Source organism: Micromonospora sp. NPDC005174 (assembly GCF_040608495.1).
In the GTDB taxonomy this organism is placed as follows: Bacteria; Actinomycetota; Actinomycetes; order Mycobacteriales; family Micromonosporaceae; genus Micromonospora.
Map to the genome: position 1 here is coordinate 56,732 of NZ_JBEXIJ010000011.1, position 114,690 is coordinate 171,421.

At 71.8% G+C, this 114,690-nt stretch carries 105 protein-coding genes and 1 tRNA gene (2 of these 106 only partly in view); 78 read left to right on the forward strand and 28 right to left on the reverse strand.

What is annotated here, in order from left to right:
* From mfd to ABZU91_RS14890, 4 genes are all read left to right on the forward strand, one after another.
* Positions 1-1,053, forward strand: the 3' portion of a protein-coding gene (mfd, locus tag ABZU91_RS14875; RefSeq protein ID WP_355239497.1) for a transcription-repair coupling factor. Its footprint begins 2,586 nt before the window's first position; the window shows 1,053 of its 3,639 coding nt (coding positions 2,587-3,639); its start codon lies beyond the left edge, outside the window; its stop codon occupies positions 1,051-1,053.
* 71 nt (positions 1,054-1,124) lie between these two features.
* A complete protein-coding gene (locus ABZU91_RS14880) occupies positions 1,125-1,913 on the forward strand; it encodes a hypothetical protein (protein ID WP_355239500.1) in 789 nt (262 codons plus the stop codon).
* 2 nt (positions 1,914-1,915) lie between these two features.
* The gene (locus tag ABZU91_RS14885; protein WP_355239503.1) at positions 1,916-2,902 is read left to right on the forward strand and encodes a nucleoside triphosphate pyrophosphohydrolase; all 987 of its coding nucleotides are present in this window, start codon (positions 1,916-1,918) and stop codon (positions 2,900-2,902) included.
* Between the two features lie 90 nt (positions 2,903-2,992).
* Complete coding sequence (locus tag ABZU91_RS14890; RefSeq protein ID WP_355239506.1) at positions 2,993-4,612, forward strand: DUF885 domain-containing protein; 1,620 nt, start codon at positions 2,993-2,995, stop codon at positions 4,610-4,612.
* Between the two features lie 194 nt (positions 4,613-4,806).
* Here the strand turns inward: ABZU91_RS14890 and ABZU91_RS14895 are convergent, their stop codons facing one another.
* Entirely contained in the window at positions 4,807-5,499 is a 693-nt protein-coding gene (locus ABZU91_RS14895) for a hypothetical protein (RefSeq protein ID WP_355239509.1), read from the reverse strand.
* A gap of 213 nt (positions 5,500-5,712) precedes the next feature.
* Here ABZU91_RS14895 and eno point away from each other — a divergent pair, with 213 nt between their 5' ends.
* The 16 genes from eno (at position 5,713) to ABZU91_RS14975 (ending at position 19,430) form a co-directional block, all read left to right on the forward strand.
* Positions 5,713-6,996, forward strand: a complete 1,284-nt coding sequence (gene eno / locus ABZU91_RS14900) for a phosphopyruvate hydratase (RefSeq protein ID WP_355239512.1) — start codon at positions 5,713-5,715, stop codon at positions 6,994-6,996.
* 85 nt (positions 6,997-7,081) lie between these two features.
* On the forward strand, positions 7,082-7,723 hold the full coding sequence (locus ABZU91_RS14905) for a septum formation initiator family protein (protein ID WP_355239515.1): 642 nt from the start codon (positions 7,082-7,084) through the stop codon (positions 7,721-7,723).
* A gap of 34 nt (positions 7,724-7,757) precedes the next feature.
* Complete coding sequence (locus ABZU91_RS14910; RefSeq protein WP_355239517.1) at positions 7,758-8,315, forward strand: DUF501 domain-containing protein; 558 nt, start codon at positions 7,758-7,760, stop codon at positions 8,313-8,315.
* Entirely contained in the window at positions 8,312-8,833 is a 522-nt protein-coding gene (locus tag ABZU91_RS14915; protein WP_355239520.1) for an amino-acid N-acetyltransferase, read from the forward strand. Before ABZU91_RS14910 ends, ABZU91_RS14915 begins: the two co-directional genes overlap by 4 nt.
* Before the next feature lie 186 nt (positions 8,834-9,019).
* Positions 9,020-9,946: a Ppx/GppA phosphatase family protein gene (locus tag ABZU91_RS14920; RefSeq protein ID WP_355239821.1), complete on the forward strand. Its 927-nt coding sequence runs from the start codon at positions 9,020-9,022 to the stop codon at positions 9,944-9,946.
* A gap of 72 nt (positions 9,947-10,018) precedes the next feature.
* Positions 10,019-10,351: a PadR family transcriptional regulator gene (locus tag ABZU91_RS14925; protein WP_007455685.1), complete on the forward strand. Its 333-nt coding sequence runs from the start codon at positions 10,019-10,021 to the stop codon at positions 10,349-10,351.
* Positions 10,348-11,343: a hypothetical protein gene (locus ABZU91_RS14930; RefSeq protein WP_355239523.1), complete on the forward strand. Its 996-nt coding sequence runs from the start codon at positions 10,348-10,350 to the stop codon at positions 11,341-11,343. The genes ABZU91_RS14925 and ABZU91_RS14930 overlap by 4 nt, the downstream gene beginning before the upstream one ends.
* A 130-nt stretch (positions 11,344-11,473) precedes the next feature.
* Entirely contained in the window at positions 11,474-11,977 is a 504-nt protein-coding gene (locus ABZU91_RS14935; RefSeq protein WP_355239526.1) for a hypothetical protein, read from the forward strand.
* A 202-nt stretch (positions 11,978-12,179) separates the two neighbouring features.
* On the forward strand, positions 12,180-12,863 hold the full coding sequence (locus ABZU91_RS14940) for a dienelactone hydrolase family protein (RefSeq protein ID WP_355239528.1): 684 nt from the start codon (positions 12,180-12,182) through the stop codon (positions 12,861-12,863).
* Entirely contained in the window at positions 12,856-13,596 is a 741-nt protein-coding gene (locus ABZU91_RS14945; RefSeq protein ID WP_355239531.1) for a uracil-DNA glycosylase, read from the forward strand. The genes ABZU91_RS14940 and ABZU91_RS14945 overlap by 8 nt, the downstream gene beginning before the upstream one ends.
* Positions 13,597-13,616: 20 nt before the next feature.
* Positions 13,617-14,420 carry a DUF4129 domain-containing protein gene (locus ABZU91_RS14950; RefSeq protein WP_355239534.1) on the forward strand — a complete coding sequence of 268 codons (804 nt, stop codon included), beginning with the start codon at positions 13,617-13,619 and terminating at the stop codon, positions 14,418-14,420.
* Complete coding sequence (locus ABZU91_RS14955) at positions 14,417-15,001, forward strand: hypothetical protein (protein ID WP_355239537.1); 585 nt, start codon at positions 14,417-14,419, stop codon at positions 14,999-15,001. The genes ABZU91_RS14950 and ABZU91_RS14955 overlap by 4 nt, the downstream gene beginning before the upstream one ends.
* Entirely contained in the window at positions 15,001-16,008 is a 1,008-nt protein-coding gene (locus tag ABZU91_RS14960; protein ID WP_355239540.1) for a MoxR family ATPase, read from the forward strand. The genes ABZU91_RS14955 and ABZU91_RS14960 overlap by 1 nt, the downstream gene beginning before the upstream one ends.
* The gene (locus tag ABZU91_RS14965; protein WP_355239543.1) at positions 16,008-17,438 is read left to right on the forward strand and encodes a DUF58 domain-containing protein; all 1,431 of its coding nucleotides are present in this window, start codon (positions 16,008-16,010) and stop codon (positions 17,436-17,438) included. The genes ABZU91_RS14960 and ABZU91_RS14965 overlap by 1 nt, the downstream gene beginning before the upstream one ends.
* Positions 17,435-17,995 carry a hypothetical protein gene (locus ABZU91_RS14970; RefSeq protein ID WP_355239546.1) on the forward strand — a complete coding sequence of 187 codons (561 nt, stop codon included), beginning with the start codon at positions 17,435-17,437 and terminating at the stop codon, positions 17,993-17,995. Before ABZU91_RS14965 ends, ABZU91_RS14970 begins: the two co-directional genes overlap by 4 nt.
* Positions 17,996-18,098: 103 nt before the next feature.
* A complete protein-coding gene (locus ABZU91_RS14975) occupies positions 18,099-19,430 on the forward strand; it encodes an NAD(P)/FAD-dependent oxidoreductase (RefSeq protein WP_355239549.1) in 1,332 nt (443 codons plus the stop codon).
* Positions 19,431-19,491: 61 nt separating this feature from the next.
* On the opposite strand, the gene ABZU91_RS14980 is transcribed toward ABZU91_RS14975, so the two are convergent.
* Positions 19,492-21,351, reverse strand: a complete 1,860-nt coding sequence (locus tag ABZU91_RS14980) for a hypothetical protein (protein WP_355239552.1) — start codon at positions 21,349-21,351, stop codon at positions 19,492-19,494.
* A gap of 101 nt (positions 21,352-21,452) precedes the next feature.
* Between ABZU91_RS14980 and ABZU91_RS14985 the strand changes: the two genes are divergently transcribed.
* From ABZU91_RS14985 to ABZU91_RS15000, 4 genes are all read left to right on the forward strand, one after another.
* Positions 21,453-21,533, forward strand: a tRNA-Leu gene (locus ABZU91_RS14985).
* A gap of 111 nt (positions 21,534-21,644) precedes the next feature.
* Complete coding sequence (locus ABZU91_RS14990; RefSeq protein WP_355239563.1) at positions 21,645-22,460, forward strand: Bax inhibitor-1/YccA family protein; 816 nt, start codon at positions 21,645-21,647, stop codon at positions 22,458-22,460.
* Between the two features lie 101 nt (positions 22,461-22,561).
* A complete protein-coding gene (locus ABZU91_RS14995; RefSeq protein ID WP_355239565.1) occupies positions 22,562-23,356 on the forward strand; it encodes a Bax inhibitor-1/YccA family protein in 795 nt (264 codons plus the stop codon).
* Positions 23,357-23,391: 35 nt separating this feature from the next.
* On the forward strand, positions 23,392-23,712 hold the full coding sequence (locus tag ABZU91_RS15000) for a hypothetical protein (protein WP_355239568.1): 321 nt from the start codon (positions 23,392-23,394) through the stop codon (positions 23,710-23,712).
* A 36-nt stretch (positions 23,713-23,748) separates the two neighbouring features.
* On the opposite strand, the gene ABZU91_RS15005 is transcribed toward ABZU91_RS15000, so the two are convergent.
* The 3 genes from ABZU91_RS15005 to ABZU91_RS15015 form a co-directional block, all read right to left on the reverse strand.
* Positions 23,749-25,011 carry an acetyl-CoA C-acetyltransferase gene (locus ABZU91_RS15005; protein ID WP_355239570.1) on the reverse strand — a complete coding sequence of 421 codons (1,263 nt, stop codon included), beginning with the start codon at positions 25,009-25,011 and terminating at the stop codon, positions 23,749-23,751.
* A 78-nt stretch (positions 25,012-25,089) separates the two neighbouring features.
* The gene (locus ABZU91_RS15010; protein WP_355239572.1) at positions 25,090-25,902 is read right to left on the reverse strand and encodes an SGNH/GDSL hydrolase family protein; all 813 of its coding nucleotides are present in this window, start codon (positions 25,900-25,902) and stop codon (positions 25,090-25,092) included.
* Positions 25,899-26,948 carry an SGNH/GDSL hydrolase family protein gene (locus ABZU91_RS15015; protein WP_355239575.1) on the reverse strand — a complete coding sequence of 350 codons (1,050 nt, stop codon included), beginning with the start codon at positions 26,946-26,948 and terminating at the stop codon, positions 25,899-25,901. Before ABZU91_RS15015 ends, ABZU91_RS15010 begins: the two co-directional genes overlap by 4 nt.
* Before the next feature lie 150 nt (positions 26,949-27,098).
* Here ABZU91_RS15015 and ABZU91_RS15020 point away from each other — a divergent pair, with 150 nt between their 5' ends.
* Together ABZU91_RS15020 and ABZU91_RS15025 are read left to right on the forward strand one after the other, a co-directional pair.
* Positions 27,099-27,455 carry a YkvA family protein gene (locus tag ABZU91_RS15020; protein WP_355239578.1) on the forward strand — a complete coding sequence of 119 codons (357 nt, stop codon included), beginning with the start codon at positions 27,099-27,101 and terminating at the stop codon, positions 27,453-27,455.
* Between the two features lie 72 nt (positions 27,456-27,527).
* The gene (locus tag ABZU91_RS15025) at positions 27,528-28,898 is read left to right on the forward strand and encodes a cystathionine beta-synthase (protein ID WP_355239580.1); all 1,371 of its coding nucleotides are present in this window, start codon (positions 27,528-27,530) and stop codon (positions 28,896-28,898) included.
* A gap of 286 nt (positions 28,899-29,184) precedes the next feature.
* Here the strand turns inward: ABZU91_RS15025 and ABZU91_RS15030 are convergent, their stop codons facing one another.
* From ABZU91_RS15030 to ABZU91_RS15045, 4 genes are all read right to left on the reverse strand, one after another.
* Positions 29,185-29,694, reverse strand: coding sequence for a GNAT family N-acetyltransferase (locus tag ABZU91_RS15030; RefSeq protein WP_355239582.1), 510 nt, complete (start codon positions 29,692-29,694; stop codon positions 29,185-29,187).
* A complete protein-coding gene (locus ABZU91_RS15035) occupies positions 29,691-30,620 on the reverse strand; it encodes a ribonuclease Z (protein WP_355239585.1) in 930 nt (309 codons plus the stop codon). The genes ABZU91_RS15030 and ABZU91_RS15035 overlap by 4 nt, the downstream gene beginning before the upstream one ends.
* Before the next feature lie 368 nt (positions 30,621-30,988).
* Entirely contained in the window at positions 30,989-31,651 is a 663-nt protein-coding gene (gene msrA, locus ABZU91_RS15040) for a peptide-methionine (S)-S-oxide reductase MsrA (protein ID WP_355239588.1), read from the reverse strand.
* A 74-nt stretch (positions 31,652-31,725) separates the two neighbouring features.
* The gene (locus ABZU91_RS15045) at positions 31,726-32,148 is read right to left on the reverse strand and encodes an HIT family protein (protein ID WP_355239591.1); all 423 of its coding nucleotides are present in this window, start codon (positions 32,146-32,148) and stop codon (positions 31,726-31,728) included.
* Positions 32,149-32,250: 102 nt separating this feature from the next.
* On the opposite strand from ABZU91_RS15045, the gene ABZU91_RS15050 reads away from it, so the two are divergent.
* From ABZU91_RS15050 to ilvA, 5 genes are all read left to right on the forward strand, one after another.
* Positions 32,251-33,303, forward strand: a complete 1,053-nt coding sequence (locus ABZU91_RS15050) for a hypothetical protein (protein WP_355239594.1) — start codon at positions 32,251-32,253, stop codon at positions 33,301-33,303.
* A gap of 113 nt (positions 33,304-33,416) precedes the next feature.
* On the forward strand, positions 33,417-34,559 hold the full coding sequence (locus ABZU91_RS15055; RefSeq protein ID WP_355239597.1) for a cystathionine gamma-synthase: 1,143 nt from the start codon (positions 33,417-33,419) through the stop codon (positions 34,557-34,559).
* A 30-nt stretch (positions 34,560-34,589) separates the two neighbouring features.
* Positions 34,590-35,981: an amidase family protein gene (locus tag ABZU91_RS15060; RefSeq protein WP_355239824.1), complete on the forward strand. Its 1,392-nt coding sequence runs from the start codon at positions 34,590-34,592 to the stop codon at positions 35,979-35,981.
* 47 nt (positions 35,982-36,028) lie between these two features.
* Positions 36,029-36,985 (forward strand): DUF4328 domain-containing protein, encoded by a 957-nt coding sequence (locus tag ABZU91_RS15065; protein WP_355239600.1) that lies wholly within the window; start codon positions 36,029-36,031, stop codon positions 36,983-36,985.
* On the forward strand, positions 36,982-38,202 hold the full coding sequence (gene ilvA, locus ABZU91_RS15070) for a threonine ammonia-lyase (protein ID WP_355239603.1): 1,221 nt from the start codon (positions 36,982-36,984) through the stop codon (positions 38,200-38,202). Before ABZU91_RS15065 ends, ilvA begins: the two co-directional genes overlap by 4 nt.
* A gap of 48 nt (positions 38,203-38,250) precedes the next feature.
* On the opposite strand, the gene greA is transcribed toward ilvA, so the two are convergent.
* Complete coding sequence (gene greA, locus ABZU91_RS15075; protein ID WP_355239606.1) at positions 38,251-38,748, reverse strand: transcription elongation factor GreA; 498 nt, start codon at positions 38,746-38,748, stop codon at positions 38,251-38,253.
* Between the two features lie 167 nt (positions 38,749-38,915).
* The gene (locus ABZU91_RS15080; protein WP_355239609.1) at positions 38,916-39,356 is read right to left on the reverse strand and encodes a DUF4307 domain-containing protein; all 441 of its coding nucleotides are present in this window, start codon (positions 39,354-39,356) and stop codon (positions 38,916-38,918) included.
* Between the two features lie 201 nt (positions 39,357-39,557).
* Here ABZU91_RS15080 and mca point away from each other — a divergent pair, with 201 nt between their 5' ends.
* From mca to purE, 6 genes are all read left to right on the forward strand, one after another.
* Positions 39,558-40,439 carry a mycothiol conjugate amidase Mca gene (gene mca / locus ABZU91_RS15085; RefSeq protein ID WP_355239612.1) on the forward strand — a complete coding sequence of 294 codons (882 nt, stop codon included), beginning with the start codon at positions 39,558-39,560 and terminating at the stop codon, positions 40,437-40,439.
* Positions 40,440-40,487: 48 nt separating this feature from the next.
* Positions 40,488-40,781 (forward strand): hypothetical protein, encoded by a 294-nt coding sequence (locus tag ABZU91_RS15090; protein ID WP_355239615.1) that lies wholly within the window; start codon positions 40,488-40,490, stop codon positions 40,779-40,781.
* Between the two features lie 229 nt (positions 40,782-41,010).
* Positions 41,011-43,491 carry a bifunctional diguanylate cyclase/phosphodiesterase gene (locus tag ABZU91_RS15095; RefSeq protein WP_355239827.1) on the forward strand — a complete coding sequence of 827 codons (2,481 nt, stop codon included), beginning with the start codon at positions 41,011-41,013 and terminating at the stop codon, positions 43,489-43,491.
* Between the two features lie 40 nt (positions 43,492-43,531).
* On the forward strand, positions 43,532-45,568 hold the full coding sequence (locus ABZU91_RS15100; RefSeq protein ID WP_355239618.1) for a thioredoxin domain-containing protein: 2,037 nt from the start codon (positions 43,532-43,534) through the stop codon (positions 45,566-45,568).
* A 29-nt stretch (positions 45,569-45,597) separates the two neighbouring features.
* Positions 45,598-46,773 carry a 5-(carboxyamino)imidazole ribonucleotide synthase gene (locus ABZU91_RS15105; RefSeq protein ID WP_355239621.1) on the forward strand — a complete coding sequence of 392 codons (1,176 nt, stop codon included), beginning with the start codon at positions 45,598-45,600 and terminating at the stop codon, positions 46,771-46,773.
* A 31-nt stretch (positions 46,774-46,804) separates the two neighbouring features.
* The gene (gene purE / locus ABZU91_RS15110; protein WP_355239624.1) at positions 46,805-47,296 is read left to right on the forward strand and encodes a 5-(carboxyamino)imidazole ribonucleotide mutase; all 492 of its coding nucleotides are present in this window, start codon (positions 46,805-46,807) and stop codon (positions 47,294-47,296) included.
* Between the two features lie 139 nt (positions 47,297-47,435).
* Here the strand turns inward: purE and ABZU91_RS15115 are convergent, their stop codons facing one another.
* Together ABZU91_RS15115 and ABZU91_RS15120 are read right to left on the reverse strand one after the other, a co-directional pair.
* Entirely contained in the window at positions 47,436-52,334 is a 4,899-nt protein-coding gene (locus tag ABZU91_RS15115) for a permease (protein WP_355239627.1), read from the reverse strand.
* A 150-nt stretch (positions 52,335-52,484) separates the two neighbouring features.
* Positions 52,485-53,912, reverse strand: a complete 1,428-nt coding sequence (locus tag ABZU91_RS15120; protein WP_355239630.1) for a UDP-glucose/GDP-mannose dehydrogenase family protein — start codon at positions 53,910-53,912, stop codon at positions 52,485-52,487.
* A 252-nt stretch (positions 53,913-54,164) separates the two neighbouring features.
* Between ABZU91_RS15120 and ABZU91_RS15125 the strand changes: the two genes are divergently transcribed.
* Positions 54,165-55,328, forward strand: a complete 1,164-nt coding sequence (locus tag ABZU91_RS15125; protein ID WP_355239633.1) for an acyl-CoA dehydrogenase family protein — start codon at positions 54,165-54,167, stop codon at positions 55,326-55,328.
* 37 nt (positions 55,329-55,365) lie between these two features.
* Here ABZU91_RS15125 and ABZU91_RS15130 read toward each other — a convergent pair whose 3' ends face one another.
* The 3 genes from ABZU91_RS15130 to ABZU91_RS15140 form a co-directional block, all read right to left on the reverse strand.
* Positions 55,366-56,130 carry a type 1 glutamine amidotransferase domain-containing protein gene (locus ABZU91_RS15130; RefSeq protein ID WP_355239636.1) on the reverse strand — a complete coding sequence of 255 codons (765 nt, stop codon included), beginning with the start codon at positions 56,128-56,130 and terminating at the stop codon, positions 55,366-55,368.
* Between the two features lie 134 nt (positions 56,131-56,264).
* Positions 56,265-57,929 carry a monocarboxylate uptake permease MctP gene (gene mctP, locus ABZU91_RS15135; protein ID WP_355239830.1) on the reverse strand — a complete coding sequence of 555 codons (1,665 nt, stop codon included), beginning with the start codon at positions 57,927-57,929 and terminating at the stop codon, positions 56,265-56,267.
* The gene (locus ABZU91_RS15140; RefSeq protein WP_355239639.1) at positions 57,929-58,186 is read right to left on the reverse strand and encodes a DUF3311 domain-containing protein; all 258 of its coding nucleotides are present in this window, start codon (positions 58,184-58,186) and stop codon (positions 57,929-57,931) included. Before ABZU91_RS15140 ends, mctP begins: the two co-directional genes overlap by 1 nt.
* Before the next feature lie 448 nt (positions 58,187-58,634).
* Here ABZU91_RS15140 and ABZU91_RS15145 point away from each other — a divergent pair, with 448 nt between their 5' ends.
* A complete protein-coding gene (locus tag ABZU91_RS15145; RefSeq protein ID WP_355239642.1) occupies positions 58,635-59,900 on the forward strand; it encodes a Bcr/CflA family efflux MFS transporter in 1,266 nt (421 codons plus the stop codon).
* 72 nt (positions 59,901-59,972) lie between these two features.
* Here ABZU91_RS15145 and ABZU91_RS15150 read toward each other — a convergent pair whose 3' ends face one another.
* Positions 59,973-60,638, reverse strand: coding sequence for a hypothetical protein (locus tag ABZU91_RS15150; RefSeq protein WP_355239645.1), 666 nt, complete (start codon positions 60,636-60,638; stop codon positions 59,973-59,975).
* Positions 60,639-60,661: 23 nt separating this feature from the next.
* Between ABZU91_RS15150 and ABZU91_RS15155 the strand changes: the two genes are divergently transcribed.
* Entirely contained in the window at positions 60,662-61,180 is a 519-nt protein-coding gene (locus ABZU91_RS15155; RefSeq protein ID WP_355239647.1) for a hotdog domain-containing protein, read from the forward strand.
* A 142-nt stretch (positions 61,181-61,322) separates the two neighbouring features.
* Entirely contained in the window at positions 61,323-63,341 is a 2,019-nt protein-coding gene (locus ABZU91_RS15160) for an acetoacetate--CoA ligase (protein WP_355239650.1), read from the forward strand.
* 582 nt (positions 63,342-63,923) lie between these two features.
* Here ABZU91_RS15160 and ABZU91_RS15165 read toward each other — a convergent pair.
* A complete protein-coding gene (locus ABZU91_RS15165) occupies positions 63,924-64,613 on the reverse strand; it encodes a TIGR03089 family protein (RefSeq protein ID WP_355239653.1) in 690 nt (229 codons plus the stop codon).
* Positions 64,614-64,765: 152 nt separating this feature from the next.
* Here ABZU91_RS15165 and ABZU91_RS15170 point away from each other — a divergent pair, with 152 nt between their 5' ends.
* Both ABZU91_RS15170 and ABZU91_RS15175 read left to right on the forward strand, forming a co-directional pair.
* On the forward strand, positions 64,766-65,911 hold the full coding sequence (locus ABZU91_RS15170; protein WP_355239655.1) for a glycosyltransferase family 1 protein: 1,146 nt from the start codon (positions 64,766-64,768) through the stop codon (positions 65,909-65,911).
* A gap of 63 nt (positions 65,912-65,974) precedes the next feature.
* The gene (locus ABZU91_RS15175) at positions 65,975-67,066 is read left to right on the forward strand and encodes a sugar phosphate nucleotidyltransferase (RefSeq protein ID WP_355239658.1); all 1,092 of its coding nucleotides are present in this window, start codon (positions 65,975-65,977) and stop codon (positions 67,064-67,066) included.
* Positions 67,067-67,118: 52 nt separating this feature from the next.
* Here the strand turns inward: ABZU91_RS15175 and ABZU91_RS15180 are convergent, their stop codons facing one another.
* Positions 67,119-67,703: an NUDIX hydrolase gene (locus ABZU91_RS15180; RefSeq protein WP_355239833.1), complete on the reverse strand. Its 585-nt coding sequence runs from the start codon at positions 67,701-67,703 to the stop codon at positions 67,119-67,121.
* A gap of 54 nt (positions 67,704-67,757) precedes the next feature.
* Between ABZU91_RS15180 and ABZU91_RS15185 the strand changes: the two genes are divergently transcribed.
* Both ABZU91_RS15185 and ABZU91_RS15190 read left to right on the forward strand, forming a co-directional pair.
* Positions 67,758-68,804: a hypothetical protein gene (locus ABZU91_RS15185; RefSeq protein ID WP_355239661.1), complete on the forward strand. Its 1,047-nt coding sequence runs from the start codon at positions 67,758-67,760 to the stop codon at positions 68,802-68,804.
* A 292-nt stretch (positions 68,805-69,096) separates the two neighbouring features.
* Positions 69,097-70,095, forward strand: coding sequence for a winged helix-turn-helix domain-containing protein (locus ABZU91_RS15190; RefSeq protein WP_355239663.1), 999 nt, complete (start codon positions 69,097-69,099; stop codon positions 70,093-70,095).
* A 153-nt stretch (positions 70,096-70,248) separates the two neighbouring features.
* Here ABZU91_RS15190 and ABZU91_RS15195 read toward each other — a convergent pair whose 3' ends face one another.
* Both ABZU91_RS15195 and cofD read right to left on the reverse strand, forming a co-directional pair.
* The gene (locus tag ABZU91_RS15195) at positions 70,249-71,337 is read right to left on the reverse strand and encodes a coenzyme F420-0:L-glutamate ligase (RefSeq protein ID WP_355239666.1); all 1,089 of its coding nucleotides are present in this window, start codon (positions 71,335-71,337) and stop codon (positions 70,249-70,251) included.
* Entirely contained in the window at positions 71,334-72,320 is a 987-nt protein-coding gene (cofD, locus tag ABZU91_RS15200; protein ID WP_355239669.1) for a 2-phospho-L-lactate transferase, read from the reverse strand. The genes ABZU91_RS15195 and cofD overlap by 4 nt, the downstream gene beginning before the upstream one ends.
* Before the next feature lie 98 nt (positions 72,321-72,418).
* On the opposite strand from cofD, the gene ABZU91_RS15205 reads away from it, so the two are divergent.
* The 6 genes from ABZU91_RS15205 to ABZU91_RS15230 all read left to right on the forward strand — a co-directional run bounded on the left by ABZU91_RS15205 (position 72,419) and on the right by ABZU91_RS15230 (position 79,588).
* Positions 72,419-73,489 (forward strand): hypothetical protein, encoded by a 1,071-nt coding sequence (locus ABZU91_RS15205; RefSeq protein ID WP_355239672.1) that lies wholly within the window; start codon positions 72,419-72,421, stop codon positions 73,487-73,489.
* Positions 73,490-73,992: 503 nt separating this feature from the next.
* On the forward strand, positions 73,993-76,635 hold the full coding sequence (locus ABZU91_RS15210; protein WP_355239675.1) for a bifunctional FO biosynthesis protein CofGH: 2,643 nt from the start codon (positions 73,993-73,995) through the stop codon (positions 76,633-76,635).
* Positions 76,636-76,797: 162 nt separating this feature from the next.
* Entirely contained in the window at positions 76,798-77,076 is a 279-nt protein-coding gene (locus ABZU91_RS15215) for a hypothetical protein (RefSeq protein WP_355239678.1), read from the forward strand.
* 51 nt (positions 77,077-77,127) lie between these two features.
* Positions 77,128-78,522, forward strand: coding sequence for a DUF4331 domain-containing protein (locus ABZU91_RS15220; protein WP_355239681.1), 1,395 nt, complete (start codon positions 77,128-77,130; stop codon positions 78,520-78,522).
* A 20-nt stretch (positions 78,523-78,542) separates the two neighbouring features.
* Positions 78,543-78,872 (forward strand): phospholipase, encoded by a 330-nt coding sequence (locus ABZU91_RS15225; protein WP_355239683.1) that lies wholly within the window; start codon positions 78,543-78,545, stop codon positions 78,870-78,872.
* A gap of 458 nt (positions 78,873-79,330) precedes the next feature.
* Positions 79,331-79,588 (forward strand): WhiB family transcriptional regulator, encoded by a 258-nt coding sequence (locus tag ABZU91_RS15230; protein WP_007455784.1) that lies wholly within the window; start codon positions 79,331-79,333, stop codon positions 79,586-79,588.
* Positions 79,589-79,640: 52 nt separating this feature from the next.
* On the opposite strand, the gene ABZU91_RS15235 is transcribed toward ABZU91_RS15230, so the two are convergent.
* Entirely contained in the window at positions 79,641-80,090 is a 450-nt protein-coding gene (locus tag ABZU91_RS15235; protein ID WP_091292591.1) for a metallopeptidase family protein, read from the reverse strand.
* A gap of 153 nt (positions 80,091-80,243) precedes the next feature.
* Here ABZU91_RS15235 and ABZU91_RS15240 point away from each other — a divergent pair, with 153 nt between their 5' ends.
* Positions 80,244-80,612, forward strand: a complete 369-nt coding sequence (locus tag ABZU91_RS15240; protein ID WP_355239687.1) for a DUF3499 domain-containing protein — start codon at positions 80,244-80,246, stop codon at positions 80,610-80,612.
* A 148-nt stretch (positions 80,613-80,760) separates the two neighbouring features.
* On the opposite strand, the gene ABZU91_RS15245 is transcribed toward ABZU91_RS15240, so the two are convergent.
* Entirely contained in the window at positions 80,761-82,137 is a 1,377-nt protein-coding gene (locus ABZU91_RS15245; protein ID WP_355239690.1) for an FAD-binding oxidoreductase, read from the reverse strand.
* Between the two features lie 2 nt (positions 82,138-82,139).
* Positions 82,140-83,486 (reverse strand): aspartate aminotransferase family protein, encoded by a 1,347-nt coding sequence (locus tag ABZU91_RS15250; protein WP_355239693.1) that lies wholly within the window; start codon positions 83,484-83,486, stop codon positions 82,140-82,142.
* A 590-nt stretch (positions 83,487-84,076) separates the two neighbouring features.
* Between ABZU91_RS15250 and ABZU91_RS15255 the strand changes: the two genes are divergently transcribed.
* Genes ABZU91_RS15255 through ABZU91_RS15265 form a run of 3 tightly spaced genes read left to right on the forward strand, consistent with a single transcriptional unit; the run spans position 84,077 to position 85,234 of the window.
* The gene (locus tag ABZU91_RS15255; RefSeq protein WP_355239696.1) at positions 84,077-84,847 is read left to right on the forward strand and encodes a helix-turn-helix transcriptional regulator; all 771 of its coding nucleotides are present in this window, start codon (positions 84,077-84,079) and stop codon (positions 84,845-84,847) included.
* Positions 84,838-85,026 carry a DUF397 domain-containing protein gene (locus tag ABZU91_RS15260; protein ID WP_355239699.1) on the forward strand — a complete coding sequence of 63 codons (189 nt, stop codon included), beginning with the start codon at positions 84,838-84,840 and terminating at the stop codon, positions 85,024-85,026. The genes ABZU91_RS15255 and ABZU91_RS15260 overlap by 10 nt, the downstream gene beginning before the upstream one ends.
* A gap of 1 nt (position 85,027) precedes the next feature.
* Positions 85,028-85,234: a DUF397 domain-containing protein gene (locus ABZU91_RS15265; protein WP_355239702.1), complete on the forward strand. Its 207-nt coding sequence runs from the start codon at positions 85,028-85,030 to the stop codon at positions 85,232-85,234.
* An 85-nt stretch (positions 85,235-85,319) separates the two neighbouring features.
* Here the strand turns inward: ABZU91_RS15265 and ABZU91_RS15270 are convergent, their stop codons facing one another.
* The gene (locus ABZU91_RS15270) at positions 85,320-85,832 is read right to left on the reverse strand and encodes an Lrp/AsnC family transcriptional regulator (RefSeq protein WP_355053574.1); all 513 of its coding nucleotides are present in this window, start codon (positions 85,830-85,832) and stop codon (positions 85,320-85,322) included.
* A 216-nt stretch (positions 85,833-86,048) separates the two neighbouring features.
* On the opposite strand from ABZU91_RS15270, the gene ABZU91_RS15275 reads away from it, so the two are divergent.
* The 9 genes from ABZU91_RS15275 (at position 86,049) to ABZU91_RS15315 (ending at position 96,012) form a co-directional block, all read left to right on the forward strand.
* Complete coding sequence (locus ABZU91_RS15275; protein WP_355239705.1) at positions 86,049-87,233, forward strand: spermidine/putrescine ABC transporter substrate-binding protein; 1,185 nt, start codon at positions 86,049-86,051, stop codon at positions 87,231-87,233.
* 4 nt (positions 87,234-87,237) lie between these two features.
* The gene (locus tag ABZU91_RS15280; RefSeq protein WP_355239707.1) at positions 87,238-88,389 is read left to right on the forward strand and encodes an ABC transporter ATP-binding protein; all 1,152 of its coding nucleotides are present in this window, start codon (positions 87,238-87,240) and stop codon (positions 88,387-88,389) included.
* Positions 88,386-89,294 carry an ABC transporter permease gene (locus ABZU91_RS15285; protein WP_355239710.1) on the forward strand — a complete coding sequence of 303 codons (909 nt, stop codon included), beginning with the start codon at positions 88,386-88,388 and terminating at the stop codon, positions 89,292-89,294. The genes ABZU91_RS15280 and ABZU91_RS15285 overlap by 4 nt, the downstream gene beginning before the upstream one ends.
* Positions 89,294-90,127: an ABC transporter permease gene (locus tag ABZU91_RS15290; RefSeq protein WP_355239712.1), complete on the forward strand. Its 834-nt coding sequence runs from the start codon at positions 89,294-89,296 to the stop codon at positions 90,125-90,127. The genes ABZU91_RS15285 and ABZU91_RS15290 overlap by 1 nt, the downstream gene beginning before the upstream one ends.
* A complete protein-coding gene (locus tag ABZU91_RS15295; RefSeq protein WP_355239714.1) occupies positions 90,124-91,569 on the forward strand; it encodes an FAD-dependent oxidoreductase in 1,446 nt (481 codons plus the stop codon). Before ABZU91_RS15290 ends, ABZU91_RS15295 begins: the two co-directional genes overlap by 4 nt.
* Positions 91,569-92,780 carry a saccharopine dehydrogenase C-terminal domain-containing protein gene (locus ABZU91_RS15300; protein WP_355239836.1) on the forward strand — a complete coding sequence of 404 codons (1,212 nt, stop codon included), beginning with the start codon at positions 91,569-91,571 and terminating at the stop codon, positions 92,778-92,780. Before ABZU91_RS15295 ends, ABZU91_RS15300 begins: the two co-directional genes overlap by 1 nt.
* 467 nt (positions 92,781-93,247) lie before the next feature.
* On the forward strand, positions 93,248-94,009 hold the full coding sequence (locus ABZU91_RS15305) for a G5 domain-containing protein (protein WP_355239839.1): 762 nt from the start codon (positions 93,248-93,250) through the stop codon (positions 94,007-94,009).
* 236 nt (positions 94,010-94,245) lie between these two features.
* Positions 94,246-95,091 (forward strand): DUF559 domain-containing protein, encoded by an 846-nt coding sequence (locus ABZU91_RS15310; RefSeq protein WP_355239717.1) that lies wholly within the window; start codon positions 94,246-94,248, stop codon positions 95,089-95,091.
* A gap of 255 nt (positions 95,092-95,346) precedes the next feature.
* On the forward strand, positions 95,347-96,012 hold the full coding sequence (locus ABZU91_RS15315) for a hypothetical protein (RefSeq protein WP_355239720.1): 666 nt from the start codon (positions 95,347-95,349) through the stop codon (positions 96,010-96,012).
* Between the two features lie 37 nt (positions 96,013-96,049).
* Here ABZU91_RS15315 and gabT read toward each other — a convergent pair whose 3' ends face one another.
* Together gabT and ABZU91_RS15325 are read right to left on the reverse strand one after the other, a co-directional pair.
* Entirely contained in the window at positions 96,050-97,357 is a 1,308-nt protein-coding gene (gabT, locus tag ABZU91_RS15320; protein ID WP_355239842.1) for a 4-aminobutyrate--2-oxoglutarate transaminase, read from the reverse strand.
* Between the two features lie 27 nt (positions 97,358-97,384).
* On the reverse strand, positions 97,385-98,821 hold the full coding sequence (locus tag ABZU91_RS15325) for a gamma-aminobutyraldehyde dehydrogenase (protein WP_355239723.1): 1,437 nt from the start codon (positions 98,819-98,821) through the stop codon (positions 97,385-97,387).
* A gap of 143 nt (positions 98,822-98,964) precedes the next feature.
* On the opposite strand from ABZU91_RS15325, the gene ABZU91_RS15330 reads away from it, so the two are divergent.
* On the forward strand, positions 98,965-100,404 hold the full coding sequence (locus ABZU91_RS15330; RefSeq protein ID WP_355239726.1) for an aldehyde dehydrogenase family protein: 1,440 nt from the start codon (positions 98,965-98,967) through the stop codon (positions 100,402-100,404).
* Here ABZU91_RS15330 and ABZU91_RS15335 read toward each other — a convergent pair.
* On the reverse strand, positions 100,401-101,636 hold the full coding sequence (locus ABZU91_RS15335; RefSeq protein ID WP_355239729.1) for an SUKH-3 domain-containing protein: 1,236 nt from the start codon (positions 101,634-101,636) through the stop codon (positions 100,401-100,403). The two genes, ABZU91_RS15330 and ABZU91_RS15335, sit on opposite strands and share 4 nt — an antisense overlap.
* A gap of 78 nt (positions 101,637-101,714) precedes the next feature.
* Between ABZU91_RS15335 and ABZU91_RS15340 the strand changes: the two genes are divergently transcribed.
* From ABZU91_RS15340 to ABZU91_RS15400, 13 genes are all read left to right on the forward strand, one after another.
* Entirely contained in the window at positions 101,715-102,137 is a 423-nt protein-coding gene (locus tag ABZU91_RS15340) for a YbaB/EbfC family nucleoid-associated protein (RefSeq protein WP_355239732.1), read from the forward strand.
* On the forward strand, positions 102,134-102,466 hold the full coding sequence (locus ABZU91_RS15345) for a hypothetical protein (RefSeq protein WP_355239735.1): 333 nt from the start codon (positions 102,134-102,136) through the stop codon (positions 102,464-102,466). The genes ABZU91_RS15340 and ABZU91_RS15345 overlap by 4 nt, the downstream gene beginning before the upstream one ends.
* A gap of 16 nt (positions 102,467-102,482) precedes the next feature.
* Entirely contained in the window at positions 102,483-106,766 is a 4,284-nt protein-coding gene (locus ABZU91_RS15350) for a toxin glutamine deamidase domain-containing protein (protein WP_355239738.1), read from the forward strand.
* A 128-nt stretch (positions 106,767-106,894) separates the two neighbouring features.
* Positions 106,895-107,203, forward strand: a complete 309-nt coding sequence (locus ABZU91_RS15355; protein ID WP_355239740.1) for a hypothetical protein — start codon at positions 106,895-106,897, stop codon at positions 107,201-107,203.
* Between the two features lie 139 nt (positions 107,204-107,342).
* A complete protein-coding gene (locus tag ABZU91_RS15360; RefSeq protein ID WP_355239743.1) occupies positions 107,343-107,936 on the forward strand; it encodes a DinB family protein in 594 nt (197 codons plus the stop codon).
* A complete protein-coding gene (locus ABZU91_RS15365; RefSeq protein WP_355239746.1) occupies positions 107,933-108,592 on the forward strand; it encodes a tetratricopeptide repeat protein in 660 nt (219 codons plus the stop codon). Before ABZU91_RS15360 ends, ABZU91_RS15365 begins: the two co-directional genes overlap by 4 nt.
* 85 nt (positions 108,593-108,677) lie before the next feature.
* Positions 108,678-108,929, forward strand: a complete 252-nt coding sequence (locus ABZU91_RS15370; RefSeq protein ID WP_355239749.1) for a hypothetical protein — start codon at positions 108,678-108,680, stop codon at positions 108,927-108,929.
* A gap of 127 nt (positions 108,930-109,056) precedes the next feature.
* On the forward strand, positions 109,057-109,743 hold the full coding sequence (gene nfi, locus ABZU91_RS15375; RefSeq protein ID WP_355239845.1) for a deoxyribonuclease V: 687 nt from the start codon (positions 109,057-109,059) through the stop codon (positions 109,741-109,743).
* Between the two features lie 105 nt (positions 109,744-109,848).
* Positions 109,849-110,886: a hypothetical protein gene (locus ABZU91_RS15380; RefSeq protein WP_355239752.1), complete on the forward strand. Its 1,038-nt coding sequence runs from the start codon at positions 109,849-109,851 to the stop codon at positions 110,884-110,886.
* Positions 110,887-110,955: 69 nt separating this feature from the next.
* On the forward strand, positions 110,956-112,341 hold the full coding sequence (locus ABZU91_RS15385) for a phosphomannomutase/phosphoglucomutase (protein WP_355239755.1): 1,386 nt from the start codon (positions 110,956-110,958) through the stop codon (positions 112,339-112,341).
* 61 nt (positions 112,342-112,402) lie between these two features.
* Positions 112,403-112,588: a Trm112 family protein gene (locus tag ABZU91_RS15390; RefSeq protein WP_355239758.1), complete on the forward strand. Its 186-nt coding sequence runs from the start codon at positions 112,403-112,405 to the stop codon at positions 112,586-112,588.
* Positions 112,585-113,781, forward strand: coding sequence for an SIS domain-containing protein (locus ABZU91_RS15395; RefSeq protein ID WP_355239761.1), 1,197 nt, complete (start codon positions 112,585-112,587; stop codon positions 113,779-113,781). Before ABZU91_RS15390 ends, ABZU91_RS15395 begins: the two co-directional genes overlap by 4 nt.
* 58 nt (positions 113,782-113,839) lie before the next feature.
* A protein-coding gene (locus ABZU91_RS15400) for a cation diffusion facilitator family transporter (RefSeq protein ID WP_355239763.1) crosses the window boundary here: on the forward strand, positions 113,840-114,690 show its 5' portion. Its footprint extends 157 nt past the window's final position; 851 of the gene's 1,008 nt are visible here — the first part of the coding sequence; the start codon lies at positions 113,840-113,842; its stop codon lies off the right edge, out of view.

Sequence of the window (114,690 nt, forward strand, 5' to 3'; positions counted from 1 at the left end):
GAGCTGCTGCGCGACGGGCAGGTCTTCTACCTGCACAACCGGGTCGAGTCGATCGACCGGGCCGCGCGGCGGCTGCGCGAGCTGGTGCCCGAGGCGCGGGTCGCCGTGGCACACGGCCAGATGGGCGAGGAGGCCCTGGAGAAGGTCATGGTCGGCTTCTGGGAGAAGGAGTTCGACGTCCTGGTCTGCACGACCATCGTGGAGTCCGGCATCGACATCCCGAACGCCAACACCCTGATCGTCGAGCGGGCCGACCTGCTCGGCCTGGCCCAGCTGCACCAGATCCGTGGTCGGGTCGGCCGGGGCCGCGAGCGGGCGTACGCGTACTTCCTCTACCCGCCGGAGAAGCCGCTCACCGAGCACGCACACGAGCGGCTGGCGACCATCGCCCAGCACACCGAGCTGGGCGCGGGCATGTACGTCGCGATGAAGGACCTGGAGATCCGCGGCGCGGGCAACCTGCTCGGCGGCGAGCAGTCCGGCCACATCGAGGGCGTGGGCTTCGACCTGTACGTGCGCATGGTCGGCGAGGCTGTCTCCGCGTTCAAGGGTGAGCGTCCGGAGGAGGAGGCCGACGTCAAGATCGACCTGCCGATCGACGCGCACCTGCCGCACGACTACGTGAGCGTGGAGCGGCTGCGTCTGGAGATGTACCGCAAGCTCGCCGAGGCGCGCGACGAGGCCCGTCTGGGGGAGGTCGTCGCCGAGATGACCGACCGGTACGGCGAGCCGCCCGCCCCGGTGCAGAACCTGGTGGCGGTGGCGCGGTTCCGCCTGCTGGCCCGCCGGTACGGCCTCAGTGACGTGTCCATGCAGGGCAAGCACGTGCGGTTCGGGCCGCTGCCGCTGCCGGACTCGAAGCAGTTGCGGCTCAAGCGCTACCACCCGGACGCCGTCTACAAGCAGGCCAACGACCAGGTCAGCGTGCCCCGGCCGAGCACCCGCCGGATCGGTGGCGAACCGCTGCGCGACCAGGCGCTGCTCGAATGGTGCGCGCAACTGCTCTCCGACGTGCTGGGCGCCCCCGCCCCGCTGGCGGCCGCGACCGCCTGACGTGGCACGCCGACCGCGTGGTGAGGTGGGGGCCGTCACAGCCACCAGGAGGGCATGAGAGAGTGACGGGCATGCGTGCTCGCCGTGTGATCGCCGCCGCCAGCGTCGCGGCTCTGGGTGTCCTCTCCCTCGCCGCGTGCGAGAGGTCCGCGCCGGACGTCGCCGCGTACGTCGGTGACACGAGCTATTCGCTCGACCGGGTCGACGGGATCTACGACGAGGTGCAGACGAAGTACGGCGACGTGGTCCGTCAGGCGGCCGGTCAGACTGCCGCGACGCCCTCGCCCGAGCAGTTGCGGTCGCCCGTCACCCGGCAGGACGTGGTGAACCTGCTGGTCAGCCTGGAGCTGGGCAAGCGGGTGGCGAAGGCCAAGAACATCCAGGTGCCCGACGAGGTCAGCCCGCAGCAGTTGGAGCAGAGCCTGCGGGTGCCGGCCACCACCGAGTACACCAAGCTCTGGGGTGAGTGGGTCGACCTGCTTCAGGCGTTCAACCAGCAGCTCCCGCCGGCCGAGGTGAGCGACGCGTCGGTGATGGCCGTCTACCAGGCGCTGGCCAAGGTCGGGGCGATCCAGGGTGGGCTGCAGGTGGCCGAGGTCCGCCAGAAGTTCGGCGAGGGAGCCTTCGTCGGCAGCGCCACCGCGCTCAGTGTCGCCCTAGAGGACGAGGCGGACCGGGCCGACGTCTCGATCAACCCCCGTTACCGGGAGGTGGGCGTGCCCTCGCTGGTGAGCAGCGGTCAGTCGGTCATCTTCTACTCGCTGCCGTTCATCAACGAGGAGGGGCCGGTCACCGACATCTCGACCCCGGACGCGTCGCCGTCGAGCCCCAACCCCGACACCGAGGGCACGGCCAGCTGAGCATGACGGCACGGATCGTCCTGCTGGTCACGTCACCGCGGCTGCCGGCCGGCCTGCTGACCTCGGCCGCCTGGGACGTCGTACGCCGGTATCCGGTTCTGGCCGGTGCGGAGAGCGAGTTGGCGACGGCCGTGCGTCACGCGGGCGGCGAGGTGACCGTCGTCGACGGCCCGGCCACGCAGGCGCTGCTGGAGACGGTGGCGGCGCACGGCACGGCGGTCTGGTTGGCCGGCCCGGCCGGCGACGAGTCGGTGGCCCGGGAGTTGGGTCTGCGGCTGGCCCGGGAGCCGGGGCTGGCCGAGATGGAGCTGATGTACGGCTCGTGGGACCCGCCGGGGGCCCGGCTGCTCGACGCGGTGGCCGTGCTGGACCGGCTGGCCTCGCCGGGCGGCGACCCGTGGAAGCGGGCGCAGACGCACCGTAGCCTCGCGGGTTACCTGCTGGAGGAGAGCTACGAGGCGTACGACGCGATCAAGGCCGACGACACCGACGCGCTCCGTGAGGAGTTGGGCGACGTCCTGCTCCAGGTGGTGTTGCACGCGCGGCTGGCCGAGGAGTTGCCGGAGGGTGAGCGGTGGAGCATCGACGACGTGGCCGGTGGCCTGGTCGACAAGATGATCCGGCGCAACCCGCACGTCTTCGCCGGTGCGGAGGCGGGCACCCTGGAGGAGATCACCGCCAACTGGGAGCGGATCAAGCGAGTTGAGAAGGCGCGTGACTCCGTGCTGGACGGCGTGGCGCTCAGCCAACCCGCCCTGTCCCTGGCCGCGCAGATCCTCGACCGCGCCGCCCGTGCGGGCCTGACCGTCCCGCTCGCACCGCCCGACACCGAGGTGGACGAGGAGGCGAAGCTGGGCGCAACCCTCCTGGCCCTGGTGACGGAAGCCCGCAAGGCCGGCCTGGACCCGGAGGCAGCCCTCCGCCGCGCGACCCTAACCCACGCCGAAACCATCCGCGCCGCCGAACCCCCACCCACCCCACCGCGCTGATCATGAAGTTGTTGCCATGACACGCCGACACGGCGGGCAACAACTTCATGATCAACGAAAGGGGCGCGGGGCGGTCGGTAGGGTTGCCGGGTGGAAGAGTTTGGAGTGCTGGCCGAGCGGGTTGTCGAGGCACTGCTGGAGACTCGGCCGGGGGTCGCCACCTCGGCAGGGGACCACCGGTTCGACGACCGGCTTCCCGATCTGTCCGCCGACGCGCTGGCCGCCGACCGGGTGATGCTCACCGACGCGGCGAACGCGCTGTCCGAACTGGACCCCGACTCGCTGGACGTCGACGAGCAGGTCGACCACGCGCTGCTCACCTCCTTCGTCGACCGGGAGCTGTTCGAGCTGACCGAGATCCGGTCGCACGAGTGGGACCCGCTGCACCACAACCCCGGCCCGCTGCTGCACCCGCTGCTGGCCCGCTCGTACGCCCCGGCCGAGGTCCGGTTGACGCAGGTGGCCGGCCGGCTCGCCGCCGTACCGGATGCCCTCGCCACCGCCCGCGCGACGCTGCGCGACATGCCGCGGATCCACGCCGAGACGGCGGTCGGGCAGTTCACCGGCACGGCCGCGCTCATCCGCGACGAGCTGCCGGGGCTGATCGCGCAGGCGCCGGGCAGCCTCGGAAAGGTCGAGCCGGCGGCCACCGCCGCCACCGCCGCGCTCGACGAGTTCGTCGCGTGGCTGCGAACTCGGCTGGCCGCCGACAGCGGTCCCGGCCGTGACCCGCGCCTGGGCCGCCGCCGCTGGGAGGCGCGGCTCTGGCACACCCTCGACACCGAGCTGGGAGCCGCCGAGATCCAGCGTCGGGCCTGGGCCAACCTGGACCGGGTCACCGAGGAGATCCGCGCGGCGGCCGTCGAGCTGGTCGGTGGTCCGGCCGACGACGAGACGGTACGCCGGGCGTTGGACGTGCTCGCCGCCGAACATCCGGACGACTCGACGATCGTCGAGCTGGCCGGTGTGACGCTCGACGAGGCGACCGACTTCGTCCGGCTGCACGACCTGGTCACCCTTGTCGACGACCGATGCGTGATCCAGGAGATGCCGGAGTTCGCGCGGGGCGTGGCGGTCGCGTACTGCGACTCGCCCGGCCCGTTGGAGACCGCGGCGGTGCCGACGTTCTACTGCATCGCGCCCACCCCGGCGGAGTGGTCGGCGCAGCGCGTGGACTCCTTCTACCGCGAGTACAACGACCACATGGTCCGCAACCTGACCGTGCACGAGGCGATGCCCGGCCACTTCCTCCAGCTCGCCCACGCCCGACGTCACGTCGGCGGTACGCGGGTGCGGGCGCTGGCCCGTTCCGGCCCGTTCGTCGAGGGTTGGGCGGTGTACGCCGAGGAGCTGATGGCCGGTCTCGGCTTCGGCGGTCTGCCGGTGCGGTTGCAGCAGCTCAAGATGCAGCTCCGCATGACCATCAACGCGCTGCTCGACCAGTTGGTGCACGCCGAGGAGCTGCCCGAGGCCGAGGCGATGGCGTTGATGACCGGTCGCGGCTTCCAGGAGGAGGGCGAGGCGGCCGGCAAGTGGCGCCGGTCCCTGCTCACCTCGACGCAGCTCTCCACGTACTTCGTCGGGTACAGCGAGGTGGCCGAGATCGCCGCCGCCCGTCCGGAGGGCGTGTCGGCACGCGACTGGCACGACGCGATGCTCGCCCACGACTGCCCGCCCCCACGACACCTGCGCACCCTGCTCGGCGTCTGACTCCCACCCACGCGCACCCGCCAAGATCCGCGCAACTTCCCTGATGTTGCTGCTTCCGACCCGCCGGAGGCAGCAACTACCCCGAAGTTGCGCGGATCTTGAGCGCTGCGGGCGTGCGGGCGTGCGGGCGTGCGCGGTGCGGGCGTGCGGGCGTGCGCGGTGCGGGCGCGGGGGACTGCCGGGCTCCGGATGCCTCAGGAGCCGCCGGGGCGGTTGTCCACCACGCCTGCTCCGGCGGGCGGGTCGAACGCGTCCTTCTCGACCGTCTCGGAATAGTCGCTCAACGCCAGCTCCATCGGTTTGCCGTCGACCGAGCCGAGGAAGCTGCCGAGCACGCCCTCGGTGGTGACGCAGGCGCTGAAGTCGCCGTCCGAACGCTGCACCTCGACGCAGGCGGCGTGGTGCCCCGCGACTGTGGTGTCGCTCTGCTTGATCACCGCCTGTGGGTCGAGGGCGGCGGCGGTCAGCAGGCCGACCACCACCGGCGGGGTGACGAGACCCTGCTGGTTCGCCTCGGTGAACAGCGCCACGGTGGGCTTGCTGCCGGGGGTGGGTGGCGCGACGAGCGTGCACGCCGTCCGGCCGTCGGTCGCTGTGCAGCGGGTGACGGCGTCGGGAGTGACGGTGAGCCGCCCACCCGGGTAGTTGTACGCGGAGCGGGCCGGGTCCTGCGCCTGCACGATCGCGGCGGTCTGACCGCCGGGCAGTTGGTAGTCGGCCGTGTAGGTCAACTCCAGCGCCCGGTCGAGGCGCGCGGCGAGGTCGTTGACGAGATCCGAGCGCCCCATGGCGCGGCCGGCGTCCTCAAAATTCTGACAGCCGGTGACCGTGAGCGACGCGATGACCGACACGGCGAGCATGCGGAGGGTGGTCGTGGCGGCGGGCATGGCGACCAGCCTGGTGGATCTAGTCGGCGCAGCGCAAACCCGTTGCCGGTTGACTCCCGGAAATCCGGGAATGTCCGTCATCGCGGGGCTACTCGGGGGCGCGGGCGACGCCGTGCCCGATCTCGCCGCCCGATACGCTGCGTTCAACACCTGCCTCAGCCGCACCGTCGCGGCCCACCCACGGACCGGATCACAACAACGAGGAGCGACTCAGTGGCAACCATCGAGGGAATCGTCGCCCGGGAGATTCTCGACTCGCGGGGCAACCCGACGGTCGAGGTCGAGATCGGCCTGGACGACGGCACGGTGGCTCGCGCCGCGGTGCCCTCCGGCGCCTCCACCGGCGCGTTCGAGGCGATCGAGCTGCGCGACGGTGACGCCGACCGCTACCAGGGCAAGGGCGTGGAGAAGGCGGTCTCCAACGTCGAAGACAAGATCGTCGACCAGCTCATCGGCTACGAGGCCAGCGAGCAGCGGCTCATCGACCAGAAGATGCTCGACATCGACGGCACCGACAGCAAGTCGGAGCTGGGCGCGAACGCCATCCTCGGGGTCTCCCTGGCGGTGGCGAAGGCCGCCGCCAGCAGCGCGGAGCTGAGCCTCTTCCGCTACCTGGGTGGCCCGAACGCGCACCTGCTGCCGGTGCCGATGATGAACATCCTCAACGGTGGCGCGCACGCCGACTCCAACGTCGACGTCCAGGAGTTCATGGTCGCGCCGATCGGCGCGCCCACCTTCCGCGAGGCGCTGCGCTCCGGCGCGGAGGTCTACCACGCGCTGAAGTCGGTGCTGAAGAAGAAGGGCCTGTCGACCGGGCTGGGTGACGAGGGCGGCTTCGCGCCGAACCTGCCCACGAACGCCGCCGCCCTGGACCTGATCGCCGAGGCGGTCGAGAAGGCCGGCTACCGGCTCGGCACCGACATCGTGTTCGCGCTCGACGTAGCGGCCACCGAGTTCTTCGACAACGGCACCTACACGTTCGAGGGCGCCGCGAAGTCCGCCGAGGACATGAGCACGTACTACACCAAGCTTGCCGACGAGTACCCGATCGTGTCGATCGAGGACCCGCTGGCGGAGGACGACTGGTCCGGCTGGCAGACCCTGACCGCGTCGATCGGCGACCGGGTGCAGATCGTCGGTGACGACCTGTTCGTGACCAACCCGCAGCGCATCGCCCGCGGTATCGCCGAGAAGGCGGCCAACGCCGTCCTGGTGAAGGTCAACCAGATCGGTTCGCTGACCGAGACCCTGGACGCGGTGGACCTGGCCCACCGGGCCGGCTTCAAGTGCATGATGAGCCACCGCTCCGGCGAGACCGAGGACACCACCATCGCCGACCTGGCGGTCGCCACCGGCTGCGGTCAGATCAAGACCGGCGCTCCGGCCCGCTCGGACCGGGTCGCCAAGTACAACCAGCTGCTCCGCATCGAGGAGGAGCTGGCCGACGCGGCGCGCTACGCGGGCGCGGGTGCGTTCCCGCGTTACCGTTCGGCCTGAGTGTGGTTGTCGGGAAGCCTCACATGCGGTGGGGCTTCCCGACGGACGTACGCGACAGACGTAGCCTCGGGGGAGGGGTGTGACGATGCAGCGCCGCACACCGGGTGGTCAACGACCCGCCCGCCGACCGGGTCAGTCCGGCCGGCCGGGCGCCGGGCGGGCCACCCGCGGGTCGCTCCGGGACGCCGGCATACGCGCCGAGCCGCGTGGCGCCGCCGGTCGGGCCCCGGGCGCGGTCCGGGGTGCGGAGGGTGTGCGCTCCGCGAGCCGTCCGGCCGCCGCCCGACGTACCGCCGCCGGTGGTGGCGCGGTCAAGCGGCTCTCCGCACCCCATCCCCGCCGCTTCACCGGCCGCGCCACGGTGCTCTTCGCGGTGCTGATCGCGCTCGCCCTGGCGTACACCTATCCGGTGCGGGTCTACCTGGACCAGCAGGCCGACATCGAGCGGATGGAGGCGGCCCAGTCGGCGCAGGAGAGGGAGATCGCCGAGCTCGCCGCCGAGGCCGCCAAGTGGCAGGACGACGAGTACAAGATGACGCAGGCCCGGGAGCGGTTCTTCATGGGTCGGCCGGGCGAGAAGATGATGGTGGTCATGAACGACGCCGAGGGCGCGGCCCGCGACGCCGGCAAGCCGGCCGGTTCGGGTGCCCCGGCAGGGCCTTCGACCTGGTACGACACCCTCTGGTCGAGCGTGCGCGCGGCGGACAGCCAGCAGCCGGGCAAGTGACCCACCGACCAGCACACCAGGAGAGACGAGCACCGTGACTGTCGTACCCCCGTCGGAGCCGGCGGCGGATTCCGTACCCCTGCCGCAGCGGGAACCGGCGACCGAGGCCGACCTGGCCGCGGTGGCCGCGCAGCTCGGCCGCCCGCCCCGGGGCACCCGGGCGGTGGCCCACCGCTGCCCGTGCGGCCTGCCCGACGTGGTGGAGACGACGCCCCGCCTCGCCGACGGCACCCCGTTCCCGACGCTGTTCTACCTGACCTGCCCCCGGGCGACCGCGGCGTGCAGCAGGTTGGAGTCGGCGGGTCTGATGCGGGAGATGGCCGACCGGTTGGCGACCGATCCGGAGCTGGCCGCCCACTACCGGGCGGCGCACGAGGACTACCTCGCCCGCCGGGACGCGATCGGCGAGGTGCCGGAGATCGCCGGCATCTCCGCCGGTGGAATGCCGGGGCGGGTGAAGTGCCTGCACGTGCACCTCGGCCACGCCCTGGGTGCCGGCCCCGGCGTGAACCCGTTCGGCGACGAGACGTTGGCGCTGGTCGAGCCCTGGTGGACGGCGGGCCCCTGCGTGGACGTGCCCGACAGCGAATGACCGCACAGGCCGAGGGGCAGATCCTGGTGCGGCGCGCCCGCACCCGGGATGTGCGGGGCATCCGCCGGCTGGTCGACACGTACACCGACGACCGGCGGTTGCTGAGCAAGGCCACTGTGACCCTGTACGAGGACGTGCAGGAGTTCCGGGTGGCGGTCCGGCCCGACGACGGTGTCGTGGTGGGGTGCGGCGCGCTGCACGTCATGTGGGAGGACCTGGCCGAGATCCGTACGGTGGCCGTGGACCCGTCCTGCCGGGGTCAGCGGATCGGGCACCGGCTGGTCAGCGAACTGATCGACGCGGCCCGCACACTGGGCGTGGCGCGGATCTTCGTGCTCACCTTCGAGACCCGGTTCTTCGGCTCGTTCGGCTTCCGGGAGATCGACGGCGCGCCGGTGCCGCAGCCGGTCTACGAGCAGCTTCTGCGCTCGTACGACGAGGGTGTCGCGGAGTTCCTGGACCTCGAGCGGGTCAAGCCGAACACGCTCGGCAACACCCGGATGCTGCTGCGCCTGTAGCGGCGCGCGCCTGTGGCGACCCGGCGGCGAGCCGTCGGGGGCGGGCACTCTGCTGAGCCTGATGCCTGTGCGGCATCAAGATGACTCACAGGCATCACGCTCATCGGCGACCGGCCGGCCCGGGCCCGCCGATCGCGAGGGGACCCCGGCGGATGGCTGTCGTAGGGTTGCCGGGTGACGACGCGTGTGGCGGCCATCGACTGCGGGACCAACTCGATCCGACTACTGGTCGCCGACCTGCCGGAGGAGTCGGCCGGGCCGCAGGCCCCGCTGACCGACGTGACCCGGCGGATGGAGATCGTCCGGCTGGGGCAGGGCGTCGACCGGACCGGCCGGCTCGCGCCGGAGGCGATCGAACGGACCCGTGTGGCGCTGGCGTCCTACGCCGCCGACATCGAGAAGTTGGGCGCGCAGCGGGTACGCATGTGCGCGACCTCGGCCTCCCGGGACGCCGCCAACGCCGCGGACTTCACCGAGATGGTGCAGCAGACGCTGGGCGTGGCGCCCGAGGTGGTGAGCGGCGACGAGGAGGCCCGGCTGTCGTTCACCGGGGCGGTGCGCGGGCTGCCGTCCGACGCCGAGGAGCCCTTCCTCGTCGTCGACATCGGTGGCGGCTCGACCGAGTTCGTGGTCGGTGACCGGAGCGGTGTGCGGTCGGCGGTGTCGGTCGACATCGGCTGCGTCCGGATGACGGAGCGGCACCTGCCGGGTGACCCGCCGACGCCGGAGGAGGTCGCGGCGGCGGAGGCCGACATCGCCGCCGTCGTGGACCGGGCGCTCGCCCAGGTGCCCGGCCGCGAGGCCGCCACCCTGATCGGCCTCGCCGGTTCGGTCACCACCGTGGTCGCCATCGCCCAGAACCTTCAGGGGTACGACCCGGAGCGCATCCACCACGCCCGCGTGTCGTACGAGGAGGTGGCGCGGGTGACCGCGGACCTGCTCGCGCGGACCAGCGCGCAGCGGCTGGAGATCCCGGTGATGCACCCCGGACGGGCCGACGTGATCGGCGCGGGGTCGCTGGTGCTGCGCGTGATCATGGAGCGGGCCGGCATGCCGTCGGTGGTCGCCTCGGAGCACGACATCCTGGACGGCATCGCCTGGAGCCTCCAGTAGCAGGTCCGCACCCGGCGTGCCGTTGGCCGAAGTCGTTGACGCTACTTCGCATTGCACAGTAGTGTGCGATGCGTGGACACCACACAGTTGTTGAAGGGCGTGCTCGATCTGGCCGTCCTGGCGGTCCTCCGGGAGGAGGACGGTTACGGCTACGACATCCTGCGCCGGCTCCGCGAAGCCGGCCTGGAGGAGATCGGCGACGCCTCGGTCTACGGCACGCTGCGCCGCCTCTTCGCCGCCGGCCTGCTCACCACGTACGTGGTGCCGAGCGAGACCGGCCCGCACCGCAAGTACTACTCGCTCAACGCCGCCGGGCGTGACCAGTTGACCCGCTCCGGCAAGCTCTGGCGCTCGTTCGCCACCACCATGGACACGCTGCTCGACGATCGGGGGCTGGCGGCATGACCGTCACGGAGCAGGAGATCACCGACTATGTGGCACGGGTCCGGGCCGCCCTGGCCGACGTGCCGCCCGACCGGCGCACCGAGCTGACCGAGGACCTCGCCGACCACCTCACCGAGGTCGCCGCCGAGAGTGAGGGCACCCTCGTCGAGCGACTGGGCGAGCCGGAGACGTACGCCGCCGAGCTGCGCGCCGCTGCCGGCGTCGGTGTCGGCGGCGGTCGCAACCTGGACCACCGGGTCGCCACCGCCGTAATCCGGGTCCGCGGCCGGCTGCGTGCGATCGACTCCCGGCTCGGCCCACCTCTGGGGTACGCGACGGCGAGTGACTTCCTCCGCCTGCTGCGCCCCGGCTGGTGGGTGCTGCGCGGCTACCTGGCGGCCATGCTGCTCACCGCGATCAGCACCGGCGGCAGCTTCGGTGTGCTGCCCCGGTTCGGTGGGGAGTTGCTCGCCGGGCTGATCATGCTGATCGGGTTCGTGCTCGCCTCGATCTGGCTCGGTCGCCGTTCGGCGCAACTCGCCCGCTGGCCGCGCTCGGCGGTGCAGGTCGGCAGCGCGGTGCTGGTCGTCTTCGCGCTCTCCGCCCTCGTGCAGGCGGAGGACCGGATGCGGTACGGCGACTACGGCTACAACCCGACCTCGGTCGACAACCCGTACGACCGGATCCGGGACGTCTTCGTCTACGACAGCGACGGTCGGCTGGTGGAGAACGCGCGCCTGTTCGACGAGAACGGCAACCCCATCCGACTCGGCTACCCGGACTGTCTCGACCCCGCCGAGGCGTACAACAACCCGCTGTTGCGGCCGTACCCGTACTGCCCCGACCGGGCGCCCTTCGGGCCGCCCCGGGGTCCGGACATGCCCGGGGCGCCAGCGGTGCCGACCAGCACGCCGTCGGCAAGCGAGTCACCGACCGTGGCGACGCCGACGGCGACTCCGGCGAGTCCGAGCGCGACGCCGAGTGACGGGCCGACTCCGACCCCGACGAGCTGATGGGCGATGTGAACCAGATCATGCACACGATGCTGGGAAATAGCTGAACGGACGAGGTGAGCGGGACGGCACCAGAAATCAATGATCGTTACGGTGTCGTCTGCTCATCCATCCCTCGGAAGGAACCCCCGTGTCAGAGCAGGTCGCACCGCCCCCCGCGTCCGACGCAGCGCCGGCTGAGCCGGCCGCCGAGACGCCGGCCCAGCCGGCCGCCGAGACGCCGCCGCCGGCCGAGCCGGAGGGTAAGTCCGGTGCCAAGAAGGCGCTCGGCATCATCGGCGCGATCGTCATCTTCCTCGTCATCGCAGGTCTGAAGTTCGGCCTGGGCACGGCCATCGGCAACTTCGTGAACAAGGACGACACCGCCGACGCGAAGGCCGGCGACTGCATCGCCGAACTGCCCGAGATCAAGGGTGACAAGGAGGAGGAGGTCGACGGTGCCAAGGTCGTCAAGTGCACCTCCACCGACGCGGCGTACAACGTGGTCGGTCGGGTCGACGGGCAGACCGAGGCCCAGGCCAAGGCCGACACCGCCTGCAACGACTTCTTCAAGGAAGGCGAGGAGGGGTACGTCTTCTACAGCATCGAGTCCGGCAAGAAGGGCTACGTCCTCTGCCTGACCAAGAAGGCCTGACCACACGCCTGAGGCACCGATGACGGCGGCGGGGGAATCTTCCCCGCCGCCGTCGGCGTACCCGCGGTCACCATGCGGCGAACAGGAGGTGAATGCCACTGTTCCGACGTCTTCCCGGCCGGGGTCACGGCGTGGCAGGCTACCGGCACGTAGGACCACTGGGCGACCAGCCAACGATGACTGACCGCTAGGAGGACGGCCGATGGGCGAAATGGTGAGTTACCGCAGCAACGGGGGTACGAGCGAGGGGTATCTCGCGATACCCGCGAGCGGCACGGCCAGCCCCGCCGTCATCGTCCTGCAGGAGTCGTGGGGCCTGGTCCCGCACATCCGGTCGGTCGCGGACCGGTTCGCCGAGGCCGGCTTCGTCGCTCTCGCCCCGGACGTCCGGCACGGTACGGCGACCGACGAGCCCGCCGAGGCGCAGCGCCTGCTGGCGACGCGCCTGGACGAGGCGGCGAAGGACATCGCCGACGCGGCCGACTACCTCGCCGGGCGCCCGGAGGTCACCGGGAAGGTCGGCGCGGTCGGGTTCGGCGCCGGTGGCAGCCTGGCCCTCAGGTCGGCGTCCCTCTCCGAGCGGATCGTGGCCACCGCCGGGTTCTATCCCGTGCTGTCCGGTGGGTCGATGCCCACCGACCGGGTCGACTACGCCGGCAAGGCGGCGGTCATCCACTGCTCCGAAGAGGACGGCACCTCGACCGACGAGGGTGTGCAGGCCGTACGCCGGGCCATCGAGGAGGCCGGCGGCACCTGCCAGCTCTACGACTACCCGGGCACCTCGCACGCGTTCTTCGACGACGACCGGCCCGAGGCGTTCGACCAGCGTGCCACCGCCAGCGCCTGGGCGCGCACCCTGGAACTGTTCCGGGCCAAACTTGGCTGAGTCGCGTACCCCCGATCAGGTCGTCGCCCGCGCCGCGCGGGCGACCGACCTGGCCGACCTCGACGCGGCGGTCAGTGAATGTTTCGCCTGTCCCCGCCTCGTCCGGTGGCGGGAGGAGGTGGCCCGCGTCCGGCGGGCCGCCTTCCGGGACCAGGAGTACTGGGGCCGGCCGGTGCCCGGCTTCGGCCCCGGCGACGCGCGGATCGCCATCCTCGGGCTCGCGCCCGCCGCGCACGGCGGCAACCGCACCGGCCGGATCTTCACCGGCGACCGCTCGGGCGACGTCCTCTTCGCGGCCCTGTACCGGGCCGGGTTGGCCAATCAGCCGACAAGCGTCGCCGCCGACGACGGCCTCGCCCTGCGTGACACCCGGATCTTCTCGGCGGTCCGCTGCGCGCCACCGGACAACAAGCCCACCCCGGAGGAACGGGACACCTGCGCTCCCTGGCTGCACCGCGAGGTCACGCTGATCCGACCCACCCTGCGCGTCGTGGTCGCGCTGGGCGCGTTCGCCTGGGCCGCGTGGTGGCCGGTGCTGCGCCAGGTGTACGAGCAGCGCCCGCCCAGCCCGCGACCCGCGTTCGGCCATGGGGCACACTGGTCCGGCGCGGCTGTGCCGGACTCGCTCGGTTGCTACCACGTCAGCCAGCAGAACACCTTCACCGGCCGGCTGACACCGGGGATGTTGGACGACGTCTTCGGCCGGGCCAAGCAACTGGCCGAAGTGGACTGAGAACGCGTGGGGTGGTGGCGATGACGAACGGAACACGCCCGCCCGCGCCGTCGCCACCCGCCGGACCGGGTGTGCTCCGCCCGGTGCTCGGCCTGCTGCGCCGCTGGTGGCCGGTGGGCGCGGTGGCGGCGCTGCTCGCGGCGGCCGCGCTGGCGTCCGCCCACTCGTCGATCGGCGCCAGCCGGATTCCGCCCGCTGCCGAGAACGTGCCCTGGGTGCCGGAATACCCGACCGACGTGCCGTCCCCGTCGATCCCGGTCGAGCCGAGGGACGCCGGCGAGGCCACCCAGGCGCACATCCCGCAGTGGATCGCCACCGTGGCGATGGCCCTGCTCGGGCTGGCCATCCTCGCGGTGCTGGGCTACCTCACCTGGATTTTGCTCCGTGGCGCGCTGCGCCGTACCTCGCGGGCCCTGCCGGCGCAGCGGGCCCGGCGTACGGCCGAGGGCACCGCCCGCGAGGTGGTCGCCGCCCTGGACGCCGGCCTCGTCGAGCTGGACGACCAGGCCACCGACCCCCGTGTGGCGGTGATCGCCTGCTGGGTACGCCTGGAGGAGGCGGCCGCTGCGGCAGGTGTGTCCCGGCGTCCCGGCGACACACCGACCGACCTGGTCACGCGGTTGCTGCGGGGCGACGAGTCGGCCGGGGTGCCGGCGATCGTCAGCGCCGACGTGCTGGCCGAGTTCGCACACGTCTACCGCGAGGCCCGGTACGCCACACGTGAGGTCGGCGAGGGCACCCGCGACGACGCCCGTGCCGCGCTGCGGCGGCTGCGCGGCGAACTCGCCATCGTGACGACGGGTGCTCCCGAGGTGCCGGCATGAGCGGCAGCGCCAGCATCGACGACCTGCTCACCTTCGAGGAGGAGGGGCCACGGCACGACGAACGGGCCAAGGGCGGCCGGTTCGGACGCGTGTTCCGGGCCCTGGCCGGCAACGCGGCCCTGGTCGCCGTGCTCGTCGTCGGTCTCCGGGCGGTCGGCCTGCAGGTCTCGCTGGCGATCCTCATCGCCGGGGTGTTCGCCGTGTCCGGGGTGCGCCGGGTCGCCGCCGCGCTGGCACCGACGCCGGCGGCGAGGTCCCGCCCTTCGCTCGCCCAGCACGACGACGGCTCCTGGAACTGGGGTGCCCGGGATGCGCTGCGCGCCGCGATCAACGGCTGGGAACTGCCGCTGGACTGGTCCACGACCCGACCCGAACGTTTCACCGAGGTCATCCTGCCCCGGCTCGCGGAACTGGCCGACGAGCGGCTTCGCCTGAAGCACTCCGTGACCCGTGAGTCGGACCCGGTCCGCGCTCGCGCCCTGCTGGGCGACCGGCTGTGGACGTTCCTGGAAACCCCGCCCCGACGCCCCCCGTCGCCGCGCGATCTCGCGGTGATCGTCGCCGAACTGGAGAAGATCTGATGAACGACGTGGACCGGAGCATGCCCGCCGCCGAGGTCGGCCGCCTGGCCCGGGCCGTCCTGGACGCCGTCGGCACCGTCGTGGTCGGCAAGCGCGACGCGTTGGAGTTGGTCCTCGCCGGAATCCTGGCCGGTGGGCACGTGCTCTTGGAGGATCTGCCCGGCCTGGGCAAGACGCTCACCGCGCGCTCGTTCGCGCAGGCGCTCGGGCTGGACTTCCGCCGTCTCCAGTTCACCCCGGACCTGCTCCCCGCCGACGTCACCGGCTCGTTCCTCTACGACCAGCGCAGCGGCGACTTCACCTTCCGGGCGGGGCCCGTCTTCACCAACCTGCTCCTCGCCGACGAGATCAACCGGACGCCGCCGAAGACCCAGTCCGCGCTGCTCGAGGCCATGCAGGAGAAGCAGGTCTCGGTCGAGGGCGTGACGTACAAGCTGGACGAACCCTTCCACGTGCTGGCGACCGCGAACCCCATCGAGTACGAGGGCACCTACCCGCTGCCCGAGGCGCAGCTCGACCGGTTCCTGCTGCGGGTCTCCTTCGGCTACCCGCTGCAGGAGGAGGAGTGGGAGGTGCTGCGCCGTCGGATGAGCCGCCGCCGCGAGGAGGCGGACATCAAACCGGTGGTGGACGCCGCCACCCTGCGGGCGATGCAGGCCGCCCTGGAGGACGTGGTGGTGGAGGACTCGATCGGCCGCTACATCGTGGCGCTCACCGCGGCCACCCGGGAACACCCGTCGGTGCTGGTCGGTGCATCGCCGCGTGGTTCGTTGGCGTTGCTGCTGCTGTCCCGGGTACGCGCCGTGTTCGACGGCCGGGACTACGTGGTGCCGGAGGACGTCAAGGCGGTCGCCGCGCCCGCGCTCGCCCACCGGATCACCCTGCGCCCCGAGATGTGGCTACGTCGCGTCGACCCGGCGTTCGTGGTCGGTGAGGTGCTGGAGGCGACGCCCGCCCCGGCCAGTGGCGCGCTGCCCAGCTACGCCGCCGGCGGGCTCCGGCACTGATGTCCGGCCCGACCGCGTCCGCGCCGCGATCCACCGAGCCGGAGTCGACCGCCGGCTGGGCGCCCACCCCTGCGCTCGGTCGCGCCGTGCTGCTCACCGGTTTGTTGCTGGTGGCGGGGGTGCTGCTGGGACGCGTCGACCTCGTCGTGCTGGCCGCGCCGTTCGCGCTGGGCACCGCGTACGCGCTGCGTCGCCGGCCCACCGCGCTGCCGCAGGTCTGGATCACCACCGCGGAGGACGGCCCGCTGGTCGAGGGCGGCGAGGTGTCGGCCGCGGTGAGTGTCGGCAACCCGGACACGGTCGACTACGACCTCGTGGTGGTGCGGTCACGGGTCTCGCCGTGGCTGCGGATCGCCCGTGCCGGCTTCGCCAGCGCCGAACCCACCGACGCACCGCCGCCCGCCGAGACCCCGTCGGCCGCCGGCAGGGGACGCTCGGTCGCCGATCGACCGTTCGTGACGTCGGTGCCCGCTTCGGCGGCGGTGGATCTGGAACTGGCCGGGCGGGCTCTGCGCTGGGGTCGGCACCCCGTCGGACCGGCCGGGGCTCGGGTCGCCGCGGCGGGCGGGCTGCTGGTGTCCCGAGCGGTGATCACCGAACCGGTCGGGGTGCGGGTCTACCCGCGTACCGAGCCGTTCGAGGCGGTGGAGGCGATGCCCCGCGCCGCCGGTCTGGTGGGCGCGCACCACTCCCGACGTCCCGGAGAGGGCGGTGAACTGGCCGGAGTGCGGGTCTTCGCCCCGGGCGACCGGCTCCGCCGCGTCGACTGGCGGGTGTCCCTGCGGGCCCGGCAGTTGCACGTGGCGGCCACCCTGTCCGACCGCGACGCGGAGGTGGTGGTGTTGCTCGACGTGCTCGCCGAGGCGGGCCGTTCCGGTGGTGTGGACGGTGCCGCGTCCGTGCTGGACACCACCGTGCGGGCCACCGCCGCGATCGCCGAGCACTACCTGCATCGGGGCGACCGGGTGTCGCTGCTGGAGTACGGGCCGGGAGCCCGCCGGCTACGCCCCGCCGCCGGCCGTCGGCAGTACCTGACGGTGCTGGAATGGCTGCTCGACGTACGCGCCGAAGCGGCCCAGCACGAGCCGTACGACCAGGTCTTCGGCCCACAGTTGCTGTCCTCGGACGCGCTGGTGGTCGTCCTCACCCCGCTGCTGGACGAGCGTTCGGCGCAGATGCTGGCGCGGCTGGCCCGCGCCGGCCGGTTCGTGGTGGCGGTCGACACGTTGCCGGCCGACCTGACGCCGCCGAAGGACCGGGGTTGGGCCGAGGTGGCGTACCGCCTCTGGCGACTGGACCGGGAAACGATGATCGGGCAGCTCCGTGAGCACGGCGTACCAGTCGTGCGCTGGGCCGGCGCGGGCAGCCTCGACGAGGTGCTGCGGGACGTGGCGCGACTGGCGACGGCCCCGAGAGTCGGTGGCCGGTGAGCGCGATCACGGAGCGGGTGCGAGCTGCTCAGGACGCCGTGGCCCGGATCAGCGCCGTCCCGCTGCTGGTGCGGGCCGCGATCTTCGTCACGACGCTTGTCGGGTTCGCGCTGGCGTTCCCCGGCGAGGTGTTGACCGGTCGACCGCTGCTCTTCCTGGCGGTGGCCGCGCTGCTGCCCGCGGCGGGTCCGCGGCGGTTGTGGCCCACCTTCGCGGCGCTGGTGATGGCTGGCGGCTGGTTGCTCGCCACCGACGGGTACGGCCGACCGGTGGCGTTGTGGCGGCTGCTCGCCGTCGCCGCGCTGTTGTACCTGGGGCACTCCCTGTGCGCGCTGGCGGCGCTGCTGCCGTACGACGGGGTGGTGGATCCGGAGCTGATCACCCGGTGGTTGCTGCGGGTGGGAGCGGTGCTGCTGGGTACGGCCGTGTTGGGGGTGCTGCTGCTGCGGATGGCGGGCCTGGGCGGGGAGGTCGGGCACCAGTGGGTGACGGTGCTGGGGCTGCTGGTGGCGGTGGGTGTCGCCGCGTTGCTGGGTTGGCTGCTGCGGCGTAGGTGAACCAGTGATGCAACAGGGTTACGCAGGTCACAGGGGTTGTGTTCCGTCACAGATGGGGGGCGCGAGCGGGATTACCTGAGCAGGGCGGGGAAAGATAGATGACGTGAATCCGAAGCGGATCCTTGTGGTGGGTGCTGGGCACGTCGGTCTCTACGCCGCCCTGCGCCTGTCGAAGAAGCTCAGCTCCCGTGAGGCTGAGGTCATCGTCGTGGACCCCCAGCCCCACATGACCTATCAGCCGTTCCTCCCCGAGGCCGCGGCGGGGAACATCTCCCCGCGGCATGCCGTGGTGCCGCTGCGCCGCGAGCTGCGCCGGTGCACGGTGGTGGCGGGGACCGTGACGCGCGTCGAGCACGACCGCAAGGTGGCGACCGTGCAGCCGATCGTCGGCCCGGCCCGGGAGATCGCGTACGACCACGTGATCGTCGCGCCGGGTTCGGTGTCCCGGACGCTGCCGATTCCGGGCCTGCACGAACAGGGCATCGGGTTCAAGACCATCGGTGAGGCGATCTACCTCCGCAACCACGTGCTGGACCGGCTGGACGTTGCGGCCGTGACCCCGGATGCGGAGGTCCGCCGCTCGGCGTTGACCTTCACGTTCGTCGGCGGCGGGTACGCGGGCATCGAGGCGCTCGCCGAGATGGAGGACATGGCCCGCGACGCCCTGCGCTACTACCCGGAGCTGAAGCCGGAGGACATGCGCTGGGTGCTCGTCGAGGCGACCCAGCGGGTGCTGCCCGAGGTCGACCGGGACATGGGCGCCTACACGGTGCAGCAGCTCATGAAGCGCAACATGGACATCCGGCTGGACACCCGCCTGGAGTCCTGTGTCGACGGGGTGGTGAAGCTCTCCGACGGGGACAGCTTCCGGTCCGACACGATCGTCTGGACGGCGGGTGTGAAGCCGTCGCCGATGCTGGACGCGACGGACTTCCCGCGTGACGAGCGCCGGCGGGTCACCTGTATCCCCACTCTCCAGGTGGTCGACGGTGACCGGGTCATCGAGGGCGCGTGGAGCGCCGGTGACTGCGCGGCCGTGCCGGACCTGACCAAGGAGCTGGGCAACTTCTGCTCGCCGAGCGCGCAGCACGCCGTGCGTCAGGCGGCGCGGATGGCCGACAACATCGTCGCGGTGATCCGGGGTCGCGAGCCGGTCGACTACAAGCACAAGCACGTGGGCAGCGTCGCCAGCCTCGGCCTGCACAAGGGCGTCGCCCAGGTGTACGGCATCAAGATGACCGGCTGGCCGGCCTGGTTCATGCACCGGACGTACCACATGAGCCGGATTCCCTCGTTCAACCGCAAGGTCCGTGTGGTGGTGGACTGGTCGCTGGCGTTCTTCCTCAAGCGTGAGGTCGTCGCGTTGGGTCAGCTCCACGACCCCCGCGAGGAGTTCGTCGAGGCGTCCCAGCCGGTCGGGGCTCCACGAGTCTGACAGATGTGACGAAAGGGCCTCTCCTTGCCGGAGGGGCCCTTTCGTGCTGTCCGGGGGTGGGTCAGACCTTCCAGGTCCACGCGTCGGCGATCCTGGTGGCGGGGCCGTAGAGCTGCTCCAGGGTGGTCTTGAGGCTCGCCGCGTGCGGTGCGTCGTCGGCCAGCGCCACGCAGGACGCGCCCCAGAAGTCCGCGTCCTTCGCGGCCTGCCGGCGCTGCTCGTCACCGATGGCCGGCTGGTCGCCGCGGCGGGCGACGTCGGCCAGCAGCGCCGAGGTGGGCTGCTTGAAGGTGCCCATGGCGGCGGTGCCGCCCCGCCCGTACGGGCCGATGAAGAACCCCTCGGGTAGGCCGAAGCCGGCGTCGGCGGCGGCCGCCCAGCGCATCGGCCACGGATCCTTGGGAGTGGGCAGCGGCACCGGGACCAGCACACCACCGGGCTCGACACACTGCCGCCAGTGCCCGCCGGTGATGAACTCCGGCATGGCGGGTCGGCCGGCGGTGGGCAGCGGGGTCGGGAAGATCGGCAGCAGGGCCGCGACGACGGCCAGCGGCACCAGCCTGCGTGCCCGCCCGGTGCCGCTCAGTGCCCGGTCGACGGCGAGGGTCAGCAGCGTCGCCACGATCGGGAGCAGCGCCAGGCCGAACCGCATCGGCAGGGCGCCGTCCACCACCGGCAGACCGGCCAGCAGGGCGTACGGGCCGGGCAGCGCGGTGCGGGTGCCGCCGAGCACGACCTCCGGGCCGAGCGAGAGTGCGCCCATCACGAGGGCCGCCACCACGCACGGGAGCACGATCCGGCGTCGCCCGGCCCAGATCGCGCAGGCGGCGGTGACCAGCAGCAGGGGCCAGCCGAGGAAGCTGTTGTATTCGGCCGGGCCGGTGGTGAGGCGGGAGGCCTCGTCGCTGCCGGCGATCGACAGCGGGGAGACCACCCACCAACTACTGAGGTCGGCGGAGAAGTAGGCCGGGCTGAACATCCCGTCGGCGACACCCTGTGGTCCGGCGAACTGGAACCACAGCGGGTAGCCGAGCACCAGCAACGCCAGGCCGGCGGCGATGGCCAGCCCGCCCAGGAACCCGGGCAGTGCCCGTCGGGCGAGGTCCCGGTCCGCGGCGCCGTAGCCGACCGCCATCACCAGCAGGGTGACGGCGCAGAGGAAGAGCACCTCTTCGCCGATGAACACCTGCGCGGTGACGGCGGCCGCCAGCCCGACGGCGGAGCTGACCGTCCGCCGTCCGTCGGGGCCGGCCGAACGGGCGCGCCCGGTCTCGTCGAGCGTGGTGGGGCCGGGGTCGGACGCCCGCAGCAGCCGTACGACCAACCAGACGATCACCGGAACCAGCCACTGCGCCGTCATGTGCAGATGGCTGTTGGTCTGCGAGACCATGCCGGGACCGAAGCCGCACAGGCTCCCGCCGAGTGCGGCGGCGAGGCGGCGCACGCGCAGCGTCCGGTGGAACAGCAGGTACCAGGCGAGGGCGGTGCCGGCCAGGTTGGCGGCGGCGAGCAGCGCGAAGGTGGTGGGCGCGCCGAACAGCAGGGTGACGGGCGCACAGAGCACGCCGAGCGCGATGATCGTGGTGTTGGCCATCAGGTTGACGCCGTCCGGGGCGTTGAGCCGGTCGGTCAGCAGGTGGAAGTCACCGAGCAGCGCTCTCGCGTCGACCGCCAGGAACCATTCGTAGAGCGTCTGGTCCTCGGGATTGAGCGCCAACGTGCGTCCACCCGGGTCGGGCCACAGCCCGTGGGTCAACCAACCGGCCAACGCCACCCACACCAGCGCGACCAGAAGGTCCGTCCGGTGGCGGCGCACGCCGGTGCGCAGCCGTACGGCCCGGGTGGTGCCCTCGACGCGATCGGCGAGGCGGATGGCCTGGTCAGGGCCGGCGTCGGGGGCCGTTGGGGCTGCGCTGCTCACGGCATCGACCCTAATGTGGCCAGCCCGGCGGGGTACGCCGGGTCACCGCCGACCGGCTACGGTGACACTGCATCGTGCGTGTCGACGCGCGGGTGCCACCCGCCCGGGTGGTGGAACGGCAGACACGGCCGCCTTAAAAGCGGCTGCCGAAAGGCGTGCGGGTTCGACCCCCGCCCCGGGCACCGGTCGCCCACGGCCTCGCGTTCCCATTCGTGATCACCAGGAGTGGGTCGGGCAGTTTACTCTTGGAGTGCACGTTCACGTGCAAACGACCCCCTGAGGGAGGCCAGACAGTGAAGACCTCGAACCCGGTGCTCGCCCGGCTCGGCCAGGCGGCTGAGCGGGAGCGCTCCGCCGGGTACGCCCCGGCTGGGCCGTACGGCCAGCCCGGCATTCCCCAGCAGTACCCGTCCCAGGCCGGCTACCCGGCCGCACCGCCCGCCGTGGCGCCGATGACCGTCGACGACGTGGTCGTCAAGACGGTCACCCTGCTCGGCATCCTCGGCGTCACCGCCGCGGCCGCCTGGGTGCTCGTGCCCGACGCGCTGGTCAGTACCGCCTGGATCGGCGCGGCAGTCGTCGGCCTGGTCCTCGGCTTGATCATCTCGTTCTCCCGGATGGCAAACCCGGCGCTCGTCATCGCGTACGCGGTGGTCGAGGGTGTCTTCGTCGGCATGGTCAGCAAGGCGTTCGAGACCTTCTACGACGGCATCGTGCTCCAGGCCGCCGTGGCGAGCTTCGGCATCTTCTTCCTGATGACGATGATCTACAAGGCGAAGATCATCCGAGCCACCCCGATGTTCGTGAAGGTCGTGTCGACGGCCATCGTCGGCCTCGCCGCCGTCATGCTGATCAACCTGGTGCTGGCGCTGTTCGGCGTCAACACGGGTCTGCGGGACGGCAGCCCGCTGGCCATCGGCTTCAGCCTCGTCTGCATCGTGGTCGCCTCGCTGAGCTTCGTGCTCAGCTTCAAGGAGATCGAGGACGGCGTCCGGATGGGCCTGCCGCAGCGCTACTCCTGGGTCGCCGCCTTCGGCATCCTGGTCAGCCTGGTCTGGCTCTACATCGAGATCCTGCGCCTGCTGAGCTACTTCCAGGGCGACGACTGACCTCGTCCGCACCGCTGACCGGCGCCCGCTCCCGCTTCCCGCAGGGGCGGGCGCCGTCGTCCGCGCCGTTTCGCCGCCACCGCCGGGCCACCCTTGGCAGAGTGACTGCCAGGGGTACGCGGGCGAAGGAGGCGACGGTGCGCAGCAACAACCCGGTGCTCAACCGACTGGAGGAGACCAGCCGGTTGGAATCCCGGGTGGTCAGCTCCCGCGATGTCGAGCCGATGACCGTCGACGACGTGGTGGTGCGTACCGTCGGACTGCTCCTGCTCACCGGCGCGGCCGCCGCGGTGTCCTGGGCGGTGGTGCCCGACGCGGTGTGGCTGGGGGCGGCCCTGGCCGGCACCGCCATCGCCTCGATCGTGCTGGTCCTGGTCATCTCGCTACGGGGGATCACCAATCCGGTGCCGATCGTCGGCTACGCGCTGCTCCAGGGTCTGCTGCTCGGGGTGGCCAGCCGCACCTTCGAGCAGGTCTACCCGGGGATCGTCGTGCAGGCGGTGGCCGGCACCTTCGGCGTCTTCCTCGGCATGGCCGCGCTGTACCGGGCCCGGGTCATCCGCGCGACGCCCCGGCTGGCCCGCCTGGTGATCGGCACGCTCCTCGGCATCGCGGTGCTGAGCGTGGTCAACCTCGTCTCCTACCTGGTCACCGGTCGGCCGGGGCTGGCGGTCTACAGCGTCAGTGGCCAGGTGGGCTGGCTGCCGTACGCGTTCTCGGTCGTGGCGATCATCGCCGGCGCGTTCAGCTTCATCCTCGACTTCGACCTGGTCGAGCGGTCGGTGCGCGACGGCCGACCCCGCCGGTTCGCGTGGCTGAGCGCGTTCGGCCTGGTGACCGGTCTGGTGTTCCTCTACTGGCAGCTGCTGCGACTGCTCAGCTACCTGCGCCGCTGACCGGCCGTCCGCCGCCCGACCGTAGAATCGGCGCGGTGAGCGTAGCGGAGTTGGAGCAGGCCGTGCGGTTGCTGGTCGGCCAGGTCGGGCACTGGGAACAGCCACGCTGGGCCGCGACGGCGACCACCGGCAACGTGCCCCGCGCCGACCTGGTGCACCGGCTGGTGCAGGAGGTCGCCAACCTGGCCGCCGACGCCGAGGGCATCCCGCGCCGGACGGTGCCGCGGCTGGACAACGACCTGGCGCTGCCCGACCAGGTGCGGGTGGTGACGGCGGACCTGCTGGCCGCCGGGGCCGACCCCGAGGTGCTGGCGCGGGCCGCCGCCGAGGTGACGGCGACCCGCAACGCGCTCTGACGACTACGGCTCAGCTCAGCCGTTCGAGCACCCGGCTCAGCTCAGCCGTTCGAGCACCATGGCCATGCCCTGGCCACCGCCGACGCACATGGTCTCCAGGCCGATCGTCTTGTCGTGCCATTCGAGGGCGTTGAGCAGGGTGCCGGTGATCCGGGCGCCGGTCATGCCGAACGGGTGGCCGACCGCGATCGCACCGCCGGAGACGTTGAGCTTCTCCTCGGGGATGCCCAACTGGCGGTAGGACGGGATGACCTGGGCGGCGAACGCCTCGTTGATCTCGACCAGGTCGACGTCGTCGATGGTCATGCCGGCCCGACGCAGCGCCTGCCGGGACGCCTCGACCGGTCCGAGGCCCATGATCTCCGGCGACAGCGCGGTCACGCCGGTGGAGACGATCCGGGCCAGCGGGGTCAGACCCAGTTCCTCGGCCCGCTGGGCGCTCATGACGACGACGGCGGCAGCGCCGTCGTTGAGCGGACAGCAGTTGCCCGCGGTGATCCGGCCGTCCGGGCGGAACACCGGCTTCAGGCCGGCGACCGCGTCGAGCGTGACGCCGGGTCGGGGGCCGTCGTCGGTGCTCACCAGAGTGCCGTCCGGCGTGGTGACCGGGGTGATCTCCCGGGCCCAGAAGCCGTCGGCGATGGCCTTCTCGGCGAGGTTCTGACTGCGTACGCCGAACTCGTCCATGTCGGCGCGGGTGACGTCGTACACCTGGGCCAGGTTCTCTGCGGTCTGCCCCATGGTCAGGTAGATGTCCGGCAGCTCGCCGGCGTCGCGCGGGTCGGTCCACACCTCGGCGTCGCCCTGCGCGCGGCGCTTCGAGCGCTCGGCGGCGGACGCGAAGCGGGGGTTCTCCCAGCCGCCGCCGACCAGCGCCTGAGCCTCCGGTGGCAGGCCGTCGGAGCTGCCCCGGGCGTACCGGGAGACCATCTCGACGCCGGCGGAGACGAACACGTCGCCCTCCCCGGCACGGATCGCGTGCAGGGCCATCCGCGTGGTCTGCAACGACGACGCGCAGTAGCGGGTCAACGTGGCACCCGGCACGGTGTCCAGACCGAGCAGCGTGGCCACCACGCGGGCCATGTTGAAGCCCTGCTCGCCGCCGGGCAGGCCGCACCCGAGGTAGATGTCGTCGATGGTGGTCGGGTCGAGCTGGGGGACCTTGTCGAGGGCGGCCTGGACGATGGTCGCGGCGAGGTCGTCGGAGCGGACATCGCGCAGGGACCCCTTGTGCGCCCGGCCGATGGGGGATCGGGCGGTAGCGACGATGACAGCGTCGCGGGACGACTCAATCGGCATGGGCCAACGTTAACCCGCCGGTAACATGGCGCGGAAGAAGCGGGCACGGCGGGAAATGTCACCCTCGCCGGGCGTGCGTCACCGCCGGGAGGCGACCGCCGCGGCGGCCACGACTGCCGGCAGCAGGGCGTGCGCCCATACCCGGTAGCCGTCGGCCGACGGGTGGAAGCCGTCGTGGCACAGCGTGCCCGCGTCGGCCCGGAACACCGGCCCGGTCTCGGTGGCCAGGTCGACCACCGTCCCGCCCGCCTCCAGCACCGCCGTGGTCTGCGCGCGGGCCATCCTCCGGCCGGACCAGCCGACGAGTTGACGCAGCGGTGGCGCGATGGCGCGTACGGCCCCGAGGTCGGGGCAGGTGCCCACCACCACCTCGACGCGTGCCTCCCGCAGCCGGTGCACCGCCGCGCCCAGATAGGCGGATGCGTCACCGGGCCGGCGCAGCCCGGTGGCGTCGTTCGCGCCGATCAGGATCAGCGCCACGTCGGGCCGCTCGCCGAGCAGCGCCCGGGCGACCTGGGTGGTCAGATCCGTCGAGCGGGACCCCGAGACGCCGACGCTGGACAGGTGCACCCGCCGGCCGGACGGACCCCCGGCGAGGAGATTGGCCAACTGCCCACCGATGGTGTCGTCGAGGCGGTCGACGCCCACACCCAGTGCCGACGAGTCACCGAGCAGCACCAGGCGCAGCGGTGCGGCATCGGCCCGGCCGATCGTGGCGCGCAGCGCAAGCCCCAGTTCCGGCTGGGCGTAGCGCCGGTGGCGCGCGACGAACGCCTCGCCCGCCAGGACGGCGGCGCTGCCAACAGTGCCGGCCAGCAGCGAGAGCGCCGCCGCCCGACCCAGGCGGCCGGGGAGGCCGGCTGTCACGTCCCGCTCGCTGCGCTGGTTCATGCCAGTCCCTCCACTGTCGAGGTGTCCGCGGGGCCTGGCTGCGGCACCGCGTGCACACCGAAGAACGCCCGGCGACGCAGCTGCGCCCACCGGCCGGCCGGACCCCGGTCGCGGCCCCGGACCTGGGTGCCGCTGACCTCGGTGCCGGCGTGCCGGGCCGCCTCCTGCGCGGCCTCTGGCAGCGACCGTACGCCCTCGCCCCGCGCCGGTGCGACCCGTCGTTCCTGCCCCGCGCCGAGCGCGGACAACATCGTCGGCAGCAGGGCGGCGGCGGCCATCGCGTACCCCTCAGCGGAGGGGTGGAACCGGTCCCAGGCGAACATCCGCAGCGGCTCGGCCGCGAACCGTGGGCCGAGCAGGTCGCCCAGGGACACCGTCCAGCCGCCCGCCTCGACCACGGCCACCGTCTGGGCGGCGGCGAGCTGGCGACTCCACCGGTGCGCCAGCCAGCGCAGCGGCGGCTGGATGGGTCGGATCGCGCCGAGGTCGGGGCAGGTGCCGACGACCACCTCGCAGCCGGCGTCGCGCAGCGAGCGGACCGCCTCGACCAGGTAGCGCACGGCCAGGCCGCGCGGGGTGCGGTTGGTGATGTCATTGCCGCCGATCAGGATCACCGCGATGTCCGGGGCGCATTCCAGCGCCGCCTCCACCTGGTGCCGCAGGGCCGCGGAGATGGCACCGACCACCGCGAACCGGTGCAGCAGCACCGGGCGGTGCAGCCGCCGGGACAGGCCGGTGGCGAGCAGCGCTCCGGGTGTCTCCCGGCGACGGTGCACCCCGTAGCCGGCCGCCGACGAGTCGCCGAGCACGACCATGGTGAGCGCGGGGCCGGGGAACTTCGCGCCGTACAGCCCGTCGCAGCGCGGTGGTGGCGCCTCGGCCATCGGAATGGTGCGACGGGCCTGGCGGGCCTGGCCGAGCAGCACCCCGCCGGTCGCCATCGCGGCCGCCGCCGTGGCGCCCGTGCCGATCGCCGCCAGCCGGGCGATCCGCCAGGCCTGCCGCCAGCGCGGACCAACGGGTACGACAGAACCAGCCACCCCCATATGCCGACATTATCGCGCCGGCCCGACACACCGCTGTCGTCGTCACGGCTCGCGGGTGCCTGGAAACCGACGCGACGGGGTACCTGTCCGGTGGAGGCCGGCGGACTTGCGCCGACCCGCCACGCTGATCCGGCGGAGAGGAGCGCGACGATGGGGAAGACACTGAAGCGCAGCGCGGCGTTCGCGGCCCTGGCGCGGGCACTGGCGGCGGGGGCACGCGGCGGGCCGTCGCTGGGCACCCGGCTGGCGGCGCTGCCCCGGATGATCCGGGCCACCACCAGGGGGGAGTACGACGGTGGGCTCCGGCTGGCCCTGATGACGGCGGCCACGGCGTACATCGTCTCGCCCATCGACTTCCTGCCGGAGATCCCGCTGGCGATCTTCGGGCTGGCCGACGACGCCGTCATGGTCACCTGGCTGGCGGGCAGCGTGCTCTCCGAGACCGACCGCTTCCTGGAGTGGGAGGCCCGGCGCAGCTCGGTCATCCCCGGGGGTCTGGTGCACTGACGACACGTACGCTGGGCGGCGAGGATACGTCTGCCCGGCCGCCGTCGCCGGCGCCGCAACGAAGGGCACACCGTGCAGTACTACGACAATGTCGTCGACATGATCGGCAACACCCCGCTGGTACGCCTGCGCAACGTCACCGAGGGCATCCAGGCCACCGTGCTCGCCAAGGTCGAGTACGTCAACCCGGGTGGCTCGGTCAAGGACCGGATCGCCCTGCGGATGGTCGAGGACGCCGAGGCCGCCGGTCTGCTCAAGCCGGGCGGGACCATCGTCGAGCCGACCAGCGGCAACACCGGCGTCGGGCTGGCCCTGGTGGCACAGCTCAAGGGTTACCGGTGCGTGTTCGTCTGCCCCGACAAGGTCAGTCAGGACAAGCAGGACGTGCTGCGGGCGTACGGCGCCGAGGTGGTGGTCTGCCCGACTGCGGTCGCCCCGGAGGACCCGCGCTCCTACTACAACGTCTCGGACCGGCTGACCCGCGAGATCCCCGGCGCGTGGAAGCCCAACCAGTACAGCAACCCGGCGAACCCGCGCTCGCACTACGAGACGACCGGCCCGGAGCTGTGGAAGCAGACCGAGGGCGGGCTCACCCACTTTGTGACGGGCGTCGGCACCGGCGGCACGATCTCCGGCATCGGCCGCTATCTCAAGGAGGCGTCCGAGGGTCGGGTTCGCATCGTCGGGGCCGACCCGGAGGGTTCGGTCTACTCCGGCGGCACCGGTCGGCCGTACCTGGTGGAGGGTGTCGGCGAGGACTTCTGGCCGGAGACCTACGACCGCAGTGTCGCCGACGAGATCGTCGAGGTGTCCGACAAGGCGTCGTTCGAGATGACCCGGCGGCTGGCCCGCGAGGAGGGGCTGCTGGTCGGCGGCTCCTGTGGAATGGCCGTGGTGGCCGCCCTGGAGGTCGCGCGCAAGGCCGGCCCGGACGACGTCGTGGTGGTCCTGCTGCCCGATGGTGGGCGGGGCTACCTCTCGAAGATCTTCAACGACTCGTGGATGGCCCGGTACGGCTTCCTCGACAACTCCGGCGCCGAGCCGACGGTGGCCGACGCGCTGGCCAGCAAGCCGGGCGGGCTGCCGGAACTGGTGCACGTGCACCCGACCGAGACGGTCCGCGACGCGATCGACTACATGCGTGAGTACGGCGTCTCGCAGTTGCCGGTGCTCAAGGCCGAGCCGCCGGTCGTGACCGGCGAGGTCGCCGGCTCGATCGCCGAACGGGACCTGCTCGACGCGCTGTTCACCGGCCAGGCCCACCTGCACGACACCATCGAGCGGCACATGGGCGAGCCGTTGCCGATGATCGGTGGCGGCCAGCCGGTCAGCGAGGCCGTGGGCCTGCTGGAGAAGTCCGACGCCGCCCTGGTCCTGGTCGACGGCAAGCCCAAGGGCGTCCTGACGCGCCAGGACCTCCTGTCCCACCTCGGCGCCCACTAGCTGCTTCTACCCCCACCGCGCGTCACCGGGTGCCCACCTGCGGGTGGGCACGGCACCACCTCGTCCTCGTCCTTTGCTCTGCTTCAACCCAGGCAACAAAGACGCCCCGTCACTGTTGCCTCCGTTGAAGCAGAGCAAAGGGCCCGGGTGGGGTGGGCGGGCCCGGGTGAGGGCGGGCCCGGGTGAGGGTGGGCGGGCCTGGGTGGGCGGGCCTGGGTGGGGCGCGGTGGGACGGGTGCCGTCGCGCCGTGCTCAGAGCGGTCGGTCTGCTACCGCGGCGCCGCCCTCAGAGAGGGCGGGTGTAGCGGAGTTGAGGCGTGAGGGCCGCGCCGATGTGCTCCTCGCGTTCCGTGCCCGTCGACGTCCAGCCGCCGCGCTCGTAGAACGAGCGGGCGTGGGCATTCTCCCGCAGCACCCAGAGCGCCGCGTGACGCCAACCCCGGGCACGCATGTCGTCCAGGGCGTCCACCATCAGCGCGCGACCGATGCCCCGGCCCTGCTCGCGTGGGTCAAGGTGGATCGCGTTGAGCAGCCCGGTGGCGGGGTCGTCCTCGTCGTCCGGACCCAGGTAGCTGAAGCCCACCAGCGTCCCTGCCCGCTCGGCCACGGTCAGCCGGTGGTCGTCGCGCTCCCAACGCCACCGCTCGGCCCAGTACCGCCCCATCGCCTCACCGGTCGGCTCGGCCAGCGCCTCGGCCGGCAGGAACGACGAGTACGCGGCGACCCGGGAGCGCTGGTGCAGGGCACCGACCCCCATCAGGTCCTGATCGCTGGCGGGGCGGAGCGTGACGGTCACCCGGCCGAGGCTACCCGGCGCGGCGGGACCTGCACGGTGGTCAGATCCTCGGCGACGACCAGATCACCGTCGAAGTGCGCGCGGGCCTCGTCCAAGAACCGGCGCGGGTCGGGGTAGCGCTGCGAGAAGTGCGTCAGCACCAGCGTTCGTACCCCCGATTCGGTCGCCACCCGCGCGGCCTGCGCCGCCGTCAGGTGGCCGACCTCGGCGGCCAACGCGGCCTCCGACTCCAGGAACGTCGACTCGATGACCAGCAGGTCGGCGTGCTCGGCCAGGGCGTACACGCCGTCGCAGAGGCCGGTGTCCATCACGAAGGCGAACCGCTGCCCCGGTCGGGGCACGCTCACCTCGTCCCGGGTGACGCGACGCCCGTCGAGGTCCAGGTGCCCGACGCGGATCAGCTCCCCGACGGCCGGACCGGCGATGCCGTACGCGGCCAGCTTCTCCGGCAGCATCCGGCAGCCGTCCGGCTCTACGAGCCGATAGCCGTACGTCTCGACGGGATGTCGCAGCCGGCGGGCCTCCAGCGTGCCGCAGCTCAAGGCGATCCGTTGGCGGTCGGTCTCGATCGGGGTGACCGCCAGCTCCGCGGTCTCGTAGAAGGAGGTGGCGTGCCGCAGTCGGGCGAAGTACTCGGCGCCGCCTGCGGGGAAGTGCACGGCGACCGGACGTGACACCCGGTCCAGCGAGAGTCGCTGGATGGTGCCGGGCAGGCCGAGGCAGTGGTCGCCGTGGAAGTGCGTCACACAGATCCGGGTCAGGTCGGTGGCGGTGACCGTGGTGTGCAGGAGTTGGCGCTGACTGCCCTCGCCGGGGTCGAAGAGGATCACCTCGTCGTCCCAGCGCAGCACGTAACCGTTGTGGTTGCGCTGCCGGGTGGGCGTCTGGCTGGCCGTCCCGAGAATCACCAGCTCGCGCATCGACACGCTGATCTCCCGCGGATATGAAGCGACCCCCGGGGCGCTCCACGCTGTCGCGTGGGCCGGCTGGACTATGCCGGCACCCCGGGGGTCGGGTGGCTGTCGTGGATTCGCCGTACCGCTGCCACACGGTCTCGACGGTCGTACTGGTTGCCCGCCTCGCGGCGGACGGTTCACTGTCGAGGACAGCGGCTAGCGGACAGCCACCTCACGAGTCCGATTGCTATACAAGTCTGGACCACCTCCTTTCACGTGTACTGCCACGCTATCCAGTACCCGCGGGCTCGGCAACGGATTTCGATCACAGGGCCGAACGGGAATGCCCGGCCGCCATGTCGGCGGCCGGGCATCGCGCTCCAGCAGGTGGACGGGGGTCAGCCTGCGGTACGGGCCACGCCGACCGGGCAGCTCAGCCCGTTCGGGCCGTGGTTGCAGTACCCATTCGGGTTCTTGGTCGGTGCCAGGTACTGCTGGTGATAGTCCTCGGCGAGGAAATAGCTGCCGAGCGGGGCGATCTCGGTGGTGATCTCACCCTTGCCGGCCCGGGTCACGATCGGCTGGAAGGCGTCCCGGGACGACTCCGCGATCGCCCGCTGCTCGTCGGTGGTCGTGTAGATCGCCGACCGGTACTGGGTGCCCACGTCGTTGCCCTGGCGCATGCCCTGGGTCGGGTCGTGGTTCTCCCAGAAGACCTTCAGCAGGTCCTCGTACGTGATCTTGCTGGGGTCGTACACCACCTGGACGACCTCGGCGTGCCCGGTCCGGCCGGAACACGTCTCCTCGTACGTCGGGTTGGTGGTGAAGCCGCCCGCGTAGCCGGCGGAGGTCGTGTACACGCCGGGCAGCGTCCAGAACAGCCGCTCGGCGCCCCAGAAACAGCCCATGCCGAAGACGGCGACCTGGAGGCCCTCCGGGAACGGGCCCTTCAGCGGGGTGCCCAGCACCTCGTGGCGGTCGGCGACCGGCATCGCGATCGGCCGGCCCGGCAGGGCCTGCTCGGGCGAAATCATCTCGGCGTTCATACGGCGCAGGAACACGGTGGGACTCCTCTCATGCCTCTGCCAGCGTGTAACACCGGTGAGTCGTGCTTCCTTACCCGCGCCGCTGTGACTCAGGCCCCGCTGCCGAGGGCGGCGGCGACCCGGTCGGCGTAGGTCTGTGCCTCGGTGTCGTCGGTGTACCGAGTGCGCGGCCAGAAGAAGCCCCGCAGCCCGTCACCCTTGGTGCGGGGGACCACGTGGGTGTGCAGGTGCGGAACGGACTGGGACACCCTGTTGTTCATCGCCACGAACGTCCCACCGGCACCCAGACCGGCCTCTACCGCCACCGCCAGTCTTTGGACCAGCGCGAAGTACCCGGGCAGCAGGTCGGCCGGCAGTTCGGCAAGGGTGACCAGGTGCGTCCTCGGCACCACCAGTACGTGCCCCGCGAAGACCGGACGGGTGTCCAGGAACGCCACCCCGTCCGGCTCGTCGGCGACCCGGAACGCCGGAACCTCACCCGCCACGATCCCGCAGAACACGCATCCGTTCATCGCGCCAGGCTATAGCCCCGATCTGCCGGAACGTGCCCCCCACGCACGCATCGACTGTGGTACTCATTGACGCGTCTGGATCAAAACATGGGGGGAACGCACGTGTACATCAAGAGAGGCACGACCCTGGCGCTGGCGACACTGGCCGCCGCCGGGCTGCTCACCGCCGGTCTCCCGGGCCCCGCTCAGGCCGCCGCCGCGCCGACGGCCACCCCGCTGTCGCTGCCGGCGGTGTCCGACGTGGTCTCGGCTGGTGATCGGGTCTTCGTCAGCGGTGGCCCCTCGTCGACCGACGTCGTGGTGGCCAGCGCGACGGGCGCGGTCGTCGGCACCCTGTCCGGCCTGCCCGGTCCGTCCGACCTGGTGCTCAGCGGTGACCGGCAGACCCTCTACGTGGCGCTGCCCACCGCCAATGCCATCGCCGCCTTCGACACCGGCACGCTCGTCGAGTCGGCCCGGTACGACACCGGCGCGGGCGCGTGCCCGTCGTCGCTGGCGTTGACCGGGCGCTACCTGTGGTTCGGGTACGGCTGTGGCGGTTGGGACGGCAACATCGGCCGGATCGACCTGGGCCGCCAGCCGGCTCGCGTGACCACCGGCCTGGACACCGGCAGCGGCTTCTACGGTGCTCCGCTGCTGACCGCCGCCAGCCAGAACCGTTCGGTGCTGCTGGCCGGGCAGCCGGGTCTGAGCCCCGCCTCGGTCTACACGTACACGATCGGCGCGGGGGGCGTGCTGAGCGCGCCGGGCACCAACGAGTTCATGGCGATCGGCAGCAACCTGCGCGACATCGCCCTCGACCCGACCGGCGCCACCGTGTTCACCGCGTCCGGCGCCCCGTACGAGGTGCAGGCGTTCCCGTTCGCGGACATCACCACGCCCTCGGCGACCTACCCCACCGGTGCGTACCCCAATGCTGTCGAGGTCTCGCGCGACGGCACCCGGGTCGCCGGCGGTGCCGACGCCTCCTACGACCCGGACGTGTTCGTCTTCACCACGGCCGGCACCGAGGTGGCCCACTTCGAGCTGGGCGACGACCTCAGCTCCGGCGCGCTGGCCTGGGCGCCGAACGGCGCCCGGCTCTACGCGGTCTCCTACGACTGGACCGGCGCCCACCCGGTCACCCTGCACGTCCTGCCCGTCCCGGCCGGCTGAGAGCCCTCGACGACCCCGAACCGGAGCGCGGGGGTCGGACCGATCGGTCCGGCCCCCGCCCGGAGCACGGGTTCCGTTCCAGGCCGCCGCGACGGGGCACTAGCCTCACCAGAATGAGTCACGGCTTCGAGACGCTCGCCATTCACGCCGGTCAGGACCCTGAGGCCCGCACCGGCGCGGTGATCCCGCCGATCTACCAGACCAGCACGTACGCCCAGGACGCCGTCGGCGCGCCCCGGCTCGGCTACGAGTACAGCCGCTCCGGCAACCCGACCCGCGATGCCCTCCAGGAGTGCCTGGCCGCGTTGGAGGGCGGGCCGGTGGGTCTCGCCTTCGCCAGTGGTCTGGCCGCGGAGGACACCCTGCTGCGGGCGGTCTGCCAGCCGGGCGACCACGTGATCATCCCGGACGACGCGTACGGCGGCACCTATCGACTCTTCGCCCGCGTGGCCCAGCGCTGGGGTCTGGAGTTCACGCCGGCCAAGGTCTCCGACGCGGCAGCGGTCCGGGCTGCCGTGCAGCCCGGTCGGACGAAGATCATCTGGGTGGAGACGCCGACGAACCCGCTGCTCGGCATCGCCGACCTCGCGGTCCTGGCCGCTGTGGCGCACGACGCCGGTGCGCTGCTCGTGGTCGACAACACCTTCGCCTCGCCGTACCTCCAGCAGCCGATCGCCTTCGGCGCGGACGTGGTGGTGCACTCCACCACCAAGTACGTCGGCGGCCACTCCGACGTGGTCGGGGGCGCGCTCATCGTCGCCGACGCGGCGCTCGGTGAGGAACTGCGGTACCACCAGAACGCGATGGGCGCGATCAACGGCCCGTTCGACGCCTGGCTCACCCTGCGCGGCATCAAGACCCTCGGGGTACGCATGGACCGGCACTGCGACAACGCCGAGCGCCTCGCCGCGTACCTCGACGGGCACGCCAAGGTGTCCGAGGTGATCTATCCCGGGCTGCCTTCGCACCCTGGTCACGAGGTGGCGGCCAAGCAGATGCGCCGTTTCGGCGGCATGATCTCGTTCCGTGCCTCGGGGGGTGAGGAGCACGCCGTGGAGATCTGCAACCGGGCCAAGCTCTTCGTGCTCGCCGAGTCGCTGGGCGGTGTCGAGTCGCTTATCGAACACCCGGGTCGGATGACACACGCAAGTGCTGCCGGCTCGCCGCTTGAAGTTCCCGGCGATCTCGTGCGACTGTCTGTCGGCATCGAGACGGTCGACGACCTGCTCGCCGATCTGGAGCAGGCGCTGGGCTGACCGCTGGGGAGGACGGCCGTGCAGGACATCATGGCGACCTGGGTCGGGGCGACCGCCAAGCAGATCGCCCGGGGCGTACGTCGGGGTGACGTCTCGGCCACCCAGGTCGTTGCCGACCACCTCGAGTACATCGCCTCGGCCGACCGCGAACTGGCCGCGTTCCGCGCCGTTCGCGGCGGCGAGGCGATCACCGAGGCGGAAAAGGTCGACGAGCAGGAGGACCTCGCCAACCTCCCCCTGGCCGGGGTGCCGGTGGCGGTCAAGGAGAACACCCCGGTCGCCGGCCTGCCGACCTGGAACGGGTCGGCCGCCGCACGGACCGACGTCGCCGAGGCCGACCACGAGGTGGTCCGCCGGCTGCGCGGCGCGGGCGCGGTGATCCTCGGGGTCACCCGGATGCCCGAGCTGGGGCTGTGGGCACTCACCGACGACGAGAGCGCGGTGACCCGCAACCCGTGGGACAACACGCGTACCCCCGGAGGATCTTCGGGCGGTGCCGCCGCCGCGGTCGCGGCCGGCCTGGTGCCGATCGCGCACGGCAACGACGGCCTCGGCTCGATCCGCATCCCGGCGGCCTGCTGCGGCCTGGTCGGCCTCAAGCCCGGCCGCGGTGTGGTGCCGTGTCAGCTCGGCGCTGACGACTGGTTCGGCCTCACCGAGCACGGGATGCTCACCAGCACGGTCGCGGACGCCGCTGTCGGTTTCTCGGTGCTCGCCGGTCGACGCCCGGAGAAGCTGGTGCCGCCGCAGCGGCTGCGGGTGGGCGTCTCGCTGCGCTCGCCGGTGCGCGGAGTCGCGCCGGACGCGCCCAACCGGGACGCGGTGGCCGCCGCCGGCCGACTGCTCGCCGCCGCCGGCCACGACACCGTACCGGCCGATCCGGTCTACCCCACGGCTCTGGGCCTCCAGGGCCTCGCCACCTGGTTCGCCGCTGCCGCCGCCGACGTCCGGGCCGCCGGGCTGGACCGGCGCGGCCTGCAGCGTCGTACCCGGCGGCACGTCACGCTCGGCGAGTGGGCGCAGCGCCGCGGCTACGTCCGGGAGGCCGACCGGGCCGCCTGGCGACAGCGGTCGGTCGACTTCTTCACCGACCACTCGGTCGACCTGCTGCTCACGCCCGCCCTGGCGAGCGCGCCGCCGGAGGCCGGCCGCTGGTCCGAGCGGTCCTGGCGCGCGAACCTGTCGGCCAACATCAGGTACGCCCCGTACGCCGCGCCGTGGAACGTCGCCGGCCTGCCGGCGATCGTGGTGCCGGTGGGCCGCCGCCCGGACGGCCTGCCGGTCGCCGTGCAGCTCGTCGGCCCGCCCGGCTCGGAGTTGCTGCTGCTCGGCGTGGCCGGTCAGTTCGAGATGACCGCCCCGTGGTCGCGCCACGCCCCCGGTTATCCCCTCGTCGGCACGGGGTCGCCGGCCAGCGCATGATCGTCTAGCGTGTGCGCGCACCGTCGCGCGAACCACGAGGGACACGAATGCGCTGCCAGACCTGCGGGGACGCGCCGTCCTCCGAGCACAACGAATGTCCGCGCTGCTACACGCCGCTCGGGCAGCCGGCGGTCACGCCGGGGCTGCCGACCTACCGGGTACGGGGGATCGGGCTGGCGGCCAACGTCGCTGTCGGCGCGACCGCCGTGCTCTATCTGCTGGTGGCGCTGTCGCCGGTGATCGGGATGATGCTGGCCCGGCGGGCCAAGGCCGACGACGACCCGGAGCTGCTCCTCGCAGCGGTGCTCGTCGAGGTGGTGGCGGGGCTGGCCATGACGGTGGTCTACCTCACCGCCGCCGTCCTGGTGATCATCTGGACGTGGCGGGCACGCAAGAACACCGACGCCTTCCCCGGTGCGCTGCCCACACTCGGAGCGGGCTGGGCGATCGCCGGCTGGCTGGTGCCGTTCGCGAACTTCGTGGTGCCGGCCCGGGTCGTGGCGGGCGTGGCCCGGGACAGCCTCTGGCGGCGGTTCACGCCGACCCTCGTGAGCGTCTGGTGGTGCTCCTGGCTGGTGTTCAGCGTGGGTGAGAGGCTGAGCAGCCGCGTCGGCGACAAGGCGTACGCGAAGCTACCGGAGACCCCGTTCAACGACGTCGGCTACCAGGCGTACGTCGACCATTACCGGGACTCCCTGCTCCGCAACGCGCTGCCCGCGCTGGGTTGCGTGGTCGCGGCGGTGACGCTGGTCCTGCTGATCCACCGGATCTCCGCAGCGCAGGAGGCCCGGATCGCCCGCGCTGCCCCGGCGTGGCCGACCGCGCCGGTCTGGTCGGCGCAAGCATGGCCGCCGGCCCCGCCGCCCGTCCCGGCCCCGCCGCCCGTCCCGGCCCCGGCCCCGACCGCTGCCGCCGCCCCTGAGGCGCCGGGAGCCGCGCCCGCGTCGTTCACCCCGGTGTCGCCGCCGAGGGTGCCGGGGTCGGGTGGCACGATCGGGGCATGACGGAACTGGTCGGCCTCGACGACGTACGGGCTGCGCGGAAACTGCTCGCCGACGTCGTCCGGACCACCCCGCTGGAGCCCTCCCGACCGCTGAGCGCGGCGCTGGGCGGGCCGGTCTGGCTCAAGTGCGAGAACGTGCAGCGCGCCGGCTCGTACAAGGTGCGTGGTGCGTACGTGCGGATCTCGCGGCTGTCGGCGGCGGAGCGCGAGCGCGGTGTGGTCGCGGCGAGCGCCGGGAATCACGCCCAGGGCGTGGCTCTCGCCGCCGGGCTGGTCGGCACGCACGCGACCGTGTTCATGCCGGTCAACGCGCCGCTGCCGAAGGTCGCCGCCACCAAGGGGTACGGCGCGCAGGTCGAGTTGGCCGGTAACACGGTCGACGAGTCGCTGGTGGCCGCTCAGACCTACGCCGAGCTGACCGGTGCGGTGCTCATCCACCCGTTCGACCACACGGACGTGATCGCCGGGCAGGGCACGGTGGCGCTGGAGATCCTCGACCAGTGTCCGGACGTGCGGACGATCATCACGGGGGTGGGCGGCGGTGGCCTGATCTCGGGCATGGCGGTGGCCGCCAAGGCACTGCGCCCGGACGTACGCATCGTCGGTGTGCAGGCTGCGGGCGCGGCGGCCTTCCCGCCCTCCCTGGAGGCCGGGGAGCCGGTCCGGCTGCCCGCGTTCGCCACCATCGCGGACGGTATCGCGGTCGGACGGCCGGGGGAGATCACCTTCAACCATGTCCGCAAGCTGGTCGACGAGATCGTCACGGTCTCCGAGGAGGACATCTCGCGGGCCCTGCTGATGCTGCTGGAGCGCGGCAAGCAGGTCGTCGAGCCGGCCGGGGCGGTCGGCGTGGCCGCGCTCCTGGCCGGCGTGGTGGAGGTGGAGACGCCGGTGGTGGCGGTGCTCTCCGGCGGCAACATCGACCCACTGCTGATGATGCGGGTGATCGAGCACGGTCTGGCCGCCGCCGGTCGCTACCTGCGCGTGACCGTCCGCTGCTCGGACCGGCCCGGGCAGCTCGCCTCACTGCTGAGCCAGATCGCCGAGCACCGGGCCAACGTGGTGGACGTGGAACACCAGCGGGCCAACCCGCACCTCGGCCTCGGCGAGGTGGAGGTGGCGCTGTCGGTGGAGACCCGTGGTGTGGAGCACTCCGACACGCTGATCAGCGCGCTGCGGGCCAGTGGTTACCAGGTGGTCTTCGCCGCCGAGGCGTGACGGTGGTGTCCCGCCCCGGCGGCGTTACACCGTGGGGGGAGTTGGCGCTCAGCCGGAGAACGGCTCGAAGCTGACCACTGTCACCTTGATGTCGGCGCCGCTGGGTGCCGTGTAGGTGCAGGTCTGGCCTGCGCGGCCACCCAGGATCGCCTTGCCCAGGGCCGACTCGGGGCTGTAAACGGTCAGGTCGGTGGTGGCGGCGATCTCCCGCGAGCCGAGCAGGAAGGTCTCGGTGTCGTCGGTGTCGTCGTCGAAGTAGATCGTCACGACCATGCCGGGCGACACCTCGTCCGCCGTCGGCGCCTCGCCGACCTTCGCGGTGCGCAGCAGCTCCTGCAGGTAGCGGATGCGACCCTCGGCCTTGCCCTGCTCCTCACGGGCGGCGTGGTAGCCGCCGTTCTCGCGCAGGTCGCCCTCCTCGCGGCGAGCGTTGATCTCGGCCGCGATCGCCGGTCGGTTGGCGATGTGCTCGTCGAGCTCTGCCTGGAGGCGGTCGTACGCGTCCTGGGACAGCCAGGTGGCGGGCGCCTCGTTGCCAGTGGACACAGGCGTTCTCCTCGGTTGTGCGTGGCTGGCTGACAGGTGAACTACCAAGTTACCAGTGCGGTACGACACAGCGTGTCGGCGATCACCGGCGGTGTCCGGATCCGGCACTCCGCGTCGCCAGCGCGCGGTGGTCGTCCGCCGCCGCCGTGGAAGGGCGTTTCAGCAGCTCAGGCGGGAGGCCGACAACGCAGCACCTCACCGATGAACGGTCGGGCGCTGGTGCCCAGCCGGTGCCGGGCGCTCACGTGCCGGTCGCCGGGGGAGGCGGTGACAGTGACCTCGTCGCGGGCCACCTCGACGCCCGCGCGATCCCGGGCGCGCAGGACACAGATCGCCGAGCCGCCCTCCGGCACCCGTACCCGGAAGTCGACCACCACCTGACTGTCCGTGATGTCGGTGTAGGTGATCACCTGGGCGCCGTAGAGCGGGTCGCCGTACTGGCGGTACAGCCGCAGCGAGATCAGACTCAGCCCCACCACCAGCACCAGGAGCACCAGCGCGGCCAGCAGCGTACGGCGACGGGCGTCACCGGGCGCACGGCGGCGGCCGTAGCGTCCGGCCGGGAAAACCGGCGCGCCCGGTGAAATTGTGGCGTGCGTCTCGGTCACCGGCGGGTATCTCCTGGCGTTGTTGTCGGCGGCATCGGCAAGAATGGCAGGAGTCCATCCTCCCAGCCCGGCCGAGAGCCAGGAATGGCAGGTCGGGTCCCGCAGGTGCCGAGCGGCCGCGGGGCGTGGGGGAATACCGGCAGGTCAGCCGGTCGAGCCCGGTCGGGTCCACCGGCCGGCACACACGAGGAGCGCCGAAAGTTGGCAGAGCAGCTGCGTCTCATGGCCGTCCACGCGCACCCGGACGACGAGTCGAGCAAGGGTGCGGCGACCATGGCGAAGTACGTCGCCCAGGGGGTCGACGTGCTGGTGGTGACGTGCACCGGCGGTGAGCGCGGCAGCGTGCTCAACCCCAAGCTCGACCGGCCCGACGTGTGGGCCAACATCGCGGACATCCGGCGCGCCGAGATGGACGCCGCGCGGGCGATCCTCGGCGTCGACCAGGCCTGGCTCGGGTTCGTCGACTCCGGCCTGCCCGAGGGTGATCCGCTGCCGCCGCTCCCCGAGGGCTGCTTCGCCCTCCAGGACGTCGAGGTTGCCGCCGGCCCTCTGGTCCGGTTGATGCGGGAGTTCCGTCCGCACGTGGTGACCACGTACGACGAGGAGGGTGGCTACCCGCACCCCGACCACATCATGTGCCACAAGGTGAGCGTGGCCGCGTTCGAGGCGGCCGGCGACCCGGAGCGCTATCCCGAACTGGGCGAGCCCTGGCAGCCGCTGAAGCTCTACTACGACATCGGCTTCTCCAAGGCCAAGATCATGGCCCTGCACGAGGCGGTGCTCGCCACGGGTGCCGAGTCGCCGTACGAGGAGTGGCTCAAGCGCTGGGACGAGCGCCCGGACAAGGGCCCGCGGATCACCACCCGCGTCGACTGCGCCGAATACTTCCCGGTTCGGGACGACGCGCTGCGCGCCCACGCCACCCAGGTCGACCCGGACGGCTTCTGGTTCCACGTGCCCATGGAGATGCAGCAGCAGGCCTGGCCGACGGAGGATTTCGAGTTGGCGCGCACCATGGTGGAGAGCCCGCTGCCCGAGTCGGACCTCTTCGCCGGAGTGCGGGAGACGGCGCACGCGCGCTGATTCCGGCCGGGGCTACCCTGGTAGGCAATCGCACATCGGAGGAACACCATGCTGACCGCTGCCCAGGTGCTCGCGGAGAACAACTTCGGGGACACCCGCACGGGTGGTCTGGCCGGACCGATGGGCCTCCTCCTCATCCTGCTGCTGGCCGCGGCGACGATCCTGCTGATCCGCAACATGAATGCCCGACTGCGGCGTCTGCCCGACCGGTTCCCGCAGCCGGGTCGGCCGGCCGATCCGACCAGGGCCGACGCTTCAGTCGTCGATCCGACAGACGGGACCGGCACGGATGATTCATCCACGCCCGCTCCCAATGGGCACCAGCAGCAGCGGAACGGGTAGTCCGCCCATGATTCACGCCGAACCGGGTGGTGGACCCCTGTTGCGACCACCCGGTTTGGCTTAGCCTTCCGCCGGGGGACCAAAAGTCCCCGAGCCGTGCGCGGAAGGGGGCGCCGATGACCAGCACAGCACCGGCCGCCCGCCGTACCGTCGTTCGACCGGCTGACGGGAGAGGTCGATGACCTCCGGCCCGGCCGGCGACCCGTTCGACCGGCTCGGGGTGCACGGCATGCCTGCCCGGCTGCGCGTGCTGACCCTCGCGGTCACGGTGACCGCGCTGGTGGCCGCCGTGGTCGGGTTGACCCTTCCGTCCGGCCTGCCGGCCGATGACCCGCTGGGTGGTCCGGCCCGCTTCGGTATCGCCGTCGGCGTCCTGGCCGTGGCCCAACTGGCCCGGCTCCGGTTCCGCGGCGCGGCCGGCATGGTCAGCATCACCTGGGGTGAGGCCGCCCTGATCGTCTGCCTCTACCTCGCTCCGGCCGGCTGGCTGCCGTCGGCCACGCTCCTCGGCACCGGGCTGGCCTGGACGGGGCTGTCCCTGCACAGTGACCGCCGCCCGCCGCTGGAGATCGTCCGGATCGCCGCGTCGCTGGCCGCCGCGTCGGCGCTGGCCGTGACCGTGACCACCGCCCTCGGGCATCCCCTGCTCACCCCGCCGAACCCGATGCTGGCGCTGGCCGTGGTCGCGGGGTCGGTGACGTACCTGATGGTGACGGCCTGGCTCGGTGGGGTCGCCCTGAGCCTGCGGCACGGGCTGCCGGTCGGGCCGCCGCTGCTGGCCGCGCTGCGGGGCAAGCTGCTGATGTTCGTCGGCAACGTGGCGGTCGGTCTGGTGGTGATCGCGCTGCTGGAGCTCGACCCGCGCTGGTTGCTGCTGCTCCCACCGCTGCTCTGGCTGCTGCAACAGACGTACCGCTACCGCCTGCGGGCGGACCAGGAACGCCGGACGTGGCGTGCCTTCGCCGAGGCGACCGCAGCCCTCAACCAGCTCGACGAGCGGGGCGTGGCCAGCGCGGCGGTGACCGGCGCGCTGACGCTGTTCAACGCCGAGCTGGTCGATGTCGACGTGGCCCGGCCGGACGGCAGGTGGCGCCGCTACCGGGGGGACGCCGGGGGTCAGTTGCTCGACCGGGAGGTTGGCCCGCCCGAGCGGTCCGAGCCCGACGAGTACGAGCTGATCCGTCCCCTGTCGGTGGGTGCCGCGCCGGTCGGTCAGCTACGGGTCCGGTTCCCCCGCTCCGCTCCACCGTCGACCCGGGAACGCGACGCGGTGGCCGCGTTCGGGGATGCGCTCGCCGCCGCCCTGCACGACGCGGCGACCCACCGGGAGCTGCGGCTGGTCACCGCCCGATCGTCGTACGAGGCGGTGCACGACCCGCTCACCGGGCTGGCGAACCGCGCGGCGATGCTCGGCAAGGGCGACCAGTCGCTGCGGCAGCTCGCACACGACCACCCGGTGGCGCTGCTGCTGCTGGACATCAACCAGTTCAAGGAAGTCAACGACACCCTCGGGCATGCGGCCGGCGACCAGTTGCTGCGGCTGACCGCCAACCGGCTCAGCGCGCTGACCCGCCCCGGTGACCTGCTCGGCCGGCTCGGAGGCGACGAGTTCGCGCTGCTGCTCACCTCGGTCCCCGTGCTCGGTGACCGGGCCGCGCCGATGGCACACGCGCTGCGTCAGGCCCGCGAGATCGCCGAGCGGCTGGCCGCGCCGACCGAGGTGGCCGGGGTACGGATGTCCATCGAGGTCTCCGTCGGCGTGGTCGTCGCCGACGCCGGCACCGCCGACCTGACCGAGCTGCTGCGCCGCGCGGACATCGCGATGTACCAGGCCAAGGAGGGCGGCGGCAGCGTCGCGGCGTACGACAGCACCCGGGACGCGGCCAGCACCGACCAGTTGGCCCTGCTGGCGGAGCTGCGCGAGGCGTTGAAGGTCGACGACCAGTTGGTGCTGGCGTTGCAGCCGGCGGTCGATCTGGCCACCGGCGCGCCCACCGGCGTCGAGGCGCTGATCCGCTGGCAGCACCCCCGGCGGGGCTGGCTCAACCCGGCCGACTTCATCCGTCCGGTGGAGAACAGCGAGCAGCTCGGCACCTTCACCCGCTATGTGCTCGACAAGGCGCTCGGCGTGGCCGCGAGCTGGGCCCGCGAGGGGCTGGACGTCCCGATCTCGGTCAACCTGTCCGCGCGTAGCCTGCTCGATCCCCGCCTGCCGGCGGAGATCGCCGACGCGCTGCGCCGACACCAGGTGCCACCCCACCGGCTGGTCCTGGAGATCACCGAGACGGTGGTGATGAGCGAGCTGGAGATCATCGACGAGGTGCTCGCCAAGCTCCGGTCGATGGGCGTGCAGCTCGCGGTCGACGACTTCGGCACCGGCTTCTCCTCGTTGACCTTCCTCACCCGGATCGCGGTGGACGAGTTGAAGGTGGACCGCTCCTTCGTGATCCGGATGGCCGACTCGCCGGAGGCCGCGGCGATCGTCCGGACCACCGTCGGGCTCGCCCACGAGTTGGGGCTGCGGGTGGTCGCCGAGGGCGTGGAGACGGCCGAGCAACGGCTGGCCCTGGCCGAGCTGGGCTGTACGTCCGCGCAGGGCTACCACTTCTTCAAGCCCATGCCGGCGGACAAGATCGGCGCGGTGCTGGGTTCGCTGCGCGACTCGGCCGACTCGAACGTCTTCCGCCTGCGCGCCGACGGCGCCTCCTGACCGCCCGGCGCGTCCCGGCCGGGGTGGTTATGGTCGTCGGGTGAATCGACTCGCCGACGCCACTTCTCCGTACCTGCTCCAGCACGCCGACAATCCGGTCGACTGGTGGCCCTGGTGCGACGAGGCGTTCGCCGAGGCGAAACGGCGTGACGTGCCGGTGCTCATCTCGGTGGGCTACGCGGCCTGCCACTGGTGTCACGTCATGGCGCACGAGTCGTTCGAGAACGAGCAGGTCGGGGCCCTGATGAACGACAACTTCGTGTCGATCAAGGTGGACCGCGAGGAGCGTCCCGACGTCGACGCCGTCTACATGACCGCCACCCAGGCGATGACCGGCCAGGGCGGCTGGCCGATGACGGTCTTCGCCACCCCCGACGGCACGCCGTTCTTCTGCGGCACCTACTTCCCGCGCGCCAACTTCATCCGCCTGCTCCAGTCGGTCACCACCGCCTGGGGGGACCAGCGGGACGAGGTGCTGCGCCAGGGCGCCGCCGTGGTCGAGGCGATCGGTGGCGCGCAGGCCGTGGGCGGCCCCACCGCGCCGCTGGACGGCCCACTGCTCGACGCCGCGGCCGGCAACCTGGCCGGTGAGTACGACGAGACGAACGGCGGGTTCGGGGGCGCCCCGAAGTTCCCGCCGCACATGAACCTGCTCTTCCTGCTGCGCCACCACCAGCGCACCGGTGACCCGCGCAGCCTGGAGATCGTGCGGCACACCGCCGAGGCGATGGCCCGGGGCGGCATCTACGACCAGCTCGCCGGTGGCTTCGCCAGGTACTCGGTGGACGCGCACTGGACGGTGCCGCACTTCGAGAAGATGCTCTACGACAACGCGCTGCTGCTGCGCGTCTACACGCAGCTCTGGCGGCTGACCGGCGATCCGCTGGCCCGTCGCGTCGCCCGGGACACGGCCCGGTTCCTCGCCGACGAGCTGCACCGGCCGGGGGAGGGGTTCGCGTCCGCGCTGGACGCCGACACCGAGGGCGTCGAGGGGCTCACCTACGCCTGGACGCCCGCGCAGCTCGTCGAGGCGCTCGGCGAGGACGACGGCCGCTGGGCGGCCGACCTGTTCGCCGTCACCAGCGACGGCACCTTTGAGCACGGCACGAGCGTGCTCAAGCTCGCGCGGGACGTCGACGACGTCGCGCCCGAGATCCGTACCCGCTGGCAGGGTGTGGTCGGGCAACTGCTCGCGGCCCGCGACACCCGGCCCCAGCCGGCCCGCGACGACAAGGTGGTGGCCGCGTGGAACGGCCTGGCGATCACCGCGATCGTCGAGTTCCTCCAGGTCGCCGCGCTGTCCCTGAAGACGCGGGACGAGGGCGCCAACCTGTTGGAGGGCGTCACCATCGTCGCGGACGGCGCGATGCGTGACGCCGCCGAGCACCTGGCCTCCGTGCACGTGGTCGACGGCCGGCTGCGTCGGGTCTCCCGCGACGGCAGGGTCGGTGAGCCGGCCGGGGTTCTGGAGGACTACGGCTGCGTGGCCGAGGCGTTCTGCGCGCTGCACCAGTTCACCGGCGAGGGACGCTGGCTGACCCTGGCCGGTCAGCTGCTGGACACCGCGCTGGAGCGCTTCGCCGCGCCCGGCGGCGCCTACTACGACACGGCCGACGATGCGGAGCAGTTGGTCGCCCGGCCGGCCGATCCGACCGACAACGCCACCCCGTCGGGACGGTCGGCGCTGGTGGCCGGGCTGGTGGCGTACTCCGCGCTGACCGGGGAGACCCGCTACCGCGAGGCCGCCGAGGCGGCGCTCGCCACCGTGGCACCGATCGTGGGGCGGCACGCCCGCTTCGCGGGGTACGCGGCGACCGTCGGCGAGGCGCTGCTGTCGGGGCCATACGAGATCGCGGTGGCAACCGACGACCCGGCCGGTGACCCGCTGGTGGCCGCCGCCCACCGGTACGCACCGCCCGGCGCGGTGGTGGTCGCCGGCCTCCCGGACCAGCCCGGTGTGCCGTTGCTCGCCGACCGTCCGCTGGTCGACGGCCGCTCCGCCGCGTACGTCTGCCGGGGTTTCGTCTGCCAGCGGCCGGTCACCACCGTCGATGAGTTGATCGCCGAGCTGGGCTGAGTCGGGGCACCCGGTAGGCTGGCCGCGCTATGGAATCCCGTACCGGTCTGCCTGTTGTCGGCATGGTGGGTGGCGGCCAGTTGGCCCGGATGACCCACCAGGCCGCGATCGCCCTCGGCCAGTCACTGCGTGTGCTCGCGAGCGCCCCCGACGACGGTGCGGCGCTCGTCGCCGCCGACGTCCAGTACGGCGACCACACCGACCTGGTCGCCCTGCGTACCTTCGCCAAGGGCTGTGACGTGGTCACCTTCGACCACGAGCACGTGCCCAACGAGTACATCCGCACCCTGACGGCCGAAGGGGTGACCCTGTACCCGCCGGCGGACGCGCTGCTGCACGCCCAGGACAAGCAGGTGATGCGGGAGCGTCTGACCGAGCTGGGCGCTCCCAACCCCGCGTGGCGGCCCGTCGGCGAACCCGCCGACCTGGTCGGCTTCGGCGAGCAGGTCGGCTGGCCGGTGGTGCTCAAGGCGGCCCGGGGCGGCTACGACGGCCGGGGCGTCTGGATGGTCGACGACGCCACCCAGGCCACCGAGCTGGCGACCACGCTGCTCGCCGGAGGCACCCGGCTGCTCGTCGAGGAGCGGGTGCCGCTGCGCCGGGAACTCGCCGTGCAGGTGGCCCGTTCGCCGTTCGGGCAGGTGGCCGCGTACCCGGTGGTCGAGACGGTCCAGCGCGACGGCATCAACGTCGAGGTGCTGGCCCCGGCACCCGGCCTGGACGAGGACCTGGCCGTCGCCGCCCAGCAGCTCGCCATCGACCTGGCAACCGCGCTCGGCGTGGTCGGTCTGCTCGCCGTGGAGCTATTCGAGGTGCGCGACGACGCCGGCCGGCCGGCGATCGTGGTCAACGAGCTGGCGATGCGTCCGCACAACTCGGGGCACTGGACCATCGAGGGTGCCCGGACCTCCCAGTTCGAGCAGCATGTGCGGGCGGTGCTGGACTACCCGATGGGCGACACGGCGCTGACGGCGCCGGTGGTGGTCTCGGCGAACGTCCTCGGTGGCGAGCCGGGCGGGATCTCGATCGACGAGCGGCTGCACCACCTCTTCGCCGCCGAGCCGGGGGCCAAGGTGCACCTCTACGGCAAGCAGGTACGCCCCGGCCGCAAGATCGGGCACGTCACGGTGCTCGGCGACGATCTGGACGACGTACGGGCCCGGGCGGCGCGGGCCGCGCGCTGGCTCCGCGAGGGGCACGAGTGACCCGGGCGGCCGCGAACCAAGGAGGACTCCGGTGACCACGGTCGGACTGATCATGGGCAGCGACTCGGACTGGCCGACGATGCGGGCTGCCGCAGAGGTGCTGGACGACTTCGAGGTGTCGTACGAGGTGCGGGTCATCTCGGCACACCGGACCCCGGTCGCGATGATCGACTACGGCCGGGACGCTGCCGACCGTGGGCTCAAGGTGATCATCGCCGGTGCGGGTGGCGCCGCCGCGCTGCCGGGCATGGTCGCCTCGGTGACACCGCTGCCGGTGATCGGCGTGCCGGTGCCGTTGAAGCACCTCGACGGCATGGACTCGCTGCTGTCCATCGTGCAGATGCCGGCGGGGATTCCGGTGGCCACCGTGTCGATCGGCAACGCCCGCAACGCCGGCCTGCTGGCCGTCCGGATCCTCGGCGCGTCCGACGAGACGCTGCGGACCCGCATGGCGAAGTACCAGCAGGACCTGGAGCAGCTCATCAAGACCAAGGACGCAGCCCTCCAGGCCACCCTCCCGTAACCAGGCCCCTTCCCTTCCTCCTGCGCGATCTTGCACTTTCGGTGGTCGTTAAGCTGCTTTTGTCCAGCTATGCGGCGACAGAAGGTGCAAGATCGCGGGAGACCCGCACCGCGCGGACCCGGCACGCTCACCCTCCGGCCTATCTCATGCCGCGTAGGGCGGTCTGGAGGCGTTCCTGAGCTCGGCGGCGGCGTTCGTTGCTGGCACCGAGGACGAGCAGCAGGATGCCCACGGGGATCAGCGCCAGCCACGGGCCGAGGCTGACCAGGGCGTGGATCGCGGCGATCGCGGTGACCGAAGCGCCGACGATCACCGGGGCCTGTTGCCGGCTGGACGAGCCGAAGATCAGCACCGCCACCGCACCGAGCAGCAACAGCATCTGCCGCAGTGTGCTGGATTCGGTGGCCAGCACGATCGCCAGCGTCGGCACGAACGCGGCGACCAGCGCCGGCCCGTACGCCACCCAACTGCTCAGATCCGGGCGGTGGCGCAGTTCCAGCACGCCGACCAGCAGGGCCAGCGCGGCGAACGGCAGCGTGTACGCCTCGGGCAGCGCCACGTCGGCGACGCGCATCAGGATCCACCAGGCGGTGATCTCGCAGAACACCACCGCCCAGAAGAGAATCCGCCGCTCCACTGGCCGTCGGCCGGGTCGGGTCGCCGCCACGCCGAGGACCGCGCCCCAGGCTGCCAGCAGGGCGGCGATGTGCCGCGGTGAGTCGAAGGCGAGGGCCAGCGCGATCAGCGCCGCCGCGTACCCGGTCCACTGCACCGTGGCCGCCTCGCGCTGCGCCTCGGGGCGGCGCAGTTGGGGCAGGGTCGCCGCGAGGACCTGGAGTATCGCGCCGACGGCGAGCACCCCGAACGCGGACCAGACCGCGGCGAGCCCGGCGATCAGGCCGGCGGTCAGCACGAAGAGCTGCGCCATCAGCGAGGCGAAGAGCCAGCCGAGGATGCGCGCCCGCTGGGTGGTGCCGAACAGGGCCGCCACCGCGCCCACACCCACCGCGCCACCGAGGGTGAACAGGGTCAGTTGCTCCTCGGCCAGGCTGCCGGCCAGGCCAGCGCCACCGGCGGCCAGACCGATGACGAACACCAGCACCCGGGCCAGCCGCAGCGAACGGGCCGGCTCGACGAGCGGCGGTGGCGGGGTCAGGGCGAGACCGAGCATGGAGATGGTGAACACGGACAGCGCGGCGAGGGTGCTCGCCGGCCAGCTGCTGCCCAACGCGATGGGCGCGATCAGCAGCGTGACGGCGGCGCCGGGAAGCACCACAGGTACGGCCCGGGACCGCCGCCCGCCGCTGAAACCGGTGGCGGCCAGGGCCGCCGTCGCCGTGAGCAGCAGCGCGGTCAGCACGTGGGTCGGATTGACCACGTCCGGCGGCGGGGTGAGCAGTTCCGGCGGTGGACCCTGCCAGATCCGATCCACCGTGCGCTGCGGCTCGACCAGGGCGAAGACCAGCGCGGGCGCGATCGAGACGAGGGCCAGTGCGGTCGGCAGGGCGGCGGCTGCGAGCGCGCCGGCGGAGGGGCTGACCCGCCACCGCCGCCGATCCGGGTCGTCCGGTAGCCGGCGCAGCGCGCCGTCGAGCAGCACCGCCCAGCGGCGGACCGGCTGGGCGGCGGCGGTGGGCGGCACGGTCGCCGCGCGGATCAGCTCGGCGAGGACACCGAGCAGCGCGGCGGCGGCCGCGTAGACCCCGACGGGCAGGCCGGTCGGGATGGCGGCGAGCGCGCTGATGCTCGCACCGCCGACCACGGCCACGCTGACCCAGGGCAGGTACTGCGGCACGTGCCGGCGTACGGCGGCCACGCCGGCCAGGCCGAGGCTGGACGCGGCCAGCGCGGCGGTCAGCACCACCTCTGCCGTGTGCTGGAACTCGACGGCCAACGCCGCCACCGCGCCGGGCAACGCCAGCAGCGCCGCGCCGGCCGCCGCGCCACCGATCTGCGCCAGGTGCGGCGGCATACCCTCGGTCTCCAGGTCGTCCACCTGTGGCGCGGCCAGCACGCGCGCCAGCGTGGCCACCACGACTCCGATCAGCGCGATGCTGCCCAGCGCCAGCGCGGTGGTCCACGGGCGGACCAGGCCGGCGCCGGCACCGTGCAGCGCGACCACTCCGGCCACGGTGGCCCGGGAGAGCCCGGCCCGACCCTCCTCGGTGGCCACCGCCGCCATTCCGAAGACGGTGGCGACCATGGCCCCGACGAGCACCGGCGACCACCAGGGCAGGTCGAAGGCGGCCGGCGCGCCGATGGTGGCGAGCACCACGGCCACGCCGGAGGCGTCCCACCGCCAGGGCGGCGGAAGCAGGACGCCGGCGGCGACGGCCAGCAGCAGCAGTGCGATCGGCGCCTGCCAGGTCGCGCCGCCGGTCGGCGCCGCGGGCCAGTTGCTCAGGTCGCCGTTCCAGATCGGACCGGGCGTGGCCAGCACACCCACCCCACCGCGCAGCGCCGTCCAACCCGCCAACACTCCGATGAGTACGCCGCCGACGGCGATGCCGAGGATCGGGCCGCGTCGCCACTCCTCGGGCATGGCGCGGGCGGCCACGGCCACGACCAGGAGCAGGCCGGCGGCCACCGCCAGCTGTCCACCCGGGGCGAGGACCGCGGCGATCCGCACCATCGTGGCGATCAGGGCGGTGGTCACCGCCGCGGCGGCCAGGTCGGAGCCGTCCAGGGCGAGGTCGGAACGGCGGCCGGCGTCGATCGAGGGAGCCAGGAAGAGCAGTACCGCGGCGACCAGCAGCAGCGCCCCGACCCAGGCGTCGGCGACCGTCGCACCGGGCGCGCCGAAGGCGGCGGCGGTGACGAGGAGCCCGCCCAGCCCGGTGCCCACCGACAGGGGCACCGGGATGCGCCGCTGCGAGACCTGCACCATCGCGGCGTACCCGAGGGTCACGCAGACGGCCAGGAAGCTCGCCGCCAGCACCGGGACGGTCACCTCGCGGAGGCTGGCCGGGGTGGGTGTCTCGTCGACGGGCATGGTGGCGGCCACGAAGGCGGCCACCGCTCCGGGCAGCGCGAAGGCCGCGCCTCCGGCGGCCCACGCCGTGACCGTGTCGGCTGCGGCCGACGCGATCCGGACCCGGGGTGCCAGGGCGACCAGCGCGCCGGCCGCGAACAGGGTGAGCAGGACCGCCGCCGTGAGCGCGGGCCGGGACAGGCCGGCGCCCGCGCCGAACAGGCCCACCACGGCGGCGCCGACCGCGTGGGCCAGGGCGGCCCGGGTGGTACGCGCGGAGAGGCCGATGACCCCGATGCCGATCGCGGTGACCACCATCGGCCAGGGGGCGGACGCCCACCCGAGGCTGAACGACGCCGGTACGGCGAGCGCCGTCAACGCGGCACCGGCGACCGCGAACTCGCGGCGGATCTCCGGCGGCAGGGCCAGCACCGCGGCGATGGTGAGCAGGAACGCGGCGGCGGCGAGCTGCCACGTGGTCGGGCCGACGGCGGCGGCCAGCTCGGCGGGGTACCGGTCGAGGTCGGCGTCCCAGGCGGGCAGTGCCGCCCGGACAGGGGCGACGCCGGCTCGGAGCGCTCCTCCGGCGACCACCAGTCCGCTGACGGTGAGCGCGACCGCCGAGGCGATCTGCGGGCCGCGTCGGGCTGCCTCGGGGACCGCGCGTACGGCCAGCCCGGTCGCCGTGATCACGGCCGCGATCAGCAGCAGCGACTGGTCGGGCAGTGCCACCGAGACGATCCGGCCGAACGCGCCGATCACGGCCAGGGTGACGATGCCTGCCGCCACGTCCGGCAGCGGGGGGCGGCGCAGCACCAGCGCGCCGGCCAGCCCGACGGCGGCGGCGAGCAGGAGGACCAGCCCGGCGCCGGTCGCCGTGGGCACGGTCTCGGCCCGCAGCAGGGCGGTCACCGCGTACGCCAGGGCGACCGCCACGGCTACCGCGTGCAGCGCCCAGGTCAGCTCGCGGAGGCCGGGAACCGGGCGGGCGGGCCGGGTGTCGGCGGTACGCGGGTCGGCGTCGAGCACCTCGCCGGCCTCTTCCGGGTCGCCCTCCGGCCGGGCCTCGGCGTCGCGCTGCCGGGGTGCTGCCGATCCGCCGGCGGGTGCCGGCAGGTCCGGCGGGACGGGGCGCTCCACCACGACCGGGGAACGGGCCAGCCAGAGGTCGAGGAGAGCCACCAGGGTCAGCACCAGCGCCCAGCCGGCCGGCCCCGTGATCCGGTCGTACGCGAGCAGGGGCAGCACCGGCTGCGCGGCGACCACCGTCGCGAAGCGAGGTGCACGCAGACCTGTCCAGGCGGCGTACCCGACGGACACGGCGGCGGTGGCCGCGAAGATCAACCCGGCGAAGACGGCACCCGACGAGCCGCCGCCGACCCGGTTCACCGCCCAGAGCGCGTACCCGGCCAGCGGCACGAGCAGCAGACCCACCGCCGAGATCGTCTCCGCGGTGGAGGTGAGACCGCGCCGCGCCAGCACCGGCGGGGCGAGCAGCATCAGCACCGTGGCGAGCAGCAGGACACCGAGGCGGGCCAGCGCGTCCATCGAACTGGTCGCCACCGCGGCGAAGACCACCGCGGCCACGGCGAGCAGCAGCGCGCCCAGTCCGAGCGGAATGTTCTGCACCTCCCGGGACGACGCCTCCGGGGGGTGTTCGGGGTCGTCGGCGTCCAGCCAGGAGGCCCGGGGCGGGGGCGGCGGCGGGTCCTCCGGAACGGGCGGGGCGCCCTGCCGGGGAACCCGGGGCGGCGGCGCGCCGGTGGTGGCCGTCGGCGGACGGCGACCGGGACGGCGGCGCAGCACCCGTCGAGGCCGGGTGGCCTGCTTGATCCGCTCCTCACCGGCGTGGGCGAGGATGTCCCGCTGGAACAGCGCGGCCTGCATCTTGGTGGCGATCTGCCGCTGTTCGCGGGCGATGGCGGCGTCGCGCGCCTTCATCTCCGCGATCGAGCGCTCGATGTCCGCCAGATGTTCGACCCACTGGGGCTGGTCGGCCCCGCAGTGCGGGCACTGTACGGCCGGCTTGATCTCCCGGCCGCACGAGGAGCATTGAAAGGTCGCCACGACACCCCTCCACCCGCACTGTGGACTCCCACTGTCGCAGCATGCCCAAAGCTGGCGCGGATTTCGACACTTGTCGGCGGGTCCGTGGGAAAGAACATCATCGGCCGGCCGCGGAAAGCACTTCGCGGCCGGCCGATGTGTGGTGGATCGTCAGGGGCGGCCCATGCCCCGGTACTCCCAGCCGGCCTGGGTCCACAGTGCCGAGTCGAGACAGTTGCGCCCGTCGACGACCTTGCGGCCGCCGACCAGCTCGCCCAGGGCGACCGGGTCGGCGTTGCGGAAGTCCGCCCACTCGGTGAGGACGCAGACCAGGTCGGCGCCGGCGACGGCCTCGTTGATGCCGGGCTCGTAGGTCAGCTCGGGCACCGCGCGGCGGGCGTTCTCGGTGCCCTGCGGGTCGTGCACGTGCACGTCGGCCCCGGCCTTCTGCAACAGTGCGGCGACGGCGAGCGCCGGGGCGTCCCGGACGTCGTCGGTGTTGGGCTTGAAGGTCGCGCCCAGCACGGCGATCCGTGTGCCGGAGAAGTCCGGGCCGGCCGGCCCGGAGCGGCGGCCGAGCAGGTCCGCGGCGAGCTGGAGCACGCGGGTCCGACGACGCAGGTTGATCAGGTCGACCTCGTGCAGGAAGCGCAGAGCCTCACCGGCGCCCAGCTCCTGCGCGCGGGCCTGGAAGGCGCGGATGTCCTTGGGCAGGCAGGCGCCGCCGAAGCCAAGGCCGGCCTGGAGGAAACGGTTGCCGATGCGGGGGTCGTACCCGATGGCCCGAGCGAGCTGGGTGACGTCGCCGCCGCTGGCCTCGCAGACCTCGGCCATGGCGTTGATGAACGAGATCTTGGTGGCCAGGAAGGCGTTCGCCGCGACCTTGACCAGCTCGGCGGTCGCGAAGTCGCTGACCACCAGCGGCACCTCGCGGTCCTCGGTGGCGGCCAGGTCGAAGACGCCCTTGTGCGCGGCGTAGAGCATGCCGTTGGCCCACTCGCTCTTGACGCCGACCACGATCCGGTTGGGTCGCAGCACGTCGTCGACGGCGAAACCCTCCTGGAGGAACTCGGGGCTCCACGCCACCTCGACACCCAGGTCGCCGGGGGTGTGCTTGCCGACGAGCTGCTCGACCCACTCGGCGGTGCCCACCGGCACGGTGGACTTGCCGACGATCAGCGCCTTGCGGGTCAGGTGCTGCGCGAGGTTGGTGACCGACGCTTCGACGTACGACAGGTCGGCGCCCATCCCGTCGGCCCGCTGGGGGGTGCCGACGCAGATGAAGTGCACGTCACCGAACTCGGCGGTCTCCGCGATGTCGGTCGAGAACCGCAGCCGGCCGGCGGCCAGGTTGCGCTTGAGCAGCTCGTCCAGGCCGGGCTCGTGGATCGGCACCTCGCCGGCGTTCAGCATCGCGATCTTGTCCGCGTCGACGTCGAACCCGAGTACCTCGTAGCCCAGCTCGGCGTAGCAGATGGCGTACGTCGCACCGAGGTAACCGGTCCCCAGGAACGTCACCCGCGGCCGAGGCGCGCCCGAGGGCGGCGTCACCGCGGCGATGGCGGGGGTCGGCTGGATGGTGGGGTAGGGGATCGTCACGCCTGTCTTCTCCGCTCGCACTGGCGGCGCGTCGTCGCGTCGCATTCTGCTGCGGCGCCTGGCCGGGCACCGGAGGGGTGGCTCAACTGTCTGCCTTCCATCATCGCCCAGCGGCGCGGGTGCTCCGTCATGCCCCATACCTACGCGCCGGTAACATCACCTGAACTGCAGTCGCTATCCTTCAGTCTGCGCGGTCGGCGGTCAGGGGAGGCCACAGACTGCGCATGATAGCGGTGAAGGGGAGGGGCCGACATGGCCGCAGGGGAGTCGTTCGACGTCTACCGGTTGCCCGAGGAGCACGAGGCGATCCGGGAGGCCGTCCGGGATGTCTGTGCCGCCAAGGTGGCGCCGCACGCCGCTGAGGCCGACGAGACCGGTGAGTTCCCGAAGGCGTCGTACGACGCGCTGCGGGCCGCCGACTTCCACGCGCCGCACATCCCCGAGGAGTACGGCGGGGCGGGCGCGGATGCCCTGGCCACCGCCATCGTGATCGAGGAGGTGGCGCGCGCCTGCGCGTCCTCGTCGCTGATCCCGGCGGTGAACAAGCTCGGCACGATGCCGCTGCTGTTGTCCGGTTCCGAGGACATCAAGCGCCGCTACCTGACACCGGTCGCGGCGGGCGACGCCATGTTCTCGTACTGCCTCTCCGAGCCCGAGGCGGGCAGCGACGCGGCGTCCATGACGACCCGGGCGGTACGTGACGGGGATCACTGGGTCCTCAACGGCGTGAAGCGCTGGATCACCAACGCCGGTGTCTCCGAGTTCTACACCGTCTTCGCCGTTACCGACCCCGCCGCCCGATCCCGGGGCATTTCCGCCTTCGTGGTGGAGAAGTCCGACGCCGGGGTGAGCTTCGGCGCGCCGGAGAAGAAGCTCGGCATCAAGGGCTCGCCGACCCGCGAGGTCTACCTGGACAACGTCCGGATTCCCGCCGACCGGATGATCGGCGCGGAGGGCACCGGCTTCGCCACCGCCATGAAGACCCTGGACCACACCCGGGTCACCATCGCCGCGCAGGCCGTCGGGATCGCGCAGGGCGCGCTCGACTACGCCAAGGGGTACGTCGCCGAGCGCCGCCAGTTCGGCAAGGCGGTCGCCGAGTTCCAGGGCATCCAGTTCATGCTCGCCGACATGGGCATGAAGCTGGAGGCGGCCCGGCAGCTCACATACGCCGCCGCCGGCAAGTCCGAGCGGGGCGACGCCGACCTGACCTACTTCGGCGCGGCGGCCAAGTGCTTCGCCTCCGATGCCGCCATGGAGATCACCACCGACGCGGTGCAGCTGCTGGGCGGCTACGGCTACACCCGCGACTACCCGGTCGAGCGGATGATGCGCGACGCCAAGATCACCCAGATCTACGAGGGAACGAACCAGGTGCAGCGGATCGTCATGGCGAGGCAGCTCCTGAAGGATTGACCGCGGCCTGCCCCCGCAGCTCCGAGCTGATGGGGGCCTACCGGTTCCCGCGCACCGGGCTGCCGTCGAGAAGCTCGCAGAAGGTTCTTGCGAACAGGTAGGCATCGCCGGGCCACCGTGCAGAGACGTAGTTGCCGTCCTGCACGGCGAAGGCGGAGGTGTCATCTGTAGCCGTACCGCGCCGGTCGAGGACCCGTGGTCCACGTTCGAGCTGCCCAGGCGAGTTCAGCGCGGCCCGTACCTCGTCTTCGACATATGCGGGGTAGGTGCGGTAGTAACGTCCGAGTTTCCACGCGGTCAGGAGATATGCGGCGCGCTCCTGATATTTCAGCAGGCAGGTCGTACGTCGGTCCGCCAGGACACTGCGTCCGGTTGCCGGGTCTATCGTCCGGGCCAGGACCAGTACGCCATGGCAGATCGCCCCGACCGGGCGGCCGAGCGCCCAGAACTGGGCGACTTTGTCCGCCAGGATCTCGGAGCCCAGATATTGCCGCATGCCGGGGGCGTGGCCGCCGGGCAGGATGAGCCCGTCGTAGTCGGCCGGGTTCAGGTCGGCCCAGGCCACCGTGTTCCGGAAATCGGGGCTCTGGACGAGCTGATGGTAGAAGTGTTTCGGTTCGTCGGCCGCGCCGAGTCGGCCCAGAATCACGCCGGTGAGCAGTCGCGGATCGGCGGCCGGGACTACCCCGGTGGCTTCGGTCGCGAATTGGATCTGGTGCCCGGCCGCGGTCAGAACCTGCCACGGCACGGCGACTTCCGTCACGTCGAAGTCGTTGTCGGGCAGTGGCATGAGAATGCGCATGAAGGCGGCCCCCAACCAGGGTTGCAGGAATCAAGCTGAGGGTATCGGCCCTTGCCACCGTCCACTGTCGAGGTTGGCTGCTCCCGATGGCGACGGGGTACCCGGGAGCGGTCTCCCGGGTACCCCGTCGGTGCTCAGACCTGCGGTGCGGGCTCGACGGCCACCTCGTCGCCGTCCTGGCGCGTCCTCGGGTCCAGCTTCTCGTCGCCCTCGTCGACGAAGTAGTCGCCGGGACTGGTGCCGTCCGTGCCGTCGGGCACCCGGCCGGCCTTCAGCGCGAGGGTCGCCAGCGCCGCGACCACCAGGTTGACCAGTACGGCGACGATACCGACGTAGATCGTCTTCGGGGTGTCGAAGCCGAACTTCTCCAGCGGGAACGCGGACCCACCGAAGTGCGCGCGCTTCGTCGCCGGGTTCGGAATCTGGTAGAGCATCCAGACGCCGAGCCCCATGCCGGCCACCCAGCCGGCGATGAGCGCGCCCCGGTGGAACCAGCGGGTGTAGAGGCCCAGACCCACGGCCGGCAGCGTCTGGAGGATGATCACGCCGCCGATGAGTTGGAGGTCGATCGAGAACTGTGGGTCGAGGAACACGATGCAGGCGACCGCGCCGACCTTCACCACCAGCGAGGCGACCTTGGAGACCTTCGCCTCCTGTGCCGCCGAGGCGTCCTTCTTCAGGTACTCCTTGTAGATGTTGCGGGTGAACAGGTTGGCCGCCGCGATCGACATGATCGCCGCCGGCACCAGCGCGCCGATGCCGATCGCCGCGTACGCGACTCCGGCGAACCAGTCCGGGAAGGTGTGGTCGAACAGCAGCGGTACGACCGTGTTGCTGTCGACCGTGCCCTCCTTCGCACCGGGCAGTGGCTTCACCCCGGCTGCGATGGCCATGTAGCCGAGCAGCGCGATCAAGCCGAGCAGCAGGGTGTACGCGGGCAGCGCCGACATGTTCCGCTTGATCACGGCACGGCTGCGGCTGGCCAGGACGCCCGTCTGGGTGTGCGGGTAGAGGAAGAGCGCGAGTGCCGAGCCCAGCGCCAGCGTCACGTACTGGAGTTGGTTGTTCTGGTTCAGCAGGATGCCGTCACCCGGGGCGGGCGTCGCCTTGAACTTCGCGTCCGCCGCGTCGAAGATCGCGCCCCAACCGCCCAGCTTGTACGGCAGGTAGATCACCGCCACCAGGATCACGATGTAGATCAGGCTGTCCTTGACGAACGCGATAAGCGCCGGTGCGCGCAGCCCTGACTGGTAGGTGTACGCGGCGAGGATGGCGAACGCGATGATGATCGGCAGGTGCCGGGCAACGGTGCTGTCCCCGGTGACCCCCATCGTCTTGAGGACCGCCTCGATGCCGACCAGCTGCAGGGCGATGTACGGCATTGTCGCGGCGATACCGGTGATCGCGATGATCAACGCCAGCGTCGGTGAGCCGAAGCGGGTCCGGACGAAGTCCGCGGGCGTCACGAAGCCGTGCTGGCGCGACACCGACCAGAGTCGGAGCAGTACCAGGAAGACGAGCGGATAGACGATGATCGTGTACGGCACGGCGAAGAACCCGGCCGCCCCGGCCCCGAACATCAGTGCCGGAACCGCCACGAAGGTGTACGCCGTGTAGACGTCGCCGCCGACGAGGAACCAGGTGATCCAGCCGCCGAAGGTGCGACCGCCCAAGCCCCATTCGTCGAGGTGCGCCATGTCCTTCGGTGCCCGCCACCGCGCCGCGAGGAAGCCCATCGCGCTGACCAGCAGGAACAGCACCGTGAAGACGATGATCTCAGTCAGGTGGTTCCGCCACATCACGACCTCACCGCCCGGTCCCTGGTCATCCGGTAGACCACGCTGGTCGTGGCCACGCCGAGCACGATGAAGGCCAACTGCACCCAGTAGTAGGCGGGGAAGCCGAACAGGCGCGGCGAATCCATGTTGAACAGCGCGGGGGCCAGCGGCACCACGATCGGGAGGATCAGGAGCCAGTTCCAGGGGCTGCGATCGGTCGCTTCGCGCGGCGGTGACACGTCGCCCGGCGGCTCGGCTGTCACGGGGGGTTCACTCATGACTGCATTCCGTTTCGTCGAAGCGTGGCCTCGGTACCCGCCACGCGAAAATGGGTTTTCGCGGAGCGTGGAGGTTTATGCCGCACTCCGGGAGGGAGCTTAAACAGCTCACGATCGGTGTCGTCGGAACTGTCATTCTGGTCACTTCGCCGCCGACGTCCGGGAGGTGCGTTGAATATGTTGTTCATGCTGGTAGCGGGCATGATTGCCGACTGGGAGGAACAATTTATAAAGAGCCTGTCCACTATTCTGCAAGTCATTACACCGACGCATCACGGGTCTGCCGCGGTCGAATTGGCCGGGCCTCCTTCCCGGGAACGTGGGCCGAGGACCGACGCCAGCGCGGGAATCTTGATCCACCCCCATGGCGTTGCAGGGCGAGGAAGTCAGCCCACCCCGCCTCGTCAATCTCTCGATGACGGCGCGTCAGCACCGGAGAGAGATCAAGATGGAAAAGACCGCCCCCGAGCAGGACGCGCTGCCCGGCGACCTGATGACCAACCGCCAGCGGATGCAGCTCGTGCTCGTGCTGGGCGCGTTGATCGCCATCGGCCCGCTGACCATCGACATGTACCTGCCGGCGCTGCCCGCCATCACCACCGGCCTGCAGACCACCGAGACGGCCGTGCAGTTGACGCTGACCGGCACACTGCTGGGCCTCGCGCTGGGCCAGTTGCTGATCGGGCCGGTCTCCGACGTGGTCGGGCGACGCCTGCCGCTGCTCGCCGGACTGGCCGCGCACATCGTGGCCTCGGTGCTGTGCGTCTTCGCCCCCAACATCGCCGTGCTCGGCGTACTGCGTGTCCTGCAGGGCCTGGGCGTCGCCGCTGCCACCGTGGTCGCCACCGCCGTCGTGCGGGACCTGTTCAGCGGCGCGTCGTTCGCGCGGATCTTCTCCCGGTTGATGCTGGTCATGGGGCTGGCGCCGGTCCTCGCGCCGACGCTGGGCAGTGGCCTGCTGCGCTGGACCGAGTGGCGGGGCGTGTTCGCGGCGTTGGCCGTGCTGGGCGCGGCGCTGATCGTCGTGGCGGCGTTGAAGCTGCCGGAGACCCTGGACGTGTCGCGCCGTCGGCACGGCGGGGTGGCGGCGACCCTGCGTGACTACCGGGGGCTAATCAACGACCGGGCGTTCGTCGGTCTGGTGCTGGTCGCCGGGCTGGCCATGGCGTCGCTGTTCGCGTACGTCGCCGGGTCGTCCTTCGTCCTGCAGGACCAGTACGGCCTCGACGAGCAGCAGTTCGGCCTGGCCTTCGGTGCCGGGGCCGTGGGCCTGATCGGGGCCACCCAGTTCAACGTCCGCCTGCTGCGGCGCTACACCCCACAGCAGATCCTCGTCGGCGCCCTGGTCATGGGGACGGCCGCCGGTCTGCTGCTGGTGCTGTTCGCGGCCACCGGTTTCGGTGGTCTGGGCACGCTGCTCGCGTCCCTGTGGCTGGTGCTGGCCGCCGCGGGTCTGGCCCTGCCGAACGCGCCGGCGCTGGCCATGAGCCGGCACAGCGAGGCCGCCGGTACGGCAGCGGCACTGCTCGGTGCCGTCCAGTTCGGCGTCGGCGCGCTGTCGGCGCCCCTGGCCGGTCTGTTCGGGACGGGCAGCGTACCGATGGCGCTCGTCATCGCGGGCGGCATGGCCGCGGCGCTGGCGGTCATGATCCTGGTCGTGCCTCGCGCCACCCTCGGCGCGGTCGATGCGGACCTGGCCGTCGCCGTGCACTAGGACCGGCGACCGGCGGAGTCGACCGAGCCCGCCGCTTGCAGGGGCGGGCCGGTTCCCCGGCCCGCCCGACGGTCAGCGGATCTCGGTGGTGTCCTCGGGCCGCGACTGGCCGCGCGGAGGCGCGGACCACGGCGATTCGCCGCCCACCCGGCGCGGCAGCGGCTCGGTCGGCGTCGGATCGGCCGGGTAGCCCAGGGTCAACGGTGCGGTGTCGCGCTCCGCGGGCTCGGACGGCGACCAGTCGGTCATGGTGAAGTCGTCGCCGCGCGGGGCTTCCGCCGGGGTCGGCGTCGCGCCGGGCACGGTCGCCGGCTGCGGCCACTGCCGCCAACGTTGACCGCTGAACGTCGCCATCAGCAGCAGCAGGCCGATCAGGAAGAGCGTGCCGTTCTCGACCGGCAGCCGCAGCGGTAGCGGGTCGCCGAACACCTTCCAGTCGTGCGGGATCGCGTCGCGCACCTCGAACGGCGCCACGAACATTCCGACGTACGGGGTGACCAGCAGCAGCCCGGCCACCAGCGGGCCGGCCGGCGAGAAGCGCAGTGTGCCGAGCAGCCCGAGCAGGACACCGCCGACACCGAGGTACACGGCCGGCTCGATCAGGTTGGCGGTGTTGAAGGTGCCGATCTCCACCCAGCGGTCGACCGTCCGGCTCGACCCGTCCTGCCCGAGTGTGACAAGCGCCCACGTGATGGGTGCCACCACCAACCCGGCGAGGAAGCTCCAGAGATGTCGCATCCGCGCACCGTACCGTTTCCGGCATGACCGAGCACCTCTCCGCCGCTCCGACCGGCAAGCCGACGTCGTACTCCCGCGTCACCCTCAGCAAGATCATGACCGCGGTGGACGTCAACCTCTACGGAACCGTCCACGGCGGGGTCCTGATGAAGTTCGTCGACGACGTGGCGGGCGCTGCCGCCGCCCGGCACAGCGGCGGAACGGCGGTCACCGCGGCGATCGACGAGATCGTCTTCTCCGAGGCCGTCCGGGTCGGTGACCTGGTGCATGCGCACGCGCAGGTGAACTGGACCGGGCAGACCTCCATGGAGGTGGGCGTGCGGGTGGTCGCCGAGCGGTGGGACTCGGCCGAGGACGCGCCGGTTCGGGTCGCCACCGCGTACCTCGTCTTCGTCGGGGTGGACGTCGGCGGCGCGCCGCGCTCGGTCCGTCCGGTGCTGCCGGAGACGCCGGAGGACGAGCGCCGGTACCGGGAGGCGGAGATCCGCCGCGAACACCGCCTGGCCCGCCGCAAGGCCATCCTGGCGCATCGGGCCGGCTGACCCACATGGTCTGCCGCGCTGGAGTGTGGGCCGGGCACGCGTCGATCGGCCCACCCGGTGCGCAGAATGGCGCTTCGAGGTAGGGCAAGATGGCGCCACGGCCCATGCACAGTGTCGTGCGGGCCTCAGGGAGGGTGGAGCGGTGGGTGACGTGCTGTGGACGCCGCCGGCGGACGTGCTCGAGCGGTCCCGGATCGGCAGCTACCTGCGCTGGCTGGGGGAGCACCGCGGGCTGCACTTCGCCGACTACGACGCGTTGTGGCGCTGGTCGGTCACCGACCTGGACGCCTTCTGGCGTTCGATCTGGGACCACTTCGACGTCATCGCGCACACCCCGCCCACCGCCACGCTGGCCGAGCGGACGATGCCCGGTGCCCGCTGGTTCCCCGGCACCACCCTCAACTACGCCGAGAACGTGCTACGGATGCCGGGCCGCGCCGACGACGACCCCGTCGTGATCGCGCACGGCCAGACCCGACCGCCGGTCACCCTCACCGCCGCCGAGCTGCGTGAGCAGGTCCGCCGGGTGTCGACTGGTCTGCGCCGGCTCGGCGTCACCGCCGGGGACCGGGTGGCAGCGTACGCGCCGAACATTCCTGAGACGTACGTCCTGCTGCTCGCCACCGCCAGCCTGGGCGCGATCTTCTCGTCCTGCGCGCCCGAGTTCGGCACCCGCAGCGTCACCGACCGTTGGCAGCAGATCGAGCCGACCGTGCTGGTCGCGGTGGACGGCTACCGCTACGGCGACAAGCCCGTCGACCGGCGGGGCGAGGTCGCCGCCATCCGCGCCGCCCTGCCGTCGCTACGGCATACCGTCAGCATCGGCTACCTCGATCCGACGGGCCCCACGCCCGAGGGCGCGCTGGCCTGGGCGGACCTGGCCGCACCCACCGACGAGCCGTTGACGTTCACGCCGGTGCCGTTCGACCACCCGCTGTACGTGCTCTACTCCTCGGGCACCACCGGCCTGCCCAAGCCGATCGTCCACGGCCACGGCGGCATCCTGCTGGAACACCTGAAGATGCTGGCCCTGCACCACGACCTCGGCCCGTCCGACCGGTTCTTCTGGTTCACCACCACCGGCTGGATGATGTGGAACTTCCTGGTCTCCGGGCCGGCGGTGGGCGCGGCCATCGTGCTCTTCGACGGCAACCCGGGGGTCCGGGCGGAGCCCGGCCGGCCGGCTGAGTCTGACCTCGGCGGCCTCTGGCGACTGGCGGCGGAGACCGGCACCACGTACTTCGGCACCTCGGCGCCGTTCCTGCTGGCCTGCCGCAAGGCCGGCCTCGTCCCCCGAGAGGTCGCCGACCTGTCCGCGCTGCGCGGCGTCGGTTCCACCGGTGCGCCGCTGCCCGCCGAGGGCTTCGAATGGGTGTACGAGACGGTCGGCGACCAGGTGCAGCTCCAGTCGCTCTCCGGCGGCACCGACGTGTGCACAGGCTTCGTCGGCGGAGTGCCGCTGCTGCCCGTGTACGCCGGTGAGATCGCCTGCCGCGCCCTGGGCGCCAAGGTGGAGGCCCGCTCGGCCGACGGCACCCCGGTGATCGGCGAGCTGGGCGAATTGGTGATCACCGAGCCGATGCCGAGCATGCCGGTGGGCTTCTGGAACGACCCCGACGGCGTCCGCTACTCCGAGGCGTACTTCTCGGTCTACCCGGGTGTGTGGCGGCACGGTGACTGGATCACCATCAACGCGCGCGGCGGCTGCGTGATCACCGGACGCTCCGACGCCACCCTCAACCGGGGCGGCGTGCGGCTGGGCACCGCCGAGTTCTACTCGGTGGTCGAAGGGCTCGACGAGGTCGTCGACTCGGTCGTGGTGCACCTGGAGGACGACGAGGGCGGCGCGGGCGAGCTGCTGCTCTTCGTGGTGCTGGCCGACGGCCTGACCCTGGACGACGCGCTGCGCGCAAAGATCAGCCGCGAGCTGCGTACGTCCCTCTCACCCCGGCACGTGCCCGACGAGATCCACCAGGTACGCGCGGTGCCCCGCACCCTCTCGGCCAAGAAGCTGGAGGTGCCGGTCAAGAAGATCCTCACCGGCACCCCGGTCGACTCGGCCGCCGCCAAGGGCGCGTTGGCCAACCCCGAGTCCCTGACCGCCTTCGCCACCTTCGCCCAGTCCCGCACCCACGCCCCCGGCGGCCCTCACTCCAGGTGATCAACTCAACTTCGCCGACCTCGCGGTATCAGCTGACTCGAATACCCCCAGTTCGCCGATCTGGAGCTGATCACACCGCCACGGCCCATATTCTCCGCGATCTTGCACTTGCTGTCGGGACTTAAGGGGCATCACTCGCGTATCGGCAACCAAAACTGCAAGATCGCCGAACCCGGCCGGCTGGGCTGGGTTGGGCGGGCTGGGCCTGGCTGGGCTGGACCTGGCTGGGCTGGACCTGGGGAGGGCGGAGGTGCCCAGGCTGAGTGGTCGATGCGTCCTTTGCTCTGCTTCAACATAGGCGACACCGGGGCCAGCGCTGTGTCGCCTATAGGGAAGCAGAGCAAAGGATGTGCGGGCACCCCTCCCGTGCCGGCCCTCCGCGATGCCGGCCCTCAGCCGTGCTGGCGCTCGACCGTGCTGGCGCTCGACCGTGCTGGCGCTCGACCGTGCTGGCGCTCGACCGTGCTGGCGCTCGACCGTGCTGGCGCTCGACCGTGCCGGCGCTCGACCGTGCCGGCGCTCGACCGTGCCGGCGCTCGGCGGTGCTGCCGGCGCGGGCTGTCGTCGGTTGCGGCGAGCGGGCTACGGGAGGGAGTGGGTGACCTTCTCGCTGGACAGCCGGGTGGCCAGACGGGCCGGGTCCGGGTTGGCGCAGAGGACCACCGTGGCGGCCCGGGTGAGCGGCGCGAGGAGCCAGTCGACCGGGTCGGGATAGCGCGACGCGTCGACCAGGACCCGCGCGCCCGGCTCGATGCCCAACTCCACCGCCCGTGCCTCGGCGCGGGCGAGAAGGTGCGTGTCTGCGGGGCCGGGGCCGGGCTGTGGGGTGAAGTAGTCGCCGTGCCCGCGTACCTCGACCACGTAGTCGGCGAAGCCCGGCGGCACCTGCCGCAGTGGGGCGGCGAGCGGCGCGAGACCCAGGGCGTACCGCTCGTCGGCAGGCCAGGACTGCGCCTCGTCGAACCGGTCGGCGGCGGCGAAGAGGACGTCCACGTCCCCCGGCGTGTCGAGCACGCTCAGCTTGGCCGACCAGCAGCCCAGCAGCACCGCGGCGGTCTGCCAGTGCGGAGGGAGCAGGACGCCGGCCGGTGTGCCCGGCGCGAGGCCGACCTCGTCGACGAGGAGATTGGCGGTCTTCGACACCCAGTTCGCCAGGGTGGCGCCGGAAAGTTCGGTGCGGTCTCCGGTGGAGTCGTCGTACCAGGTCAGCAGCGGTCGGGTCGGGTCGGTCGCGATCGCGTCGGCGAAGACCCGGGCAATGTTGTCGGCCATCGGCGCGAACGATACGCCTCTGGCACCCGTACTCGATGACGATGACAAGTCGGCGTACGGTCGGGTCGCAGTCAGCGTCGCCCCCGTACTCCGGCGTAGGCTTTACCCCCGGAGTGTTGTTCCCCACAGACCCACCCGCAAGGAGTCGCCCCGTGACCGCCGGTCGCCCGCCCCGCGTGCTCATCGACGCCACGAGTGTCCCCACCGACCGTGGTGGCGTCGGTCGATACGTCGACGGTCTGCTCGGTGCCCTCGGCAAGGTGTGCGGTTCGGGGGTGGAGCTGGCCGTGGTGAGCCTCCGCACCGACCTGGAGCGTTACACCCGGATGCTGCCCGGTGCGGAGATCATCCCCGCTCCGGCCGCCGTGGCGCACCGCCCGGCCCGCCTCGCCTGGGAGCAGACCGGTCTGCCGCTGCTCGCCCAGCAGGTCGGCGCGCAGGTGCTGCACTCGCCCTTCTACACCTGCCCGCTGCGGGCCGGCTGTCCGGTGACGGTCACCGTGCACGACGCGACGTTCTTCACCGAGCCGGAGCACTACGACAAGTCGCGCCGGACGTTCTTCCGCAGCGCCATCAAGACGTCGATGCGTCGCGCCGACCGGGTGATCGTGCCCAGCAAGGCCACCCGTGACGAGCTGATCCGGCTGCTCGACGCCGACCCGACCCGCATCGACGTGGCCTACCACGGCGTCGACCACGCCGCCTTCCACGCGCCCAGCGAGGATGAGAAGGCCCGCGTACGCGCTCGGCTCGGGCTGGGCAACAGCAGCTACGTCGCCTTCCTCGGTGCCAAGGAGCCGCGCAAGAACGTACCCAATCTGATCCGGGGTTGGGCTCGTGCGGTGGCCGACCGGACCGACCCGCCGGCGCTGGTGATCGCCGGCGGGCAGGGGCACGACGACGACATCGACCGCGCGGTGGCCGAGGTCCCGTCGCACCTGCGCCTGCTGCGCCCCGGTTATCTGCGGTACGCCGACCTGCCCGGCTTCCTCGGCGGCGCGCTGGTCGCCGCGTACCCGTCGTACGGCGAGGGGTTCGGCCTGCCGATCCTGGAGGCGATGGCGTGCGCCGCCCCGGTGCTGACCACGCCCCGCCTGTCGCTGCCCGAGGTGGGTGGCGACGCGGTCGCGTACACCTCCGAGGACCCGGAGCAGATCGCCACCGACCTGGCCGCCCTGCTCGACGACGAGCAGCGCCGGTTGTCGCTGGCGAAGGCCGGCTTCGACCGGGCCAAGGAGTTCACCTGGGAGTCCAGCGCCGAGGTGCACATCGCCGCATGGAGTCGCGCCCGTTCGTGACCATTCGGGCCCCTCATGGTGACCCGTGCCACTGCGGGCGGATGCGTCGGGCATGATGTGCGGATGCTTTATGCGGTCATCCCGGCAGGTGGCAGCGGCACGAGGTTGTGGCCGTTGTCCCGCGCCGGCCACCCCAAGTTCCTCCATCCGCTGACCGGCACCAGCTCCTCGCTGTTGCAGGCGACCGTGGACCGGCTCGCGCCGCTGACGACACCGGATCGCACCCTTGTGGTCACCGGTGCCGCGCACGTCGCGGCGGTCGCCCGGCAGCTGACCGGGCTGCCGGAGGAGAACATCCTGGTCGAGCCGTCGCCCCGGGATTCCTGCGCGGCGATCGCGCTGGCCGCGGCGGTGATCGCGGTCCGCGACCCGGAGGCGGTGATGGGCAGCTTCGCCGCCGACCACCTGATCAGCGACCCGGACAGCTGGGTGCGCACGGTCCAGGAGGCGGTCCGGGGGGCCGAGCAGGGCATGCTGATGACGGTCGGCATCACCCCGACCCGCCCCGAGACCGGATACGGCTACCTGGAGACCGGCGACGAGACCGACGGCACGCCGTGGCGTCAGGTGGCCGAGTTCAAGGAGAAGCCGGCCGCTGAGGTCGCCGAGGCGTACGTCCGCTCGGGTCGGCACCTCTGGAACGCCAGCATGTTCGTCTGGCGGGTGGACGTGTTCCTCGCCGAGCTGGCCCGCCAGCAACCGGCCCTGCACGCGGGCGTCATGGCGATCGCCGCCGCCTGGGGCAGGCCGGAGCAGGACGACGTGCTCGGCACGGTCTGGCCGACGTTGCCGAAGATCTCCGTGGACTACGCGGTGATGGAGGGCGCGGCGACCGCGGGTCGGGTCGCCACGGTGCCGGGCGACTTCGGCTGGAACGACGTCGGCGACTTCCACACCCTCGGTGACGTGCTACCCGCCGACGAAGCGGGCAACGTGGTGCTCGGCACCGACGCCAAGCCCGGCGTGCTCCTGCGGGACACCGCCAACCTGGTCGTGGTGCCGCAGTCGGGTCGGCTGGTGGCGGTCCTCGGTGTGCGCGACCTGATCGTGGTGGACACTCCGGACGCGGTGCTGGTCTGTCCGCGTGAGCGTGCCCAGGACGTCAAGCTCCTGGTCGACGAGCTCAAGGAGCGCGGCGAAGAGGGCTACGTCTGACCGGTGTCGTAAACGCTGGCGGCGGCAGGCCGTCGCCAGCGCAGACCCGCTGTCAGAACCTGCGCAGGGCGGCCAGGGCCGGCTCGACGAGTTGTACGGTCCCACCGGCCAGCGGCTCGGGCAGCCGGTCGGGCGGAAACCACCCCAGCTCCTCGGCCTCATCGCTGACCTGCTCGACCGCGTCGGCCGGGGCGACCACGGCGAACCGGATGTCGTAGTGGCGCGAGCCGCCCTGGCAACCCACCTCGTGTACGTCGATGTCGATCGGTACCGGGTCGATGCGCAGGCCATCGATGCCGGACTCCTCGGTGGCCTCGCGCAGCGCGGCCTCGGCCAGCGTCCGGTCCACCGGCTCGCAGTGCCCGCCGAGCTGCACCCACCGGCCGAACTTGGCGTGCAGGCAGAGCAGCACCCGTGCACCGGTCGGGTCCAGCACCAGCGCGCTTGCGGTGACATGGCCGGGGCGGTGCTGCCGGCTCATCGTGATCGGCCCGGCGGCGAGCAGCGCGAGGGTCCGCTCCCGCGCGTCGGCCGCCGCCGGGCTGGTCGGCTGCCAGCCCTCGAGCAGCGCGACGGCCTCGGCGTGCAGCGTCGCGAACGCGGCGGGATCGGTGGGGTCGACGGCGGGTCCGGTGATCGCGGTGTCAGGCACCCCGACACTGTACGAGCGTGGGCTCCGTACCCTGGCGCGGTGACCCTGCGACTCCTCGAATTCGTGGTGGCCGGCAACGAGGCCAGCGATCTGCTTCCGGTGCGATCGCCGGCGCTGCTGCGGTCGTACGGTGCGCGGCGGGGTTTCTGGACCGTGCTGGACGAGGGCCCGGTGGAGCGCTGCCTGGCCCTGCTGTTGGAGCTGGACGACGGTGAGTGGACGGCCCGGCACGTCACGGCGGACGCCGGGGCCGAGAACGACCGGACCGAGGACGGTGAGGCGCTCGCCCACCACGACGGCTGGGTGTACGTCTTCGGCTCCCACTCCGGTTCGAAGGCCGGCCCGCTGCGCCCCCGACGGGCGTTCGTGGCCCGCTTCCGCGAGGACGACGCGGCGGTAGGTCCGCTGCCGGTGCAGGTGGTGCGCAACCGGTTCCGGCTGCACCGGACGGTGAACGACGCCCTGGCCGCGTCGCCGCTGACCCTGCTGCCTCCAGGCGAGCGGGTGCGGGACCGGTTCATCGTGGAGACCCTGGCCCGGGGGACCAGTCGGGCGAAGAGCTGGGTGAGTCGCCTGGCCCCGGACGACCTGCCCCTGAACGTGGAGGCGGCAGCCTTCACCCCGGAGGGCACGGTCCTGCTCGGACTGCGGTTCCCGGTCACCGGGGCCGGCGAACCGATCCTGGTGGAGGTGTCCGGCGTGCCGGGCATGTTCGCCGCGGACCCGGTGTGGCCCCGGGCGTTGGGCGCGTACGCGGTGGCCGGGGTGACCCCGCCGGGCGAGTTGACCGGCTTCCGGGCGCTCGCGCCGACGGCGGACGGCGCGTACGCGGCCGTGATCGGCTCGATCGACGCGCTGGGCAAGGGTTCGGTGCTGCTCGACGACCATCCGGGTGGGGGTGCGGTCACCTCCCGGCACGTGCGGTTCCGGTTGCCCGTGGATCGGACGGGCGACGGCTACCGGCTCGTCGGGAAGGAGGTGGCCGACCTGAGGCCGTTCCATCACGTCGAGGGCTTGGCCGAGGTGGACGGCCGGCCGTTCTACGTCACGGACGAGGACCACCGGGTCGCGCTCTGGGTCGGCTGAGCGGGGGCAGGCGCACCGCAGCGGTGGGGTGACCGGACGACACCTCTGCGGAGCAAGGGCCGCAGACCCTCGTGGTGCCGCCCGATCACCGGTCCCTCCCCAGTTCCCGGTGCCCCGGCGTCGAATGCGTCCAGGACGCGTCGGTGCCGTGCGCGGGCATTGGAAGCATGCCCAACCGCCCCCGGAGGCGTCGAGGTTTTTCAGCCCAGGCTTAAAGATGGAGATAACTGCCGGCCAGGTAGAGTCGAAACGGTCGCCCGGCATCCCTCTGCCGGCGACACGGGAGCGCTCCATGCTGAAGATCCACTTTTCCGGCGAGGACATCCTCCGGACCCGGGTGGCGCCGGCGGCCGACCCGGTTTGGGAGCTGGTCCTCAGCCTGCACGTGTTGCAGGGCCGCAACCGCGACCCGCTGACGTCGGCCTGGCGGCACACCGTGACCCGCGAGCTGCGCCAGGACATCGCCTCCGACCAGCTTCGACTGCTCTTCGCGTTGAACCCGCCGCGCGGCTACTTCCCCGACTTCCTCACCCCGTACGCCAGCTTGGAGGGTTTCGAGGCGGGGCTGGACGCGGTCCGCAGCACCCCGATCGAGCTGCTCCAGCGTGACCTGACCCTGGTGGCCGCCGGGAACCAACTGCCCGCCTCGGCCGCCGCGCTGGCCCGTGGCGACGTGGCGACGCTGCACCACCTCGCGGAGTCGATGAAGCAGTACCGGGCGATGGCGATCAGCCCGTACTGGAGCCGCATCCAGGCCGCCGTGGCGGCGGACCGCAACCGTCGTGCGCGCGCCCTGCTGGACGGTGGCGTCGAGGGACTGCTGAGCAGCCTGCGCCCGAGCATGCGCTGGGAGAGCGGGGTGCTCGAGGTGCGCGACTACCCGCACAGCCGTGAGCTGCACCTCGACGGGCGCGGGCTGCTACTGGTGCCGTCCTTCTTCTGCGCTGCCACCCCGGTCGCCCTGCTCGACCCGGCGCTGCCGCCGGTCCTGGTGTACCCGGTGGACCGGTTGGGCGGCCTCGCCGCGACCGACGGCGACTCACCGGCCGCGTCCGGTGCGAGCCGCGACTCGCTCGCCGCGCTGCTGGGCCGGACCAGGGCCGCCGTGTTGCAGGCCAGCGACGACGGCTGCACCACGGGCGAGATGGCCCGCCGGCTCGACATCTCCCCGGCGGCGGCGAGCCAGCACGCCACGGTGCTCCGCAACGCCGGCCTGCTCGTCAGCCACCGCGACCGCAACACCGTGCTGCACACCCTGACCCCCCTGGGCCGAGCCGTCCTGGAGGCCTGACGCCCCTCCCTCGCAGCGTCGATCATGAAGTTATCGTCCTGACACGCCGAGGCGACAGGCAATAACTTCATGATCGACGCCGGGGGGCGCCGGGGGCGCCGGGGGCGCCGGGGGCGCCGGGGGCGCCGGGGGCGCCGGGGGCGCCGGGGGTGGTTACAGGGCCAGGGCGGCGCTTGCCGGGCTGCCGGCGGGTGGGGGCAGCAGCGTCGACGGGACGCCCTCGGCGGCCAGGGCGAGGCGCAGCCGGTGCAGGTCGGCGCCGAAGCGGACCAGGTCCATCGGGTCGATCGGTGCTGGGGCGGTACCGAGCACCAGCGCGGTGGCGTCGGCGGGCCAGCCCGGTACCTGGGCGACCAGGCCGGCGCGTACCTCGGACTCGTCGACGAGGTTGAAGACCGTGCCCGGCGTGACCACCCCGGCCACCGCTTCGAGCGCCCGCCGCACCGCGGCGGGGTCGACCGGCTCCGCGCCGACGGCCTCGGTGAGGGTCGCGGCGTCGGCCAGCCCGGCGGCCCGGGCCTCGGCGGTGCCCATCGAGAAGAGGTCCTGTGCGGCGTCACGGACCAGTGCCCGAGCACCCCCGGAATCGTCCGCGCCGGTGGCGGTGAGGTAGCCCCGCACCACGGCCACCGGGACCTGGTCACACTTACCCTTGATCAACTCGCCGGCGCCCGCCAGCTCATCGACCACGGCCATCTGGGTGAGCTGAAGCTCGTTGCCGTACGGGTCGACCTCGCCCCGATGGTCGCGGATGGCCGGCATACCGGCGACTCCGAGCGCGACGTCGGTCAGTCCGTTGCGCCAGGGCCGGCCCATGGTGTCGCTGATGATCACGGCGACATCGAGGTCGTACCTCTCCTGGAGCGCGGCGCGCAGCTCACGGGCCGACGCGTCCGGATCCACCGGCAACAGCACCAGCCGGGTCTTGTCGACGTTCGACGCGTCGATCCCGGCGGACGCCATCACGAACCCGTGGTGGGTCTGCACGATGCGGGTCGCGCCCCGGCTGGCCACGACTCGCGCGGTCTCGCCGGCCAGCACCTCGTCGCGCGCGGCGAGCCGCTCCGGCCCGTCCGCCGGGACGTCGACCAAACGCCCCTCGGCCTTGGAGACGATCTTGCTCGTCACCACCAGCACGTCGCCGTCGCGCAGCCACGGCGCAGCGGTGGCGATCAACGCCGCCAGGTCGTCACCCTCGGTCACATGCCCGATGCCCAGCACCGGCAGGATTTCCAGCCTCACGTCAACTCCACCGCGGCGCGGACCATCGCCGCCGTCGCCGCCTCGTCGGTCATCCGCAGCGGCACCGCGCGGACCGTCACCTCCGGCACCAGCGTGTCGGCGTCCTCCTCGGCGACCAGCCAGCCGTCCAGCAGGCCGCCGGCTGGCCGGCCACCGTACAGCCGGCCCACGCCCGCCGCGCTGCACTCGACCCCGAGCACCGCGAGACAGCGGTCGGCCATGCCGCGCACCGGAGCGCCGCCGATGATCGGCGAGACGCCCACCACCGGTGCCGGGCCGTCCGCCACGGCCTCACGAATCCCGGGTACGGCGAGGACCGGCGCGACGCTCACCACCGGATTGCTCGGGGCGATCAGCACCAGGTCGGCCGCCCCGATGGCGTCCAGCACCCCCGGTGCCGGCTTGGCCGTCTCCGCGCCCACGAACACGAAGCGGTGAGTCTCGATGTTCGCCCGGTACCGCACCCACCACTCCTGGAAGTGGATGGCCCGCTGGCCCTGGTCGTCCCGGAAAGCACCGGCGCTGCTCCCGGGCTCGCCCCCACCGCTCACCACGGCGTGGGTCTCCAGCCGGTCGTCGGTCGCCGGGAGCAGGCGTACGCCCGGCTTCCAACGGGTCGCCAGTGCCTCGGTGACCGCGCTGAGCGGGTACCCGCCGTTGAGCATGGTGCTGCGGACCAGGTGGGTGGCGATGTCCTTGTCGCCGAGGCCGAACCAGGTGGGCTCCGCGCCGTACGCGGCCAGCTCCTCCTTGACCGTCCAGCTCTCGCCGACCCGACCCCAGCCCCGCTCCGGGTCGGCGCCGCCCCCGAGGGTGTACATGACGCTGTCCAGGTCGGGACAGATCTTCAAACCGTGCAGCCACAGGTCGTCGCCGACGTTGACCACGGCGGTCACCTCGGCACCGACCTCGCGGGCGTACGCCCGGACGCCGAGCAGGAACCGGGCGCCCCCGATGCCGCCGGCCAGAACCACGATGCGCATGTCGACCATCCTCGCGCACGTGACGCCTCCGGTCCGCCGGTGCCGGGGGAGACTAGGCTCACGTGCGCCCTGTCCGTCCATGCCCCGAGGGGGAGCTCGTGACCAGCCCCGCCGAGCCCGCGTCCGCCGACGCGACGCAGGCCCGCCAGCTGACCAAGCCACTGCGCGAACTGGGTGCGTTCGCCCTGCTCGGCGCCAACGCCGTGTTCCTCTTCGTGGGGCTGCTCCGGCTCATCAGTCCCGCCGACTACACCGACTTCACCGGCCGGGCGGGCAGCTCCTTCTCCATGTTCATCGGCGTCGAGGCGGTGGTTCTGCCGCTGCTGGCCGTGCTGCTGGCCACTCACGTCGCGCCCGTGCTGCCCAAGGCGAAGCTGATCACGCAGGTGGCTCTCGGCGAGTACGCGTTCAGCGCGCTGCTCGGCACGCTCACCATGCTGATCTGGACGGTGGGCCGCCTCGCCAACGCCGAGATCCTCGACGCGCTGCTCGGCATCCTCACCCGGTTCGCCTGGATGGTGATCTTCGCGGTGGCCGCCTGGGTGGTCTTCACGGTCTGGCGGGCGTTCTACTACGTGCCCAAGCCGAAGCCGCAGCCGGGTGTCTACGGCCAGCCGCAGCCGGGTTGGCCACAGCAGCAGGGCGGTTGGCCGGGCCAGCCCGGCGGGCAGCCGCAGGGCGGATGGCCTACCCCCGGCCAGCCGGGCGGCTACCCGCAGGCGGGCCAGCAGGGCGGTTACCCGCCGGCGCAGTTCCCCGGCCAGTACGGCCAGCCGTCCCCGCCGTTCCAGGCCCCGCAGTCCGCCCCGCCGCACCAGCAGTCCGCGCCGCACCAGCAGCAGTCCGCGCCGCACCAGCAGTCGGCAGCGCCGCACCCGCACTCCGCGCCGCCGTTCCCGCAGTCCGCGCCGCCGGCCAGCCCGGGCTCGCAGTCCGCGCCGTCGTTCCCGCAGTCGGCAGCGGCATTCCCGCAGTCCGCGCCGCCGTTCGAGGCGGCACCGCAGTCCGCGCCGCCTGCCCCGCCGTTCGGACAGCCACCGTCGGCCGACCCGACCCAGACCATCCCGCGCCAGTCCGCCGAGCCGGCCGCCGACCCGACCCAGGCGATCCCGCGTCCGGCCGAGGACAACGACCGCACCCAACACATCAACCCCGACCAACCCCGCTAATCCACGCCCGCCCACCCGCCGAAGCCCAACTCAATCCCACCCCCCGCCCGGCCCACCCCCGCCCGGCCCACCCTTCCCCCGCCCGGCCCACCCCACCCCGCGCCCGGCCCACCCCGCGCCCGGCCCCGCCCTTCGACCCGCGATCCACGCCCGACGCCCCTTCAAGATCCGCACAAGAACAGGGTTGTTGCTGCCTCAGCCGCCTCCGAGGCAGCAACAACAGGGAAGTTGCGCAGATCTTGGGTCGCCCCCCGGCCCCACCTCGGTCGATCATGAAGTTATTGCGCCGACACGCCGGGTGAACGCGCATTAACTTCATGATCGACAGGGCAGGGCAGGGCAGGGCAGGGCAGGGCAGGGCCGGGCAGGGCAGGGCCGGGCCGGGTTGGGCGGAACGGGCAGGGCCGGGCAGGGCGAGGCGGCGCGAGGGCAGGGTGGCCGGGGCGAGGGCGGGGCGGGCGGGGCTGGGGGTGGGTGGGGTGGGGTGCGCATAGGGTGAGCGGATGGTTGATCGCACCCACTCCGGTCCCAGCGAGGCGAGCGTGCGGCGGGCCCTGGGCCGGGCCGCCGCCGGGCGGGCGCTGGACCTTGACGAGGCCACCGCGCTGCTCGCCGCCCGTGGTGATGCTCTCGACGAGTTGCTCCGGGTGGCCGGTCACATCCGCGACGCCGGGCTGCGCGAGGCCGGACGGCCGGGCGTCGTCACGTACTCGAAGAAGGTCTTCATCCCGCTGACCCGGCTCTGCCGGGACCGCTGCCACTACTGCACGTTCGCCACCGTGCCGCATCGGTTGCCGGCGCCGTTCCTGGACCGGGACGAGGTGCTGGCCATCGCCCGTGAGGGTGCCGCGCAGGGCTGCAAGGAGGCCCTGTTCACCCTCGGTGACCGGCCGGAGGAGCGGTGGCCGGCGGCGCGTACGTGGCTGGACGAGCGCGGCTACGACTCGACCCTCGACTACCTGCGCGCCTGCGCGGTGGCCGTGCTGGAGGAGACCGGCCTGTTGCCGCACCTCAACCCGGGCGTGCTGTCCTGGTCGGAGCTGCAGAGGCTCAAGCCGGTCGCGCCCAGCATGGGCATGATGTTGGAGACCACCGCGACGCGGCTGTGGTCCGAGCCGGGTGGGCCGCACTACGGGTCACCGGACAAGGAGCCGGCGGTACGGCTGCGGGTGCTCGACGACGCGGGCCGGGTGGGGGTGCCGTTCACCACCGGCATCCTCATCGGCATCGGGGAGACACCGGCCGAGCGGGTGGACGCGTTGTTCGCGATCCGCCGTGCGCACCGGGAGTACGGGCACCTCCAGGAGGTGATCGTGCAGAACTTCCGGGCCAAGCCGGACACGGCGATGCGCGGCATGCCCGATGCGGAGCTGCACGATCTCGCGGCCACGGTGGCGGTGGCCCGGCTGCTGCTCGGCCCGAAGGCCCGCATCCAGGCCCCGCCGAACCTCATCGCCGGCGAGTACGAGCTTCTGCTGCGTGCCGGGATCGACGACTGGGGCGGCGTCTCCCCGCTCACCCCGGACCACGTGAACCCGGAGCGTCCCTGGCCGCAGATCGAGGAGCTGGCCAGGCACACCGAGCTGGCCGGGTTCACGCTGCGCGAGCGGCTGACGATCTACCCGGAGTACGTGCGGGCGGGCGACCCGTGGCTCGACCCGCGGCTGCTGCCGCACGTGAGCGCCCTCGCCGACCCGGCGACCGGGATGGCGGTCGAGTCGGCCCTCCCGCAGGGCCGCCCCTGGCAGGAGCCGGAGGAGGTGTTCGGCGGTCGGATCGACCTGCACGCCACCATCGACACCACCGGCCGCACCGACGACCGGCGCGGCGACTTCGACAGCGTCTACGGCGACTGGGCCGAGGTCGCCGGCAAGGTCACCCCGGAGGCGAAAGCGGTTGCCGGCAAGGTCACCCCGGAGGCGAAAGCGGTCGCCGGAAGGGTCACCCCGGAGGCGAAAGCGGTCGCCGGCAAGGTCAGCCCGGAGGCGGCGGCGCGCCGGGCGGACGTACCCCTGGTGTCGGCCGCTGGCGGCGCGGACCGTGACCTGGCGGCCGGGCTGCGGCTCGCGGCCGACGACCCGGCGGCGCTGCTCGAACCCGCACACACGGATGCGGCGCTGGCGTTGTTTGGCGCGGTCGGGCCGGCGCTGGACGAGCTGTGCCGGCTCGCCGACGACGTGCGCCGGGACGCGGTCGGTGACGACGTGACCTACGTGGTCAACCGCAACATCAACTTCAGCAACGTCTGCTACGTGGGCTGCCGGTTCTGCGCGTTCGCGCAGCGTGAGCGGGACGCCGACGCGTACCGGCTCTCCGTCGACCAGGTCGCGGACCGGGCCGAGCAGGCGTGGGCGGCCGGTGCCAGCGAGGTGTGCCTCCAGGGCGGGATCGATCCGAAGATGCCGGTCACCGGCTACGCGGACATCGTGCGTGCCATCAAGGCACGGGTGCCGGAGATGCACGTGCACGCGTTCTCCCCGATGGAGATCGTCACGGCCGCGGCGAAGGCCGGCGTGCCGGTCCGCGAGTGGCTGACCCAGCTCCACGAGGCCGGTCTGGACACCATTCCGGGCACCGCCGCCGAGATCCTCGACGACGACGTGCGCTGGGTGCTGACCAAGGGCAAACTGCCGGCGGCCGCCTGGGTCGAGGTGGTCAGCACGGCCCATGAGCTGGGCATCCGGTCCAGCTCCACCATGATGTACGGCCATGTCGACCACCCTGGACAGTGGCTCGCGCACTTCCGGGTGCTGGCCGGCGTGCAGGACCGTACGGCTGGGTTCACCGAGTTCGTGGCGCTGCCGTTCGTGCACACCAACGCCCCGATCTACCTGGCCGGGATCGCCCGACCGGGGCCGACCTGGCGGGAGAACCGGGTGGTGCACGCCATGTCCCGCCTGCTGCTGCACGGCCGGATCGACAACATCCAGTGCTCCTGGGTCAAACTCGGCGACGAGGGCACCGTGGTGATGCTCCAGGGCGGCTGCAACGACCTGGGCGGCACGCTGATGGAGGAGACCATCTCCCGGATGGCGGGGTCCGACAACGGTTCGGCGCGTACCGAGGAGCAGTTGCGGGCCATCGCGACGGCGGCCGGGCGTCCGGCGCGCAAGCGAACGACCGCGTACGGTCACGCCCGGCGCTGAGGTCGAACCTTTTCCCGCCGTCGGCCGTACCAAGCGGTGCCGGCGGCGGTCGCGGCGAGGATCGCCGCCGGTGTTTCCTCAGGGGCCCGGCGGCGTCGGTCGGCGGCACCGGACCCGTCCGTCACTGCGGGCGCGTGCGCGCCGCCGCCGGAAAGGTTCCCCATGACCAGTGATCAGCGGAAGCGGCCTTGGCCGCGACTGACCCGCCGGCAGACGTTGACCGCCGCGGCCAGCGCCACCCTCGGCGCGGCCGCGCTCACCGTGCCAGGCCTGTCGGCTGCCCAGAACGCGCCCGGCGCGTCCGCTCGGGCCGACGAGCCGATCGTCGTGCATCTGCGCGACGCCGCGTCCGGAACGATGGACGTCTTCGTCGGTGAATCCCGGATCGAGGTACGCGACCGCGGCCTCGCGGACCGGCTGCGCCGCGCCGCCCGGCGCTGACCAGCACCCTCCGCCCCGCCATCAGTCCCCGCCCAGTGAGGTTGGTCCGCCATGTCTTCCCACCGCGAGGCCCCGGAGATAGCCAAGGATCCGGTCGCCGACAGCTCCGACCTTTACGCGTTCGTCAGCCCCGACAAGCCCGACACGGTCACGTTGATCGCCAACTACGTGCCGTTGCAGCTCCCGTCCGGGGGGCCGAACTTCTTCGAGTTCGGCGACGACGTGCGCTATGAGATCCACATCGACAACAACGGTGACGGGCATCCCGACGTCACCTACCGGTTCGAGTTCACCACCGAGATCACCAACCCGAACAGCTTTCTCTACAACACGGGCCCGATCGACTCGCTGGACAGCAGGAACTGGAACCGCCGGCAGTTCTACAGCCTGACCCGGATCGCCGACGGCAAGGAGCACCGGCTCGCGCACAAGCTGCCGTGCCCACCGTGCAACGTCGGCCCGCTGTCGACCCCGAAGTACGCCGACCTGGTACGGCAGGCCACGTACACCCTGTCGACGGGGGAGCGGGTCTTCGCCGGGCAGCGCGCGGACGGCTTCTTCGTCGACCTGGGGGCGATCTTCGACCTCGGCACGCTGCGGCCGTTCCAGCAGTTGCACGTGGCCGGCAAGAAGATCTTCAAGACCGAGGGCGAGCCGGTCAACGCCACCGACCGGATGAACGTGCACAGCATCGCCGTGCAGGTGCCGCTGAAGCAGGTGCGTCGCCGCGCCAACCGGTACGGTCCCGCCGATGCCGCCTCCGTGCTGGGGGTGTGGACGTCGGCGTCGCGCCGGCAGGTCCGGGTGCTCGGTGACCGGGGCGGAGCGGACACGTCCACCGGCCCGTTCACCCAGGTCTCCCGGCTGGGCAATCCGCTGTTCAACGAGGTCATCGTGCCGATGTCCAAGAAGGACCTGTGGAACTCGCTGCCGCCGTCGGAGGACAAGCGGTTCGCGCGGTTCGTCGAGCAGCCGGAGTTGGCGGCGCTGCTGCCGGCGCTGTACCCGGACGTCTTTCCCAACCTGGACAAGCTCAACAAGTCCAAGAAGGCCCGCGCGGACCTGGTGGCGATCCTGCTCACCGGCGTGCCGGCCGGTCTCATCGACGGCTTCACCAACGTCACCGGCGACGTGCAGGCCGACATGCTGCGCCTGAACACGGCGATCGCGCCGAACCGTCGGCCGGACCGGTTCGGTGTGCTCGGCGGCGACCTGGCCGGGTTCCCGAACGGGCGGCGGGTCGGCGACGACGTGGTGAGTATCGCGTTGCGGGCGATCGCCGGCGTGACCGTTCCGCTTGTCGACAAGACGTTCCGGCCGGACGCGGCGGCCGGCGCCGTGACTCCGGGGCTCAGCGCCGCGGACGTGACGGCTCCGTTCCTCGCGAACTTCCCCTACCTCGGTACGCCGTACGACGGGTTCAACAACCCGCCGGCGTCGTCCTGACCACGGCCGGGGGAGCAGTCATGCACGAGCACACGTACGGGCCGTCGGAGGCGGGGAGCGTCGTCCTCGATCTGGGCGGCGACACCGGTGCCTTGATCATCTACACGGGTCGGGATCTGCACGGCCGGGAGATCGAGATCAGTCGCGGCGACGATCGGCGGGTCCACTCGGCCGTACGGGAGCGCCGGGTGCGGGACGGTTCGTTCCACAGTGCGGTCTACCCCGATCTCCCCGAGGGCATTTATACCGTCTGGTGGGACGAGAACACGTCGGCCGGCACCGTGTCCGTCCATGGTGGAGGCATAGCCGAGTTCGCCTGGCCGAGCAGCGGTTTCGGGGTCGCCGGCTGACCTCTTCGCGCCACCTTTCCGTTCGCACCCCGTCCACATCGTGGGCGGGGTGCGATCGCTGTCCACGGCTGGACGGGCAGTCTGCGCCGCGCCGCGTTAACCTGTCCCCCACCAAGATCAGCTTTGTGAGGGAGGGTGCTGGCGCTCCTCGCCCGGTGGGGCGTCGGGGAAGCGCCACGGCAGAAAAGTCGGGCAACTCGCCGGAGAGGGCGTTACTCGGCCGGGGTCTGAATCGATAGGGCAGGTTGCGAGGCTGGACGGTCCTGGTGGCCGGCCAGGGTTGTCGGGAGGGCGACTCCATTATCAAGTTTGGCTTGACGGCGCACGCATTACACGCGTGTAATTTGAATGGGGTTGTTCGCACGGAACGCAACAAAACGGGACCGGACGGACACGCACGCCTTTCGCGTGGGGGGTTGCAGCGGCGATGACGCCGGTGCGCGACAAGGAGGCATTTGATGGACGGCCAGCTTGAGGTGGCCGACCTGCTCGGAAACGCGCCGGAGTGGCAGGAGCGGGCCTTGTGCTCGCAGACCGACCCCGAGGCGTTCTTTCCCGAGAAGGGCGGCTCGACCCGCGAGGCGAAGCGAATCTGCTCGCGCTGCGAGGTCAAGACCGAATGCCTCGAATACGCTCTCGGCCACGACGAGCGGTTCGGGATCTGGGGTGGGCTCTCGGAGCGGGAACGGCGCAAGTTGAAGCGGCGCGCCGCCTGAGCGGTACGGGGTCGGGGGTGGTGCGGAGTCGAGGCGGTGGGGGCCGCCCGACTCAGGCCAGCTCGTCGGGGTCGACCCCGAGCAGGTTCGCCACCTGCTCGATGATCACGTCATGGACGAGGTCGGCGAGATCTTCGCGGTCCATCGCCCGGAATTCCAGGGGCCGGCGATACAGCACGATCCGGGGCGGCACCTCCTGACGGCCGGGACGACCCGGCAGCAGCCGGGCCAGCGGCACCTCGCCGTCCTCCAGCACGTCGGAGTCGTAGACGTTCAGGTCCGGCGGAACGTCCTCGACCGCGAACTCGACGCCGGCCAGTTCCTTGGCGAACCGTCGCTCCAACGTCTCGACGGTGTCCAGGACCAGGTCATCGAAGACCTCCGCCTTGGTCCGCGCCAACGGCACGGTCGCCGGCACCAGGCGCCCGCGCAGGCCACGCCCGTGCCGGTCGCGGTGCGTCCGCCGGCCGGGGCCGGGGCGGCGGTGTTCCGGGCTCGTCATAAGGCAAAGGGTAGCCCCCGTGCCGGGCCGGCCAGCGGCACCGCCGCCAGCGTGGCGCGGCGCGGCACGAACCGCGGATTGTGATCACCACGACGGGCGTGTCGCAACGCGAAGCGATGCGCCGGACCCGGTAATGGAGATACCCTGCCGCACGTGAGGTCACCACGGCGCTGCTCCCGTAACGGCTGCCCCCGGCAAGCGGTCGCCACATTGACCTATGTCTACAACGAGTCGACAGCCGTGGTCGGTCCGTTGGCGGCGTTCGCCGAGCCGCACACGTACGACCTGTGTGAGCAGCACGCCCGCAGCCTCACCGCGCCGCGCGGCTGGGACGTGGTCCGGCACGAGGGCGAGTTCGAGCCGCCCCCGCCCACCACTGACGACCTGGTGGCGCTTGCCGAGGCGGTCCGCGAGGCCGCCCGTCCGGCTCCCCGCCCCCCGGAGCCCGACCAGCCACGCCCGGAGAACCCCCACCAGACCGGCCGCCGAGGCCACCTCCGCGTAATCCCCCCCAACCACTAACCCACCCCACCCCCGGCCCCCACCCCCGGCCCCCCACCCCCGGGCCGCCCCCCACCCCCGGCCGCACCCCGCGGTTGATCATGAAGTTATTGCCGCGACACGCCGAAGCGGAGGGCAATAACTTCATGATCAACGCGTGAAGGCAGGGTTACTGGCCCAGGAGGCGGGAGAGCGCCTTGGCGCTTCTGGAGGGGCGGTCGGTTCGGTTTTCCCTGGTGTCGGCGCTGGTCATGAGACGCAGGGCCGCGTTCATCGCCAGCCAGCGCATCGGTTCCGGCTCCCAGCGGGGTGAGCGGTGGCCGACCCAGGGCAGGGCGGTCAGCTCGCTGCGCTCGCCGCGGATCAGGTCGGCCAGGGTGCGGCCGGCGAGGTTGCTGGCACCCACCCCGTCCCCGACGTAGCCACCCGCCCAGGCCAGCCCGCGGTCCCGGTCGAACCCGACCGAGGCGGTCCAGTCCCGGGCCACGCCGAGCGGTCCACCCCAGGTGTACGCCACCGGGACGTCCGGCCCGAGCACCGGGAACAGTTCGCCCAGCGTCCGCCGCAGCGCCGCGAAGACCCGTGGCTCCCGGTCCTGGCCGGGAGAGATCCGGGACCCGAAATGGTACGGAGCACCGCGCCCGCCGAACGCCAACCGCCCGTCGGCCGTCCGCTGGCCGTAGATGATCACGTGCCGGTGGTCGGAGAACGTCTCCCGATCCGCCAGCCCGATCCGCTTCCAGGTCTGCTCCGGCAGCGGCTCGGTGGCAACCATCAGCGAGTACACCGGTGCCACCGCGCGACGCAGTCCAGGCAGTATCGGCGTGTAGCCCTCGGTGGCGCGTACCACCACCGACGCCCGGACGCTGCCCGTCTCGGTGACCGCCGCGCCGGTTCGGATCGCGGTCACCGTGGTCCGCTCGTGAATGGTCACCCCGAGGCGTTCCACGGCCCGCGCCAGACCACGCACCAGCTTCGCCGGGTGCACTGTCGCGCAGTGCGGGGTGTACGTCCCACCGCGTACCCCCTCGGCGGCGCAACGGGCCGCGGCCTCGTCGGCGTCGAGGAGCGCCAGGTGGTCGACGCCGAAACCGAACGCGCGGGCCTCGTCCACGGTGGCCCGAGCCCTGGCGAGCTGCGGACCGGTCCGGGCGAGCGTGACGGTGCCGCCGTCCGCCCAGTCGCAGTCGATGCCCTCCGCCGCGACGATCCGGCCCACCGTGGGGACGGTGTCGTGCAGTGCCCGCTGCATGGCGACCGCCGCGTCGCGGCCGTGCCGGCGGGCCAGCCCGGTCAGCGAGGTGGGGAAGAGCGCGGAGCACCAACCACCGTTGCGCCCCGACGCCCCGTACCCCGCGATCTCCTTCTCCAGGACGACGACCCGCAGCGTCGGGTCGGCCCGGGCCAGGTAGTAGGCCGTCCACAGCCCGGTGTAGCCGGCACCCACGATCACCACGTCGGCGTGCGTGTCGCCGGGCAGCGCGGGTCGAGGGGTCAGCGGTTCGTCCAGGCTGGACAGCCAGTACGACAGCTCCTGGTAGCGCACGGTCAGAGCCGCGACCAGGCCTCGGTCAGGACCGTACGGAGGATCTGTTCGATCTCGTCGAAGTGGCGCTGCTCGGCGATCAGCGGCGGGGCGAGCTGGATGACCGGGTCGCCCCGGTCGTCGGCCCGGCAGTAGAGCCCGGCCTGGAACAGCGCGGTGGAGAGGAAGCCACGAAGCAGGCGCTCCGACTCGGCTTCGTCGAAGGTCTCCCGGGTGGTCTTGTCCTTGACCAACTCGATGCCGTAGAAGTAGCCGTCGCCCCGGACGTCGCCGACGATCGGCAGGTCGTGCAGCTTTTCCAGGGTGGCCCGGAAGGCGTCCTCGTTGGCGCGTACGTGCCCGACGAGGTCCTCGCGCGCGAACACCTCCAGGTTGGCCAGGGCCACCGCGCAGGAGACCGGGTGTCCGCCGAAGGTCACCCCGTGGGCGAACATGCCGGTCTCGGTGAGGAAGGGCTCCATCAGTCGGTCGCTGGCGATCATCGCGCCGAGCGGCGCGTACCCGGAGGTGATGCCCTTGGCGGTGGTGATGATGTCCGGCTGGAAGCCGTAGCGGACCGCCCCGAAGTACTCACCGAGCCGACCCCAGGAGCAGATCACCTCGTCGGAGACGAGCAGCACGTCGTACGCGTCGCAGATCTCCCGCACCCGCTCGAAGTAGCCGGGGGGCGGAGGGAAGCAGCCGCCGGAGTTCTGCACCGGCTCCAGGAACACCGCGGCGACCGTGTCCGGACCTTCGCGCTCGATGGCCCGGCCGATCTCGTCGGCGGCCCACCGGCCGAACGCCTCGGGGTCGTCGCCGTGCTCGGGCGCCCGGTAGAAGTTGGTGTTCGGCACCTTGATCCCGCCGGGCACCAGCGGCTCGAAGTCGCTCTTGATGCCGGGCAGGCCGGTGATCGACAGCGCGCCCATCGAGGTGCCGTGGTACGCGATGTAGCGGCTGACAACCTTGTACTTGTTGGGCTGGCCGGTGCGCTTGAAGTACGCCCGGGCCAGCTTCCATGCCGCCTCGACGGCCTCGGAGCCGCCGGTGGTGAAGAAGACCCGGTTCAGGTCGCCGGGGGTGAGCGAGGCGATCTTCTCGGCCAGCTCGACGGCCGTCGGGTGGGCGTACGACCAGAGCGGGAAGTACGCCAGCTCACCGGCCTGCTTGGCGGCTGCCTCGGCCAGTTCGGTGCGGCCGTGCCCGGCGTTGACGACGAACAGTCCGGCGAGCCCGTCGAGGTAGCGGCGGCCCTGCGCGTCCCAGATGTACGCGCCCTCGCCGCGCACGATGGTCGGCACCTCGCCGGCGGAGTAGCTCGCCATCCGGGTGAAGTGCATCCAGAGGTGGTCGGTGGCGTTGGCCATGTCAGCCCCATCGGTCGTCGGGCCGGTCGAAGGGGTGAAGCCGGCCGCTCTGCCCACGGTTATCGCACAGTCCGGTGCCTGTCGGCAAGTGGTATCAGTGGCGTGACAGGCTGACCGCGACGGAATCAGCGAGCAGTTGCGACCTCGGCAACGGATTTCGCATCATCGGGCTCGGTCTGTTGATCCACTCCGGTTCGCCGATGTCGCGGTGTCAGAGGGTGATTGATACCGCGACATCGGCGAAGTCGTGTGGATCCACCCACAGGGTGGGCGTGTCTGTGGGATGACGAGGCTGGTGGTGACACTTCGGGGGCGGTCACGGGGCGTCCTGAATCCGCGCCAACACGTCCCACCGCAACACGCCGGTAGGCCGGAGACATCAACACCCAGCGTCGCTAACGTGCGGCGCAGCGTGTACCGAGCTGGGCCGGCGGCGGTCTGCACGAAGCGGGGCGACGCAGGGTTCTCCGCGCGGGGCGGCGCGACGCTCCGCACCGGCGGGGACGGGCGCAGCGCGCTGTGCCCGGCGGGCCGGCCAGCGCTGCACCGAGCCGAAATGTGCGGTGTGCCCGGCGAGCGGGAGGATCGAGATGGCGAACGAGGCGTTGCGCGTGGCGATGGCCGAGGCGGGGGAGACGGTCGAGTCGCTGGCCGAGAAGGTCCGCGTCGACCCCAAGACGGCGGGGCGGTGGCTCGCCTCGGGGCGCATCCCGCATCCGCGTACCCGGATCGCGGTTGCCGAGGTCCTGCGCCGGGACGCGGCCGAGCTGTGGCCGGAGCCGTTCCGCCGCCGGGACCTGCCGTGGTTCCGACCGTGGGCCGAACTGGAACAGGACGCCATCTCCCTGCGGTCTTATGAGCCGCTGCTCGTGCCAGGCCTGCTCCAGACCGAGGGGTACGCCCGGGCGATCCTGAACACCGGCGGGCTGGTCCCGCCCTCCGAAGTGGACGAGATCGTGGCGAGCCGCGTCGACCGGCAGGCAGTGCTTCGCCGCGACGCGCCACCCCAGCTCGTCGTGGTGCTCGACGAGGTGGTGCTGCGCCGGCCGGTCGGTGACGGGCCGGTGATGGCCGGGCAGCTCCGGCACCTGGCCTCGGCGGCGGAGTGGGAACACGTGCAGGTCCGGGTCATCCCCGCCGAGAGCCCGTGGCATACCGGCTTGGCCGGGCCCTTCGTGCTGGGTCGCCTGCCCGACGGGACGGAATTGGCATATCTCGACAACCAGCTCCGCGGTCAGATCGTGACCGATCCTCTCGACGTGGCTAACCTGGGACGCAGGTGGGAGAGCGTCACCGGCGAGGCGTTGACCCGACGCCAGTCGATCGAGCTGATCAGGGAAGTGGCCACGACATGGACATGACCGACGCGCGCTGGCGCACCGCGACCCGCAGCAGCAACAACGGCGGGAACTGCGTCGAGGTCGCCGACAACCTGCCCGGCCGGGTGCTGGTGCGGGACAGCAAGGACCGTGACGGCGGCACCCTCACCTTCGCGCCGACGAGTTGGCGTTCCTTCGTCGAGCAGTTGCGGCAGGCGTGACATGACCGACGCGCGCTGGCGCACCGCGACCCGCAGCAGCAACAACGGCGGTGACTGCGTCGAGGTGGCCGACAACCTGCCCGGCCGGGTGCTGGTCCGGGACAGCAAGGACCGTGACGGCGGCACCCTGACCTTCGCGCCGACCGCTTGGGCGTCGTTCGTCGACACGGTGGGCGCGGCCGACGCGGTCCGCACGGCCGGCCGCTGATCCACTCCGCTTCACGGAAACCGGGGCATCACGGCGTCCCGGACACCCCGACTCGCAGGAAGCCGAGTCGATTAAGCGGCAGCCGTCAGGCCGTACCCCAGGTGTAGGTCTGTTTGCGGAGCTTGAGGTAGACGAACGCCTCGGTGGAGAGCACGCCCGGCACCGCGCGTAGCCGTTGCAGGATCTCCAGCAGGTGGTCGTCGTTGCGGCAGACCACCTCGGTGAGCAGGTCGAACGAGCCGGCCGTGATGACGACGTAGTCGACCTCGTCCAGTTCGGCCAGTCGGTCGGCGACGGCCTCCAGGTCGCCGTCGGTACGCAGCCCGATCATCGCCTGGCGGGGAAAGCCGAGCTGGAGGGGATCGGTCACCGCGACGATCTGCATGACGCCGGAGTCGAGTAGTCGCTGCACCCGCTGACGGACGGCCGCCTCGGACAGGCCGACCGCCTTGCCGATGGTGGCGTACGGTCGGCGGCCGTCCTCCTGGAGCTGCTCGATGATCTGCTTGGCCACGTCGTCCAGCAGAGCGTGGTTGGCACCTTCACGCACAGCGACGCGGCGACCGCCGCCGCCGCTCTCGTGCTGCCGGTTCGTCATCGTGCGCTCCCCATGTCCCGAATCCTGATGTCGCGCGTGTATCCCCGCGCAGTCTGGCGTATTTCGTCGTCAACTGCTAATCCTGCAACGGAATCCCTTGTAAGGGAGGTTTCCTCATGTCAGGATCAGTGCTCCCTGGCACTTGACCCTCCCGACATTCCCGCCGGCGCGCCTCCCCCGTCCCGCCGCCGACGATGACCCCCCCTAGGAGTCGTCATGCGTACTCCCCTCCGGCCCCTCTCCCGGCGTGGACTGCTCACCGGCACCCTCGGATCGGCCGCCCTCCTCGCCGCGGGCGGGAGCCTCGCCGGCTGTGGCACCAAGGGCGCCCAGCAGACCGAGGCCGGCTGCGTCAGCGAGGACCTTTCTGGCACGGAGAAGAAGCTCGCCTTCTCCAACTGGCCGCAGTACATGGACGTCGACGAGAAGGACGAGTCCAAGCGGCCGAGCCTGGACGAGTTCATTACGAAGACCGGCATCCAGGTGACCTACACCGAGGACATCAACGACAACAACGAGTTCTTCGGCAAGGTGCAGAACCAGTTGGCCGCCTGCCAGAGCACCGACCGGGACATCATCGTGCTGACCGACTGGATGGCGGCGCGGATGATCCGGCTCGGCTGGATCCAGAAGCTCGACCCGGCGAAGATCCCGAACGTCCAGGCGAACCTGCTGCCGTCGCTGCTCAAGCGTCCCTTCGACGCTGAGAACCGGATCTCGATCCCGTGGCAGTCCGGCCTGGCCGGGCTGGCGTACAACGGCAGCGTCACCAAGGAGCTGCGGACCGTCGACGAACTGCTGACCCGCCCCGACCTCAAGGGCAAGGTGACGGCGCTCAGCGAGATGCGCGACACCATGGGCCTGCTGCTCGGCTCGAACGGGCACGACCCGTCGAACTTCACTGCCGCCCAGTTCGACGACGCGCTCAACAAGCTCAAGAAGGCCGTCGACTCCGGGCAGATCCGCAAGTTCACCGGCAACGACTACGCACCCGACCTGGCCAAGGGCGACATCGCCGCGTGTATCGGCTGGTCCGGGGACGTCATCCAGCTCGCCGGTGAGAACGAGAAGGTGCAGTTCGTCGCGCCCGACTCCGGCGTGATGCTCTACAGCGACAACATGATGGTGCCGAACAAGGCCGCCCACCGGGGCAACGCCGAGGCGCTGATCAACTACTACTACGAGCCCGCCGTCGCCGCGAAGCTCGCCGCGTACGTCAACTACATCTGCCCGGTCAAGGGTGCCCAGGCCGAGATGGAGAAGATCGACCCGGATCTGGCCGCCAACCCGCTGATCTTCCCGGATGACGCGCTGCTGGCGAAGTCCACGGTCTTCATGGCCCTGGACGAGAAGCAGGAACGGGAGTACGAGGGCAAGTTCCAGCAGGTCATCGGGGCGTGACGCGATGACGCGCGAGACACCCGCGGGCGACCTGCGCCTGGCCGACCTCACCAAGCGGTTCGGCATCTTCACCGCCGTCGACGACCTCAGCCTCACGATCGGGCAGGGCTCGTTCTTCGCGCTGCTCGGCGCGTCCGGCTGCGGCAAGACCACCACCCTGCGGATGATCGCCGGGCTGGAGGAGCCGACAAGCGGTCAGGTCCTGCTCGGCGACACCGACATCGCCCGGCTGCGGCCGTACAAGCGGCCGGTCAACACCGTCTTCCAGAGCTACGCGCTCTTTCCGCACCTCACCATCTTCGAGAACGTGGCCTTCGGGCTGCGCCGGCGCGGCATCCGCTCGGTCGACGACGAGGTCCGACGGATGCTGTCGCTGGTGCAGCTCGACGACTTCGGCCCGCGCCGCCCGGCCCAGCTCTCCGGCGGCCAGCAGCAGCGGGTCGCGCTGGCCCGTGCGCTGATCAACAAGCCGCAGGTGCTGCTGCTCGACGAGCCGCTGGGCGCGCTCGACCTGAAGCTGCGCCGGCAGATGCAGATCGAGCTGAAGCGCATCCAGACCGAGGTCGGCATCACCTTCGTACACGTCACCCACGACCAGGAGGAGGCCATGACCATGGCCGACACCGTCGCGGTGATGAACGCCGGCCGCATCGAGCAGCAGGGCGCCCCGGCCGACATCTACGAGTTCCCGGCCACCGCGTTCGTCGCGAACTTCCTCGGCCAGTCCAACCTGCTCGCCGGCGAGGCCGCCGGCGCGAGCGGCGGCGAGGTCGCGGTGACGGCGCACGGTGCGCGCTTCACCGTGCCCGCCGGCCGGTCGCGCGCCGACCACGGTCCGGTCCACCTGGGGGTACGCCCGGAGAAGCTGCATCTGGTCGGCTCCGCCGACCAGGTCCCCCAAGGACACCAACACGTCACCGGTGTCGTCACCGACGCCTCCTACGTGGGCGTCAGCACCCAGTACCTGCTGCGCACCGGGTGGGGCACCGAGCTGTCGGTCTTCGCCGCCAACAGCGGTGACGCGACGAGGGTGCCGGTCGGCGGCGAGGCCGTGGCGTACTGGGATCCGCGGCACGCGTTCCTGCTGCCGCGCGACGCCGCCGACACCGACCGGACGTCGCCGGTGCTCGACGAGCCGGTCGGCGCAACGTCGTGACCCTCCTCGCGCCCACCGGAGCGGGCCGGCCGCCAGCCGCGCCACCGGCAGCCCGGTCCGGGCGGTACCGCCTCCTGCCGTACCTGCTGCTGCTGCCGGGCGCGGCCTGGCTGCTCGTCTTCTTCGGCGTGCCGCTGCTGCAACTCGCGGCGGCGAGCCTGTACGACCCCAGCGGCTCGCTCTCCACCGGGTACGCGATGACCTGGGCGTTCGGCAACTATCCGGACGTGGTGCAGGCGTACTGGCCGCAGCTCCTGCGTTCGCTCGGCTACGCCGGGCTGGCCCTGGTGGTGGCGCTGCTGCTGGGCTACCCGTTGGCGTACGCCATCGCGCAGAAGGCCGGCCGGTGGAAGAACCTGCTGCTGGTGTGCGTCGTCGCGCCGATGTTCACCAGCTTCCTGGTCCGTACGCTGGCCTGGAAGACGATCCTGTCCGACAACGGCGCTCTCGTCGGCCTGCTACGCGACGTGCACCTGCTCGCCCCGGACGGACGGCTGCTCGCCACACCGTTCGCGGTGGTGCTCGGCCTGACGTACAACTTCCTGCCGTTTTTGGTGCTGCCGCTGTACGCGAGCCTGGAGCGGCTCGACGCCCGGCTGCTGGAGGCGGCCAGCGACCTGTACGCGAGCCCGGTGCAGGCGTTCCGCCGGGTGACCCTGCCGCTGTCGATGCCCGGCCTGGTCGCCGGCACGCTGCTGTTCTTCATCCCGGCCAGCGGCGACTACATCAACGCCGAACTGCTCGGCACCCCCAACGAGTACATGGTCGGCAACGTCATCGACTCGGCGTTCCTGGTCCGGCTGGACTACCCGCAGGGCGCCGCGCTGTCGTTCCTGCTGATGGCGGCGATCCTCGCGGTGGTCTTCGGCTACCTGCGGCGAGCTGGCACGGAGGAGGTGCTGTGATGATTTCGCGTTGGCTGGCTGACCGCTGGGTGATGATCGTGGCGTTGCTGGTGCTCGGCTACCTGTCGCTGCCGATCCTGGTGGTGGCGGGGCTGTCGTTCAACCGCCCGTCGAGCCGACTGTCGTACGACTTCAACGAGTTCACCCTCGACAACTGGCGACAGCCCTGCGCCACCTCCGACATGTGCGACTCGGTCGTCCGGAGCGTGCAGATCGGCTTTCTCGCCACGGTGGTCGCCACCGTGCTCGGCACGCTGATGGCGTTCGCCCTGGTCCGGCACCGCTTCCGTGGTCGGGCCGGCGTCAACGTGCTGATCTTCCTGCCGATGGCCACGCCCGAACTGGTGATGGGCACGTCGCTGCTGGCCCTCTTCGTGTCGGCGGGGGTGCCGCAGGGCTTCTGGACGATCGTCATCGCACACGTCATGTTCTGCGTCTCGTTCGTGGTGGTCACCGTCAAGGCGCGGCTCGCCGGGATGGACCGGCGGTTGGAGGAGGCCGCCATGGACCTCTACGCCAACGAGTGGCAGACATTCCGGCGGATCACCCTGCCGCTGGTGCTGCCCGGCATCGTGGCCGCCGCGCTGCTGGCGTTCTCGTTGAGCTTCGACGATTTCATCATCACGAACTTCAACGCCGGCACGACTGTCACGTTCCCGATGTACGTCTGGGGCGCTGCCCAGCGGGGCATCCCGCCGCAGGTCAACGTCATCGGCACCGCGATGTTCGCGATCGCGCTGCTGCTGGTCGGCCTCAGTTCGCTACGCGGGCGACGAGCCCGCCGCGCGAACCTGCTGGCCGGGACGACACCGCAGGCGCGGCGGCCGTCATGACCGCCGGCCGGGCGCTCGCCGACGCGGCACCCGTGCCGTACTGGCTCGACCGCAGGGAGCGTCCCGACCCGCTGCCGCCGCTCACCGGCGCGCAGACCGCCGACCTGCTCGTCATCGGCGGCGGGTACGGCGGGCTCTGGGCCGCCCTGGAGGCCAAACGCGCCGACCCGGACCGGGACGTGCTGCTCGTCGACGCCGGCACCTGCGGATGGGCCGCCTCCGGGCGCAACGGCGGGTTCTGCGCCGCCTCGCTCACCCACGGCCTCGCCAACGGCATCGACCGGTTCCCCGACGAGATCGGCGAGCTGGAACGCCTGGGCAGGGAGAACCTGGACGCCATCGCCGCCACCGTCGCCGAGTTCGACATCGACTGCGACTTCGAGCGCACCGGCGAACTGGCCGTCGCCGTGGAGCCGTACCAGCTCGACGGGCTGGTCGCCGACGCGGAGCTGGCCCGCCGGTACGGCCACCGGGTGCGCCTGCTCGACGCCGACGAGGTACGCGCCGAGGTCAACTCACCGACCTACCTGGGCGGGATGATCGACGCCGACCGGGTCGCCATGGTGGACCCGGCGAAGCTGGCCTGGGGACTGCGCCGCGCCTGCCTCGCCGTGGGCGTACGCGTGCACGAGCACACCCGGGTCACCGGGCTGCGCGCCGACGCCGCCGCGCTACGGGCCGACACCCTCGGCACCGATCCCGCCGACCTGGCCGGGTCTGCCGTACCCGCACCGGGCCGCCCCGGCGTCGTCCGCGCCCGACGGGTCGTGCTGGCCACCAACGCGTTCCCGCCGCTGCTGCGCCGGCTGCGCGCGTACGTGGTACCCGTCTACGACCACGTGCTGATGACCGAGCCGCTCAGCCCGGCGCAGCGCGACGCGATCGGCTGGCGCAACCGGCAGGGGCTGGCCGACACCGCCAACCAGTTCCACTACTACCGGATCACCCGCGACGGGCGGATCCTCTTCGGCGGCTACGACGCCGTCTACCACTACGGCAACCGGGTCGCACCGAAGCTGGAACAGCGCACGGCCACTTTCACCACCCTCGCACAGCACTTCTTCACCACGTTCCCGCAGCTCGCGGACGTGCGCTTCAGCCACCGCTGGGGTGGCGTCATCGACACCTGCACCCGGTTCTGCCCGTTCTACGGCACCGCCTACGGCGGTCGGCTGGCGTACGCCGCCGGGTACACCGGCCTCGGCGTCGGCGCGACCCGCTTCTCCGCCCGGGTGCTCCTCGACCTGCTGGCCGGCGGGAACACCCCGCTGACCCGCCTCGACCTCGTGCGCCGCAAGCCCCTGCCGTTTCCGCCGGAACCCGTCCGCGCGGTCGGCATCAATCTCACCCGCCGGTCGATGGCCCGCGCCGATGCGCGTGGGGGCAGACGCGACCTGTGGCTCCGTACTCTCGATCGTCTTGGTTTGGGGTTTGATTCGTGATGCGTGTCCTGCTCGTCGGCGCCGGTGGCGTCGGCTCCGCCGCCGTAGCCATCGCCGCCCGACGCTCCTTCTTCGAGACGATCGTCGTGGCCGACCACGACCCGGACCGCGCCGCCCGCGCGGTGGCCGGCCACGGCGACCGTTTCGTCGCCGCCCAGGTGGACGCCTCCTCGGCCGACGCGATCACCGCGCTGTGCCGGGAGCACCGGATCACCCACGTGCTCAACGCCGTCGACCCGCGCTTCGTCATGCCCATCTTCGACGGCGCGTTCGCGGCCGGCGCGGACTACCTGGACATGGCGATGTCACTGTCCCGCCCGCACCCGTCGAAGCCGCACGTCGAAACCGGCGTGAAGCTCGGCGACGAACAGTTCGCGGTCGCCCCCGACTGGGAGGCAGCCGGCCGGCTGGCGCTCGCCGGCATCGGCGTCGAACCGGGCCTGTCCGACGTTTTCGCCAGGTACGCCGCCGACGAGTTGTTCAGCGAGATCGAGGAGATCGGCGTCCGGGACGGGGCGAACCTGACCGTCGACGGCTACGAGTTCGCGCCCTCGTTCTCGATCTGGACCACGATCGAGGAGTGCCTCAACCCGCCGGTGGTCTGGGAAGCCGGCCGGGGCTGGTACACCACCGAGCCGTTCAGCGAACCGGAGGTCTTCGACTTCCCGGAGGGAATCGGGCCGGTCGAGTGCGTCAACGTGGAGCACGAAGAGGTGCTGCTCATCCCGCGCTGGGTCAAGGCCCGACGGGTCACCTTCAAGTACGGCCTCGGCGAGGAGTTCATCGACGTCCTCAGGACGCTGCACAAGCTCGGCCTGGACGGCGTCTCCCCGGTGCGGATACGCGGGGTCGACGTGTCCCCGCGCGACGTGGTGGCGGCCTGCCTGCCCGACCCGGCCACCCTCGGCGCACGGATGCGCGGCAAGACCTGCGCCGGCACCTGGGTGCGCGGCCTGGGCCCGGAGGGCCAACCCCGGGAGGTCTACCTCTACCACGTGGTCGACAACGAGTGGTCGATGCGCGAGTACGGCCACCAGGCGGTCGTCTGGCAGACCGCCGTCAACCCGGTGGTGGCACTCGAACTGCTCGCCACCGGCGCGTGGACCGGCGTCGGCGTCCTCGGCCCCGAAGCCCTACCCCCAAAACCGTTCCTGGACCTGCTAACCGCCTACGGCTCCCCCTGGGGCCAACGCGAAACCCCCACCCCCTAACCCCGCCCCGCCCCGGGCTCCCCGCGCCCCCGCCCCCGCCCGCGCGCCCCGCGCCCCCGCCCCCCGCCCGCGTCGATCTTGCACTTTCTGCTGCGGCATTACTCGCTTATCGGGCATAGCGTCGACAGAGAGTGCAAGATCGACGCGGTGGGGTGGGGCGCGGTGGGGTGGGGTGGGTGACGGCTTGCTGACAGGCTTGAGGTGGACTGGGCTGGCTTGTCGGTGAACGTTCTGGGGTTTGCGGGATTTGATCGTTTGGTGAGCATTCCGTGGCGGGTTGACCGCACTATCGGCCCCGGCTTGACGGGCCCAACGGTCAGTCGGCCTGGCGACTCGTCGCCCACCCGACACGGTCGGCGACGCAGGTCGCGCCCACCGATTGATCGGCTGCAGGCAAACGGCGTAGGCAATCGACGCGACGGTGGATATTGCGGACAGTGGTTGCGACGACACTTCTCGGCGTGACGATGCAACCACCACCCGGGCCTGGGCATCCACCGCCGTACGGCCTCGGACCGCAGCCATCCGCCGTCCCGAACTGGTTCCGCCGTGCCAGCCCAGGCCGCCGCGTCGCGGTGATCCTCGGTTCGGTGCTGCTCTCCGTCCTGCTGCTCTGCTGTGCCGGCACTGCCATCGTCGGCGCGCTGACCGGCGAACCGGACCCGAAGAGCACGGGCACCGCTGCCGACGAGCCGCAACGACCCATCGTGGCGGCACCCGCCGAACCGACACAGGCGGCGCTCGCCGAAGCGCAGTCGCCGGAGGCGGCGCCCTCCAGTGCCGCGCCTTCCAGTGCATCGCCTTCCGGTGCCGCGCCCTCGCCGGTGGTAAGAGTGACGACCGTGACCGAGCGGGCCGCGATCCGGCACGGTGAGCGCACCGTCAAGGACGCGTCGCTGGCCGAGGGAAAGCGGGTGGTGCGCACCAAGGGCGTGGACGGCGTACGGACGCTGACCTACCAGGTGACCACCGCCGACGGCGTGCAGACCGGCAAGAAGCTGGTCAAGTCCACCGTGACGAAGCAACCCGTCACCGAGGTCGTCGCCGTCGGCACGAAGAAGAAGTCCAACTGCGACCCGAACTACAGCCCCTGCGTCCCGATCGCCAGCGACGTCGACTGCGCGGGCGGCAGCGGCAACGGCCCGGCCTACGCCAACGGAGTCGTCAAGGTCATCGGCGAAGACATCTACGATCTGGACCGCGACAACGACGGCTACGGCTGCGACTAGCCCCCGGCCCTCCACGCCCACCCCTCCTCGCCGATCTTGCACTTTCTGCGCTCACATTCCTTCTCAAAGAGGGCGTATCGGCAGCAGGAAGTGCAAGATCGGCGAGGAGGTAGGTGGGCGCGGATGGGATCTAGCACGTGGGGTTGCGGGGTGGGGGTTTTCCACAGAGGGCTTCGTTGTCCACAGGGGCCCGGGCGGGGCGGGATTTCCGGGCGGTGGGTGGTCAGCCTTCCGGCATGACTACTCAGTTGTGGCGGACGGATGCGCTGATGCGGGAGCTCACCGTCGCGCGGATCCGTACCCGGCTCGACCGTGAGGAACTTCGGCGGGTCCGCAGGGGCGTGTACGCCGCTGAGTCCTGCGATGACGATGACCTGCTCCGGGCACTGCTGCTCCGCCTGCCCGACGGCGCGATGCTGGCCCGGCAGAGCGCCGCCCGCCGCCACGGGTTCGGTGTCCTGCGGGACGACCTGGTGCATGTCCAGTTGCCCGCCACCGTGCCGAAGCCGCGCCTGCCCGGGGTCGTCGTCCACCGGACGGTGCTACCCGTACGGCCGGTCCTGATCAGGGGGCTGCCCTGCGTGCCGGCGGCCCGCTGCGCCGTCGACCTGGCGCGTGCCGCTCGGCGGCTCGACGCACTGCCGGTGCTCGACGCGGCGCTCCGGTCAGGCGCGGTGAGCCACGATGACCTGCTGGCCGAGGTCTCTGCTCACGATGCGTTGCGCGGGGTACGGCAGGCCCGCCAGCTCATACCGCTGGCGGATGGTCGGGCCGAATGTCGGCAGGAGAGTCAGCTGCGACTGATCCTCATCGACGGGGGGCTGCCCGCGCCCGAGCCGCAACTCTGGGTGACCGATGGTTTCGGCATCCGGCTCTACCGGCTCGATCTGGGATACCGGGAGCGACGGGTCGGCGTCGAGTACGACGGACTGTCGCACCTGGACCGTGATCGTCTCCGACATGACCGGGAACGGGTCAACTGGCTGGACGCAGCAGGTTGGCGAATGCGCTACTTCACCGACCGTGATCTCTACCGCCGCCCCGAGTACATCCGGGCCACGATTCGCAGAGCCCTCTCGTAACCCCAACACGATCACCGCTCGCCGATCTTGCACTTCCTGTCGCGACTAATGCCCACAACAGCGACATCTGGACAACACAAACTGCAAGATCGCCGGGAGCGGGGGTGGGAGCGGGGGTGGGAGCGGGGGTGGGAGTGGGAGCGGGAGCGGGGGTGGGAGCGGGGGTGGGAGGGGGTGGGGGAGGGGGTGAACGGTTTGGGGTTGCTTTTCGTACCAGGCGGTGAGGGAACACCACCTAGGGCGGGAGTGACGGCGATGAGGGTGCAGCGCAAGCACGTGCTGGCGGTGACCGTGGCGGTTGTCGCCGCGGCGGGCGTGGCGGTGGGGACCGGGTTCGGGTTCGCCGACACCGCTGTGGCACGGCCGTCCGTCTGCTCCGGGTCGGTCACGTTCTCGGCCGAGGCGGGAGCGCCGGCGGCGACGAGCGACCGGTTCCCGGTAGGTACGCGACTGCGGGTGACCAACCTGGACAACAACCGGGCCGCCACGGTGACGGTGACCGGCCCGTCGGGGAGCTGTGTGCTGCTCAACGCGGCCGCGATGGAGTTGGTGCGGGAGCCGGGCAAGAACGTGATCCGCCGCAACGTGGTGGAGAGGCTGGACGGAGCGGTCGCCCAGCCGGCTCTCGGTGGGGTACGCCCCGGTGCCGCCTCGCCCGCCGCCACTCGCCCGGTGCCCCGCTCGGTCTGCTCGGGCGCGATCACCTTCTTCGCCGAGAACGCCGCGCCGGCGGCGACCAGCGGGCAGTTCCCGGTCGGTACGCGACTGCGGGTGACCAACCTGGACAACAACCGGGCGACCACGGTGACGGTGACCGGCCCGTCAGGTAGCTGTGTGCTGCTCAACGCGGCGGCGATGGACCAGATCCGCGAGCCGGGCAAGAACCTCGTCCGCAACAACACGGTCGAGGTTCTGCGCTGACGTGCGTGCAGGGGCCCCACGCGGCCCCTCCACACCGTCACCCGAACGCGGCGTCGAGGATGTCGATGCCCCTGCCGAGGTGCGCGTCGGAGATGACCAGCGGCGGTAGGAAGCGCAGCACGTTGCCGTACGTGCCGCAGGTCAGGGTGAGCAGGCCGGCAGCGTGGCAGGCCGCCGAGATGGCGGCCGTGGCGCTCGGGTCGGGGGCGAGGGTGCCCGGCTGCACCAGCTCCACGGCGAGCATCGCGCCTCGGCCGCGTATTTCGGCGACCCGGGGGTCCCGCTCGGCGATGGCCCGGAGCCGGGGGGCCAGCACGGACTCGATCCGGCGGGCCGCGCCTGCCAGGTCCTGCTCGTGCATGATTTCGATGGTGGCCAGCGCGGCGGCGCAGGCGATCGGGTTGCCGCCGTACGTGCCGCCGAGGCCGCCGACGTGCACCGCGTCCATCAGCTCGGCCCGGCCGGTCACCGCCGCGAGGGGCAGACCACCGGCGATGCCCTTGGCGAGGGTGACGAGGTCGGGTTCGACGCCCTCGTGCTGGCAGGCGAACCAGTCGCCGGTACGGCAGAAGCCGGTCTGGATCTCGTCGGCGACGAAGACCACCCCGGCGGCCGTCGCCCACGCACGCAGCGCGGGCAGGAAACCCGGCGCGGGTACGACGAAACCGCCCTCACCCTGGATCGGCTCGATGAGCAGCGCGGCGACGTTCTCCGCGCCGACCTGCTTCTCGACCATCTCGATGGCCCGAGCTGCCGCCTCGGCGCCGGAGAGCCCGCCGTCGCGCAGCGGGTACGACATCGGCACCCGGTAGATCTCCCCGGCGAACGGCCCGAAGCGGTGCTTGTACGGCATGTTCTTCGCGGTCAACGCCATGGTCAGGTTGGTCCGGCCATGGTACGCGTGGTCGAACACCACGACCGCCGGCCGTCCGGTGGCATGCCGCGCGATCTTGACGGCGTTCTCCACCGCCTCGGCACCGGAGTTGAACAGCGCCGACCGCTTCTCGAACCCGCCCGGCGTCAATGCGTTGAGCTGCTCGCACACCGCCACGTACGACTCGTACGGCGCGACCATGAAGCACGTGTGCGTGAACCGCTCGACCTGCGCGCGGACGGCCTCGACCACCGTCGGCGCGGAGTTGCCGACGCTTGTCACCGCGATGCCGGCGGCGAAGTCGATCCACTCCCGCCCGTCGACGTCGGTGATCGTCCCGCCCGAGGCGCTGTCCACGTAGGACGAGATGACACTTCCGACCCCGCGGGCGACCGCGCTGCCCCGCCGCTTGTGCAGTTCATCCGAGGACGGCACCGCAGCGCTCTTCGTTCGCGACTGCGGGGCTCGCAAACCCGGCTCACTCCTCGCGCTCACCGGTCAGCCCTCGATGTTGTGCATGACGTGCTTGATCCGGGTGTAGTCCTCCAGGCTGTAGACCGAGAGGTCCTTGCCGTGCCCGGAGTGCTTGAAGCCGCCGTGCGGCATCTCCGAGACGAACGGGATGTGCGTGTTGACCCAGACGCAGCCGAAGTCGAGCCGTCGGGTCATCCGCATCGCCCGGCCGTGGTCGCGCGTCCAGACCGACGCCGACAGGCCGTAGTCGACGCCGTTGGCCCAGCGCACCGCCTCGTCCTCGTCGGAGAAGCGCTGCACGGTGATGACCGGGCCGAACACCTCGTCCTGGATGATCTCGTCGGCCTGCCGCAGCCCGGACACGACGGTCGGTGTGTAGAAGTAGCCGCGTTCGCCCTGCCGGGAGCCGCCGGTCTGGATCGCCGCGTGGTCGGGCAGCCGGTCGACGAAACCGCTGACCCGGGCGAGCTGGTTGGCGTTGTTCAGCGGGCCGTAGAGCACGTCGGCGTCGTCCGGCGCGCCGGTCTTCGTGGCGCGGGCCTGCTCGGTGAGCGCCGCCACGAAGTCGTCGTGGACGCCGGGTCCGGCCAGCACGCGGGTCGCGGCCGTGCAGTCCTGCCCCGCGTTGAAGTAGCCACCGACCGCGATGGCCTCGGCCGCCGCCGCCACGTCCGCGTCGTCGAAGACCACCACCGGGGCCTTGCCGCCCAGCTCCAGGTGGGTGCGCTTCAGGTCGGAGGCCGCCGCGGCGGCCACCTCCATGCCCGCGCGGGTCGAGCCGGTGATCGACACGAGCCGCGGGGTCGGGTGGGACACGAGGGTACGACCCGTGTCTCGGTCGCCGCAGACCACGTTGAAAACCCCCGGGGGGAAGAACTCGGCGGCGATCTCGGCGAGTAGAAGCGTCGACACCGGCGTGGTGTCGGACGGCTTCAGCACGACCGTGTTGCCGGCGGCGAGGGCCGGGGCGATCTTCCAGACCGCCATCATCAGCGGGTAGTTCCACGGGGTCACCTGGGCGCAGACCCCGATCGGCTCGCGCCGAACGTACGAGGTGTGCCCGGCCAGGTACTCCCCGGCCGAGCGCCCCTCCAGCAGCCGCGCGGCTCCGGCGAAGAACCGGAACTCGTCCACCGCCGGCGGCAGCTCCTCCTCCAGGGTGAGCTGGCGCGGCTTGCCGGTGTTGCGCACCTCGGCGTCGACCAGCTCGTCGGCCCGTGCCTCCACGGCGTCGGCGAACTTGAGCAGCGCCTTCTGTCGCTCGGCGGGGGTGGCCTCCCGCCAGGTCTCGAAGGCGGTGGCGGCGGCGCTCATCGCCGCGTCGACGTCGGCCGCACCGGAGACCGGCGCCTGCGCGAACACCTCGCCCGTGCAGGGGTCGACCAGATCGGCGTAGCCGCCGTCGGCCGGTTCGACGTAGGAGCCGTTGACGAAGTTGCGCAGCTGCTGCTGGTCACTCATGGCGGGATCACTCCGAGGGGGGCCGGGGGTGCGGTCTGCGGCGGTTATCGCAATCTTCCTGCCATCTTCGCTACTGAATCCGCAGCAGACAAGGGATGCGGCGACTGTTTCCGTCGGCTGTCGCCTCGTCTACGCTGCACGACGTGGAACCCGCAGCCTTCTTCGTCGCCTCCCGTCCCGCCTCGGGCGTGGGCGAGTTGACAGTCCACCATCCGTACGACGGGCGCGCGGTCGGACGTACCACCTTTGCCACGGACGACCAGGTCGACGCCGCTGTCGCGGCAGCGGCCGGGGTGGCCGCGCAGGCCGCGGCCCTGCCCGCGCACGTCCGCGCGGCGGCCCTGGACCACGTCTCCCGCCGGCTGGCCGAGCGTGCCGACGAGGTCGCGGCTCTGATCACCGCCGAGAACGGCAAGCCGGTGAAGTGGGCGCGCGCCGAGGTCGGCCGGGCGGTGTCGACGTTCCGGTGGGCCGCCGAGGAGGCTCGGCGCTTCTCCGGTGAGCTGCAACGACTCGACACCGACCCGGCCGCCACCGGTCGGATCGCACTGGTCCGGCGGGTGCCGAGGGGCCCGGTGCTCGGCATCGCGCCGTTCAACTTCCCGCTCAACCTGGTCGCGCACAAGGTCGCCCCGGCCATCGCGGTCGGCGCGCCGATCATCGTCAAGCCGGCGCCGGCGACGCCCCTGTCCGCGCTGCTGCTCGGCGAGCTGCTGGCCGAGACGGACCTCCCGGCCGGCATGTTCTCGGTGCTGCCGCTGCCCAACGACCGTGCGGGCGAGCTGGTCGCCGACCCCCGGCTGCCGGTCGTCTCGTTCACCGGGTCCGGGCCTGTCGGAGCCGCGATCCGTCGACAGGTACCGGAGAAGCACGTGACGCTGGAACTGGGCGGCAACGCGGCGGCGGTGCTCTGCGCGGACTGGACGTCCGCCGACGACCTGGATTTCGCGGCACAGCGCATCGCCACCTTCGCCAACTACCAGGCCGGCCAGTCGTGCATCGCCGTGCAGCGGGTGTACGTGCACCACGCGCGGTACGCCGACTTCCTGCCTCGGTTGGTGGCGGCGGTGCGCGCGCTGCGCACCGGCGATCCCGCCTCGGAGCTGACCGACGTCGGCCCGATGGTGTCCGAGGACGCGGCCCGCCGGGTCGAGGCGTGGGTCTCCGAGGCCGTCGCGGCCGGTGCCACGGTCGAGGTGGGCGGCGTCCGCGACGGCGCCACCTACCCCCCGACCGTCCTCAGCGGCGTGCCGGCCGACGCCAAGGTCGTCGCCGAGGAGGTGTTCGGGCCGGTGCTGGTGGTCACCCCGGTCGCCGACGACCAGGCCGCGTTCGCGGCGGTCAACGACTCGGCGTACGGGTTGCAGGCGGGCGTGTTCACCCGGCGACTCGACGTGGCCTTCACCGCCGCGCGAATCCTCGAGGTGGGTGGCGTGATCGTCGGCGACGTGCCGTCGTACCGGGCCGACCAGATGCCGTACGGCGGGGTGAAGGGCAGCGGCGTCGGCCGGGAGGGTCTGCGCAGCGCGATGGACGACTACACCGAGCCGCGCGTCATGGTGCTGACCGGGATCCCGCTCTAGGCCCAGGTGCCGTCGTCGCGTACGCGGGCGGGAGCACGGCCCAGCAGCAACGTGGTGAGCGCGGCGTCGATCGTGTCGCCGAGGAACCAGTCGCCGGCCTGGTCGAGGGCGAAGATCCGGCCTCGCTCGTCGACGGCGAGGATGCTGTCCTGCTGTTCGGTGCCGATCGGAAAGAGCCGTACGCCGAGCACCGCACCGAGGTCGGCGAGCGTGTCTGCGGTGTGCGCGATCATGTGCGGGCGGATGTCGAAACGGGAGATCCACACCTGCTCGCCCGGGCCGCGCCGGGCACCCACCAGACTGGGGAACGCGGTCAGCGCCTCCACGGCAGCGGGAAAGACCTCGTGCCGATGGGTCCGGCCCGGGACGGCGGTGACATCGCGTACGCCGGCGGCGGCCATGATCTGATCGCCGATATGCGGGCGCCACCCCGCCGCCACCAGCGCGTTCGCCACCTCCGGCGGGAAGCGGCCCGGATCGGGGTCGGGCTCGGCCGGTGCGAGCCACGTCTCGGTGTAGGCCCGCGCCGACTCCGGCAGGACGTTGGCGCGTACCAGGAACGCGGTGCACGAGTCACAGGGCAGTTCGGCAGCGCCGCCGGCCGGGTCTCCCGGCTCACGAATCCGGAAGATCTCGAAGCGGGCGGCGTCCAACAGGGCCGCCGCCTCGGCACGCCCCATCGGCTCGATGCCCTCGGCGGCCCGGCGGTGGTCGTACTCGTGCAGCACGTCGGAGATCACGATCAGCTCGGCGTGGCACTCGACGCCGCGGACCAGCTCGCCCGGGGGCCTCTCGTCCAGGTAGCCGCGCACGAGCGGGTGGTGGTTGAGCGTGGCGGCTCCTCGGGTGCCCTGGGCCGTCCAGATGCGACCGTCGAGGGTCAGGTGCGCCACCGTGTTCGGCGTCAGGCCTCGATGGATCTCCCGGATCAGCAGGCTCGACGCGTCGACCGTCTGCGGCGCCGTCGGCCCGCTGGGCTGACTGCGCCGGTACAGGTCCGCCACGACGGTGCTCGGCACCCGGGGCCAGGTGGTGACCTTTCCGGTGCGCTTGTCGATGACAGTGGTCGGCAGATCGCCGGGGATCGCCCGCGCTGCGCCCGACACGATCGAGGTGATGACGAAGCCCAGGTCGAACTCGTCGACCACCGGGATGCACTCGTGGCCGAGGCGCTGTGAGTCGCGTCGGGCCCAGGCGGACGCGAGCTGCTCAGCCTGCTGACGGTCGATCACACACCGAAACTACCGGACTACGCGGATCGATGGCGGCCGGTATGGTCTTGGATACCGACGGTGACGGGAGGAGTGGCGGTGAGCGAACGCGTGGACCGGGACGCCAATCGCGAGCTACGAGCCCGATTCGACGACGTGTATGGCCAGTACCAGCAGCTCAGGTCTGGTTTGGACACTCTGCGGGCGCGCCTCGCCCAGCTACGGGTGACCCGGCGCTCGGCGGACGGCCACGTCACGGCGACCGTCGGCGCGCAGGGCCAGCTGATCGAGGTCGTGCTGGCCCCGGCCATCTACCGGGACCGCGACGCCGAGGCGCTGAGCCGAAAGGTCACCGAGACGGTGCACGCCGCCGTGGCGGCCGCCACCCAGGCCACCCAGGATCTGGTCGCCGAGACCATGCCCTCCGGCTCCGGCTCGGCGGAGTTCCTGCGTACCGGTGATTTCGGCACGTTGCTCGGCCGTGCCGACGCCGTGCTCGGCCGACGCGAGGGGCCGGCATGACCGACGGTCAGCTCTGGCTCGACGCGTCCCGGGCTCGGCGCGGTGGCGCCGACCTGGCCCTGTCCGGTGAGGCGGTGACGGCCCGCCGGGCGTCCGAGGGCGGCGAGATCGAGGCCGCCAGCGGTGCCCGTCCGTGGGGGCGTGACGACATCGGTGGCGCGTTCGAGCAGAGCTACCGCGGCATCGAGCAGACCGTGCTGCGCGCCTGGGCGGGCATCGGGCAGCGGCTCACCGAGCTGGGCGTCGACGTGGTCAGCGCGGTCGACGCGAGCGTGCAGACCGACCAGAGCAGCGCCGCCCGGCTCGACCGGGCCGCCGACCAGCGCTGACGGCGGGACGATCCGGATGAGCGTGCTGCCCAGCCCGATCCCGCACCCGCTGGACTACGCGCCCTGGGACGTGCCCGGCTGGATCTACGAGGCCCTCGACTGGGTGATCGGCGTGCAGTGGCCCGAGGGCAACGAACGGGCCGTCTGGGACCTCGCCGACCGGTGGTACGCGGTCGCCGCAGTCCTCGCCGGCCCGCACGCCGACGCCGCCGCAGCCGCCACCGAGGTACGCAGCGGATACGGCGGTGTCGGTGCCGTCGACGCCGCTTTCGAGGCGGCCTGGCGTGGGATCGCCGAGGGCGACGACGCCCCCCTGCCGGTGCTGCTCGCGGTCACCGCCGACCTGGGCCGCCTGGTCGAGGAGTGCGGCTGCGACATCGAGGGTGCCAAGATCGAGGTCTGGATCGAGCTGGGCATCCTGGTCGTCGAGCTGCTGTCGGTGGCCGTGGCGGCGTTGCTCACCGCGGGTGCCGCGTCGCCGGCGGCCGGCGCGGCGGTCACCGCCACCCGGCTGCTGATCCAGCAGATCTTCAAGCGCCTGATGGGCCAACTGGCGAGCAAGGCTCTGCGGCGCGGGCTCACGGAGGCCGGTGAGCGCGCGGCGAAGGAGGTCGCCAAGGGTGGCGTGCGCGGGCTCGCGAAGCGGGCCACCCGGGAAGGGCTAGAGGAGGCGGCCGAGGAGTCCGGGATCAGCCTCGCCACGCAGGTTTACCAGAACTCGACGGGCCGGGCGCACGGCGTCGACCTGACCGACCTGGGCGCGTCGGCGGTCGGCGGGCTCGCCGGGGGAGCGGTCGCGCCGCTGGCCGGCCTGGGCCGCCACGCGACCGGCCGTGCGGCGCGCATCGGCGAGCACCTGGGTCGGGAGATGACCGGCGAGATGCTCGCCGAGAGCGCCGCCAGCATCGCCACCGGGCAGGGCCCGACCTCGGTGGACGATGTGGTCCGTGCCGCCGCGTCCGGCGTCACCGGATCGACGACCGCGCAGGCCGACCACGCCTTGCAGGCGCGCCTGCGCGCACAGGCCGACGCGCTGGCCGGGGCCTCCCTCAGCGGCCCGCCGCTGCCGATCCCGCAGGCACCGACTCCCGAACTGGCGGGACACGGGTCGTCGCCCGCGACCCTGCCGGTTCCCGCGGCGCATGATGACAGCGCGGCGCGGGCGGTGCCCGGGTCGGATGTCGTCGGCGCTCCCGTGCCGACAGCCTCCGAGGCCGTGGGATCGGCGGGTGGTGAGCAGAGCACGAGTCCGACACTGTCGACCGTCGAGCGCGATCCGGTGCTCCCGACCGTAAACGGTGACCCCGTCCTCTCGGACGTTGCGGAACCGGGGCGTCCTGCTGGCGCGGCAGCCCTCACGCTCTCGGCGGTCTCCACGCCCGCGGCTGGCGCCATCGATGTGCTCGGCGGGCCAGCCGTCGAGGCTCCTCCGTCCGGCTCGACGGGTGGTCCCGCCCCGGCTGTCTCGTCGACCGGCCTGGTCGGGGCTACCCCGGCCACTGCCTCGTCGGCTTCTCTGCCGTCGTCGGTTCCTCTGGCTTCGTCGAGCGGAGCGTCGGGGGGGGTGGCGCCTCCGGTCGGCGTGGCGGCGAGCGCTGCGGGCCTGTCCGCCGGTCCCGCCTCGACGACCACCCCCGCGGTGATGTCCCCGTTCACGCCTCCCGGGCCGGTGGTCAGCGCCCCCGACACCGGCACCGGGCACGGCGGGGTCGCGACCCAGACGGGCGGGGGCGTGCTGCTCGGTGCGCCGGAGGGCCGACACTCCGCACCCGAGCGGCCCGCGACGCGGGAGACGCCCGCGCCGGCCCGCGTACCCCGACAGAGGGCCCGAGGTCGCGCCCCGGTGCCCGTCGACGTGGTGGCGTTCGGCGATCCGGCGGTGTCGACGACCGACGTCGACGACTGGTACGCGGCCCAGTGGGTCGCCGAGGCGGAGGCCGCCGAGCGGCGGCGCTACCAGGGCCACTTCGAGTCGCAGCGGATCGGCTTCGAGAACAACCGCCGGCAGGTCGAGGCCGCCCGTCTGCGGGCACGGGCCGAAGAACACGACCGCAGGGCCGTCGAGTACGCCAACTACGCCCGACACCTGCACCAGACCGGTCACCGGCAGTGGGCCGACGGCTGGCAGCGGGCGGCGAACGACGAGACACGCGCGTACGCCCACTGGCGTGACCTGGCCAACGACGTGCTGGCAGGCGTCACGGCACCCCCGGTCGTCGACCTGGTCGACGGACCGTTCACGCACGCCAACACCGACGTCGGCGCCCTCGCGCTCGGCGCGGTGGAGACCACCGGTCCGTCCCGGCTCACCGGCGACGACGTCCCCCCGCCGATCGACGACACCCGCCCCTACGGGCAGCCGGGCGGGCTGCGGCCACCACTCGCGCTGCACCAGGTCGACGTCGAACGGCAGATGCCCCGCGAGCGCGACGGCACTGTCCGACGTACCGCCGATCCGCGCCAGGGCGGCTGGTTCCGCCTGTTGAACGACGGCGGCCCCCAGGCCGACGCCACCCGGGGCATCAACTGTCTGGACTGCACTCTGTCGCTGTTCGAGACCTGGGTGCACGGGCGACCTCGGGTGTCCGCGCCGCGCACCTTCGACGGCTACCTGGACGGTGACATCCGACGACCGATCCGCGGCGAGGCGGGCGGCCCGGGCCGGGTGGAGGACGTCACCGGTGGTCGCTTCCAACGCGTACTCGCCCCCGGTCAACGACCAGACCCGACGCACGCGCGGCAGGGGTATGCCAACCTGCACGACCAACTGCTGCTGGGCGGCCACGGCAGCTACGCGTTCCTGATCACCGAGTGGGCCGGCGGCGGCTCGCACGCCTGGGTGGCGCTCAACCAGAACGGCACGGTGCTCTACGTCGACCCGCAGACCGGGCTGGTGCGCGACCGGCCGCTGTATCCCGACGTGGTGGGCATCGACGCGTTGGTGCTGAGCGGAGACGGTCGGCCGATGCCGCTCGGCGGGCTGCCGCGGGGCCGCTTCAGTGAGCGCCCCGACCTGCCGACCCATCCACCCGGGTACGACGACGGCGGCCACGGTGACCCGTACGTCAACCGTATGTACCTGTTGCTGGACGGCCCGGGCTCGACGCCGGACGCCCTGTCGTCCGACTCTGCCGAACGCCGGCCGACGACAGGCCGTGATTCGGCCCAGATGCTCGCTCAGAGCGGCAGTCTGGATGAGGTCTTCTCGGCTGGGATGAGTCCCGCCGACTTCGCGAGGGCGGTCGACCCGTCGAGCCTCCGGCGGCTGGTGCCCAGCCTCGACGACGCAGCAGCGCAGGACGTGTCGCGGTTGTTCGCCGACGCTCGTGTCCACGACATGCTGGACGCTGCCCTGCGAGAGCCGCCCCAGAATGAGCCGAAGCTGGCCGAGGCGTTGGCCCGGCAGCTGGCGCAGGCACCGGATCTGGCGCGGGTGATTCTGGGGACCCCCGAGTTGGCGGCGTCACTGACGGCCCGCCCGCTGACGCTGCACCACCTGGCGAGTCACCAACAAGCCATCGACGCCCTTGCCGAGCTGCTCGATGACATCAATGCGCGGGGAGCAGCGGGACCGGACACGGAGCCTGGTCCGGCGTTGTCTCAACCGGAACCCACACCTCTCACCGTCGATCAGTTGCGGATCAGCGCCAGCTTGCAGATGCGGCGGGGACCTGTGGCCCAACCAGGTTTCGACAGGCGCCGGATCGACGATCCCGACTATCGAAGAAGCTATCTCAACGATCTGTATGCGGCAGCAGTCAGCGCCCAGGCCGACCTGAATCGCCTCGCGACGTCTCTGTCTGTTGTCGATGGTCGTTCCGTGGGTAACCCAGGTTGGCGCTCCCAGCCCAAGGATCGACGGCGAGCCGAGGACAAGGTGAACAGCCGGCAAGGCGACGCGTCGACGCTGCTGGACCTAGCGGCCGCAAAGGTTGAGTTCAGCTCTCTCGATGACCTTTATGCTGCGCTTGCTCGGATCAAGGAGAGCCCGGGCGTCGTGATCGTCCGGTGCGACGACCGTTTCATCACTCCGATGAGTAGTGGCTACCGTGACGTGCAGCTTGTCCTGCGGACGCGAAATGGGCACCTGGCGGAGTTCCGTCTGCACCTGGCAGCACTTGACGCGGTGGCGGTCTGGGAGCATGCGCTGTATGAGGTACGCCGCGACATCGATGCCCTGGCCCGCCTTGAGGGCCGAGATTTGACAGGGCGCGAAGCGGCGATCGCGGATGGGATTCTCCGACGCGAGCAGCAGTTGTTCTGGGAAGCCCTTCAATCGACCCGTGAAGGTAAGTTCTAGTGGTGCAAATGCCCGGTCTAATGCTTCCGTCCTACTACCTCTATCACCAGTCTCCCGTCAAGATCGTGAAGACACCCGATGGTGGGGCCCGGGTGTGGCGAGTGGCCATCGACACGGGGGGATGGCAGGTGAAGAGCGAACTCTTCACAGAGATCGTCTTCGCCGTGGGCGGAGACATTTTCCGGTGTTCGGAGGCGGATTTCGTTCAGGAGGTAGAGGCGTTCCGTGCCCACTACCTTGAGGGCGACGGGCCAATCTTCGCGCTGTACGAGACGGTGCGATCGATTGAGGATCTGGCAGCCGCTGAGGGGCGTCACCTGACGCCGCGTGAGCAGGCTCTGATCCGGGGGATTCGACAGCGCACCTTCGTGATGTTCGAGGAGCAACTCCGTGCAGCCGGCGATCCGGGTGCCGATCCCGATTTGGCTACCGGCTAATTGAGATCATCACGCGCGGGCGTGGGCCCACTCGTCGAAGTGCTGCCGGCCCTTCTGCCACCGGGTCCCGCTGACCAACGCAGACGACCGAGCGGGTTCCCGGTTGCTGGTGTAGGCGGGTATCGACGAGAGTCGCCGTATGGGTGATTCAGGTGCCGAAGCGACGACCTCCGACGGCGAACCCACGCGGACCTTCGGTTGGTCGTACCTGTTCGTCCATCCGGACGACGACCCGCGCTCGGACGGCAACTTCGCCGACGAGCGGAGCGTTCTGGTCGAGTATCTGCGCGACCAGCGCCTCACGTTCGAGCTCAAGTGCGACGGGTTGAACGCTGAGCGGTTGGCCCGGCGGGCGGTGCCACCGTCGACGATGTCGCTGCTCGGGCTGATTCGTCACCTGGCGGAGGTGGAGCGCGGCTGGTTCCGCAGGACGATGGCCGGCCAGACCGCGCCGCCGCTGTACTGCTCCGATGGCGATCCGGACGGCGACTTCGACGGCGCGGTCGCCGATTCCGCTGTGGTCACCGAGGCGTACCGGGCCTGGCGTGCGGAGGTGACGTTCTCCGAACAGTTCGTCAGCGAGGCTGCGGATCTCGACGTGCAGGGTCGGCAACGCGACGGCAACGTCATCGTGCTGCGCAGGCTGTTGGTGCACATGATCGAGGAGTACGCGCGGCACAATGGCCACGCCGATCTCCTGCGCGAGCGTATCGACGGAAGGGTGGGTCAGTGATAACCGAAGAATTCGACGTCCGGTTGACGCGGGCGCAGGAGCGCTACGAGCAGGCCGTCTTCGGGGGTGACGCCACGTCGTTGGACGAGGCCGAGCGGGATCTCGTCGCGTTGGAGGCGGACACTGCCCTGGCCCGTGGGCGGCTGTTGCACGCCCGTTTCCTCGGGACCGGCGTGGAGGACGCGGCCGAACTGCCGTTCTTCGAGCGGGCGGCGCAGCTCTTCCGCGAGCTGGGTGACGCCCGTGGCGAGGGCGAGGCGCTGTTCTGGGTTGGCACGGTCCACCAGGTGATCCGGCAGGACCAGGCCCCCGCCGACCCGGCCTTCGCCCGGGCGCGCGAGCTGGCGACCGAGGCGGGGGACGAGCTGACCCTGTCGTACGTGTTGCGGCACCTCTGCTTCGGCGAGCAGGCCGCGGGCCGGGTCGAGGCGGCGCGGGAGTTGCTGGAGGAGTCGACGCGGCTGCGCCGGAGGTTGGGCTTCACTCCGGGAGTGGCGGCGAACCTGATCGGGCTGGCGGACCTGGCGGCGAGCGACGGCGACCGGGACGCCGCCCGTGGCCTGCTCGACGAGGCCGCGTCACTGGCCACCAGCAGCGGCGCGCATGGTATCGCCCGTTGGATCGACGAGGCCCGCGACGAGCTGAAACTCGCCTGATGGCGGTTGGGCGAGCGGGTCCCGGAGCGTAACGCTCGACTGCGGGCGCTCCCTTTTGTTCGGCCGTGCCCATTAACATCGTTCCATGGCGAGATCCACTACTGGCAGCAACAGGTCTGGTTTCTGGGCGTGGGTGATCGGCCTCCTGTTCGGCCTGGCGATCGGTATCCCTTCGTTCGGCCCGAAGGGAGGGGTGGCGTTCGGTGTCGCCATGGCCGTCGTCGTCGGTGTCGCGTTCGGTGCTCCCTGGAGGCGAGTCGACGGCGGCGCCGACGAGGAGTCTGTCGGGGCGTCGACTCCGGCCGAAGACGGCGACGCGAGCCGGTCCTCCCGCTAGGGCAGCTCGGAGACGAGGTGACCGGTATGCCGTCGCCGAGCATGATCGGCTCGACATCGCCGAGGTCGGGGTGTCCGGGGTTCGGAATACCGCGACATCGCCGAGGTCGGGTGAATAACAGGTGGCGCTGACACGAGCTCCGCTTTCGGTCGCGGAGGCGGTGGCCGTACAGGAGGAGTTGCGGCCGCTGGTCGACCTGGTCGGGCCCGGTCCGCTCGCGCCGGAGACGGTGGCCGGCCTGGATGTGGCGTACGCCGATAGCGGTGACCTTCTCGCGGCGGCCGTGACCGTGCTGGACGCCCGGACGCTGGCCGTGGTGGATACGGCGGTCAGCGTCGGCCGGCCGGCGTTCCCCTACGTGCCGGGGTTGTTCGCCTTCCGCGAGGTGCCGGCGCTGCTTGCCGCCCTGAACACGTTGGCGACAATCCCGGACCTGCTGGTCTGTGACGGGCACGGGGTGGCGCATCCGCGCCGGTTCGGGCTGGCCTGTCACCTCGGGGTGGTCACCGGGCTGCCCGCGATCGGGGTGGGCAAGACGCCGCTGGTCGGCGAGTGGGACGCCCCGGCCGCCGAGCGGGGTGCCTGGTCGGCGCTGCGTGACGGGGGTGAGGTGGTCGGCCGGGTGCTGCGTACCCAGGACGGGGTCAAGCCGGTGTTCGTCAGCGTCGGGCACCGGATGAGTCTGGAGAACGCCACTGCCCGGGTGCTCGCACTGACGCCGCGCTATCGGCTCCCCGAGACGACGCGGACCGCCGACCGGCTCTGCCGGGACGCTCTCGCCCGGGCCGGACGCGGCAGCGGAGGCGGGTCGTAAACCGTAACGCCGCACACATGCGGGGCGCTCTATGACAGGTGGCAAGGGTGGCCCGGTAGTAGCCTGACCGGCGGACCCCGTCCGGGGAGAAACGGTGAGGTGATCATGACGCTGCGTCGACGTGCCGCACGGCTCGCGACGGTCTGCGGTCTGCTGGTCGGCCTGGTGATGCTCGGTGCGTCACCCGCGCTGGCCGACGAGGACTCGGTCCGTGTGGGTGCGGCCAGCAGCTTCGCCGCCGGAGGTTCTCCCCAGGGTGTGAACGTCGCGGTGCATAAGCGTTCGGGGGGATGCGTCCTGCTGCGCACGGCGCTGGGTCTGCGCCTCGATGGTCTCCAGCCGGATCAGGTGGCGGTGCAGGTCAACACGGGCGGGCACTGGCTGCCGGTGAGCGTCTCCGGTGGTGGCGGCACCGTGACGACCGGGCAGACCTCGCCGGCCAAGCCGACGTTGTGCAAGGGCAAGAGCATCACGGTGCGGTACCGGGTGGCGTTCGCCGCCGGTGCGCCGGGTGGTCGGCTCTACGTGACCGGTGCGGGTCTCACCGCGACCGGCCAGCAGTTGGGGCATGGTGCCGATACGGCGAAGGTCTCCGGACGGGTCTCCCCGTCGCCCACCCCGACGCCGTCGAAGAAGCCCACTCCGAGCCCCACGCCGACCGAGGTCGCGGCAGCGGGCGAGGTGGTGGACCCGGCCGCGTTGGGTCCGGCCTCCGTCGCGCCCTCCACGACGGCCGTGGCCGCCGAGTCCGGCGGTGGTTCGCCGATCATGTTCGTCGGTATCGGGCTGGTGGCGATCGGTCTGCTGCTGATCGTGCTGCTGGTCCGCCGATTCCGGCAGGACCGCACGCCGGCCGACGAGCAGGGTCCGCTGCCGGGCAACCCCGGTGGCACCACCTACCGCGCCGGCGGTGGGTCGCCGGCCGTGCCCGGTCACCCCGGCCCGGTGTACGGCCAGCAGCCGCCGACGGTGCCCGTTCCCCGGCCCGCCCCCGGCGGCGTCTACGGAGCGCGACCCGCCACGCCTTCGCCGGACGCCACTCAGTTGCTGCCGGGTGCCCCTGGTGCTCCGGGTGCTCGCCCGGGGCCCGACGACCCCGACGGCGGCGATCACACCGTGTTCATGCCCCGGCTCCCCGGCTGAGCGGGGCGGGGCCCGGCCGCTCCGATACGCTCAGGTTCGTTGGAAACCTGCGGCCAAGGAGCGGAACTAGTGTCTGATCTGTCCCAGATCGTCAAGGCGTACGACGTCCGAGGGACGGTGCCGGACCAGTGGGACGAAAGGGCCGCCGAGGCACTCGGGGCTGCCTTCACCCAGCTGCTCAACGCCACTGACGAGCCTGGCGACGCCGTTGTCGTCGGTTACGACATGCGGGCCAGCTCGCCCGGCCTGGCGTCCGCCTTCGCCGCCGGGGTACGCGCCGAGGGGCGCTCGGTGATCGAGATCGGGCTCGCCTCCACCGACCTGCTCTACTTCGCCTCCGGCTCGCTCGGCCTGCCCGGAGCGATGTTCACGGCGAGTCACAACCCGGCGCAGTACAACGGCATCAAGATGTGCCGGTCCGGCGCCCGGCCCATCGGCCAGGACAGCGGGTTGGTCGAGATCCGCGATCGGGCGCAGGCGATGCTGGACTCGGGGACGTCGCGCCCGGCGGGCGAGCCGACCCGGCCGGCCGAGCGGCGCGATCTGCTTCCCGACTACGCCTCGTACCTGCGCAAGCTGGTGGACCTCTCCGGCATCCGGCCGCTGAAGGTGGTGGTCGACGCCGGTAACGGGATGGGCGGCTTCACCGTCCCCACCGTCCTCGGCGAGACCGCCCTGTCGGCCCTGCCGCTGGAGATCGTGCCGCTCTACTTCGAGCTGGACGGCACTTTCCCCAACCACGAGGCGAACCCGCTGGACCCGGCGAACCTGGTCGACCTTCAGCGTGCGGTGGTCGAGCACGGCGCCGACATCGGTCTGGCCTTCGACGGCGACGCCGACCGGTGCTTCGTGGTCGACGAGCGCGGTGAGCCGGTCTCGCCGTCGGCGATCACCGCGCTGGTGGCGGCACGGGAGCTGGCCAAGCACCCGGGCTCCACGGTGATCCACGGTCTGATCACCTCCAGCGCCGTCGCGGAGATCATCCGTGAGCACGGTGGGGAGCCGGTGGTCGCCCGGGTCGGGCACTCCTTCATCAAGGCCGAGATGGCCCGCACCAACGCCGTCTTCGGCGGGGAGCACTCCGCCCACTACTACTTCCGGGACTTCTGGTTCGCCGACACCGGGATGCTCGCCGCGATGCACACGCTCGCCGCCCTGGGCGAGCAGTCGTTGCCGCTGTCCGTGCTGGCCGGCGAGTACGAGCGCTACGTCGCCTCCGGCGAGATCAACTCGACGGTCGCCGACCAGGCTGCGGCGGTGGCCGACGTGCGGGCGGCGTACCCGGACGCGACGGCCGAGGAGATGGACGGGCTGACGCTGCGCTTCCCCGACGGCGCCTGGTTCAACCTGCGCGCTTCCAACACCGAGCCGCTGCTGCGGCTCAACGTGGAGGCACCCACCCGCGAGCGGATGGTCTCGCTCCGGGACGAGGTGCTCGACCGCGTTCGCCGATAAGATCGCCTGCGCCGGTCGGCACCGCCGCCGGTGACCCCGCACTCGTGGAAGGAGCCGTGCCATGGCCCTGGATCCGCAGTTGCTCGAGATTCTCGCCTGCCCGGACACGCACCACGCCCCGCTCATGTACGACGCGGAGGCGCAGACGTTGACCTGCACGGAGTGCGGCCGGATCTTCGAGGTCCGCGATGACGTGCCGGTGCTGCTGCTGGACGAGGCCCGCGGCGGCCCTGGGCAGCAGTCATGATCGACGGTACGGCCGGGGTCAGCGGGCGGCGCGACGCCGACGAGGCCCTGCTCGACAACCCGAACGCGCTGGCCGAGCACGATCCGGGCGACATGTTGCGGCACACCGCCTCGGGTGGCGCCCAGGTACGCGAGAGCGCCGCCCTGGCCGCCGAGGCGAACCTCGCGGTGCTCGCCGACGACGGGCGGCCGCGCGCCGTGGTCATCGCCGGTATCGGCACCGCCGGGCGTACCGGTGACGTGCTGGCCACGGTCGCCGGACCGCGCTGCCCGGTCCCGATCATCGGGCACCGCAGCGCGGGCGTACCCGGTTGGGTGGGTGCCGCCGACGTGGTGATCGCGGTGAGCGCGTCCGGTCGGAGCCCGGAGGCGCTCGGCGCCGCCGAGGCCGCGCACCGTCGCGGTGCCCGGCTGGTCGCCGTGGGCGCACCGGACTCGCAGTTGCAGTCGGTGGCCGAGCGGGCCCGCGCGCCGTTCATTCCGGTGCCCCGACGGGCGCCGGCCCGGGCCAGCCTCTGGGCGCTCACCGTGCCGGTCCTGCTGGCCGCCCGGTCGCTCGGCCTGGTGAAGGTCAACGAGGCGGACCTGGCGGAGACGGCGGCCCGGCTCGACGCGGACGCCGACCGCTGCCGCTCCGCCGCCGAGTCGTTCGTCAACCCGGCCAAGTCCCTGGCGCTGGGCCTGGCCGGCTCGATCCCGATCGTGTGGGGTTCGTCGCCGCTGGCCACCGTTGCGGCTCGTCGCTTCGGCGACACCCTCTCCGCCAACGCCCGCTACCCGGTGGTCACCGGTGCGCTGGGCGAGGCCGGGCGGGGACGGGTCGGGCTGCTGGACGGCGTCTTCGGCGGCCTGGCCGAGGGGGAGCGGGACATTTTCGCCGACCCGTCGGAGGATGACGGCGAGGGCACCCGGCTGCGGCTGGTGCTGCTGCGCGACGGCGGGCTCAACGCCGAGGACGACACCGACGAGCCACTCGCCGTCGAGGAGCGCCGCGCGGACGCGGTGCAGACCCTCGCCGAGCGCCGTGGCGTGCGGTGCGACGTGGTGACCGCCGAGGGCGGCTCGGCTCTGGAGCGGTTGGCCTCGCTGATCGCCGTACCGGATTTCGCCTCGATCTATCTTGCTCTGGCACATGGGTTGGACCCGATGGCCGTACCGGCCATCACCGAGATGAAGGAGCTGTCGAACCAGTGAACGAAAGCAGGGGGCGGCGCGGCACGAACGTCACCACGACGCGAAGCGGAGTGGTGGCGTGAGCGCGAACGGCGGGACGAAGGCGATCGTCGCCGCCCTGCTGGCCAATGTCGGCATCGCCGTCACCAAGTTCATCGCGTTCCTGCTCTCCGGGTCCTCGTCGATGCTGGCCGAGGCGGTCCACTCGGTCGCCGACTCCGGCAACCAGGGTCTGCTGCTGCTCGGCGGCAAGCGGGCCAAGCGCGCGGCCACGCCGGAACACCCCTTCGGGTACGGCCGGGAGCGCTACATCTACGCGTTCATCGTGTCGATCGTGCTGTTCAGCATCGGCGGACTGTTCGCCCTCTACGAGGCGTACCACAAGTGGTCGCACGCGGAGGGCATCACCGAGTGGCAGTGGCTTCCGGTGGCGGTGCTGCTGGCGGCGATCGCCATGGAGTCGTTCTCCTTCCGGACGGCGATCAAGGAGGCCAACCACATCCGGGGCAAGCAGTCCTGGGTGCGTTTCATCCGGCGGGCCAAGGCGCCGGAGCTGCCGGTGGTGCTGCTGGAGGACTTCGGGGCCCTGATCGGTCTGGTCTTCGCGCTGTTCGGCGTCGGCATGACGCTGATCACCGGCAACGGCCGGTGGGACGCCGCTGGCACCGCGATGATCGGCGTCCTGCTGGTGGTCATCGCCATCGTGCTGGCCATCGAGACCAAGAGCCTGCTCCTCGGTGAGGGTGCCGAGCAGCAGGACCTCGCCGCCATCGAGCGGGCCATCACCGAGGGCCCCGAGGTGGAGCGGATCATCCACATGAAGACGCTCTACCTGGGCCCGGAAGAGCTGATGGTGGCCGCGAAGATCGGCGTACCGGCCTGCGAGAGCGCCGAGGCCCTGGCCCGCGGCATCAACGCCGTGGAGGCGCG

Bases quoted from the DNA above. Each gene is read 5' to 3' on its own strand.
- ABZU91_RS14880 (WP_355239500.1), top strand. From the start codon at position 1,125: ATGCGTGCTCGCCGTGTGATCGCCGCCGCCAGCGTCGCGGCTCTGGGT.
- ABZU91_RS14885 (WP_355239503.1), top strand. From the start codon at position 1,916: ATGACGGCACGGATCGTCCTGCTGGTCACGTCACCGCGGCTGCCGGCC.
- ABZU91_RS14895 (WP_355239509.1), bottom strand. From the start codon at position 5,499: ATGCCCGCCGCCACGACCACCCTCCGCATGCTCGCCGTGTCGGTCATC.
- ABZU91_RS14905 (WP_355239515.1), top strand. From the start codon at position 7,082: ATGCAGCGCCGCACACCGGGTGGTCAACGACCCGCCCGCCGACCGGGT.
- ABZU91_RS14915 (WP_355239520.1), top strand. From the start codon at position 8,312: ATGACCGCACAGGCCGAGGGGCAGATCCTGGTGCGGCGCGCCCGCACC.
- ABZU91_RS14930 (WP_355239523.1), top strand. From the start codon at position 10,348: ATGACCGTCACGGAGCAGGAGATCACCGACTATGTGGCACGGGTCCGG.
- ABZU91_RS14940 (WP_355239528.1), top strand. From the start codon at position 12,180: ATGGGCGAAATGGTGAGTTACCGCAGCAACGGGGGTACGAGCGAGGGG.
- ABZU91_RS14950 (WP_355239534.1), top strand. From the start codon at position 13,617: ATGACGAACGGAACACGCCCGCCCGCGCCGTCGCCACCCGCCGGACCG.
- ABZU91_RS14955 (WP_355239537.1), top strand. From the start codon at position 14,417: ATGAGCGGCAGCGCCAGCATCGACGACCTGCTCACCTTCGAGGAGGAG.
- ABZU91_RS14960 (WP_355239540.1), top strand. From the start codon at position 15,001: ATGAACGACGTGGACCGGAGCATGCCCGCCGCCGAGGTCGGCCGCCTG.
- ABZU91_RS14965 (WP_355239543.1), top strand. From the start codon at position 16,008: ATGTCCGGCCCGACCGCGTCCGCGCCGCGATCCACCGAGCCGGAGTCG.
- ABZU91_RS15005 (WP_355239570.1), bottom strand. From the start codon at position 25,011: ATGCCGATTGAGTCGTCCCGCGACGCTGTCATCGTCGCTACCGCCCGA.
- ABZU91_RS15010 (WP_355239572.1), bottom strand. From the start codon at position 25,902: ATGAACCAGCGCAGCGAGCGGGACGTGACAGCCGGCCTCCCCGGCCGC.
- ABZU91_RS15015 (WP_355239575.1), bottom strand. From the start codon at position 26,948: ATGGGGGTGGCTGGTTCTGTCGTACCCGTTGGTCCGCGCTGGCGGCAG.
- ABZU91_RS15020 (WP_355239578.1), top strand. From the start codon at position 27,099: ATGGGGAAGACACTGAAGCGCAGCGCGGCGTTCGCGGCCCTGGCGCGG.
- ABZU91_RS15045 (WP_355239591.1), bottom strand. From the start codon at position 32,148: ATGAACGGATGCGTGTTCTGCGGGATCGTGGCGGGTGAGGTTCCGGCG.
- ABZU91_RS15055 (WP_355239597.1), top strand. From the start codon at position 33,417: ATGAGTCACGGCTTCGAGACGCTCGCCATTCACGCCGGTCAGGACCCT.
- ABZU91_RS15060 (WP_355239824.1), top strand. From the start codon at position 34,590: ATGGCGACCTGGGTCGGGGCGACCGCCAAGCAGATCGCCCGGGGCGTA.
- ABZU91_RS15065 (WP_355239600.1), top strand. From the start codon at position 36,029: ATGCGCTGCCAGACCTGCGGGGACGCGCCGTCCTCCGAGCACAACGAA.
- ilvA (WP_355239603.1), top strand. From the start codon at position 36,982: ATGACGGAACTGGTCGGCCTCGACGACGTACGGGCTGCGCGGAAACTG.
- ABZU91_RS15090 (WP_355239615.1), top strand. From the start codon at position 40,488: ATGCTGACCGCTGCCCAGGTGCTCGCGGAGAACAACTTCGGGGACACC.
- ABZU91_RS15095 (WP_355239827.1), top strand. From the start codon at position 41,011: ATGCCTGCCCGGCTGCGCGTGCTGACCCTCGCGGTCACGGTGACCGCG.
- ABZU91_RS15105 (WP_355239621.1), top strand. From the start codon at position 45,598: ATGGAATCCCGTACCGGTCTGCCTGTTGTCGGCATGGTGGGTGGCGGC.
- ABZU91_RS15125 (WP_355239633.1), top strand. From the start codon at position 54,165: ATGGCCGCAGGGGAGTCGTTCGACGTCTACCGGTTGCCCGAGGAGCAC.
- ABZU91_RS15130 (WP_355239636.1), bottom strand. From the start codon at position 56,130: ATGCGCATTCTCATGCCACTGCCCGACAACGACTTCGACGTGACGGAA.
- mctP (WP_355239830.1), bottom strand. From the start codon at position 57,929: ATGTGGCGGAACCACCTGACTGAGATCATCGTCTTCACGGTGCTGTTC.
- ABZU91_RS15140 (WP_355239639.1), bottom strand. From the start codon at position 58,186: ATGAGTGAACCCCCCGTGACAGCCGAGCCGCCGGGCGACGTGTCACCG.
- ABZU91_RS15145 (WP_355239642.1), top strand. From the start codon at position 58,635: ATGGAAAAGACCGCCCCCGAGCAGGACGCGCTGCCCGGCGACCTGATG.
- ABZU91_RS15150 (WP_355239645.1), bottom strand. From the start codon at position 60,638: ATGCGACATCTCTGGAGCTTCCTCGCCGGGTTGGTGGTGGCACCCATC.
- ABZU91_RS15155 (WP_355239647.1), top strand. From the start codon at position 60,662: ATGACCGAGCACCTCTCCGCCGCTCCGACCGGCAAGCCGACGTCGTAC.
- ABZU91_RS15165 (WP_355239653.1), bottom strand. From the start codon at position 64,613: ATGGCCGACAACATTGCCCGGGTCTTCGCCGACGCGATCGCGACCGAC.
- ABZU91_RS15175 (WP_355239658.1), top strand. From the start codon at position 65,975: ATGCTTTATGCGGTCATCCCGGCAGGTGGCAGCGGCACGAGGTTGTGG.
- ABZU91_RS15190 (WP_355239663.1), top strand. From the start codon at position 69,097: ATGCTGAAGATCCACTTTTCCGGCGAGGACATCCTCCGGACCCGGGTG.
- cofD (WP_355239669.1), bottom strand. From the start codon at position 72,320: ATGCGCATCGTGGTTCTGGCCGGCGGCATCGGGGGCGCCCGGTTCCTG.
- ABZU91_RS15210 (WP_355239675.1), top strand. From the start codon at position 73,993: ATGGTTGATCGCACCCACTCCGGTCCCAGCGAGGCGAGCGTGCGGCGG.
- ABZU91_RS15215 (WP_355239678.1), top strand. From the start codon at position 76,798: ATGACCAGTGATCAGCGGAAGCGGCCTTGGCCGCGACTGACCCGCCGG.
- ABZU91_RS15220 (WP_355239681.1), top strand. From the start codon at position 77,128: ATGTCTTCCCACCGCGAGGCCCCGGAGATAGCCAAGGATCCGGTCGCC.
- ABZU91_RS15225 (WP_355239683.1), top strand. From the start codon at position 78,543: ATGCACGAGCACACGTACGGGCCGTCGGAGGCGGGGAGCGTCGTCCTC.
- ABZU91_RS15230 (WP_007455784.1), top strand. From the start codon at position 79,331: ATGGACGGCCAGCTTGAGGTGGCCGACCTGCTCGGAAACGCGCCGGAG.
- ABZU91_RS15235 (WP_091292591.1), bottom strand. From the start codon at position 80,090: ATGACGAGCCCGGAACACCGCCGCCCCGGCCCCGGCCGGCGGACGCAC.
- ABZU91_RS15250 (WP_355239693.1), bottom strand. From the start codon at position 83,486: ATGGCCAACGCCACCGACCACCTCTGGATGCACTTCACCCGGATGGCG.
- ABZU91_RS15255 (WP_355239696.1), top strand. From the start codon at position 84,077: ATGGCGAACGAGGCGTTGCGCGTGGCGATGGCCGAGGCGGGGGAGACG.
- ABZU91_RS15260 (WP_355239699.1), top strand. From the start codon at position 84,838: ATGGACATGACCGACGCGCGCTGGCGCACCGCGACCCGCAGCAGCAAC.
- ABZU91_RS15265 (WP_355239702.1), top strand. From the start codon at position 85,028: ATGACCGACGCGCGCTGGCGCACCGCGACCCGCAGCAGCAACAACGGC.
- ABZU91_RS15270 (WP_355053574.1), bottom strand. From the start codon at position 85,832: ATGACGAACCGGCAGCACGAGAGCGGCGGCGGCGGTCGCCGCGTCGCT.
- ABZU91_RS15275 (WP_355239705.1), top strand. From the start codon at position 86,049: ATGCGTACTCCCCTCCGGCCCCTCTCCCGGCGTGGACTGCTCACCGGC.
- ABZU91_RS15280 (WP_355239707.1), top strand. From the start codon at position 87,238: ATGACGCGCGAGACACCCGCGGGCGACCTGCGCCTGGCCGACCTCACC.
- ABZU91_RS15290 (WP_355239712.1), top strand. From the start codon at position 89,294: ATGATTTCGCGTTGGCTGGCTGACCGCTGGGTGATGATCGTGGCGTTG.
- ABZU91_RS15295 (WP_355239714.1), top strand. From the start codon at position 90,124: ATGACCGCCGGCCGGGCGCTCGCCGACGCGGCACCCGTGCCGTACTGG.
- ABZU91_RS15300 (WP_355239836.1), top strand. From the start codon at position 91,569: ATGCGTGTCCTGCTCGTCGGCGCCGGTGGCGTCGGCTCCGCCGCCGTA.
- ABZU91_RS15305 (WP_355239839.1), top strand. From the start codon at position 93,248: ATGCAACCACCACCCGGGCCTGGGCATCCACCGCCGTACGGCCTCGGA.
- ABZU91_RS15310 (WP_355239717.1), top strand. From the start codon at position 94,246: ATGACTACTCAGTTGTGGCGGACGGATGCGCTGATGCGGGAGCTCACC.
- ABZU91_RS15315 (WP_355239720.1), top strand. From the start codon at position 95,347: ATGAGGGTGCAGCGCAAGCACGTGCTGGCGGTGACCGTGGCGGTTGTC.
- ABZU91_RS15325 (WP_355239723.1), bottom strand. From the start codon at position 98,821: ATGAGTGACCAGCAGCAGCTGCGCAACTTCGTCAACGGCTCCTACGTC.
- ABZU91_RS15345 (WP_355239735.1), top strand. From the start codon at position 102,134: ATGACCGACGGTCAGCTCTGGCTCGACGCGTCCCGGGCTCGGCGCGGT.
- ABZU91_RS15350 (WP_355239738.1), top strand. From the start codon at position 102,483: ATGAGCGTGCTGCCCAGCCCGATCCCGCACCCGCTGGACTACGCGCCC.
- ABZU91_RS15360 (WP_355239743.1), top strand. From the start codon at position 107,343: ATGGGTGATTCAGGTGCCGAAGCGACGACCTCCGACGGCGAACCCACG.
- ABZU91_RS15370 (WP_355239749.1), top strand. From the start codon at position 108,678: ATGGCGAGATCCACTACTGGCAGCAACAGGTCTGGTTTCTGGGCGTGG.
- ABZU91_RS15380 (WP_355239752.1), top strand. From the start codon at position 109,849: ATGACGCTGCGTCGACGTGCCGCACGGCTCGCGACGGTCTGCGGTCTG.
- ABZU91_RS15390 (WP_355239758.1), top strand. From the start codon at position 112,403: ATGGCCCTGGATCCGCAGTTGCTCGAGATTCTCGCCTGCCCGGACACG.
- ABZU91_RS15395 (WP_355239761.1), top strand. From the start codon at position 112,585: ATGATCGACGGTACGGCCGGGGTCAGCGGGCGGCGCGACGCCGACGAG.